Origin of the sequence: Klebsiella sp. JN_Kp122 (assembly GCF_040062085.1) — a bacterium.
Lineage (GTDB): Bacteria > Pseudomonadota > Gammaproteobacteria > Enterobacterales > Enterobacteriaceae > Klebsiella > Klebsiella aerogenes.
The window spans coordinates 57672-173014 of the sequence record NZ_JBEAHW010000017.1 but is presented as its reverse complement, the minus strand read 5'-3'; the positions used below and the strand labels follow the sequence as shown (position 1 = coordinate 173014).

Sequence of the window (115343 nt, the reverse complement as noted above, 5' to 3'; positions counted from 1 at the left end):
GTTTGCACCGTGTCGGCGCTGGTGGCCACCGGGTTCTTCGTCGGCAAAAAAATGGGGATGCATCCGGTCGACGTGGCGATTGTCTCCTGTTGCCAGAGCGGGCAGGGCGGCACCGGCGACGTCGCCATCCTGACTTCCGGCAACCGTATGAACCTGATGCCCTTCGCCCAGATAGCCACCCGTATCGGCGGCGCGATTAATGTGTCGTTAGGGCTGCTGTTCTTAAGTCATTTCTTATCGTGATTTAGTGCTGCGCTAATAGCAAAAACTGCCATTTCCCTCCGCAGGACGAAGAAAATTTCTTTGTCCTGCGCCCTAAATTCTGTGCAATTAGCGATACAATAGGCGGCGTTATCCGCGATAGCGACGGCAGCTCCGCGCTGCCTTTTTGATCATTAAAGGAGAGGAAAGAATGTCAGTGCATACTCCCGCCCGGGCGGGCGTCAGCATGGAAAATCTGCTGGCGGCGAAAGAGCAGCGCGCAGCCCGTCAACAAGACTGGCTCAACCATTATCAACAACCGGTCATTTCTCTCACCCTGGTAACGCCAGGGGCGGTAAAAGACAGTATTCGCTATCGCAATATGATGGGTGTTGCGCTGCAGGCCTGTGACCAACTTCTGTGGCAGCAGCGTTGGAAAACGATCGACCGCCAGGTGTTGTGGCTGCCTACCGGCCCGGAAGCGATGTGGTGCGTTGAGCACTCCGCGGAAGAGATCAAAGCGCTATGCAGCGAACTGGAACAGAATCATCCGCTGGGTCGCCTGTGGGATATCGATGTCATTTGTCCGCAAGCGGGGCTGATTAGCCGCCAGGCGCAGGGCGAAGCGATGCGCCGCTGCCTGCTGTGCGATGAACCGGCCCACGCCTGCGCGCGCAGCCGTCGTCACGACACCGGGCTGGTGGTCGCTCGCGTTGAACAGATGATTGATGCGTGGTTCGCCCGCGATTAATCGCGTTAGCGTTAGCGATTTCCCCGGCGGCGTAGCGCAACCGGGGGCGTCCGGATAATGACTTAAAAGTCGATCGGCGCGCGGAAGGTCATCGCGTTGCCGTAGGCTGGATGGGTGATGGTTAACGTTTCGGCGTGCAGAAGCAGGCGCGGAGCCATCGCCAGCACCTCCGGCGTGGCGTAAAAGCGGTCGCCGAGGATCGGATGCCCTAACGCCAGCATATGCACGCGAAGCTGATGCGAGCGCCCGGTAATCGGCTTCAGGCACACGCGGGCGGTGTTGTCCTCCGCGTACTCCAGCACTTCATACTCGGTTTGCGCCGCTTTGCCGGTTTCGTAACACACCTTCTGCTTTGGCCGGTTCGGCCAGTCGCAAATTAGCGGTAAATCCACCAGACCTTCCGCAGGCTGCGGATGACCCCAGACGCGGGCGACGTACTGCTTTTTCGGCTCGCGCTCGCGGAACTGACGCTTTAGTTCACGCTCGGCGGCCTTATTCAGCGCCACCACAATCACGCCGCTGGTGGCCATATCCAGGCGATGCACCGATTCGGCCTGCGGGAAATCGCGCTGGATACGCGTCATCACGCTATCCTTATGCTCCTCCAGCCTGCCGGGCACGGACAACAAGCCGCTCGGCTTGTTGACCACCATAATGTGCTCATCCTGATACAGAATCACCAGCCAGGGATCCTGCGGCGGATTGTAGTTTTCCATCGCCATTTTCGCGTTCCGTTACTGGTGAGTGACGACGATCAGACGCAGCGCGTCCAGACGCCATCCGGCCTGCGCCAGCGCATCCATCACCTGCTGGCGGTTGCTTTCGATCGCCGCCAGTTCGTCGTCACGGATGTTCGGGTTCACCGCCTTCAGCGCTTCGAGACGCGACAGTTCCGCCGTCAGTTTATCATCGGCTTCGTTACGCGCCGCGTCGATCAGCGCCTGCGCCGCTTTGGCGATCTGCGCTTCGCCCTGTTGCAGAATCGCGTGAACGTCCTGCTGCACCGCATTGACCAGCTTGCTACCAGTGTGGCGGTTGACCGCGCTCAGCTGGCGGTTGAAGCTTTCGAACTCCACCTGCGCGGCGAGGTTGTTGCCGTTTTTATCCAGCAGCATGCGAACCGGGGTCGCCGGCAGGAAGCGGTTAAGCTGTAATTGCTTCGGCGCCTGCGCTTCGACGACGTAGATAAGCTCCAGCAGCAGCGTGCCGACCGGCAGCGCCTTGTTCTTCAGCAGCGAAATCGTGCTGCTGCCGGTATCGCCGGAGAGGATCAGATCCAGACCGTTGCGAATCAGCGGGTGTTCCCAGGTGATGAACTGCGCGTCTTCACGCGACAGCGCCACGTCACGCTCGAAGGTGATGGTGCAGCCATCTTCCGGCAGGCCCGGGAAATCCGGCACCAGCATATGATCGGACGGGGTCAGGACGATCAGGTTTTCGCCGCGGTCATCCTGGTTGATGCCGACGATATCGAACAGGTTCATCGAGAAGGCGATCAGGCTGGTATCGTCATCCTGCTCTTCGATGCTCTCAGCCAGAGCCTGCGCTTTTTCGCCGCCGTTGGAGTGGATCTCCAGCAGACGGTCGCGGCCCTGTTCCAGCTGCGCTTTCAGCGCTTCATGCTGCTGGCGGCAGGATTTGATCAGATCGTCGAAGCCATCGGTGGATTCCGGCGCGGCAAGGTAGTTAATCAGGTCGTCGTGAACGCTATCGTAGACGGTACGGCCGGTCGGGCAGGTATGTTCGAAGGCGTCGAGGCCTTCGTGATACCAGCGCACCAGCACCGACTGCGCGGTTTTCTCCAGATACGGCACGTGGATCTGGATATCGTGCGCCTGGCCGATACGGTCGAGACGGCCAATACGCTGCTCCAGCAGATCCGGGTTAAACGGCAGGTCGAACATCACCAGGTTGCTGGCGAACTGGAAGTTACGCCCTTCGGAGCCGATTTCGGAACACAGCAGCACCTGCGCGCCGGTGTCTTCTTCGGCAAACCACGCTGCGGCGCGGTCGCGTTCGATAATCGACATGCCTTCATGGAATACCGCGGCGCGAATACCTTCGCGCTCGCGCAGTACCTGCTCCAGCTGCAGCGCGGTGGCGGCTTTGGCGCAAATCACTAGCACCTTCTGCGAACGGTGGCTGGTCAGGTAACCCATCAGCCACTCGACGCGCGGATCGAAGTTCCACCAGGTACCGGTATCGCCTTCAAATTCCTGATAGATCTGCTCCGGATAGAGCATGTCGCGCGCGCGCTCTTCCGCGGTTTTGCGCGCGCCCATAATACCGGAGACCTTGATAGCCGTCTGGTACTGGGTCGGCAGCGGCAGACGAATAGTGTGCAGCTCGCGTTTCGGGAAACCTTTCACGCCGTTACGGGTGTTACGGAACAGCACGCGGCTGGTGCCGTGGCGGTCCATCAGCATTGAAACCAGCTCCTGACGCGCGGCCTGAGCATCTTCACGATCGCTGTTGGCAGCCTGCAGCAGCGGCTCGATGTCCTGCTCGCCGATCAGATCGCCAAGGGTATTGAGTTCATTATCGTTCAGCTTGTTGCCCGCCAGCAGCAGGGCGACGGCGTCGGCGACCGGGCGATAGTTTTGTTGTTCTTCAACAAACTGTTCAAAATCGTGGAAGCGGTTTGGATCCAGCAGACGCAGGCGCGCAAAGTGGCTCTCCATGCCCAGCTGTTCCGGCGTCGCGGTCAACAACAGGATGCCCGGCACGCGTTCGGCCAGCTGTTCAATGGCCTGATATTCACGGCTCGGCGCCTCTTCGCTCCACACCAGGTGGTGCGCTTCATCGACCACCATCAGGTCCCACTCGGCGTCGCACAGGTGCTCCAGGCGCTGCTTGCTGCGGCGTACGAAGTCTAAGGAGCAGATCACCAGCTGTTCGGTTTCGAACGGGTTGTAGGCGTCGTGCTGCGCTTCGGCATAGCGTTCGTCGTCGAACAGCGAGAAGCGCAGGTTGAAGCGGCGCAGCATTTCCACCAGCCACTGGTGCTGGAGGGTTTCCGGGACCACGATCAGCACGCGCTCGGCGGCGCCGGAGAGCAGCTGCTGGTGGAGGATCATCCCGGCTTCGATGGTTTTACCTAAGCCCACTTCATCGGCCAGCAGAACGCGCGGCGCGTGACGACGGCCTACGTCGTGGGCAATGTTCAACTGATGCGGGATCAGGCTGGTGCGCTGGCCGCGCAGGCCGCTCCACGGCATGCGGTACTGTTCGCTCTGGAACTTACGCGCGCGGTAGCGCAGGGCAAAGCGGTCCATCCGGTCGATTTGCCCGGCGAACAGGCGGTCCTGCGGCTTGCTGAAGGCGAGCTTACTGTCGAGCAGGACTTCGCGCAGGGTAACATGTTCTTCTTGCGTATCCAGGCGGGTGCCGGTGTAGGACAGCAGCCCATTTTCTTCATTTACTTCGTCAACGTGGAGCTGCCAGCCTTCGTGGCTGGTAATGGTATCACCCGGGTTAAACATCACGCGGGTAATCGGGGAATCGTTGCGAGAGTACAGACGGTTTTCGCCGATGGCGGGGAAAAGGAGAGTGACCATGCGCGCATCCAGCGCTACCACTGTCCCTAGTCCTAGTTCGCTCTCTGTATCGCTAATCCAGCGTTGACCAAGTGTAAAAGGCATATGTGTTCGGCTCTTTGTTCTTTAATTGCAGGCAATAGTGCATCCTCAGCATAGTTACGCTGAGGAATCAAAATTGGGTCCAGGAATGGAAAGGGCGCTATGGTACTGGATGCCGCGGTGTTAGTCACCTGTCAAAATAGCCCCAGTTGTCCTGTCACTATTGTAGCAAAGTCGTCGTTGACGAAGGGAAGGATTCCTTCCGCCACCGGCTGCAATTGCTTTGACAGATAGTGATCGTAATCGAGCGGCGACTGCTGGTAATCCACCGGCTCCGGGCCGCCGGTAGTCCAGACGTATTTAATGGTGCCGCGCTGCTGATACTGCTGCGCCCGCCCAAGCTTCACGTTGTGTTCATCCGCCAGTCTCGCGGCGCGCACGTGCGGCGGCACGTTACGTTGATACTCTGCCAGCGGTCGGCGCAGGCGCTTGCGATAAACCAGCTGCTCATCGAGCTCGCCGTTCATCAGCCTGGCGATAGTCTCCCGCACATAATCCTGATACGGCTGATGGCGGAAGATGCGTAGATACAGCTCCTGTTGAAACTGCTGGGCCAGCGGCGTCCAGTCGGTGCGTACCGTCTCCAGCCCCTTGAACACCATGCGCTGGGTATCGCCTTCCTGAATCATCCCGGCATAACGTTTTTTACTGCCGGTATCGGCGCCGCGGATCGTCGGCATTAAAAAGCGGCAAAAGTGGGTTTCATACTCCAGCTCCAGCGCGCTGGTCAGTTGGCTTTTACCCAGTTCCTGCGCCCACCAGTCGTTGACATAGGCAACCAGCTTGCGGCCGATTTCCGCCGCCTGCGCTTCGCTATGCGGGCGCTTGAGCCAGACGAAGGTGGAGTCGGTATCGCCGTAGATAACGTCATAGCCCTGGGCTTCAATCAGCGCTTTGGTCTGGCGCATGATCGCGTGGCCGCGCATGGTGATCGACGACGCCAGCCGTGGATCGAAAAAGCGGCAGGCGCTGGTCCCCAGCACGCCGTAAAAGGCGTTCATGATGATCTTCAGCGCCTGTGACAGCGGCTTATTATGCTGACGCTTGGCTTCATCGCGACCGTGCCAGATCTGCCCGACGATGCCTGGCAGGCAGTGCTTTTCGCGCGAGAAGCGGGCGCCGAGAAATCCTTCGGTGCTGTGGCGGTCATCGGGCTGCGCCAGCCCTTCAACCAGGCCGACCGGATCGATTAAAAAGGTGCGGATGATCGACGGATACAGGCTTTTGTAGTCCAGCACCAGTACCGAGTCATACAGGCCGGGGCGGGAGTCCATGACGTAGCCGCCGGGACTGGCCTGCGGGGGAACTTCGCCGAGATTCGGCGCCACGTAACCCAGGCGGTGCATGCGCGGGAAATAGAGATGGCTGAAGGCGGCGACCGATCCGCCGTGGCGATCGGCGGGCAGACCGTTAACCGTCGCCCGTTCGAGCAGAAACGGCATGATCTCCGTCTTGTGAAAGATCCGTGTCACCAGCTCGCAATCCTGTAGGTTATAGGTGGCCAGTGCCGGTTTATCTTCATGAAAGCGGCGATCGATTTCGTCCATCCTATCCCACGGGTTGTCGATAGCTTTACCTTCGCCCAGCAGCTCGCGGGCGACGGCCTCGAGTGAAAATGAGGAGAAGTTCCAGAACGCCGATTTTAGCGCTTCGATGCCGTCGATAATCAGCCGGCCGTTGGCCTGGGCGAAAAAGACGCCGTTCTTAAAACCGTGCTCGCGCCACTCCAGCTCGCTATTGCCGCGGCCGAGCAGCAGCGGGATGCGGTAGCGCTCGGCGTGTTTTTGCAGGACCCGCAGATCGAACTGCACCACGTTCCAGCCGATCAGCACGTCGGGATCGTGTTCGGCAAACCAGGCGTTGAGCTTTTCCAGCAGCAGCGGACGGCTGGCAACGTAGACCAGGCTGAAGCCCACATCCGGCGGCGTAGCGGGCTCGGGGCCCAGCATGTAGACCACCCGCTGGCCGCAGCCTTCCAGGCCGATGCAGTAGAGCTCGCCGTGGCGGCTGGTTTCGATATCCAGCGAGACCCATTTCAGCGGCGGGCGATAGTCCGGATGCGGTTTCATGCGCGCGTTAACCAGCTGTGAACCGCGCGTTTCGCCTTCTATCCAAACCGGGGCGGTGATAAAGCGCTCCATCAGGTAACGCTCCGGCGGGCGGATATCGCCTTCGTAAACGGTGACGCCGTTTTCACGTAGCTTTTTTTCCAGCCGCATCAGCTGGCGATGGCCGCGGCAGTACAGGCCGAAAACCGGCTGGCGATGGAAATCTTTTAGCGCGAGCTGGGCCAGACGATAGCCGTTTTCACCCTGCAGCAGACGTTCAGCCTGCGACCGCTGCGCTTCGGGAATAAACGCGACGGATTCCTGCGGCGGCAGCGTGACCTGCAGCGGGCCGTTATCGGTCGCCAGCCAGAAGGCCAGTTCCGTTCCCTGCGGGGTATCCCGCCAGTGACGGGTGAGTAAAAATCCTGCTTGCGGCTGCGTCACGCGTGCTCTCAACGATAAAAAACCAGGCCTGATTATAGCCTGGTTTCACGATGGGTGCTGGGGTTTTATACAGGGGTGATTACTGGCCGTAGTAGGCTTTGGCCCCGTGCTTACGCAGATAGTGCTTATCGAGCAGCGTCTGCTGCATATCCGGCAACTGCGGCGCCAGCTGGCGGCAGAAGATCCCCATATAGGCGATCTCCTCCAGCACGATGGCATTGTGTACCGCGTCTTCGGCGTTTTTACCCCAGGCAAACGGGCCGTGGGAATGCACCAGCACGCCGGGCATTTGCGCCGGATCGATTCCCTGCTGACGGAAGGTTTCGACAATCACGTTGCCGGTTTCCCACTCATATTCGCCGTTGATCTCCGCATCGGTCATCAACCGGGTGCAGGGGACCGGGCCATAAAAATAGTCTGCGTGGGTGGTGCCGGTCGCCGGAATAGATTGTCCGGCCTGCGCCCAGATGGTGGCGTGGCGCGAATGGGTATGCACAATCCCGCCAAGCGTCGGAAACGCCTGATACAGCAGGCGATGGGTCGGCGTATCGGAAGAGGGCTTTTTGTTGCCTTCCACCACTTCACCGGTTTCCAGGCTGACGACGACCATGTCGTCAGCGGTCATCAGGCCGTAATCCACGCCGGAGGGTTTAATAACCAATACCCCTTTGTCACGATCGACGGCGCTGACGTTACCCCAGGTTAAGGTCACCAGATTATGCTGCGGTAGCGCTAAGTTGGCCTCCAGCACCTGGCGTTTGAGATCTTCTAACATCTTGTTCTCCCTGCCCGATGAGCGGATTGTCATCGGGCATTATGCTTGTGCGCTTAGCGTTTGCTACCGTAATAGACTTCATTCCAGCGCAGCGCGTCTTTGAACGACGGCAGGCGGGTGTCGTTGTCGATGACGGTCAGTTCAATATCCTGCAGCTCGGCAAACTGGCGCATATCGTCGAGGGTTAGCGCATGGCTGAAGACGGTATGGTGCGCGCCGCCGGCGATGATCCAGGCTTCCGAGGCGGTACGCAGATCCGGTTGCGCCTGCCACAGCGCGTTGGCCACCGGCAGCTTCGGCAGATCGTGCGGCGTCGCGACGGTTTCGATGGTGTTGACCAGCAGGCGGAAGCGATCGCCTAAATCAATCAGGCTGGCGACGATCGCCGGGCCGGTTTGGGTGTTGAAGATCAGACGGGCCGGATCGGCCTTACCGCCAATTCCCAGCGGCTGGACGTCGAGGATCGGCTTCTCGGCGGTAGCGATAGTCGGGCACACTTCCAGCATGTGCGAGCCCAGCACCAGATCGTTGCCGTTGTCGAAGTGATAGGTGTAATCCTCCATAAAGGAGGTGCCGCCCTGCAGACCGGTCGACATCACTTTCATGATGCGTAGCAGAGCGGCGGTTTTCCAGTCGCCTTCGCCGGCAAAGCCGTAGCCCTGCTGCATCAGGCGCTGTACGGCGAGACCCGGCAGCTGTTTCAGGCCGTGAAGGTCTTCAAAGGTGGTGGTAAAGGCGTGGAAACCGCCTTGCTCAAGGAAGCGTTTCATCCCCAGTTCGATGCGCGCGGCGTCCAGCACGTTCTGGCGTTTATCGCCGTGCACCTGCGCCGCTGGCGTCAGGCGGTAGCTGCTTTCGTACTCATCGACCAGCGCGTTGATATCGCCGTCGCTGATGCTATTCACCACCTGCACCAGATCGCCGACCGCCCAGGTGTTGACCGAGAAGCCGAACTTAATCTGCGCCGCCACTTTATCACCGTCGGTTACCGCCACTTCGCGCATGTTATCGCCAAAGCGGCACACTTTCAGATGACGGGTATCCTGCTTAGAAACCGCCTGGCGCATCCACGCGCCGATTCGCTGGTGCGCTTCTTTATCCTGCCAGTGGCCGGTGACGACGCTGTGCTGCTGACGCATGCGCGCGCCGATAAAGCCGAATTCGCGGCCGCCGTGCGCGGTCTGGTTGAGGTTCATAAAGTCCATATCAATGCTGTCCCATGGCAGGGAGGCGTTGAATTGGGTATGGAATTGCAGCAGCGGCTTGTTGAGGAGCGTCAGGCCGTTAATCCACATTTTCGCCGGCGAGAAGGTGTGCAGCCAGACCACTAATCCGGCGCATTTATCATCGTAGTTGGCGTCGCGGCAAATATGCGTGATTTCATCCGGCGTGGTGCCGAGTGGTTTCAGCACCAGCTTGCACGGCAGTTTTGCTTCCGCATTCAGGCTATTCACCACATGTTCGGCATGTTTCGTCACCTGGCGTAGGGTCTCCTGGCCATACAGGTGCTGGCTACCAATTACGAACCATACTTCATAGTTATCAAAAATCGTCATTTTCGTATCCTTAATGGGTGAGCGCTGCCGGAGATTGCGGGGCGTTTTCCGCCTTTGCAGCCGAAGGGAGATAGTGTTGTTCCGCGCTAGCCGACCACTGCTGGTAGCGCTGATACAGTTGTTCGAAACGTTGCGCCTGTTGCGCGCGCGGCTGCAGGGTGTTTTCCACCTCGCTTGCCATGTTGCGCTGCGCGGCAGGGATATCCGGATAGACGCCCGCGGCGACGGCGGCGAAGATGGCGGCGCCCAACGCGCAGCATTGATCGGAGGCGACAATCTGCAGCGGGCGGTTCAGGACGTCGCAGCAGGCCTGCATGATGACCTGGTTCTTGCGCGCGATGCCGCCGAGCGCCATCACGTTATTCACCGGAATGCCCTGATCGGTGAAGCACTCCATAATGGCGCGAGCGCCGAAGGCGGTGGCGGCAATCAATCCGCCGAACAATGCCGGGGCGTCGGTGGCCAGATTTAAATCGGTAATAACGCCTTTCAGCCGCTGGTTGGCGTTTGGCGTGCGGCGGCCGTTGAACCAGTCCAGCACCACCGGCAGGTGATCGAGGGAGGGATTATTGGCCCAGGCTTCGGTGAGCGCAGGCAGCAGCTGTTTTTGACTGGCTTTGATTGGCTCGCGCAATTCAGGGTGCTGTTGGGCCAGCTGTTCCAGCGGCCAGCCGAGAATGCGGCCAAACCAGGCATAGATATCGCCGAATGCCGACTGACCGGCCTCCATACCGATGAAATCCGGCACCACGCTGCCGTCCACCTGGCCGCAGATACCTTTCACCGTGCGGTTGCCCACGCTCTGTTTATCGGCGATCAGAATGTCGCAGGTGGAGGTGCCGATCACTTTAACCAACGCGTTAGGCTGCGCGCCGGCGCCGACCGCGCCCATATGGCAATCGAAGGCGCCGCCGGAAATGACCACCGTTTCCGGCAGACCGAGGCGCTGCGCCCATTCGGCGGTCAGGTTGCCGACGGGGAGATCCGCAGTCCAGGTGTCGCGGAATAGTGGCCAGGCAAGGTGGCGGTTAATAATCGGGTCGAGTTCGTCGAAGAAGCTGGCGGGCGGCAGTCCACTCCAGCTTTCGTGCCACAACGATTTGTGTCCGGCGCTACAGCGACCGCGACGGATATCCTGCGGACGGGTGGTGCCGGAAAGCAGGGCGGGTACCCAGTCACAAAGCTCAATCCACGACGCCGCGGCCTGCGCGACGGCGCTATCTTCGCGAGTGACGTGAAGGATCTTGGCCCAGAACCATTCGCTGGAGTAGATGCCGCCGATATAGCGCGAGTAGTCTTCTTTACCCGGCGCGTGGCACAGGCGGGTGATGGCCTCCGCCTCTTCCACCGCGGTGTGATCTTTCCACAGCACGAACATGGCGTTCGGGTTGTCAGCGAATTCTTCGCGCAGCGCCAGCACGTTTCCGTCTGCATCAATCGGCGCCGGGGTTGAGCCGGTGCTGTCGACGCCGATACCGACCACCGTCGCCCGTTGTTCAGCGCTTAATGCCGCCAGTACGCTTTTCAGCGCTGATTCCATGGATTCAATGTAATCACGCGGGTGATGGCGGAAGCGGTTATTCGGCCCATCGCAGAACAGCCCTTCCTGCCAGCGTGGATACCACTCTACGCTCGCGGCCAGTTCCGCGCCGGTAGCGCATTCCACCGCCAGCGCGCGTACTGAGTCACTACCAAAATCGAGGCCAATCGCAATTGCCATCTTGTTACTCCATGCTGAAATCATTCATGCAGCAACAGTAGATATCCCCGGCCAAATCCGTCAGGCCGTATTCGCTAATCTTATGGATTATATTGCTGTCACCTTGCAAAGTGTGACGCCGTGCAAATATTCGATGTGGACTTTCCTGCCGTATTTATAGACACTTTTGTTATGCGCTGGATCAACGCGGAATGCGTGCTGGTAGCGCTTTTTTCGCTAGCTGTGCGGGTTTTTGTCTAAATTCCCACCGGTATCGCAGTCGAAACAGCGTGGATGGCGATAAAATGATGAATATGGACAATTGGTGTCAAAAAACTCGTGGAGAACGACGCTTATGGCCGAAACGCAAAACGATCCGCTGCTGCCGGGCTACTCCTTTAACGCCCATCTGGTCACCGGCCTGACGCCGATTGAGGCGCAGGGATATCTCGATTTCTTTATCGACCGCCCGCTGGGCATGAAAGGCTATATTCTCAACCTGACGATCCGCGGCGAGGGGGTGATCAACAACCACGGCGAGCAGTTCGTCTGTCGTCCCGGCGATATGCTGCTGTTTCCGCCGGGGGAGATTCACCACTATGGCCGCCATCCCGACGCCAGCGAGTGGTATCACCAGTGGGTCTATTTCCGCCCACGCGCCTACTGGCATGAATGGCTCAACTGGCCGACGATCTTCGCCCATACCGGTTTTTTCCGCCCGGATGAACAATGGCAGGCGCGGTTTGGCGAACTGTTCGGGCAGATCGTTGACGCCGGGCAGGGGGCGGGGCGCTATTCCGAACTGCTGGCGATTAACCTGCTGGAACAGTTGCTACTGCGGCGCATGGAGGCGATTAACGAATCGCTGCATCCGCCGCTGGATAACCGGGTGCGCGATGCCTGTCAGTACATCAGCGACCATCTGGCGGACAGCCATTTCGATATCGCCAGCGTCGCCCAGCACGTCTGTTTGTCGCCTTCTCGTTTGTCGCATCTGTTTCGCCAGCAGTTGGGGATAAGCGTACTTGGCTGGCGGGAAGACCAGCGAATTAGCCAGGCCAAACTGCTGTTGAGTACCACCCGGATGCCGATTGCCAGCGTCGGCCGCAACGTTGGCTTCGAAGATCAGCTCTATTTTTCGCGAGTCTTTAAAAAATGCACCGGCGCCAGTCCCAGTGAATTCCGCGCAGGATGTGAATAAAAAGTAAAGAAAGTGAAATGATGACCCGCTTAAATGTCACAGCCAGTAAACTATTAAGACAATTGGTGGCTTGACGACGACGTGACGGCTCCGGAGAATCCGGGCTTCGTTTTTTAACCGGGTACATTATGCAGGCATTGCTGGAACACTTTATCACCCAATCCACGGTCTACTCGTTGATAGCCGTGATGCTGGTGGCATTTCTTGAGTCGCTGGCGCTGGTGGGGCTTATCTTACCCGGCACGGTCATGATGGCTGGTCTGGGGGCGCTTATCGGCAGCGGCGAAGTTAACTTCTGGCAGGCGTGGCTGGCGGGGATTGTCGGCTGCCTGTTGGGAGACTGGATCTCATTCTGGCTCGGCTGGCGCTTTAAAAAGCCGTTACACCGCTGGTCGTTTATGAAAAAAAATCGCGCGCTGCTGGAGAAAACCGAACACGCGCTGCACCAGCACAGCATGGTGACGATTCTGATTGGCCGCTTTGTCGGGCCGACGCGGCCATTGGTGCCGATGGTCGCCGGGATGCTCGACCTGCCGGTAGCGAAGTTCGTGCTGCCGAATATTATTGGCTGCCTGCTCTGGCCGCCGCTCTATTTCCTCCCCGGCATTCTGGCGGGGGCGGCGATAGATATTCCTGCCGATGAAAACAGCGCCAGCTTCAAGTGGCTGCTGCTGGGCGCGGCGCTGCTGGCGTGGCTGGCGGGCTGGCTGTGCTGGCGGCTGTGGCGGAGCGCGAAAACTTCCGGCGATCGTCTGACCCGTTGGTTACCGCGTGGACGCCTGCTGTGGCTGACGCCGTTGATGGTGACGCTGGCGGTAGCGGCGCTAACGTTTGTCTTCCGCCACCCCCTGATGCCGGTCTACCTTGAGATACTGCATAAGGTCATTTCGCGCTAATTCCCAACAGCGCCGAGGCGCTGCTGTTGCCGCTTAACAGGTCGTCAGTGGCGCCGTCCCAGGCAATGCGCCCTTCGGCGACCACGATGGAGCGAGGCGCAATGCGCGCCGCATCCTCCACGCTGTGCGATACCATCAACAGCGTCAACTGCTGCCGCTGACAGACATCGGCGACCAGCGTTAGCATCTCCTGGCGCAGTGCCGGATCAAGCGCCGAGAAGGGTTCATCAAGCAGCAGCACCGGCTGTTGGCGCACCAGACAGCGGGCCAGCGCCGCCCGCTGCCGCTGGCCGCCGGATAGCTCGCCAGGCAGGCGATCCAGCAGCGTATCCATTCCCATCTGTCCGGCTATCGCCGTGACCTGCGCGCGCTGCTCGCGGTTCAGCTTCAGGCCGGGGTGAATGCCGAGGCCAATATTCTGCCGGACGGTGAGATGGTTAAACAGGTTGTTCTCCTGAAACAGCATAGAAACCGGACGCTGTGCCGGCGGCGTGGCGTTATGCTTCTCGCCGTCGATCTGTAGGCTACCGCTGGCGGGGGGCAGAAACCCGGCAATCAGATTCAGCAGCGTGCTCTTTCCGGCGCCGCTGGGACCGAGCACGGCGATGCGCTCTCCGCGCTCGACGCTGAGCGTAAAGCGCATCGGCAAGTGCTGATACAGCCAGGTGACATCATTGAGTTTTAGCATCGCGTCCCGGTAGTTTCTCGATCAAAGTAAAAAGGATAAAGCACAGCAACAGGAGCAGGAGGGCGGTGACCGCGCCGTCCTGGCTGCGGTAGGAGCCGATCTGCTGATACAGATAGAACGGCAGCGTGCGGAAAGATTCATTGCCGAATAGCGCCACCACCCCGAAGTCGCCGATTGACAGTACGCAGGCGAAAGCCAGGGCCTGCGCCAGCGGCCGTTTCAGCGCCCGCACCTCCACCACCCGCAGCCGATTAAAACCTTGTAGCCCCAACGACTGACACAAAGCGCCATAGCGGGCGGCAATATCGCGCATTGGATTTTCCAGCACTTTCAGGGCATAGGGGATAGCCATCAGCGCGTTGGTAAAGATGACAATCCCGTCGGCGGATTCCGGCAGGCCGACGCTGTTATTGAGCAGCAGGAAGAAACCGGTCGCCAGCACAATCCCCGGCATGGCGAGGATGAGCATACCGCTGAGCTCCAGCGTCTGCCCGGTCAGCGGCAGGTTGCGGGCGCGCAGTTCGCGACTGCTCCACAGCAGCATCATGGTCAGAATGACGCTGAGCACACCGGCGGCGATAGCGATACGCAGCGAGGTCCACAGCGCCTGCCATAGCGCGGCTTGGCCCAGCACCTTCGGCAGATTGACGTTGAGACCATCGACGATCACCGCCAGTAGCGGCGGAAGCAGCAACAGCAGAGCGAGCGCGATTAGCGCATAATCACACAGGCGACTATGCAGACGGTCGTCGGGGTCGCGCCAGCCTTGCACCTGACTGGCACCGATCGCCACGGCTTTGCTCAGGCGCTGGCTCAGCAGCACCAGCCCAAGGCAGCAGATCATTTGAATAATCGCTAACAGCGCCGCCCGTGCCGGGTCGTAATCAAAGCTCAGCGCCTGATAGATAGCCAGCTCAATGGTGGTGGCCCGCGGCCCGCCGCCTAGTGACAGCACGGTGGCAAAACTTGCGAAGCACAGCATAAAGATCAGCGCGGCCACCGGTGGGATCTGTCGACGCAGCCACGGCCATTCCACAAGACGGAAGAAGACGAAACCGCGCATGCCGAGCTGAGCGGCGATTTGCCGCTGTTCGCCGGGGATGTTTTCCAGCGCCTGCAGCAGCAGGCGGGTCGCCATTGGCATATTAAAGAACACATGGGCTAACAGGATACCCTGTAAGCCATACGGCGAGAAATCCCATTGCCAGCCGAGCGCGTGGAACAGCGCGGCGAGCCAACCCTGGCGGCCATAGACGCTGAGGATGCCGAACACCGCCACCAGAACCGGCAGGATCAACGTCATCGCGCACAGGCGCAGCAGCAGCGTGCGCCCCGGAAAGCGGCGGCGATACAGGGCGCGGGCAAGGAATATCGCCGGCACTACCGAAAACAGCGCCGACAAAAACGCCTGCCAGAAAGAAAAGCGTACGACGTGCCAGAGATAGCTATCGCTGAGGATCGTCTGCCAGGGCGCCTGCGGCGCCTCCAGCCACAGCGCCAGAAACGCCGCCAGCGCTACGATGACCAGTAAGCAGGCCGCCGCGGCGCCGGGGATCAGCCAGCCGAAACTTAGCGGCTGACGGCGCGTTGCCATGAACCGATCCAGTTTTGACGTTCAGCGGCGACCTGCTGCGGGGTGAACTGCAGTGTGGTTTTCGGTTTGGTCAGCGTGTTGAAGCCAGCCGGCAGCGCCACCTGGGTCACCGGGTACATCCAGTTGCCGGTGGGGATGGCGTTCTGGAAGCCTGGCGAGACCATAAATTTCAGGAACTTCTCCGCCAGTTCCGGCTGCTTGCTGGCGGCGGTACGCGCGGCGACTTCAACCTGCAGATAGTGGCCTTCGGTAAAGTCCGCCGCGGCATAATTATCTTTTTTCTCTTCGATGAGGTGATAAGCCGGCGAGGTGGTGTAGCTCAACACCAGGTCGCTTTCGCCTTTCAGGAACAGGCCGTAAGCTTCGCTCCAGCCCTTGGTGACGGTGACGGTTTTGGCCGCCAGCTTCTGCCAGGCTTCCGGCGCCTTATCGCCATACACCTTTTGCATCCACAGCAACAGGCCGAGCCCCGGCGTACTGGTGCGCGGGTCTTCGTAAATCACGCGCCATTTCTGCGGGCTCTCGACCAGATCTTTCAGACTTTTCGGCGGATTTTTCAGCTTGTTTTTGTCATACACGAAGGCGAAGTAGCCGTAGTCGTAAGGCACGAAAGTATCGTTATCCCAGCCGCTGGGTACCGTGACTGCGCTGGCCGGCACGCCGCTTTTGGCAAACAGTTTGCTCTGCGCCGCCGCTGCCAGCAGATTGTTATCAAGGCCGAGCACGACATCGGCTTTGCTGTTTTTGCCTTCCATTCGCAGCCGGTTAAGCAGCGATACGCCATCTTCGAGGGCGACATATTTCAGTTCGCAGCCGCAATCGGCCTCAAAGGCCTTTTTCACCGCCGGGCCAGGCCCCCAGTCGGCGGAGAATGAATCGTAGGTGTAAACGGTCAGGACCGGTTTAGCAAAGACCGGGGCGGCGACCAGCGCCAGCAGGGGAAGCAGTTTTTTCAACACTTTGCACCTCAGTATATGGGGAGGCAAAGGATTTTGAGTAGGCCTCAAATCCCTTCGCCGGCGTTATCCGGATCAGGTTCGACGGGTATTTTCTCAGCCCATACGCTTCATCCTTCAAGCCGCATCTGCGTTAGCTTCGCGTGTTCACCCCAGTCACATAGTTACCTATGCTCCAGGGGATTCACCCGCTTGCTGCCTTGATGCAACTTGAATGATATTGCGTATGTTTATTAGCACCCCGTTGAGAACGGCGATAGTGTAATGATTTTGTTAGATGACGCAAAGCATTCAGGGCTCCGGCGGGGCGAACCACGCCGATTTAAAGTCGAACCAGCCGAGGGTGTTCATGCGCACGCCGCGCATACTGCGCTGGCCCTGAATCATTAGCCAGTGGTGGATCAGCGGAACAATATGCTGTTTCTCCAGCAGTTGCTGGCTCCAGGTCGCCGGGTTGAACTCGCCTGCACGCCAGCGGTTGGCGTCAGCCTCCCAGTCGATGGGAATGCAGTGATGCATCAGCGGCACTTCATATAAATAGGCGAACAGGGAAAAATCGATTGGCAACGTGAAGTTGACGCTGTTGAGCCAGATATCGCTCACCGTTTCGCCGCGATGCCAGTCATCGTACTCCAGCTCCTGAATGTTCAGCCTCACCTGATGTTCCGCCAGCAGCGCCCGCATGATCCCGCCAATGACCCGATGTTCCACATGATCGCGATAGTAGGTGAGGGTAACTGACTCCAGGCCGGCTGGTTTTTCGCAGGCGTGACTGCGGGCGTGGTGCCAGCGCGGCAGCAAGCCGTAGGCCGGGAACCAGTTGCCTTGATAGTGCTCGCCGGCGTGATACAGCAGGTTGGCGGGCTGGAACAGATAACTTAACCAGCGGCGCACGTCATCATTACCGCCAAGCGGGCTGCGACTATCAAAGAGCAGGTAATAGCACCCTTCTTCCAGGCGGCTCTCTACGGCTTTTTCGCTCTCGGTATTGCCCTGCAGGGTTAAGCCGCCGTTGGGTTCTTCGCTAATTTCCGGCAGCACCCAGACGTTAACCTCATCGATCAGCGCCCGATAGCCGAAGTACTCTTCGAAGGCATGGATTTTTAACTGGTTTTGATTATTGCGCGCGACCGCGTAAGGGCCGGTACCGATAGGCATACTGGAAAAGTTCTCCATCGTCCGCCATTCCTGCGGCAGCGCCATCGCCGGGACCTGGCCTAACAGCCAGGGCAGCCAACGATCCGGCTGGCTGAGGTGAATATCCAGCGTCCAGGCGGTCGGCGAGACGATGCGCTCGATATGGGAAAATAGCGGCAGTTCGCTGCTGCGCTGTAGCGAGGAGATAACGTCGGCCATCTCCAGCTCCCGGCCATGATGGAAATGAATGCCGGGACGCAGAAAAAAGCGCCAATGGTTAGGCGAAATTTGCTGCCAGTGGTGGGCGATATCGGCCTCCAGTTCCCCATTTTCCTCATTTACCCGCGTCAGCGCGCTAAAAATTTGCCGTGCGATGTGGGTCTCCGAACGGCGCAACGCGCTGCCGGGCAGCAGATTCTTCATCGGCCGATAGTAGAGCACGCGCAGGATGTGGCGCCCCTGGCGGAAGCTGCGGCCAAGATGGGAGATCAACATCTGTCTGACCGCGGTTTTATCGCCAACCAGTTGCACCAGCTGATCGATGCGATCCTGCTCCAGTAGATCCTCGGCGCGCTGCTGCTGTAGCGCCAGACCGGTATAAAGGAAGGTCAGTCGGGAACGCTTGCCGCGCCCGGCTTCGGATTCCCAGGCAAGCCAGCCGCGCGCTTCCATCAGATTAAGTAAGGTGCGCATATGGCGGCGCGAACAGTTGAGCATTTCCGCCAGTTCGTTGAGGGTGGTCTGCTGCGACCTGCCGTCGCAGCATTGCCACAGGCGGATGAACTGTTGTTGCAGACGACTGGAAGGCATAAAAGGGGAACTCCTGACGAAAACTCAGCAATTTATCAGTTCCTATATTAAGCCAATAATGGACCTCGATGAAGTAAGGAGATGAATATGACGAGGTCAACCACTAAGCAGTTCTATCAACGGTACTTTTCTGCGACGCAGGGAGCGTCCTGGCTGGCCCGCCAGTTAGCAGGTAGGCAGCAGAAAATGCTGGAGGAATTGATGCAGTGGGGAGTTACGTCGCCGACCTCCGATCGTTGACTTGCCGACATCATGTGTGACTGAGTATTGGTGTTATACTCGCCATCTTCAGGCTGCAAGCGCATTGGCTGCAACTCGAAATCCAGAGTATTGAATCACCCGCCAGCAGATTGCTTCTGCTGGCTTTTTTCGTTTACTTCGCGTGTGTTAAGGATATTTCATGCTGTGGTTGATGACGATGGGGCGACGGCTAAACGGCGTCTACGCCGCCTTTATGCTGGTGGCTTTTATGATGGGGGTGGCCGGGGCGCTGCAGGCGCCGACGCTTAGCCTGTTTCTCAGCCGTGAAGTCGGCGCGCAGCCGTTCTGGGTTGGCCTGTTTTATACGGTGAATGCGATTGCCGGTATCCTGGTGAGCCTGGCGCTGGCCAAACGATCCGATAGCCGCGGCGATCGTCGGCGGTTAATTATGTTCTGCTGCCTGATGGCGGTGGGTAACGCGCTGCTGTTCGCTTTCAACCGCCATTATCTGACGCTTATTACCTGCGGCGTCATGCTGGCTTCGGTCGCTAATGCGGCAATGCCGCAGCTGTTTGCCCTCGCCCGCGAATACGCCGATAGCTCTGCCCGCGAAGTGGTGATGTTCAGCTCGGTGATGCGCGCCCAGCTGTCGCTGGCGTGGGTCATTGGCCCACCGCTGGCTTTTATGCTGGCGTTGAATTATGGCTTTACAACCATGTTCTCCATTGCCGCCGGGATTTTTGTCATCAGCCTGGCGCTGATTGCCTTTAAGCTGCCTTCGGTGGCGCGAGTGACGCAACTGCAGGAAGGCAGCAGCCTGCCGGAGCTGGAAGGCGGCTGGCGCGATAAAAACGTGCGCATGCTGTTTATCGCTTCTACGCTGATGTGGACCTGCAACACGATGTATATCATCGATATGCCGTTGTGGATCAGTAGCGATCTTGGCCTGCCGGATAGCCTGGCGGGGATACTGATGGGCACGGCTGCCGGTCTTGAAATTCCGGCGATGATCCTGGCCGGCTACTACGTTAAGCGTTGGGGTAAACGCAAAATGATGGTGGCGGCAGTCGCCGCCGGCGTGCTGTTCTATGTGGGGCTGATTATGTTCCATGGCCGCACGGCGCTGCTGGCGCTGCAGCTATTCAATGCTATTTTCATCGGTATTATCGCCGGGATCGGCATGTTGTGGTTCCAGGATCTGATGCCGGGGCGCGCCGGGGCGGCGACCACGCTGTTTACCAATAGTATCTCCACTGGGGTTATTCTGGCCGGAGTGATTCAGGGAGCGCTGTCGCAAAGCTATGGTCACGGTAGCGTGTACTGGACAATCGCGGCGATTTCTCTGCTGACGCTGTTTTTGACCAGCCGGGTTAAAGATATTTAAGTCAATCTCCCGCGCCGGCCATGCTGGCCCGGCGCGGGATAGCGTTACTTCAGTACGATTCGCTTGATGTCGCCGATAATAAAGATGTAGGCAATCACCCCGATCAGGGCGGTCACGCCAACGTAAATGAGGGCGTAAAAGAAGTTACCGGTGGCTGATATAATCACGCCAATGATGAGTGGCGCAATAATTGATGCCAGGTTGGCGCAGAAGTTAAATATACCGCCGGTCAATCCAGCCATATTATCCGGGGCAATATCAGATATTAACGTCCAGCCCAGACCGACCATTCCCTGACCAAAGAAAGCGATCGACATAATAATAATCACCGTCGAATTCGCGCTGACCCAATTGGCGGCGATAATGCAGCTGGAAAGGAGTAATCCGGAAATTATTGGAAGTTTTCGGCTTATATTTGCCGAGCCGGTACGCTTAAGTAGCCTGTCGGAAAGCCAGCCGCCGAAGATGATGCCAACCGCGGCGGCCAGGAAGGGCCAGGTGGCGAAAAAACCTACATGAAGCCACGGTAGATGGCGTTCGTTGGCCAGATAGGTTGGAAACCAGGTGAGGAAAAAGACCAACGTGGTGTTACCGGCAAACTGCCCCAGGCTGGCGCCGATAATTTGTCGGCAGCACAGTAGCCGCCTGGCATCACGCCAGTTAAATGGAATGTTTTCACTCTTATTGGCAATCTGGTTGGCGCCAATATAATCCAGTTCTGCTTTATTTGCTGTTTTCGATTCATGTGGCTCATGATAAAAACGCCACCATACGAAAGTGAATAAAATTCCCAGCCCGCCGGTCAGAAAAAATAAGGTGCGCCAGCCGTGGTGTTCGAGGATTAAAAATAACAATGGCGAGAAGGCGGCTAACCCAATGTATTCACCAACCGTATAAGTTGCGGTAGCCCTGGCCCGTTCATGCTGGGGAAACCATTTGCTGACGATGCGGCTATTGGCCGGAAAGCAGGGGGCTTCACTGACGCCCAGGCCCAGACGCAAAAGGAGCAAAGATTTCAGCCCCAGAGAGAAGCTTTGCAGCAGGGTAAACAGCGACCAAAAGAAGATGGAGAGGGCGTAGGTCAATTTATTACCGAATCGGTCTAAAAACATGCCGCCAGGAATTTGCGCCAGTGCATAAGTCCAGGCAAAAGCGGAAAAAACAATGCCCATCATCGCCGGATCAATATGGATTTCAGTGGTTAATTTTGGAGCAACGATTCCAAGAATGGTACGATCGAGATAATTAATCATCGTACCCAGCGATAACAGCGATAAAATAAAAATACGCGTTCTGCTTCTTTTTAGCGTGCCGGGCGATGATGCCAGGCTCCCTTGAGCGTCAGGTATGCACATAAAGATTTCCTTTAAAGTTTAAAATATTTTTGCATGTATTTATGCATGCAGAAATACTCTAAGGATTCATAGACTGGGTCTATGAATGGCAACGCTTTGTTACGCACAAAAAGAAATATCAAATAATATTTGATGTGAATCTGATATTGACTCGTTGTAGCGTATTATCAACCTGCCGCATGGTATATTAAACGCAGTGGTCTTATTCTTATATTATACGGACAAAAATAATGAACCTGAAGCAACTTTATTATTTTAAGCGATTGAGCGAGACGGAGCATTACACCGAGGCAGCATCCAGTCTGTTCATTACTCAACCCTCGCTAAGCCACGCCATATCTGAGCTGGAGAAGGAACTTGGCGTGGCGCTGTTCGCCAGAAAAGGACGCAACGTCAAAATTACGCAAAACGGTAAACGTTTTTTGCCCTATGTGGAGGATGCGCTCACTTCTCTGGAGAACGGGCGTCTGACGCTGCAAAACAATGATAGTGAAAAGAAAGAGAATATTCGTATCGCCTTTATTTATACGATGGGTGAATCTGTTGTTCCGCAGTTAATTAATAAATACACTAATTCACCTTCCAGTCACAAGGTGACTTTTTCCTTTACGCAAGGCACTTCGCTTTCGTTATTACAGGCGTTAAAGGCAGGAAAAACCGATCTGGCGATTTGTTCATATATTGCCGATGAACCCGAAATCGACTTTATTCCTATTATTCAGCAGGAGTTGGTGGTGGTGACCGCGAAAGATCATCCGCTTGCCCGGCTGTATGATAATGAGGTCGATTTGGTTGAGACGATTCACTATCCCTATATCTATTTTTCAGAGAACAGCGGTCTGCGGCCATTTATTGATAATGTCTTTATGCAACAAAAACTGGTACCGGATATCGCCTGCTACGTCGATGAAGATACTGCGATGGCGGGGCTGGTTAGCATCGACTATGGCATTGCGATTATGCCGAGGATCTCCGCACTGGCAAATTATAACGTGCGCATTCTGAAGATTAAAAATGCGATCCCACCTCGTTATATTTACCTCGCAACAATGAAAGAAAGGGTACTTTCCTCAGCGATTCAATCGTTTAAAAACGTCATCATTAACGATAGCCAGAGAATCAACTGAGCAAGCGCCCGGAGACTGGCTCCGGGCAGCCTGTTTATCAGGACAAAATGTCCATCAGTTCGCGCAGCTTAGCTATGGCAATCTGGCCCGGGGCGGAGGCCTGGCCGACGGTGCCAAAGGTCATCGCTGAACCGAACAAGCGACCGGTTACCCGGCTAACGCCGCCGGATTTGCCCATCGACATGGTGATCAGCGGGCGCGTCGCATACTTCTCTTTCATGGTCAGCGTGGCGGAAAGCAGAGTGAGAACGTCCTGAGGCGTCTGCGGCATCACCGCGATCTTCGGCAGATCGGCACCCAGATCCTGCATTCGACGCAGTCGATAGATGATATCTTCCTGCGCCGGCGTTTTATGGAAATCATGATTGCTCATAATCACTTTTACGCCGGCCTGATGGGCGTCGTTCACCAGCGCGCGAATTTGCGCTTCATCGTTAAACAACTCGATGTCGATAACATCGACTAATCCGCTTAGCGCCGCCTGGCGGTTAAGTTCAAAATACGCTTCGTCGCTGATTTCCGTTTCGCCGCCTTCTTTCTTACTGCGGAAGGTGAACAGCAGCGGGAGTGCTTTCAGGGTATGACGGATTTCCGCCAGTGCGGCCAGCACCTGGGGGATTTCCCGGACGTGAGTAAAATGGTCAACGCGCCATTCGATAATATCAGCGCCTGCGTCAACCAGGCCCTGAGCATTAGTCAGCAGTTCATCCAGCGTTTTTCCGATCAGCGGTACGCAAATTAAGGTTTCGCCTTCCTTGAAGGTGATGTTCTTTACGGTTACTGCAGTTGTCATGTAGGTATCCATTATTGTTGTCGTTGAACCTCAGGCGGTGACGGTGGTGCGAGACACTCTTTGCGCCGCGCGAGCCTGAAGTTGACGATAGCCGATGTACAGGGCGATCACAAAGCCGATGACGGCGATCAGGAAATCAAACCACATAATGCTGGCAATGCTAATCTGTGAAAGCTTTGCGGTGATAAGCGGGATCGTGAAGCTCGCGATGCTGCCTGCGGTGTAGAAGATCCCCGTTGCCTTGCCTTTGCCATTCGGAAAGCTCATTGCCATGATGGTCGCCCCCAGCTGCAGTACCCCGCCCGCGGCGGCAAAGCCGATAATGAAGGCAAAACCGGTAACCATCACCGGTGTCGGGAATAAGCACACTAACAGCAGTGAGACCATCGACAGACAGGTGTAGATGATCATGGCTACCGCGGAACTGAACACCTCTTTGACGAAGGCGGCGGTCACGAAGACGCAGACCAGTGAACCGACGGTATAGATACTCAGCAGCTTGATCGCCGAGGCATAAGGCATACCGACCACGAACTGGCCATATTGCGCCAGCCACTGGCTTACCAGGTAAAAGGTCGCCATGCCGATATAGCCGTACAGGGTAAAGATTACCATGTCCAGTTTGTTGGCTTGCGGTTTAGCGGAAGCCGCTGCCTGCGCCGCTGGGGTCTCTTCTTTTTTGGCCGCCTGGCTATCGGGGAACGGCATCTTGAGCAGATAGATTGCGCTCAAGATAAACAGAGCCGCCGCAATCACAAACGACCAGCCAAACCACAGATTTGCCCATATCAGCAGGCTGATAATGAACGGTAGCAGGAACTGCCCTGCGGAAACGAAGGCTTTGATGAGCACGTTAGCGCGGCTGGCGGAGTGCGGGAAAGACTCCATCAGCGCCGGATAGGTTCCGGAGTCGAGGAAGCTGTTCGCCAGACCAGCCATGATGCCGAACACGTAGGCCAGATAGATATTTTTGGTCAGCAGAATGCCGACGAAGAAGATCAGATAACTCAGGATCCCTAGATAGATAAAAGGCTTACGACCAAAGCGATCCGACAAAAAGCCGGTCACGATCGTCGCCAGCTTACCGATACCTAATGAGGAGATAACGATCGATACGCCGGCAGCGTCTGTTCCCCACTGTTCCTGAAGATGGGCCATGTTGAGGGTGATTAACAGCACCCCCATGCCGTGGATCAGGTAGTTGAGATACAGCCCTGCCGCAGTAGGGATGTATTTATTTTTCATCTCTGGCCTCTTAGAACAGAATGCTCTTGACGTATTCAACCGGCATCTCTTTGCCCGTCCAGATTTCGAACGCGCGCGCGCCTTGCCACAGCATCATTCCCAGGCCGTTGAGGGTCCGGCAGCCTTTTTTCTCCGCCACTTCCAGCAGATAGGTTTTACGCGGGTTATAGACGACGTCGGAAACAATCAGGTCCGGGCGCAGGAAGCTGTCGTTTGGCAGCAGCATTTGGCCTTCGAAAGGCTTCATACCGACGCCGGTGGCGTTGGTGAGGATCACGCTGCTGTCGATTTCGGCGCGCAGCTTGGCATGATCGTCGAGATCGAAAAGGTGGATCTCGCAGTCGGTGTTATCGCGGATCTTGGCGACGGTCTGCTCGGCATTGGCGAAGAACTTGTCTTTGCGGTTGAAGATCGAGATGGCCTTCACGCCGTCGAGCGCGGCCTGTACGCTGATGGCGGTAGCCGCGCCGCCTGCGCCGAGGATGGTCATCTTTTTGCCGATGATATCGATACCAGCCTCCGACAGCGCGCGCATATAGCCGGTGCCGTCGGTAATGTGGCCGGTTAACACGCCATTATCGTTGACCACGGTATTGACCGCGCCGACCAGCTGCGCCGCCGGCGAGAGCTTATCGAGATACTGGCAAATTTCGGTTTTATTCGGCATTGAGACGTTGTAACCGCGCAGCTTCAGCGCGCGGAAACCCTGCACGACATCTTTTAGCTCCTGGTTATCGACTTCGAACGCCAGGTAGGCGTAATCCAGGCCAAGATGGGCAAAGGCTTCGTTGTGCATGGTCGGCGACATGCTATGACGAATCGGGGTAGCGATTAAGCCAATCAGTTCGGTATGACCGGTAAGACGTTCTGCCATGATAAATATCCTCAATATGTTAAAAATGGAATCTGTTGCGCTTCGCGATTGCCGAGTACGCCCATGTCTTCGAGTATCTCCAGCACGTTGCGGCCTTCGCGCACGCCGTCGATAATTCGCCGGGCCGACAGGCTGTCGCCGATATTCATGATTTTTACGTTGTTGGCGGCGGCCCACTGGGCGATGTCGTCGAGACCAGCACGGTTGGCGCGCATTCCCAGGCAGACAAAGCCGTAGTCGAAGGGAATATCGAACGTGCCGCTGGCGGTACTCACGGTGAAATGGTCTGGCGCTACGGCGGTTAATCGGGTCCGCATGTGTTGTTCCACCTGGTGTTCTTCCAGCATGGTCAACATCGCGTTTTTGGTAATAATGTCGAGGTCCTGTCCCGGCGCGTCTTGCATTTCAATTAGCACCGTCTCGGCGCCGCGCGCGGAGAAGTATTCAATGACGTCCAGGCCGACGGCGCCGCCGCCAACCACCACGATGCGTTTACCTGCGGCATCGGCAAAGGTGTCCAGATGGTTAATCATTCCGGTTATCGAGAACAGGCGACCACCTTCGGCGTCAATGTTCTCGCGCAGGCCGTCGATAGGCGGCAGCAGAGGAACCGATCCGGTGGCATTGACGATGAGCTGTGGATGCAGCGCGGCGACTGAAGCGACATCGGCGCGTTTACCGACCTGCAGCATCAGATTGCTTAGCCCGGAAAGGCGGTTTTTCATAAACTGCGGGAAATCAGCGATCCGTTTTTTCTCCGGCAGCAGCGCAATGGTGCTGGCCAGGCCGCCGACGTGGCTTTTCTCTTCCAGCAGCCAGGTGTTGCAGCCGACTTCCGCGGCGGTACAGGCGGCTTCCATTCCGGCCGTGCCGGCGCCGATCACCACGACGTTGGTTTCTCGTGAGACTCGCTGCTGCTTGTAAGCGTCGCCGTGGATAATGTCCGGATTGATCGAGCAGCGCAGCGGGCGAGAGCGGGCGATACGGTGATCCGCACAGCCGATATTGCAGGAGATGCATTTGCGCATCAGACGCTCATTGCCGCTTTGTACTTTCTGCACCCATTCTGGCTCGGCAATCAACCCACGACCAATGGCGATCAGATCGGCATCGCCGGTAGCGAGGATATCTTCGGCGATTTTTGGCGAACGAATGTTGCCGGCGATCACCGTCGGCTTATGGAATTTGTCGCGTACCGCGCGGGAGAGGTAGCGCTTCCAGCCGTCTTCCAGCGACATCTGGTCGATTTGCAGGTTCAGGTTATCGTTCTGCGCGGCAGAGACGTTAATGATGTCGACTTTGTCCTGGCACAGTTCGAGGATGCGCAGCGAATCTTCCAGCGTGTTGCCGCCCTTTAAGAAATCGTCGGCGCTGATGCGCAGGCTGATTGGGAAACGCGGCCCGACGCAGGCGCGAACCTTATCGATAATCAGGCTTAATATGCGGGTGCGGTTTTCGATACTGCCGCCAAATTCGTCGGTACGTTTATTAAATAACGGTGACAAAAACTGGCTAATTAAATAGGAATGGCCGCCATGAATTTCTACACAGTCAAATCCGGCGCGGCGCACGCGCTCCGCGGCGTCGCCGAATTTGTCCACCGCGTGATAAATTTCCTCATGGGTCATTGGCCGCGGAATATTACCGTGCTTTTTCGACGGCGTGCTGGAAGCGGATAACGGCGTCTGCCCATTCAGGCGATAAGCATAAGCCGAAGCGCCCGCGTGGTTCAGCTGAATCGCTACGCAAGCGCCGTGTTTATGAAGGGTTTCGGTTAATTTAAACAGGCGTGGGATATATTGATCGTTATCGATGCGTAACTGCGTTGTACCATTGGAGGCGAAGGGAAAATCGATGCAGATATTTTCCACGGTAATGAGCCCGGTGCCGCCTTTCGCCCGCAGCTCGTAGTATTCAAGCTGTTCCTGCGAGACCTCACCGTTGAGGGTAGCCATATTGGTGCCCATCGGCGGCATAATAATACGGTTTTTTATGGTCATCCCGTTGATGGTCAGCGGGCTGAATAGGTGAGGATAGTGGCTCATTTAGGCTCTCCACAAGAACGCCCGGCGACCCACGAGGTGATGTAGGCGGCGTGGCGTATCTAAAGTTAATATTTCTCTGTCTGGAAAGATAACGAGCCGGGGAGGGGAAAAATAATGCTTTTTTTTGCGCTGAGCTATAGGGGTTTTCTATGGAGTTAACCGTTAATTCACATATTGCTCGGTTTGTTTTAAATACTTCCGTTGATTATTTACTTGTCATTGTGGATATATACAAAAATAGCCTGCTAATGCCGGTATAAATGCACGATGAGGGATGGGAAGGATAAAATTATCTATTAATTATACGTATTAATATGCGCCTGAGAGGGGCAAAAAGAGAAAGCCCGGCTTGTTCACCGGGCTTGAAGATTAGTTCATAAAGGCGGGCTGTTGGCGTTCGTAGGCGGAAATCGCCTCTTCATGCTGCAGCGTCAGGCCGATGCTATCCAGGCCGTTGAGCATACAGTGGCGGCGGAAGTCGTCGATTTTAAAGCTGTAGGTTTTATCCCCGGCTTTAACCACCTGCGCTTCAAGGTCAACTTCAAAGCTGATGCCCGGGTTCGCCTGTACCAGCTTGAACAGCTCGTCCACCTGCTCATCGCTGAGCGTCACCGGCAGCAGTTGGTTATTAAAGCTGTTGCCGTAAAAGATATCGGCAAAGCTTGGCGCAATCACCACTTTGAAACCGTAATCGGTCAACGCCCACGGCGCGTGCTCGCGCGAGGAGCCGCAGCCGAAGTTTTCACGCGCCAGCAGGATAGACGCCCCTTTATATTGCGGGAAGTTCAGCACGAACTCCGGGTTCGGTTGCTGCCCCTGGTCGTCGAGGAAACGCCAGTCGTTAAACAGGTGCGCGCCAAAGCCGGTACGCGTCACTTTCTGCAGGAACTGCTTTGGAATGATCGCATCGGTATCAACGTTTGCGGCATCCAGCGGAACCACCAGGCCAGTATGTTGGGTAAATTTCTCTGCCATGATGGTCTCCTTATTTCAAGTTACGGATATCGGCGAAATGGCCGGTAACCGCTGCTGCCGCGGCCATCGCCGGGCTGACTAAATGGGTGCGTCCGCCGCGGCCTTGACGGCCTTCAAAGTTACGGTTGCTGGTAGAGGCGCAACGTTCGCCGGGATTCAGGCGGTCGTTGTTCATCGCCAGACACATGGAGCAGCCCGGTAAACGCCACTCAAAACCGGCGTCGATGAAAATCTTATCCAAACCTTCGGCTTCCGCCTGCGCTTTCACCGGGCCGGAGCCGGGAACCACCAGTGCCTGTACGCCCGGCGCCACTTTACGCCCTTTGGCGATTTCCGCCGCCGCGCGTAAATCTTCGATTCGCGAGTTAGTACAGGAACCGATAAAGACTTTGTCGATCGCGACCTCGGTCAACGGTACGCCGGATTTCAGGCCCATATAGGCCAGCGCTTTTTCGGCGCTGGCGCGCTCGACCGGATCGCTGAACGACGCCGGATCCGGGATAATATCGGTAACCGAGATGACCTGGCCTGGATTGGTGCCCCAGGTGACCTGCGGCGCAATCTCTTCCGCCTGCAGCGTCACCACGGTATCGAAGGTGGCGTCATCATCGGTTTTCAGCGTTTTCCAGTATTCCACCGCGTCGGCGAAATCCTGGCCCTTCGGCGCGTGCAGGCGGCCCTGCACGTAATTGAATGTCGTCTCGTCAGGCGCGACCAGACCCGCTTTGGCGCCCATCTCGATTGCCATATTGCACAGAGTCATACGGCCTTCCATGCTCAGATCGCGAATGGCTTCGCCGCAGAATTCGACGACATGGCCGGTACCGCCGGCGCTACCGGTTTTACCAATGATTGCCAGCACAATGTCTTTCGCGGTAATGCCCGGCGCCGCTTTGCCACGGACTTCGATTTTCATGGTCTTCGCGCGCCCCTGTTTCAGGGTCTGAGTCGCCAGTACATGTTCAACTTCAGAGGTGCCGATACCGAATGCCAGCGCGCCGAATGCGCCGTGGGTCGCGGTATGGGAATCGCCGCACACGATGGTCATCCCCGGCAGGGTGACGCCCTGTTCCGGGCCCATCACGTGTACGATGCCCTGGAACGGGTGATTTAAGTCATACAGCTCAACGCCAAATTCTTTGCAGTTCTTAATCAGTTCCTGCATCTGGATGCGGGCCATTTCGCCGGAGGCGTTGATATCTTTGGTCTGCGTCGAGACGTTGTGATCCATGGTGGCGAATGTTTTACCCGGCTGACGCACCTGGCGGCCATGGGCGCGCAGCCCGTCAAACGCCTGCGGAGAGGTGACTTCGTGCACCAGATGGCGGTCGATATACAGCAGCGGTGTTTCGTTCTGCGCTTCGTACACCACGTGCGCATCAAATAATTTCTCGTATAACGTCTTCGCCATGATTACACCCCTTCCGCGACATAGCGGGCAATGATATCGCCCATTTCATCTGTACTGACCGCCGCCGTACCGCGCGCTAAGTCGCCGGTACGAATGCCTTCTTCTAATGCGCGGTTGATAGCGCGTTCAATGGCGCTCGCCGCGTCGCCCGCATCCAGGCTGTAGCGCAGCAGCAGCGCCAGCGACAGGATTTGCGCAATCGGGTTGGCGATATTTTTGCCCGCGATGTCCGGCGCCGAGCCGCCCGCTGGTTCATACAGGCCAAAACCTTGCTCGTTGAGGCTGGCGGACGGCAACATGCCCATAGAGCCGGTGATCATCGCGCACTCGTCGGACAGGATGTCGCCAAACAGGTTGGAGCACAGCAGTACATCGAACTGCGACGGATCTTTAATAAGCTGCATGGTGGCATTATCGATATACATATGCGCCAGTTCGACGTCCGGATACTCTTTGCCAATCTCGTTGACGATTTCGCGCCACAGGATAGAAGACTGCAGGACGTTGGCTTTATCGATTGACGTCACTTTATGGCGACGCTTGCGCGCCGATTCAAAGGCAATACGCGCGATGCGCTCGATTTCAAAGCGGTGGTATACCTCAGTATCGAAAGCTTTTTCATGCTGGCCGCTGCCTTCACGACCTTTCGGCTGACCGAAGTAGATGCCGCCGGTCAGTTCGCGCACGCACAGAATGTCGAAGCCATTGGCGGCGATATCGGCACGCAGCGGGCAGAATGCTTCCAGCCCCTGATACAGTTTAGCCGGGCGCAGGTTGCTGAATAATTTGAAGTGCTTACGCAGCGGCAGCAGCGCGCCGCGCTCCGGCTGTTCGGCCGGCGGCAGATGTTCCCACTTCGGGCCGCCGACGGATCCGAACAGAATCGCGTCAGCCTGCTCGCAGCCATCAACGGTGGCTTGCGGCAGCGGCATGCCCTGACGGTCGATGGCGATGCCGCCCACGTCGTACTGGCTGGTGGTGATACGCATTGAAAAACGGTTACGAACGGCTTCCAGTACTTTCATCGCCTGGTTCATCACTTCCGGGCCAATTCCATCACCCGGCAAAACGGCAATATGATAATTCTTCGACATTACACGGTTTCCTTGTTGTTCTCTTTATTCTGAGCCTGGCGTTGCAATTCTTTTTCGACTTCGGCGGCGCGCCAGATGTTGTTAAGCACATGTACCATCGCTTTTGCTGAAGATTCGACGATATCGGTCGCGAGGCCGACGCCGTGGAAGCGGCGACCGTTGTATTCCACGACAATATCCACCTGACCCAGCGCATCTTTGCCGTGGCCTTTGGCGCTTAAGCCATACTTCACTAAGTCGATGTTGTAGTCTGTCACACGGTTGATTGCCTGGTAGATAGCGTCAACCGGGCCGTTGCCGTTGGCGGCTTCGGTTTTGATGTCATCACCGCAGGCCAGCTTGATAGAGGCGGTAGCGATATCGCTGGAGCCAGACTGGACGCTGAAGTAGTCCAGACGGAAATGCTCTGGCTCTTCCTGCTGTTTATTGATAAATGCCAGCGCTTCCAGGTCGTAGTCGAAGACCTGGCCTTTTTTATCCGCCAGCTTCAGGAACGCGTCATACAGATGATCCAGGTTGTAGTCGCTCTCTTTGTAGCCCATCTCTTCCATACGGTGTTTCACCGCCGCGCGACCGGAGCGTGAAGTCAGGTTCAGCTGTACCTGGTTCAGGCCGATGGATTCCGGGGTCATGATTTCGTAGTTTTCGCGGTTCTTCAGCACGCCATCCTGATGAATACCGGAAGAGTGGGCGAAGGCGCCGGTACCGACGATAGCTTTGTTAGCCGGGATCGGCATATTGCAGATTTGGCTGACGGTCTGGCTGGTACGCCAGATTTCATGGTGATTGATGTTGGTGTGCACGTTCATGATGTCTTTGCGCACCTTGATCGCCATGATGACTTCTTCCAGCGCGCAGTTACCGGCGCGTTCGCCGATACCGTTCATCGCGCCTTCTACCTGACGAGCGCCAGCGTGGACGGCGGCGAGGGCGTTGCCGACGGCGATACCTAAATCATCATGGGTGTGGACTGAAATAATTGCTTTATCAATGTTTGGTACGCGTTCATACAGGCCGCTGATGATGTTGGCGTATTCGAATGGCATGGTGTAGCCGACGGTATCCGGGATATTAATGGTCGTGGCGCCGGCGCGGATAGCCGCTTCAACGACGCGAGCCAGATCGTCGATCGGCGTACGACCTGCGTCTTCACAGGAGAATTCCACGTCGTCGGTATAGTTACGCGCACGTTTCACCATATAAATAGCGCGTTCGATGACCTCATCCAGCGTGCTGCGCAGCTTGGTGGCGATATGCATCGGAGACGTGGCGATGAAGGTGTGGATGCGGAACGCTTCCGCCACTTTTAAGGATTCCGCCGCCACGTCGATATCTTTCTCAACGCAGCGCGCCAGAGCGCAAACGCGGCTATTTTTGATGGTGCGAGCGATGGTCTGTACCGATTCAAAATCGCCCGGGGAAGAAACCGGGAAACCGACTTCCATTACATCGACGCCCATACGTTCGAGGGCCATGGCGATCTGCAGCTTCTCTTTCACGCTCAGGCTGGCCTGTAACGCTTGTTCCCCATCACGTAAGGTCGTATCGAAAATAATGACTTGCTGGCTCATGGTTGAGATCCTTAATCTGTTGCCTGGCGCCTTGCTTCGAGCATAAAAAAACCCGCGCAATGGCGCGGGTTTAGTGTCTTGCTGGAAGATGACTTAACGCTGAACGTCGCCCAACAGCCTACCGCGCACAATGGATGCGTTTAGTAGTAGTAGGCTGGTGAAGCGAGTGGTGCGAATCATGCGTCATACTCCAGTTGAAATCGATATGCTTTTAGAGTTACTGGATAGCGGTTTTGATGTCAACCCCAGGCAAGATAAAAACTGTTTTTTACCTGTCAGGTGAATTAGCTAATTGTGCTGGATTATCCCTCATTTCGCCGACGATCCTATTTGAGACATTCATCGACTGCTGGAAAAATAAAACAATTAGAAAAAATAATTTTCATTCAAGGACTCAATGTCAATGGGGGATGCCTGGTTGATAAGGTAATGAAACATAAAGTGTTATATGCCTTTTACCTTTATGCGCTGCCGCATTGAGTCGTTCGAAAGGATAACGAAGTGTTAATTTTAATCAGGTAAAAAATAGATAGTTAATTAATACTTAAATTGCAATTAACTATTGGTGGTGTTGTTTATTCCTGTGATCTATGGGTACACTTTATATCATCAAGTAAATGATATGTTTTAGGCGGGTTCCGGTGATATCCAGTGAGGTTTTTCGTCGCTACTCATAACCTTGATATATTCCTAAAATTCCATTTTGCCCTTTTGCAGATTTAATATGCATGATAAATGATATTGCCTTAATTAATTACTGCACTTTGGTAAAAGGAATTTAGCGTGACGGTGGAGTTAGATATGTTAATTGAAAATACTGAATATAAATCAGCCCCGGGACAGGAAGTCGTCAAACCACAACTGCGGATGGTGGATCTCAACCTGCTGACCGTCTTTGATGCGGTGATGCAGGAACAAAATATTACCCGTGCGGCCCACACTCTCGGCATGTCTCAACCGGCGGTGAGTAACGCGGTATCTCGTCTCAAGGTGATGTTTAATGATGAACTGTTTGTTCGCTATGGGCGTGGCATTCAGCCAACGGCGCGGGCCTATCAGCTGTTCGGCTCAGTACGCCAGGCATTGCAACTGGTGCAAAATGAGTTGCCGGGTTCCGGTTTTGAACCGCTGAGCAGTGAGCGCGTATTTAACCTCTGCGTTTGTAGCCCATTGGATAATTACTTAACCTCGCTAATATTTAATAAAGTTGGTGAAATCGCGCCAAATATTCATCTGGTCTTTAAATCAGCGCTACATCAAAACACCGAACATCAGCTGCGTTATCAGGAAATTGAATTCGTTATCGGTTATGAAGAGTTCCGTCGCCCGGAGTTTGCCTGCATACCTTTATTCAAAGATGAAATGGTTCTGGTGGCCAACCGTAAACATCCGCGTATTTCCGGGCCGCTAACGGAAGCGGATATTTATCAGGAAGAGCACGCGGTCGTCGCATTGGATCGTTATGCTTCATTTAGCCAGCCGTGGTATGACTCCGTGGATAAACAATCCTGTATTGCTTATCAGGGTAATGCCATGGTTAGCGTATTAAACGTGGTGTCGCAAACCCACATGGTGGCAATAGCGCCACGTTGGTTGGCCAATGAATTTGCTGATAAATTAGATTTGCAGATCTTACCGTTGCCGCTGAAGGTCAACAGCCGCACCTGCTTCCTCTCCTGGCACGAAGCGGCCGGTCGCGATAAAGGCCATCAATGGATGGAAGAGTTATTGGCGAATATCTGTCAGCGCTAATCGACGTTATCGACCAACGGCGGCGAAATCGCCAGCTTATCTGAGTAAACATTAAAAAAGCAGAATATTATTCTGTTTATCACCGCGGGTTCTCGCAACCCGACGGTGAAAAATGGATGATTTTCTGCCATAAGCCGTTTCTCCCGAGTATTGGCTATCTCATTTTGTTATTCCTGAAGCAATCCTCCATATATTTCTCCAGATGCTTTCTTTTCTACTTTTAAGAGGCGCGCTATACGCTCTCAGGCGAATTGCCTGCCTGTTGGCGAGCAGTTATGTTAATGCACAGCAAGTCGTTCACCTCAATGCGCTGCCTTTAGCGGCGCATCATACGACGCGTGCGGAAAATGACTTCCGCCGTCGTGAAAACAATAAGCCTGGAGGCAAACCATGGAGATGTTGTCAGGAGCCGAGATGGTCGTCCAATCGCTTGTCGATCAGGGCGTCAAGCAAGTATTCGGCTATCCCGGAGGCGCGGTCCTCGATATCTATGATGCATTACATACCCTCGGCGGCATTGACCATGTGCTGGTCCGCCATGAGCAGGCGGCGGTGCATATGGCCGACGGACTGGCGCGCGCAACCGGCGAAGTCGGGGTGGTGCTGGTGACCTCCGGCCCGGGAGCGACTAACGCTATTACCGGTATCGCCACGGCTTACATGGATTCTATTCCGCTGGTCATTCTTTCCGGGCAGGTCGCCACCTCGCTGATTGGCTACGATGCCTTCCAGGAGTGCGATATGGTCGGTATCTCGCGCCCGGTGGTTAAACACAGCTTCCTCGTGAAACAGACTGAAGATATTCCCGGTATTTTAAAGAAAGCCTTCTGGCTGGCGGCCAGCGGCCGACCGGGGCCGGTAGTGGTCGATTTGCCGAAGGATATTCTCAATCCGGCGAAAAAGCTGCCTTACGTTTGGCCGGATGCGGTCAGCATGCGTTCCTATAACCCGACAACCAGCGGTCACAAAGGGCAGATCAAACGTGCATTGCAAACGCTGGTGGCGGCGAAAAAACCGGTCGTGTACGTTGGCGGCGGGGCTATCAATTCGCAGTGCGAAGCGCAGTTACGTACGTTGGTCGAAAAGCTGAAGCTACCGGTGGTCTCTTCATTAATGGGTTTAGGCGCTTTTCCGGCGACTCATCAGCAAGCGCTGGGGATGTTGGGGATGCATGGCACCTATGAAGCCAACATGACCATGCATCATTCCGACGTTATTTTTGCAGTCGGCGTCCGCTTTGACGATCGCACCACCAACAATTTGGCTAAGTACTGCCCGAACGCCACGGTGCTGCATATTGATATCGATCCCACGTCGATCTCCAAAACCGTCCCGGCAGATGTGCCGATCGTCGGCGACGCGCGCCAGGTGCTTGACCAGATGTTTGATCTGCTTGAGCAGGAAGAGAGCCAGCAACCGCTGGATGAGATCCGCGACTGGTGGCAGCAGATCGAACAGTGGCGTTCCCGTCACTGTCTGCAATACGACACGCAAAGCGGCAAGATCAAACCGCAGGCGGTGATTGAGGCTATCTGGCGCCTGACCAATGGTGATGCTTACGTGACTTCCGACGTTGGACAGCATCAGATGTTCGCCGCGCTCTATTATCCATTCGATAAACCACGGCGTTGGATTAACTCTGGCGGCCTCGGCACGATGGGCTTTGGCCTGCCAGCGGCGCTGGGCGTGAAGATGGCGCTACCGCAAGAAACCGTGATCTGCGTGACCGGTGATGGCAGCATCCAGATGAACATTCAGGAGCTTTCCACCGCCCTGCAGTATGAACTGCCGGTGCTGGTGCTGAACCTGAATAACCGCTACCTCGGAATGGTAAAGCAGTGGCAGGATATGCTCTATTCTGGCCGCCATTCGCAGTCCTATATGGAATCGCTGCCGGACTTCGTTCGCGTCGCCGAGGCTTATGGCCACGTTGGTATTCGTATCAGCGAGCCGCAAGAGCTGGAAGCGAAGCTGGCGGAAGCCCTGGAGCAGGTGCGTAATAATCGTCTGGTGTTCGTTGATGTTACGGTTGATGGTAGCGAGCATGTTTATCCCATGCAGATCCGCGGCGGCGGCATGGACGAAATGTGGTTGAGCAAAACGGAGAGAACCTGATTATGCGCCGGATATTATCTGTATTACTGGAGAACGAATCGGGAGCATTATCCCGGGTGATCGGCCTCTTTTCGCAGCGCGGCTACAATATTGAAAGCCTGACGGTAGCGCCAACCGACGATCCGACGTTGTCCCGCATGACCATCCAGACGGTGGGCGACGAAAAAGCCATTGAGCAGATCGAAAAGCAATTACATAAGCTGGTGGACGTGCTGCGGGTCAGCGAACTGGGTCAGGGCTCCCACGTCGAACGTGAAATCATGCTGGTGAAAGTGCAAGCCAGCGGTTATGGCCGCGAAGAGGTGAAACGCAATACCGAGATCTTCCGCGGGCAGATTATTGACGTCACGCCATCTATTTATACCGTGCAGTTGGCCGGAACCAGCGATAAGCTGGATGCGTTCCTGGCTTCTTTACGCGATGTCGCGCGCATTGTTGAAGTGGCGCGATCCGGGGTAGTCGGCCTGTCGCGCGGCGATAAAATCATGCGCTAACCCCTGACAAACTGACGTAAAAACAGCCCGACACGAACTGTCGGGTTATTTTTTTGCGAATTCCGTAGGAACTGTGGACGAAAGCGGTTGCCGCGCTATCTATTCTGCGTTTAGATGTTATAAAAATGGAACTCTATACTCTAACGAGTATGTCTATTTAATGGTTGTTTTTTGTACTTCTTACCCAAGGGGCAATTGTGAAACTGGATGAAATCGCCCGGCTGGCCGGTGTTTCAAGAACCACCGCGAGCTATGTGATTAATGGCAAAGCGAAGCAGTATCGCGTCAGCGATAAAACGGTCGAGAAGGTGATGGCGGTGGTGCGCGAGCACAACTACCACCCGAATGCGGTCGCTGCTGGCCTGCGCGCAGGACGCACGCGTTCAATCGGTCTGGTGATCCCGGATCTCGAAAATACCAGTTATACCCGTATTGCGAACTATCTGGAGCGCCAGGCGCGTCAGCGCGGCTACCAGTTGCTGATCGCCTGCTCGGAAGATCAGCCGGATAACGAAATGCGCTGTATTGAGCATCTGCTGCAGCGTCAGGTGGATGCAATTATCGTTTCGACTTCGCTGCCGCCGGAGCACCCGTTCTATCAGCGCTGGGCGAACGATCCTTTCCCGATTGTCGCGCTCGACCGCGCGCTCGATCGTGAACACTTTACCAGCGTCGTCGGCGCCGATCAGGACGACGCCGAGATGCTTGCCGCCGAGCTGCGCAAATTCCCCGGTGACCGAGTGCTCTATCTGGGAGCGCTGCCGGAGCTGTCGGTGAGCTTCCTGCGTGAGCAGGGTTTCCGTTCAGCCTGGAAAGACGACCCGCGCGAGGTGAACTTCCTCTATGCCAACAGCTATGAACGCGAAGCCGCGGCCCAGCTGTTTGAACGGTGGCTGGAAACGCATCCGATGCCGCAACTGCTGTTCACCACCTCTTTCCCGCTGCTGCAGGGGGTGATGGATGTCACGCTGCGCCGTGAGGGCAAACTGCCATCTGAGCTGGCCATCGCCACCTTCGGTGATAACGAACTGCTCGACTTCCTGCAGTGCCCGGTGCTGGCGGTTGCGCAGCGTCATCGCGACGTTGCTGAGCGCGTTTTAGAGATTGTACTGGCAAGCCTGGATGAACCACGTAAGCCGAAACCGGGCTTAAGTCGTATTCGTCGTAACCTCTATCATCGCGGAAGTTTGAATCGTCGCTGATTCATTTGCGAAAAAAGGTTAAGATTCTTCGTAGGTTATTCGCCAGATGGATCAGCATCTGGCGATATTCCATACAATTTACGTAGAGATTCGTAAATCTATTCGCTTTCAGACAAATCCCTAAACTTCTTTACGCCTTATTTTGTTTTATTCTGGAGCAGGCTTTTTTTGTATCCAAATGGTGCAAGAAAAAGCGCAGCGGCATTAATTTGAATTGTTTTGTTACATTCTTCGTAATAATTGCTGAATTAACAATCGCTTTATCCCACCTTCACCGCCGCTGAGAGCGTCAGGCCGCGGCACAAGTGCTTCTCCGTCCACAACAGGCACTGTTAACGGACATCAGAATGGCCTAAAATGCCGCTCGCGTCGCAAACTGACACTTTATATTTTCCCGCTGAAGATATTTTGTCGTTTTTAACTGTTACGGGTTTGTTGGTTATTTTCTTACACGTATTCATAACGTTAATTTGCCTCGTTTGTTGGTGATTTATTCATCAGGGCTAATATCGGCTGTAAATAATGGGTTTTTGCGCTCCGTTGGCATTAGTGCTGGCTTGACAAGCTTTTCCTCCGCTCCGTAAACTCCTTTAGGTGGGAATTTGTGGGGTAAAGTGGCGAAAAGGGGTGAGGCTGGCATGTTCCGTGGAGCAACGTTAGTCAATCTCGACAGTAAAGGCCGTTTGGCCGTACCGACGCGCTACCGCGACGGGCTGATCGAGGATGCTTCTGGTCAAATGGTATGCACCATTGACATTCATCACCCGTGCCTGCTGCTTTATCCTTTGCCTGAATGGGAAATCATCGAGCAAAAATTGTCGCGTTTGTCGAGCATGAATCCCGTTGAGCGGCGCGTACAGCGCCTGCTTTTGGGGCATGCCAGCGAATGTCAGATGGATAGCGCCGGACGATTGCTAATCGCGCCGGTGCTGCGGCAACATGCCGGGCTGACAAAAGAAGTGATGCTGGTCGGACAGTTTAATAAATTTGAACTGTGGGATGAAACGACCTGGTATCAACGGGTCAAGGAAGATATCGACGCTGAGCAGTCCGCTACCGGTGAACTGTCGGAGCGCCTGCAGGATTTGTCTTTATAAAATGATGGAAAATTTTAAACATACTACGGTACTTCTGGATGAAGCCGTTAACGGCCTGAATATTCGTCCAAATGGTATCTACATTGATGGAACCTTTGGCCGCGGTGGTCACTCGCGTCTGATCCTCTCCCAACTGGGGGCGGAAGGGCGCCTGCTGGCAATCGATCGCGACCCGACGGCTATTGCCGTTGCGCAAACCATCGATGACCCACGCTTTTCCATCGTACATGGTCCTTTCTCGCAGCTGGCTGACTACGTCGCCGAGCGCAATCTTACCGGCAAGATCGACGGTATTCTTCTCGATCTTGGCGTTTCTTCACCGCAGCTGGACGACGCGGAACGCGGGTTCTCCTTTATGCGCGATGGTCCGCTGGACATGCGCATGGATCCGACTCGCGGTCAGTCCGCCGCCGAATGGTTACAGACCGCCGAAGAAGCCGACATCGCCTGGGTAATCAAAACCTTTGGCGAGGAGCGTTTCGGTAAACGTATCGCGCGCGCGATCGTTGAGCGTAACCGCATTGAGCCGATGACCCGTACCAAAGAGCTGGCGGAAGTTATCGCGGCGGCAACGCCGGTGAAAGATAAGCACAAACATCCCGCGACCCGTACCTTCCAGGCGGTGCGCATTTGGGTGAACAGTGAACTGGAGGAGATAGAGCAGGCGCTAAAAAGCTCGCTCGGCGTGCTGGCCCCCGGTGGTCGGCTGTCGATTATCAGTTTCCATTCGCTGGAAGACCGCATTGTGAAGCGCTTTATGCGTGAGCAAAGCCGCGGTCCGCAGCTTCCAGCAGGGATCCCGATGACTGAAGAGCAGCTCAGGAAACTGGGCGGCCGTCAGTTGCGAGCACTAGGCAAGTTGATGCCGGGCGAAGAAGAGGTGGCAGAGAATCCACGCGCCCGTAGTTCAGTGCTGCGTATCGCAGAGAGGACGAACGCATGATCGGCAGAGTGACAGTAGCCTTAAGCAAAGTTAAAGGATCGTTAGGAAGCAACGAGCGCCATGCCTTGCCTGGCGTTATCGGGGACGATCTTCTGCGGTTTGGGAAGCTGCCACTCTGCCTGTTCATTTGCATCATCATAACGGCAGTGACCGTGGTGACGACGGCGCACCATACCCGTCTGTTAACCGCGCAGCGTGAACAATTGGTTCTGGAGCGTGACGCTCTGGATATTGAATGGCGCAACCTGATCCTCGAAGAGAATGCCCTTGGCGATCACAGTCGGGTTGAGCGGATCGCGACAGAGAAGTTGCAGATGCAACACGTTGATCCATCACAAGAAAATATAGTGGTACAGAAATAAGGATTATTGCGACGCATGAAAGCAGCGCCGAAAACGCCAAAAGCAAAACGTCAGGAAGAACAGGCCAACTTTATTAGTTGGCGTTTTGCGTTGCTGTGCGGATGTATTTTAATCGCTCTCGCCTTCCTGCTTGGCCGCGTCGCGTGGCTGCAGGTGGTGAGCCCGGACATGCTGGTGCGTCAGGGAGATATGCGTTCCCTGCGTGTGCAGGAAGTGTCAACCGCGCGCGGCATGATTACCGACCGCTCCGGCCGCCCGCTGGCGGTCAGTGTGCCGGTAAAAGCCATCTGGGCCGACCCGAAAGAGTTGCATGATGCCGGAGGCGTGACGCTCGATAACCGCTGGAAAGCGTTAGCCGATGCGCTGAACATGCCGCTGGACCAGCTGGCATCGCGCATCAACAGCAACCCGCGGATGCGTTTTATCTATCTGGCGCGTCAGGTGAACCCTGACATGGCTGACTACATCAAAAAACTGAAGCTGCCGGGGATTCATCTGCGTGAGGAGTCTCGCCGTTACTATCCGTCAGGCGAAGTAACCGCTCACCTCATTGGCTTCACCAACGTCGATAGCCAGGGGATTGAAGGGGTTGAGAAAAGCTTTGATAAGTGGCTGACCGGCCAGCCGGGCGAGCGTATCGTGCGTAAAGACCGCTATGGTCGCGTGATTGAAGACATTTCTTCCACCGACAGCCAGGCGGCGCATAACCTCGCGTTGAGCATCGACGAGCGCCTGCAGGCGCTGGTTTATCGCGAACTGAATAATGCGGTGGCGTTCAACAAAGCGGAATCAGGCACCGCCGTTTTGGTCGACGTCAACACCGGTGAAGTGCTGGCGATGGCGAATAGCCCGTCGTACAACCCGAATAATTTCGCGGGTACGTCCAAAGATACCATGCGTAACCGCGCCATCACCGACGTATTCGAACCGGGTTCAACGGTCAAACCGATGGTGGTGATGACGGCGCTGCAGCGCGGCATCGTCAATGAAAATACCGTGCTGAACACCATTCCATATCGAATTAACGGCCACGAAATCAAAGACGTGGCGCGCTATAGCGAATTAACCCTGACCGGGGTGCTACAGAAGTCGAGTAACGTCGGCGTTTCTAAGCTGGCGTTAGCGATGCCGTCCTCAGCGTTAGTAGATACTTACTCACGTTTTGGGCTTGGAAAGGCGACCAATTTGGGGTTGGTCGGAGAACGCAGTGGCTTATATCCTCAAAAACAACGGTGGTCTGACATAGAGAGGGCCACCTTTTCTTTCGGCTACGGGCTAATGGTAACTCCGTTACAGTTAGCGCGAGTCTACGCAACGATTGGCAGCTACGGCATCTATCGCCCGCTGTCGATTACCAAAGTTGATCCACCGGTTCCGGGTGAGCGCGTGTTCCCGGAATCACTGGTTCGTACCGTCGTTCATATGATGGAAAGCGTGGCGCTGCCCGGCGGCGGCGGCGTGAAAGCGGCGATCAAAGGCTATCGCATCGCGATTAAAACCGGTACGGCGAAAAAAGTGGGGCCGGATGGCCGCTACATCAACAAATATATTGCTTACACCGCAGGCGTTGCGCCCGCCAGCCACCCGCGTTTCGCGCTGGTGGTGGTGATCAACGACCCGCAGGCAGGTAAATACTACGGTGGCGCCGTTTCCGCGCCGGTATTCGGTGCCATCATGGGCGGCGTATTGCGCACCATGAACGTCGAACCGGATGCGCTGGCAACGGGCGAAAAAAGTGAATTTGTGATTAATCAAGGCGAGGGAACAGGTGGCAGATCGTAATTTGCGCGACCTTCTCGCTCCGTGGGTGCCAAATGCGCCGGAGCGAATTCTGCGAGAGATGACGCTGGACAGCCGCGTGGCGGCGTCCGGCGACCTCTTTGTCGCGGTACAGGGTCATCAGGCGGACGGGCGTCGTTATATCCCGCAGGCGATAGCGCAAGGTGTTGCTGCCATTATTGCTGAGGCGCAGGGCGAGGCCGCAGACGGCGAAGTTCGCGAGATGCACGGCGTGCCGGTCATCTACCTGAGCCAACTGAACGAGCGGTTATCCGCGCTGGCCGGGCGTTTTTACCAACAACCTTCGCAGCAGATGCGTCTGGTGGGCGTCACCGGTACTAACGGTAAAACCACGACTACGCAGCTGTTGGCGCAGTGGGCAAAGCTGCTCGGCGAAACCAGCGCGGTGATGGGCACCGTCGGTAATGGCTTGCTGGATAAAGTGGTGCCGACCGAAAACACCACCGGCTCTGCGGTCGATGTTCAGCACGTGCTTTCCGGCCTGGTAGGGCAGGGGGCGACTTTCGGCGCGATGGAAGTCTCTTCTCACGGGCTGGTTCAGCATCGCGTGGCGGCGCTGCAGTTTGCCGCCTCGGTGTTTACCAACCTGAGCCGTGACCACCTCGACTACCATGGCGACATGGAACATTACGAAGCGGCGAAATGGCTGCTCTATTCCACCCACCATTGCGGCCAGGCCATTGTTAACGCTGACGATGAAGTCGGGCGTCGCTGGCTGGCGAAACTGCCGGATGCGGTGGCGGTGTCGATGGAAGATCATATCAATCCGAACTGCCACGGCCGCTGGCTGAAGGCGACCGCGGTCAACTATCACGACAGCGGCGCGACCATTCAGTTTGACTCGAGCTGGGGCAAGGGCGAAATCGAAAGCCGCCTGATGGGCGCCTTTAACGTCAGCAACCTGCTGCTGGCGCTGGCGACGCTGCTGGCGCTGGGCTATCCGCTGGCGGATCTGCTGAAAACCTCTTCGCGTTTACAGCCGGTGTGCGGCCGTATGGAAGTGTTCAGCGCGCCGGGCAAACCGACCGTGGTGGTTGATTACGCCCATACGCCTGACGCGCTGGAAAAAGCGCTGCAGGCCGCGCGTCTGCACTGCAGCGGCAAGCTGTGGTGCGTCTTCGGCTGCGGCGGCGACCGCGACAAAGGTAAACGCCCGCTGATGGGCGCTATCGCGGAAGAGTTTGCCGATATCGTGGTCGTGACTGACGATAACCCACGTACCGAAGAACCGCGGGCGATTATCAATGACATTCTGGCTGGCATGCTTGATGCCGGGCAGGTGAAGGTGATGGAAGGCCGCGCGGAAGCGGTGACCGGCGCGGTGATGCAGGCGAAAGCGAACGACGTTGTGCTGGTAGCGGGCAAAGGCCACGAAGACTATCAGATCGTCGGTAACCGCCGTCTGGATTATTCCGACCGCGTTACCGTTGCGCGTCTGCTGGGAGCGGTAGCATGATTCGCTTTACATTAAGCCAGCTCGCCGAGATCGCCCGCGGCGAACTGCAGGGTAGCGATATCGCTATCGATGACGTGACGTCCGATACCCGCAAAGTCACGGCAGGTTGCCTGTTTGTGGCGCTGAAGGGCGAGCGATTCGACGCGCATGATTTTGCCGAACAAGCGAAAGCGGCGGGCGCAGGCGCGCTGCTGGTTAGCCGCCCGCTGGCCTGCGATTTACCGCAGGTGGTGGTGAAAGATACCCGTCTGGCTTTCGGCGAGTTAGCGGCCTGGGTGCGTCAGCAGGTGCCGACCCGCGTCGTTGCGCTCACCGGTTCGTCCGGTAAGACCTCGGTGAAAGAGATGACCGCGGCGATCCTCAGTCAGTGCGGCAACACGCTGTATACCGCCGGTAATCTGAACAACGATATCGGGGTTCCGATGACGTTGCTGCGTCTGAATAAAGATCACCAGTATGCGGTGATTGAACTCGGCGCCAACCATCAGGGCGAAATCGCCTGGACCGTCAGCCTGACGCGTCCGGAAGCAGCGCTGGTCAACAACCTCGCCGCCGCGCACCTCGAAGGGTTCGGCTCGCTGGCGGGCGTGGCTAAGGCGAAGGGCGAAATCTTTACCGGTCTGCCGCAAAACGGCATCGCGATTTTGAATGCCGACAATAACGACTGGCTGAACTGGCAGAGCGTGATTGGCGATCGCAAAGTGTGGCGCTTCTCGCCGAACGCGGCGAACAGCGACTTCACGGCGACCAACGTGCATATCACCAGTCATGGTACCGAATTTACGCTGCAGACCCCGTTCGGCAACATCGACGTACTGCTGCCGCTGCCGGGGCGCCATAACATCGCTAACGCGCTGGCGGCAACATCGCTGGCGATGGCGGTCGGCGCCGATCTGGCCGCGGTGAAAACCGGGCTGGCGCAGCTGCAAGCGGTGCCGGGACGTCTGTTCCCGATTCAACTGGCGGAAAACCAGCTGTTGCTGGATGACTCCTACAACGCCAACGTCGGTTCGATGACCGCCGCGGTACAGGTGCTGGCGGAAATGCCGGGCTTCCGGGCGATGGTGGTCGGCGATATGGCGGAGCTCGGCGCGGAAAGCGCGGCCTGTCATCGCGAAGTTGGCGAAGCGGCGAAAGCGGCGGGGCTGGATTGCGTCCTCAGCGTCGGTTCCCTGAGCACGGATATCAGCAGCGCCAGCGGCGTGGGCGAACATTTTAACGATAAAGCCGCCGTGGTAGCTCGCCTGCGCGAGCTGCTGGCAGAGCATAAAATCATGACCATTTTAGTGAAGGGTTCACGTAGTGCCGCTATGGAAGAGGTAGTACGCGCATTACAGGAGATTGCGACATGTTAGTATGGCTGGCCGAACATCTGGTCAAATATTATTCCGGCTTTAACGTCTTTTCCTATCTGACGTTTCGCGCCATCGTCAGCCTGCTGACCGCGCTGTTCATCTCTCTGTGGATGGGCCCGCGCATGATCGCCCGTCTGCAAAAACTGTCCTTCGGCCAGGTCGTTCGTAACGACGGCCCGGAGTCCCACTTCAGCAAACGCGGTACCCCAACCATGGGCGGGATCATGATCCTCACCGCGATTACCGTTTCCGTCCTGCTGTGGGCCTATCCGTCCAACCCGTACGTCTGGTGCGTGCTGACGGTATTAATCGGCTACGGCATCATCGGGTTTGTTGATGATTACCGTAAAGTCGTGCGCAAAGACACCAAGGGCCTGATTGCCCGCTGGAAGTATTTCTGGATGTCGGTGATTGCGCTGGGCGTAGCGTTCGCGCTGTATCTGGCGGGGAAAGACACCCCGGCGACCGAGCTGGTAGTGCCGTTCTTTAAAGACGTGATGCCGCAGCTGGGACTGTTTTACATCCTGCTGGCTTACTTCGTCATCGTCGGTACCGGCAATGCGGTCAACCTGACCGACGGCCTCGACGGCCTGGCGATTATGCCGACCGTCTTCGTCGCCGCCGGCTTTGCGCTGGTGGCGTGGGCCACCGGGAACATGAACTTCGCCAACTACCTGCATATTCCTTATCTGCGTCACGCCGGCGAGCTGGTTATCGTCTGTACGGCGATTGTCGGCGCGGGCCTGGGTTTCCTGTGGTTCAACACCTACCCGGCGCAGGTCTTTATGGGCGATGTCGGTTCGCTGGCGCTCGGCGGCGCGCTGGGCATTATCGCCGTACTGCTGCGCCAGGAATTCCTGCTGGTGATTATGGGCGGCGTTTTCGTCGTGGAAACCCTGTCGGTTATCCTGCAGGTCGGCTCGTTCAAGCTGCGCGGCCAGCGCATCTTCCGTATGGCGCCGATTCACCACCACTATGAACTGAAAGGCTGGCCGGAACCGCGCGTTATCGTGCGCTTCTGGATTATTTCGCTGATGCTGGTGCTGATTGGCCTGGCGACGCTGAAGGTACGTTAATCATGGCAGATTATCAGGGTAAAAAAGTCGTCATTATTGGGCTGGGCATGACCGGCCTGTCATGCGTGGACTTTTTCATGGCGCGCGGCGTAACCCCGCGCGTGATGGATACCCGCGTCGCCCCAGCCGGGCTTGATAAGCTGCCGGAAGCCGTTGAGCGCCACGTGGGCGGTCTTAACGACGATTGGCTGCTGGCGACGGATCTGATTGTCGCAAGCCCGGGGATTGCCCTTGCGCACCCTTCACTGAGCGCCGCGGCCGACGCTGGCGTGGAAATCGTCGGTGATATCGAGCTGTTTTGCCGCGAGGCTCAGGCGCCGATTATCGCCATTACCGGCTCTAACGGAAAAAGCACCGTCACTACCCTGGTGGGCGAGATGGCGAAGGCGGCGGGCGTGAACGTCGGCGTTGGCGGCAATATCGGCCTGCCGGCGCTGATGTTGCTGGATCCGGCGCGCGAACTGTACGTGCTTGAACTTTCCAGCTTCCAACTGGAGACGACCTCCAGCCTGAAAGCCGTCGCGGCAACCATCCTCAACGTGACTGAGGACCATATGGACCGCTATCCGCTGGGGCTGCAGCAGTATCGCGCGGCGAAACTGCGGGTCTATGAAAATGCTAAAACCTGCGTGGTGAATGCCGATGACGCGCTGACCATGCCGGTACGCGGCGCTGACGAACGCTGCGTCAGCTTCGGCGTCGATGTTGGCGACTATCACCTTAACCGCCAGCAGGGCGAAACCTGGCTGCGGGTGAAGGGTGAGAAAGTGCTGAACGTGAAGGAAATGACCATCAGCGGTCAGCACAACTACAGCAATGCCCTGGCGGCGCTGGCGCTGGCGGATGCCGCGGGCTTGCCGCGCGCCAGTAGCCTGAAGGCGCTGACCACCTTCACCGGCCTGGCGCACCGTTTCCAGCTGGCGCTGGAGCATAACGGCGTGCGTTGGATCAATGACTCCAAGGCGACCAACGTCGGCAGTACCGAGGCGGCGCTGAACGGCCTGCATCTTGACGGCACGCTGTATCTGCTGTTGGGCGGCGACGGTAAATCCGCCGACTTCACGCCGCTGAAACGCTATCTTGGCGGCGATAACGTTCGTCTGTACTGCTTCGGCCGCGACGGCGCTCAACTGGCGGCGCTGCGTCCGGAAATCGCGGTGCAAACCGAAACCATGGAACAGGCGATGCGGCAGATCGCTTCGCAGGTCAAATCAGGCGATATGGTCTTACTGTCGCCAGCCTGCGCGAGCCTGGACCAGTTTAAAAACTTTGAACAACGGGGCGATGTCTTTACCCGTCTGGCGAAGGAGTTAGGTTGATGCGTTTCTCTCTCCCACGCCTGAAAATGCCACAGCTGGGCCTGCCCCGGTTGAAGCTGCCGCGACTGCCGGGAATGTTTATTTTTGCCTGGCTGTTCGCCGCGCTGAAAGGTTGGGTGATGGGCTCGCGCCCGAAAGATAACGATAGCCTGGTCATGTATGACCGGATGCTGCTGTGGTTGACCTTCGGCCTGGCGGCGATCGGTTTTATCATGGTGACCTCGGCATCAATGCCGGTCGGACAGCGTCTGGCGAACGATCCGTTCCTGTTTGCTAAGCGTGATGGTCTGTACATTGTGCTGGCCTTCGCGCTGGCGATGATTACGCTCCGTCTGCCGATGGAGTTCTGGCAGCGCCACAGTACCGCGATGCTGATCGCCTCGATTGTGATGCTGCTGATCGTACTGGTGGTGGGGAGTTCGGTTAACGGCGCCTCGCGTTGGATCGCGCTCGGGCCGCTGCGTATTCAGCCGGCGGAGTTTACCAAGCTATCGCTGTTTTGCTACATCGCCAACTATCTGGTGCGTAAAGCGGATGAGGTGCGTAACAACCTGCGCGGCTTCTTAAAACCGATGGGCGTGATTTTCGTACTGGCGATTCTGCTGCTGGCGCAGCCTGACCTCGGTACGGTTGTCGTACTGTTCGTGACCACGCTGGCGATGTTGTTCCTGGCCGGCGCCAAGCTCTGGCAGTTTATCGCCATTATCGGCATGGGGATCTCGGCGGTGGTGCTGCTGATCCTCGCCGAACCGTATCGTATTCGCCGCGTCACTTCCTTCTGGAACCCGTGGGAAGACCCGTTTGGCAGCGGCTATCAGCTGACCCAATCGCTGATGGCCTTTGGTCGCGGCGAGATGTGGGGACAGGGCCTCGGCAACTCGGTGCAGAAACTGGAGTATTTACCGGAAGCGCACACCGACTTTATCTTCGCCATTATCGGCGAAGAACTCGGTTATATCGGTGTGGTACTCGCGCTTTTAATGGTATTCTTCGTCGCCTTTCGCGCCATGTCGATTGGTCGCAAAGCGCTGGAGATTGACCACCGCTTCTCCGGCTTCCTGGCCTGTGCAATCGGCGTGTGGTTTAGCTTCCAGGCGTTGGTTAACGTCGGGGCGGCGGCGGGGATGCTGCCGACCAAAGGTCTGACCCTGCCATTGATTAGTTATGGTGGTTCCAGTCTGCTGATTATGTCGACGGCCATTATGTTTTTATTGCGAATTGATTATGAAACGCGCCTCGAGAAAGCGCAGGCGTTTACACGGGGTGTTCGATGAGCGGTCAGGAAAAGCGGTTAATGGTGATGGCGGGCGGCACTGGCGGACACGTGTTCCCGGGGCTGGCGGTCGCGCACCATTTAATGGACCAGGGCTGGCAGGTTCGCTGGCTGGGCACCGCCGATCGTATGGAAGCGGATTTAGTGCCGAAACACGGCATTGATATCGATTTTATCCGCATCTCCGGCCTGCGTGGCAAAGGGCTAAAAGCGCAACTGTTAGCGCCGGTGCGGATCTTCAACGCCTGGCGGCAGGCGCGGGCGATCATGAAACGTTTCCAGCCGGATGTGGTGCTGGGCATGGGCGGTTATGTTTCCGGGCCTGGCGGCCTGGCGGCATGGTCGCTCGGGATCCCTGTGGTGCTGCATGAACAAAACGGCATTGCCGGCCTGACTAATAAATGGCTGGCAAAGATTGCGAAGAAAGTGATGCAGGCGTTTCCCGGCGCCTTCCCGCATGCAGATGTCGTCGGGAATCCGGTGCGTACTGACGTTCTCGCGCTACCGCTGCCGGGACAGCGTCTGGTGGGGCGGCAGGGGCCGATTCGCGTGCTGGTGGTTGGCGGCTCTCAGGGCGCGCGCGTGCTGAACCAGACTATGCCGCAGGTGGCCGCGAAGCTTGGCGATGCGGTGACTATCTGGCATCAGAGCGGGAAAGGCGGCATGGATACCGTGCGCCAGGCGTACGCCGCCGCCGGTCAGCCGCAGCATAAAGTGACTGAGTTTATTGATGATATGGCGGCAGCCTATGCCTGGGCCGATGTGGTTGTTTGTCGTTCCGGCGCGCTGACGGTCAGCGAAATCGCCGCCGCAGGTTTACCGGCATTGTTCGTCCCGTTCCAGCACAAAGATCGTCAGCAGTACTGGAATGCGCTGCCGCTGGAAAAAGCCGGCGCGGCGAAAATTCTCGAACAACCCGAGTTCACGGCGGATGCTGTGGCGGCCACCCTGGCCGGTTGGGATCGGGAAACCCTGATGGATATGGCGGAACGAGCGCGTGGCGCTTCGATTCCGGATGCTACCGAGCGGGTAGCGGAAGAGGTCAGCGCCGTAGCTTTGGCGCGCTAATCGCGGTGATTTTCACCGCCCGAATAAAGAAGTTGATGGCGTAAAGAATGAATACACAAGATTTGGCAAAACTGCGTTCCATAGTGCCCGAGATGCGTCGCGTCCGGCACATTCACTTTGTCGGCATCGGCGGTGCCGGTATGGGCGGTATTGCCGAAGTGTTGGCGAATGAAGGCTACCAGATTAGCGGCTCCGATCTCGCGCCGAATCCGGTGACTCAGCAATTGTCGCAGCTTGGCGCCACCATTTATTTCAACCATCGCCCGGAAAACGTGCGCGATGCCAGCGTTGTCGTGGTGTCCAGCGCGATCTCCGCGGATAACCCGGAAATCGTCGCCGCGCACGAAGCGCGCATTCCGGTGATCCGCCGCGCGGAAATGCTGGCGGAACTCATGCGTTTCCGTCACGGGATTGCGATTGCCGGTACTCACGGCAAAACCACCACCACCGCGATGGTATCCAGCATTTACGCCGAGGCCGGCCTCGATCCGACCTTCGTCAACGGCGGGCTGGTGAAGGCGGCGGGCGTGCATGCCCGTCTTGGCCATAGCCGCTATCTGATTGCGGAAGCGGATGAGAGCGATGCGTCGTTCCTGCATCTGCAGCCGATGGTCGCCATTGTGACCAACATTGAAGCTGACCATATGGATACCTATCATGGCGACTTCGAGAACCTGAAGCAGACCTTTATTAACTTCCTGCACAACCTGCCGTTCTACGGGCGCGCGGTGATGTGCGTGGATGACCCGGTGATTCGTGAACTGCTGCCGCGCGTCGGCCGCCAAATCACCACCTATGGTTTTAGCGATGACGCCGACGTACGCATTGAAGAGTATCGTCAGCTGGGCGCGCAGGGCCATTTCCGCCTGGTACGCCAGGATAAAGAGGTCATGCAGGTGACGCTGAACGCGCCGGGTCGCCACAATGCGCTCAACGCTGCCGCGGCCGTTGCCGTCGCGACGGAAGAGGGCATTGAAGACGAGGCGATTCTGCGCGCGCTGGAGAGTTTCCAGGGCACCGGCCGCCGTTTCGACTTCCTTGGCGAATATCCGCTGGCGGAAGTCAACGGCAAGAGCGGTAGCGCGATGCTAATTGACGATTACGGCCATCATCCGACGGAAGTTGACGCCACTATCAAAGCGGCGCGTGCCGGCTGGCCGGATAAAAATCTGGTGATGGTATTCCAGCCGCACCGTTATACCCGTACTCGCGATCTGTACGATGATTTCGCCAACGTGCTGACCCAGGTTGATGCGCTGCTGATGCTGGATGTGTATCCGGCGGGCGAAGCGCCGATCCCAGGCGCCGATAGCCGCTCACTGTGCCGCACGATCCGCGGTCGCGGCAAAGTTGACCCGATTCTGGTTTCCGATCCGGCGCAGGCCGCGGAGATGCTGGCATCGGTATTGACCGGCGACGATCTGGTGCTGGTGCAGGGCGCCGGCAACATAGGAAAAATCGCACGTCACCTGGCTGAAATCAAACTGGTACCGCAAAAAACGGAGGAGGACCGACATGGCTGATAAAATCGCGGTTCTCTTCGGCGGAACCTCCGCTGAACGTGAAGTCTCGCTGAATTCAGGCGCTGCGGTGTTGGCCGGGCTGCGTGAAGGCGGGGTGGATGCTCACCCGGTCGATCCGCGCGACGTTGATATCACCCAGTTGAAGAACATGGGCTTTAAGAAAGCGTTTATTGCCCTGCACGGGCGCGGCGGCGAAGATGGCACGCTGCAAGGCCTTCTTGAGCTCATTCAACTGCCGTACACCGGCAGCGGCGTAATGGCTTCCGCTATTTCTATGGATAAGCTGCGCAGTAAATTACTGTGGCAGGGGGCGGGATTACCGGTCGCGCCGTGGGTTGCATTGACCCGCGCGCAGTTCAACGCAGGACTTTCTGCTGGCGTTTCTGAGCAGATTGCGGCGCTGGGGCTGCCGGTTATTATCAAGCCGAGTCGCGAGGGGTCCAGCGTCGGCATGTCGAAAGTTAGCGAAAGTTGTGCAATGCAGGATGCATTGGCGCTGGCTTTTCAGCATGATGATGAAGTTCTGATTGAGAAATGGCTCAGTGGCCCGGAATTTACCGTCGCTATCGTCGGTGAAGAAATTTTACCGTCAATTCGTATCCAGGCGGCTGGAACCTTCTATGATTATGAGGCGAAGTATCTCTCTGATGAGACGCAATATTTCTGCCCTGGTTTTGAGGAACCCGCCCGCGAGTCAGAAATCCAGAGCCTGGTGCTTAAAGCCTGGAATGTTCTGGGTTGCAAAGGATGGGGACGTATTGATGTGATGCTGGACAGCGATGGCCAGTTTTATCTGCTGGAAGCGAACACCTCACCGGGGATGACCAGCCATAGTCTGGTGCCGATGGCGGCCCGTCAGGCGGGGATGAGCTTCTCGCAGCTTGTTGTACGAATTCTGGACCTGGCGGGGTGATATGTCGCAGGCGGCGCTGAATACGCGGAACCAGGAAGAAGAATCGATTGCTTCTTCGCGTCGGAATAATGGAACCCGGCTGGCAGGGATCGTTTTCCTGCTGGCGGTGTTGTGTACCGTGTTGGTCAGCGGATGGATGGTTCTTGGTTGGATGGAAGATGCGCAACGTCTGCCGTTGTCGAAAATGGTCGTCACCGGCGAACGTCACTACACGCGTAACGATGATATCCGTCAGGCTATTCTGGCGTTGGGCTCGCCGGGCACCTTTATGACTCAGGATGTCAACATCATCCAGAGCCAAATTGAGCGCCTGCCGTGGATTAAACAGGCGAGCGTAAGAAAACAATGGCCCGATGAATTGAAGATTCATCTGGTTGAATATGTGCCGATTGCGCGCTGGAATGATCAACATATGGTAGACGTCGAAGGAAATTCTTTCAGCGTGCCGGCGGATCGTACCAGCAAACAGAACTTACCGATGTTATACGGCCCGGAAGGCAGCGAAAATGAAGTGCTGCAGGGATACCGCGACATGGGACAGGTGCTGGCAAAGAATAAGTTCACGTTGAAAGTGGCGGCAATGACCGCGCGTCGCTCCTGGCAGTTGACGCTTAATAACGATATTAAGCTCAACCTTGGCCGCGGCGACACCATGAAACGGCTTCAGCGCTTTATGGAACTCTACCCGGTTCTTCAGCAGCAGGCACAGACCGACGGCAAACGGATAAGCTACGTTGATTTGCGCTATGACTCGGGTGCGGCGGTAGGTTGGGTACCTGCTCCCGTAGAGGAAAATAATCAACAACAGAATCAGGCACAGGCAGAACAACGATGATCAAGGCGACGGACAGAAAACTGGTAGTTGGACTGGAGATTGGCACCGCGAAGGTTGCCGCTTTAGTAGGGGAAGTTCTGCCCGACGGTATGATTAATATCATTGGCGTGGGCAGTTGCCCATCGCGCGGCATGGATAAAGGCGGGGTGAATGACCTCGAGTCGGTAGTGAAATGTGTACAGCGCGCTATCGACCAGGCTGAACTAATGGCCGATTGCCAGATCTCATCAGTGTATCTGGCGCTTTCAGGTAAGCATATTAGCTGTCAAAATGAGATTGGCATGGTGCCTATCTCCGAAGAAGAGGTGACGCAGGATGACGTGGAAAACGTCGTTCATACCGCGAAATCGGTACGCGTACGCGACGAACATCGCGTACTGCACGTCATCCCGCAGGAATACGCCATCGACTACCAGGAAGGTATTAAAAACCCGGTAGGGTTATCCGGCGTGCGTATGCAGGCGAAGGTACATCTGATTACCTGCCATAACGATATGGCGAAAAACATTGTTAAAGCGGTTGAACGTTGTGGTTTGAAAGTTGACCAACTTATTTTCGCCGGTTTAGCGGCCAGTTATTCCGTATTAACGGAAGACGAACGTGAGCTGGGTGTCTGCGTCGTGGACATCGGCGGTGGTACAATGGATATCGCCGTGTATACCGGCGGCGCGCTGCGTCACACCAAAGTGATCCCTTACGCGGGGAACGTGGTGACCAGCGATATCGCCTATGCCTTCGGTACGCCGCCGAGCGACGCCGAAGCCATCAAGGTTCGTCACGGTTGCGCATTAGGTTCAATCGTCGGTAAAGACGAGAACGTGGAAGTACCGAGCGTGGGCGGACGTCCGCCGCGCAGCCTGCAGCGTCAGACGCTGGCAGAGGTGATTGAACCGCGTTATACCGAACTGCTCAATCTGGTTAACGAAGAAATCCTGCAGCTGCAGGAACAGCTCCGTCAGCAAGGGGTCAAACACCATCTGGCGGCGGGGATTGTATTAACCGGCGGCGCCGCGCAAATTGAAGGCCTGGCGGCCTGCGCGCAGCGCGTGTTCCATACGCAGGTGCGCATTGGCGCGCCGCTGAACATCACCGGTTTAACGGATTACGCTCAGGAGCCGTACTATTCGACGGCGGTTGGGCTGCTGCACTACGGAAAAGAGTCACATCTCAGTGGTGAAGCAGAAGTAGAAAAACGCGTGACGGCGTCAGTGGGCTCGTGGATTAAGCGACTCAACAGCTGGCTGCGAAAAGAGTTTTAATTTTTTAAGAGAACGCAGACAATTAGCGTTCTCAGGCGACAGGCACAAGACGGAGAGAAACTATGTTTGAACCTATGGAACTGACCAACGACGCGGTGATTAAAGTCATCGGCGTCGGTGGCGGCGGCGGTAATGCCGTTGAACACATGGTGCGCGAGCGCATTGAGGGTGTTGAATTCTTCGCGGTGAACACCGATGCGCAGGCGCTGCGTAAAACGGCTGTTGGCCAGACTATCCAGATCGGTAGCGGTATTACCAAAGGTCTGGGTGCAGGCGCGAACCCGGAAGTGGGCCGTAATGCGGCTGACGAAGACCGTGAAGCGCTGCGCGCTGCGCTTGATGGCGCGGACATGGTCTTTATCGCGGCGGGTATGGGCGGCGGTACCGGTACCGGTGCGGCGCCAGTGGTCGCGGAAGTGGCGAAGGATCTGGGTATCCTGACCGTTGCGGTCGTCACTAAGCCATTTAATTTCGAAGGCAAGAAGCGCATGGCGTTTGCTGAGCAGGGGATCACCGAGCTGTCCAAGCACGTTGACTCACTGATCACCATCCCGAACGACAAGCTGCTGAAAGTACTGGGCCGCGGTATCTCTCTGCTCGACGCTTTCGGCGCGGCAAACGACGTACTGAAAGGTGCGGTGCAGGGTATTGCCGAACTGATTACCCGTCCGGGTCTGATGAACGTCGACTTCGCGGACGTCCGTACCGTGATGTCGGAAATGGGCTACGCGATGATGGGCTCCGGCGTGGCGAGCGGTGAAGACCGTGCGGAAGAAGCGGCTGAAATGGCTATCTCTTCTCCGCTGCTGGAAGATATCGATCTGTCCGGCGCGCGCGGCGTTCTGGTCAACATCACCGCTGGCTTCGACCTGCGTCTGGATGAGTTCGAAACCGTTGGTAACACTATCCGCGCCTTTGCTTCGGATAACGCGACCGTGGTTATCGGTACCTCTCTGGACCCGGATATGAACGACGAGCTGCGCGTAACCGTTGTTGCCACCGGTATCGGTATGGACAAGCGTCCGGAAATTACCCTGGTGACCAACAAACAGGTACAGCAGCCGGTAATGGATCGCTACCAGCAGCACGGTATGGCTCCATTAACGCAAGAGCAGAAACCGGTGGCGAAAGTGGTGAACGACAATACGCCGCAAACCGCGAAAGAGCCGGATTATCTGGATATTCCAGCTTTCCTGCGTAAGCAAGCCGATTAAGAATTGGCTGGAAGTTGGGCATCTGCGCTCTTTGTGCTAAACTGCCCTGCCGAATGTATAGTACACTTCGGTTGGATAGGTAACTTGGCGAGATTATACGATGATCAAACAAAGGACTCTTAAACGTATTGTTCAGGCGACTGGTGTCGGTTTGCATACCGGCAAGAAAGTCACGCTGACTTTACGCCCTGCGCCGGCAAATACCGGGGTCATCTATCGTCGCACCGACTTGAATCCACCGGTTGATTTTCCGGCTGATGCCAAATCTGTGCGTGATACCATGCTCTGTACTTGCCTGGTGAACGAGCATGACGTGCGGATTTCTACAGTCGAGCACTTAAATGCCGCACTGGCTGGCCTGGGCATCGACAACATTATTGTTGAAGTCGATGCGCCGGAAATCCCGATTATGGACGGTAGCGCCGCTCCGTTCGTTTATCTGTTGCTGGATGCCGGCATCGATGAACTGAACAGCGCCAAGAAATTTGTGCGTATCAAAGAGACGGTTCGCGTTGAAGATGGCGACAAATGGGCTGAGTTTAAGCCGTATAATGGTTTTTCGTTGGACTTTACCATCGACTTTAACCATCCGGCGATCGACTCCAGCACCCAACGCTATGCGCTGAACTTCTCGGCCGATGCGTTCATGCGTCAGATTAGCCGTGCTCGTACTTTCGGTTTCATGCGTGATATCGAATATCTGCAGTCCCGTGGCCTGTGCCTGGGCGGCAGCTTCGATTGTGCCATCGTTGTTGACGATTATCGCGTACTGAACGAAGACGGTCTGCGCTTCGAAGATGAATTTGTTCGCCACAAAATGCTGGATGCGATCGGTGACCTGTTTATGTGTGGTCACAACATTATCGGCGCATTCACGGCGTTCAAATCCGGTCACGCGTTAAATAACAAACTGCTACAGGCTGTTCTGGCAAAACAGGAAGCCTGGGAGTATGTGACCTTCGAAGACGACGCAAAACTGCCGCTGGCATTCCGCGCACCGTCAATGGTTCTGGCGTAAGCCTGACCATTCAGTAAATTCGACTGGTAACCTGGTACTCTCTCCGTCCAGGGAACCAGTCGTTTTTCTTTTAGCCTCCCTAAAGCGCTTTTCACTGTGTTTCGCCGGCAATAATATGTGCGCGTTCGCTGCTTTATTAAGCGTTTTCCCGCAGCATTAGCGTTCATTCCTGCTGTCTCGGCGCGGTATTAATGTTAGTATTTGGGCGCAAAATTTTTCTCTGGGTTGCTTTATCCTGTCGATTTCAGGCTGTACTGCGAAGACCGCTAATAAAATGGACCGCCTGAAAGGACCCAGGAATACCAACTAAAGGTAAAGAAAGTGAGTGGATTGCTGACGCGTTGGCGACAGTTTGGCAGACGGTATTTTTGGCCGCATCTCCTGTTGGGGATGGTCGCGGCTAGCCTCGGCCTGCCTGCGCTTAACAACAGCCACGAAACCACTACGCCGGCGAAAGCCACGGCCAGCAACCATAATCCGAATAAAGTTAACTTCTCCCAGCTGGCGCTGCTGGAGGCCAATCGTCGGCCGAACTTTACCGTCGACTACTGGCATCAGCATGCGATTCGCACCGTCATTCGCCATCTGTCGTTTGCGATGGCGCCGCAGGCTTTGCCGGTGGCGGAAGAATCATCGCCGCTGCAGGCCCAGCATCTGGCCCTGCTCGATACGCTCAGCGCGCTGCTGACCCAGGACAGCAAACCGCCGGTGGTTATCCGCCAGGCGGCTTATATCCCTTCTTCTTATTCTGCCTTCCGCGTCAGCGCCTGGATAAGCCAGGTAGCGGGGATCCGCGCAGGGCCTCAACGTCTCAGCTGAAAATAAACACGGACCATCCTATTTTTTTTGACTCCGCACCGCGGGGCGTTTGAGATTTTATTATGCTAATTAAAATGTTAACTAAAGTGTTCGGTAGCCGTAACGACCGTACGCTGCGTCGTATGCGCAAAGTCGTCAACATCATCAATGGTATGGAACCGGCGATGGAAAAGCTCTCTGATGACGAGCTGAAAGCCAAAACCGGGGAATTCCGCGCGCGTCTGGAGAAAGGTGAAAGCCTGGAAAGCCTGATCCCGGAAGCGTTTGCCGTGGTGCGTGAAGCGAGTAAACGCGTCTTCGGCATGCGCCACTTCGACGTGCAGCTGCTGGGCGGTATGGTACTGAACGACCGTTGCATCGCGGAGATGCGTACCGGTGAAGGTAAAACCCTGACCGCGACGTTACCGGCGTATCTTAACGCGCTGACCGGTAAAGGCGTTCACGTCGTTACCGTCAACGACTATCTGGCGCAGCGTGACGCCGAAAACAACCGTCCGCTGTTCGAATTCCTCGGTATGAGCGTGGGCATCAATATGTCCGGCCTGCCTGCGCCGGCGAAGCGTGAAGCCTACGCGGCCGACATCACCTACGGTACCAACAACGAATACGGCTTCGATTATCTGCGCGATAACATGGCGTTCAGTCCGGAAGAGCGCGTACAGCGTAAACTGCACTATGCGCTGGTGGATGAGGTGGACTCCATCCTGATCGACGAAGCGCGTACCCCGCTTATCATTTCCGGCCCGGCTGAAGACAGCTCCGAAATGTATCGCAAGGTGAACAAAATTATTCCGCACCTGATCCGCCAGGAAAAGGAAGACTCCGACACCTTTACCGGTGAAGGCCACTTCTCCGTGGATGAGAAAGCTCGCCAGGTTAACCTGACCGAACGCGGTCTGGTACTGATCGAAGAGCTGCTGGTGCAGGAAGGCATCATGGAGGAAGGCGAATCACTGTATTCTCCGACCAACATCATGCTGATGCACCATGTTACCGCCGCGCTGCGCGCCCACGCGCTGTTTACCCGCGACGTTGACTACATCGTGAAAGATGGCGAAGTCATCATCGTCGATGAACACACCGGCCGTACGATGCAGGGGCGTCGCTGGTCCGATGGCCTGCACCAGGCGGTAGAAGCCAAAGAAGGGGTGGAGATCCAGAACGAGAACCAGACTCTGGCATCCATCACCTTCCAGAACTACTTCCGCCTGTACGAGAAGCTGGCGGGGATGACCGGTACCGCGGATACCGAAGCCTTTGAATTCAGCTCCATCTATAAACTGGATACCGTTGTCGTCCCGACTAACCGTCCGATGATTCGTAAGGATATGGCGGATCTGGTCTACATGACCGAAGCGGAAAAAATTCAGGCGATTATCGAAGATATTAAAGATCGTACCGCCGCCGGTCAGCCGGTGCTGGTCGGTACTATCTCAATCGAAAAATCTGAAGTGGTTTCCCGCGAACTGACGAAAGCCGGCATCAAGCACAACGTTCTGAACGCCAAGTTCCACGCCAGCGAAGCGGATATCGTCGCCCAGGCGGGTTATCCGGCTGCGGTCACCATCGCCACCAACATGGCGGGCCGTGGTACCGATATTATGCTCGGCGGTAGCTGGCAGGCGGAAGTTGCCGCGCTGGAAAATCCAACGCCGGAGCAGATTGAAAAAATCAAAGCTGACTGGCAGGTGCGCCACGATGCGGTCCTGGCCGCAGGCGGTCTGCACATCATCGGTACCGAGCGTCATGAATCCCGTCGTATCGATAACCAGCTGCGTGGCCGTGCTGGCCGTCAGGGTGATGCCGGTTCTTCCCGCTTCTACCTGTCGATGGAAGATGCTCTGATGCGTATCTTCGCCTCCGATCGCGTATCCGGCATGATGCGTAAACTGGGGATGAAGCCGGGCGAAGCTATCGAGCACCCGTGGGTGACCAAAGCGATTGCCAACGCCCAGCGTAAAGTGGAAAGCCGCAACTTCGACATTCGTAAACAGCTGCTGGAATATGATGACGTCGCCAACGATCAGCGTCGCGCTATCTATACCCAGCGTAACGAGCTGTTGGATATCTCCGACGTGAGCGAAACCATCAACAGCATCCGCGAAGACGTCTTCAAAGCCACTATTGATGCGCATATCCCGCCGCAGTCGCTGGAAGAGATGTGGGATATTGAAGGCCTGCAGGAACGTCTGAAAAACGACTTCGACCTTGAGCTGCCAATCAAAGAGTGGCTGGATAAAGAGCCGGAGCTGCACGAAGAGACCCTGCGTGAACGTATTCTGCAGAGCGCGGTAGAAACCTACCAGCGTAAAGAAGAAGTGGTCGGCGCCGAAATGATGCGTCACTTCGAGAAAGGCGTCATGCTGCAAACGCTGGATTCCCTGTGGAAAGAGCACCTGGCGGCGATGGACTACCTGCGCCAGGGTATCCATCTGCGCGGCTATGCGCAGAAAGATCCGAAGCAGGAGTACAAGCGCGAATCCTTCTCGATGTTTGCCGCTATGCTCGAATCGCTGAAGTATGAAGTTATCAGCACGCTGAGCAAGGTACAGGTGCGGATGCCGGAAGAAGTCGAAGAGATGGAACAGCAACGTCGCGAAGAGGCAGAGCGTCTCGCGCAGATGCAGCAGCTGAGCCATCAGGATGACGATACACTGGCTGCCGCCTCGCTGGCTGAACAGACCGGCGACCGTAAAGTCGGGCGTAACGATCCGTGCCCGTGCGGTTCCGGTAAAAAATACAAACAGTGCCACGGCCGTCTGAGCTAAGGGCTGATAAAAAGAAAACCAGGGCGCAGATTTCTGCGCCTTTTTTATGGAGCTGTTTCAATGAAAAAACTGCAAATCGCCGTCGGGATAATTCGCAATCCGCAAGGCGAAATTTTTATTACCCAGCGTGCTGCAGACGCGCATATGGCCAATAAACTGGAATTCCCCGGCGGAAAAATAGAATCAGGTGAGACGCCGGAACAGGCGCTGGTACGTGAACTGCAGGAAGAGGTCGGGATTACGGTGACGACGTCCACGTTGTTCGACAAACTGGAGTATCAATTCCCGGATCGCCATATCACGCTATGGTTCTTCCTGGTGGAAAACTGGCAAGGTGAGCCGTGGGGCAAAGAAGGACAACCGGGGCAGTGGATGGCGCAGCAGGCGTTGGATCCGCAGGCATTTCCGCCGGCGAACGAGCCGATAATTAATAAACTTATTACGCTTGCCTGAGCGCCGGGCAACCCGGCGCAGGCCTGAAACGCTAATCCGGAACGTCCCGGATTAGCGATAGGAAAGGTTACTGCTGCGGCTCGCTCCAGTCATCGCTGTCGGATAAGTCGCCGGAACTGGGGATACGTTTCTCTTCCGCCGCCCACTCGCCAAGATCGATCAGCTGGCAGCGCTTCGAGCAAAACGGGCGAAACGGGCTTTGCTCGCTCCAGACGACGTTTTTACCGCAGGTTGGGCAGTTAACGATAGTCTCTTCTGACATAGTGTCTCCTTAGCAACAAGCCAGTTCAAAATCAAAGCGTTCCGGCACGATACCATGCTCGCTGTCCAGCGGCAGGAAGCGGATGGCGAAGCGGCTTTTATGGCCGGAAATTTGCGGGTATAGCTGGCTTGCGAGATCCAGGCGCAGGCGCAGCAGATCGGCATCGTCGCCATTATCCTGATAAAAGCCATTGAGGCTGGTCTGCTTACGGAAAGGCGCGGAGTTACGAATCAAATCAAGGATCAGCTCCAGCGACTGCATCAGCGGCGTCAGGCTCGCTAACCATTTTGCCACCTGCTCATCGCGATACTCTTGCGGCATATGCAGCCAGATATGCAGAGTTGGCAAATCAAAGCCGCAACAGCCGCCAGGGATGCTCAGACGCTGGCGCACCAGGCCAATCAGCCGATCTTCACGAAGAAACTGGCCAATACGCGGAGCGGAGATCAAGGTGCTGCCGGACAGTTTGAGCTGCTGACGTAGGGCTTCAATACGCTGCTGATCGACGCCGGGCACTTCGGCCCAGGTTTGTAATTTCCGCTGTTGTCGCTCCAGCTCTTTCAGCAAATCGGTACGCACTTCGCCACGTTCCAGCACGTCCAGTAGATCGCCGGTATTGCGGAAAAAATGGAGAGCGTCCGCGTAGCTGGCAATGGCCGGGCGGGAAGAGAGCTGCTGAAATAAAAATTCAATGCGCAGCCAGGTGCGCATTTTCTCATTGAGCGGATGTTCGAAGAGAACAGGGGTATGCATTACGGTTTTTCCTGTGAGGCGGCCTGCGATGCCAGCATTAAATACTTATCGTGCAGGCGGGCGACGTGGGATGCGACGGCATCCGCGGAGCCCATGTTTTCAATAACATCATCCGCTGCGGCAAGACGCTGTTCGCGCGTCGCCTGGGCGGCAAGAATATGTTCAGCGTGTTCACGACTGACCCCATCGCGGCGTATGGTGCGCTCGATTTGCGTCTCTTTTGGCACATCGACAACCAGTATGCGATCGGCTTTATCGGTCAGGCGGTTTTCGACCAGCAAGGGTACGACCCAGAGGAGATAAGGTGAGGTTGAGGCCTGCATCTGACGGCGCGTTTCTTGCTGAATCAGCGGATGCAGCAGCGCGTTAAGCCAGGCCTTGTCCTCGCTATGAGCAAAAATGCGTTCGCGTAAGCGGCGGCGATTCAGGCTGCCATCGTCGTTGATCATCTGTGGACCAAACCTTTCAGCGATAGCAAGTAGGGCGGGAGTACCGGGCTCTACAACCTGACGCGCAATAATATCGGCGTCGATGACGGTTACGCCCAGGTGAGCAAATTCGTCGGCGACGGTACTTTTACCGCTACCGATGCCGCCTGTTAACGCTACCGTATACCCCATACACTTCAATCCCGATGTCACATTATTGTTCAAAACCCTGGCGATTCACCGCGCCATTCAGACCCAGAGGATAGCTTAATCAAGATTTTGTTAAATCGAAAAAGTATCCATAATGTGAATTGTGATTCACTTTATATATAAAAAACAATTGGTTAAAAATGATGCAATGGTAAGGAAAGCACACGAACGTGTTTTTCGCTATTCACCAGGTAAATTTTAACGATTGTAGCGTAAAAAAAGTGAAAATCGCAGTCTTGCGCGGCTATGATTCGTGCGTATGATAGCGTCACTGGAGTTGTGCTCTCACATTAATGCAATTAACCCCAGGAATTCGCACATGCGTATTGAAGAAGATCTGAAGCTAGGTTTTAAAGACGTTCTTATCCGCCCGAAACGCTCTACCCTCAAAAGCCGTTCTGATGTTCAACTGGAACGTGAATTCACCTTTAAGCATTCAGGCCAGACCTGGTCCGGCGTACCGATTATCGCTGCTAACATGGATACCGTCGGTACCTTCAGCATGGCGAAAGCCTTGTCCGCTTTTGGAATTCTGACCGCCGTGCACAAACACTACAGCGTTGAAGAATGGCAGGCGTTTGTGCAGAGCGAGTCCGCAGAAGTGCTGCAGCATGTGATGGTTTCCACCGGTACCTCTGACGCGGACTTTGAAAAAACTCAGCAGATCCTGACCCAGAATCCACAGCTGAACTTCGTCTGCATAGACGTGGCTAACGGCTACTCTGAACACTTCGTTCAGTTTGTGGCGAAAGCGCGCGCCGCCTGGCCGCAAAAAACCATTATTGCCGGCAACGTAGTGACCGGTGAGATGTGTGAAGAACTGATTCTCTCCGGCGCTGATATCGTTAAAGTGGGCATTGGCCCTGGCTCCGTCTGTACTACCCGCGTGAAAACCGGCGTTGGCTACCCGCAGCTGTCTGCGGTGATTGAATGTGCCGATGCCGCGCACGGTCTCGGCGGCCAGATCATCAGCGACGGCGGCTGCACCATGCCGGGCGATGTTGCGAAAGCTTTTGGCGGCGGTGCCGATTTTGTCATGCTCGGCGGGATGCTGGCGGGTCACGAAGAGAGCGGCGGTACCGTGGTTGAAGAGAACGGTGAAAAATTCATGCTGTTTTACGGTATGAGCTCTGAATCGGCGATGACTCGCCACGTCGGCGGCGTCGCGAAATATCGTGCCGCGGAAGGTAAAACCGTTAAGTTGCCGCTGCGCGGCCCGGTTGATAATACCGCGCGTGATATCCTCGGTGGCCTGCGTTCAGCATGCACCTATGTTGGCGCTTCCCGCCTGAAAGAGCTGACCAAACGTACAACCTTTATCCGCGTACAGGAACAAGAGAACCGCGTGTTCAACAGCCTGTAATGACGATGGCTGGCGCTCTGGCGCCAGCCATTAACTCCCCATTGTGCCCAGCGCGTCCCCCAGATGAAAAACAGGTAGGTACATCGCTACCACCAGCACACCGACGATCGTTCCGGTCACCACCAGCAGTATTGGCTCCAGCAGCGTCGCCAGATTATCCGCCTGCTGATGAGTTTGCTCGCTATGATGGCGCGCCAGGTTATCGAGCATCGTATCCAGCGCTCCAGATGCCTCGCCGGTACGAATGAGCTGCAGGCACAGCGAGGTAAATCCGCCACAATTCGTCAGCGCCTGCCAGATTGGTTGGCCATGGATAATCTCTGCGCGCGCCTGTGCAATCCGCTGCCGCCACAGCGGGCAGCCCACGGTTTCCTCGACGCTCTCCAGCCCCTGGACAAAGCTTATGCCCGCGCTTTGTGTCAGTGAAAGAATGGTAAATATCTGGCTCAGTTGCTGACCGTTGATCAGCCGACCCGCTATTGGAATCGCGTGAAATAATCTTTGCCTTAACAGCAGCCAGCGTGGCCGACGCCGGGCTAGCCGGTTGAGAAAAAGTAGAATAGCAAAAAGAGGCGGCAGCAAGGGCCAGTAGCGGGCTAACGCGTCGCCAAGGTGAATGACCATTTGCGTCAGCAAGGGGAGCGGCGTGTTGAAGGTCCGATAGATGGCGGTAAATTCAGGCAGAACGAAAAACAGCATCGCCACGACCAGCGCCAGCGCTAATGTCAGGATAACGATCGGATAGCGCAGCGCCTTCTTTACCTTTTCTGTCAGACGCTGTTGTTCTTGCTGCTGTTGCGCGAGTTGAAAGCAGCAGCGTTCCAGCTTACCGGTGAGCTCGCCGGTGCGGATCATCGCCAGATAGAGCGGAGGGAAGACCTGCGGCCATTGCGCCAGGCCGCTGGAGAGAGAAACGCCATTTGCCAGTTCCTGCGCCAGCACTCGTAGCAACGCCTGCCACTGTTTGTGCGGCTGTTGTTGGGCCAGCAGCTCCAGCCCTTCAGCCAGCGGTAAACCAGCCTGCAGCAGCGTGGCAAGCTGGCGGATAACCTCACCGCTGTAGCGCGGGCGCCACAGCGAATTCTGTACCGTTTTACGCCGTAGCGCCAGCGGCAGGATCCGCTGCTGTTCCAGTGATGCCAGCGCCTGCCCACGCGTTTCTTGCCACAGGGCGCCCTCGCACATCATTCCTTGCTTATCCATCCCCCGCCACTGCCAAAGCTGCTTAGTCGCCATGTGGGATCCCCAGAACGCGCACGACTTCTTCCAGGCTGGTCAACCCGCGCTCCACCGCTTCACAGCCGCTTTCAAACAGTGTCATCATGCCGGCTTCGCGGGCCAGCGTTTCGATTTCCGCCGCGCTGAGATCGCGATTAATGGCCTCGCGTAGCGCGCTATCCACCGGCAGCAGTTCGAATAAGGCCAGGCGGCCGTAGTAACCGTGGTAGCACTGTGGGCAGCCAACCGCCAGCCAGCCGGGTAATGGGCGTGGCCAAAGACTGTGCGGCACCTCGGTAGGGCGGCCGCCATCGCGCCGGCAGTGGGGACACAGTTTTCGCACCAGCCGCTGGGCGACCACCAGCGATAGCGCCGAGGAGATCATCCAGCGCGCTACGCCCATTTGTTGCAGGCGAATTAACGTTTCGCTGGTGGAGTTAGTATGCAATGTAGAGAGCACCAGATGCCCGGTTTGTGCGGCTTTAATGGCGATTTCCGCGGTTTCGGCATCGCGAATTTCTCCGACCATGACGATATCCGGATCCTGACGCAGCAGCGCCCGCAGGACGCTCTGGAAGGTAAGCCCGGATCGCGGGTTGATCTGCGTTTGGTTGAGCCCGGTAAGCGGGATCTCCAGCGGATCTTCCACGCTGCAGATATTGACCTCTTCGCGGTTTCGCGCCTGCAGCGCGCTGTACAGGGTGACGGTTTTGCCACTCCCCGTAGGCCCGGTAACCAGTAGCAACCCCTGCGGCTGGTTCAATGCGGCGCGGAAAAAAGCAAGCTGACGAGAGGAGAGCCCCAGAGCTTCCAGATCCAGCGCCTGCTCCACCTGGTGTAATAAACGCAGGACGATTTTCTCCCCGCCGCGGCAGGGGAGGGTTGCAATGCGAAAGGAGACCGTGCGCCCGGTAAGCGTCAGAGTGAACTGTCCATCCTGCGGTAGACGATGCTCGGCAATATCGAGGTTGCCCAGCACCTTAAGCCGTGCGGCTATTGGCGCAGCCAGCGCGGCCTCAAGTAACGGTAGAGCATGCAACACGCCATCGACACGCAGACGTATCCGCAGCTGATTTTCCGCCGGCTCAATATGGATATCAGAGGCTCGCTGGCGCAGCGCCTGCTCCAGAATTTGATTCAGTAGATCGGTTACGCCCTGGGGGGTACCCGTGGCGGAGTCTGCTGCTGACCGCTGTGCCTCATGCTGATGCTTATCCATCCGCTCCTGGCTCCAGCATTCAATATCGATGCGCTTTTGGGTAGCGAAGCGCAGCGCTTCCATCAGTTCTGGCGACGGCGTATCCACAACGGCGATAACAATGGTCTGCTCGTCGCTCTTCAACAACAGTGCGTGATGGCGCTGACAGAGTGAGAGTAGCTGTTCGGTTTTCATGGCTGTCATCTCAGTTAAAGCGGAAGACATCTTCGCAGGCCTGCTTTAACGCGCTGTCATCGCCGATGGCGCAGACGCGCTGCCAACCGGTGATACCGTTGGCGCTATCCCAGGAAGGGGTCAGGGTGACGGCCAGGCCGTTAAGGCTCTCCTGCCCGGTCAGCGTGACCACCCCCTGGGCGACGCTCATCGCCGATACATAGCGGGTAGTCGACGGTGAAGGGATACCGTTGCTGCCGCCATCGCAGCTGGTTAGTCCGCCGTGGTCCAACGCGCACAGCTCTATTGCCGTGCGGTAGGGCACAAAGGTTTGCAGCATATCGGTGAGGGCGGCTTTGCGTAGGTAGTTTTGGTAGGCAGGGATGCCGATGGCGCTGAGGATGGCGATAATGCCGATAACCACCATTAATTCGATCAGGGTAAAACCACGTTGCTTATCCATAAGTCACTCCTTGTTGGTTGTGGGGTGACTTTGGCGCGATTACGTCGCGGCGGCGAGGAGGAAAAATACGCTTAGGATGCAGGCATCCAGCTTTTCGGTAGCGCTTTCAAAGATGCACGGGAAGCGTGCGAGGCGTCTCGCAAAAATAACCCCGATACCCGGTGGATATCGGGGAGAGAATTAACGAAAACGCATGGACAGGTCGAGGGCCCGTACGTGCTTAGTGAGTGCGCCGACGGAAATATAGTCAACGCCGGTTTCCGCGAATTCGCGAATGGTATCGAAGGTAACGTTGCCGGAGACTTCCAGCGCCGCCTGGCCGTTGGTACGTTTCACCGCCTCACGCATCAGGTCGGTGGTGAAATTGTCGAGCATGATGATATCAGCGCCGGCTTTTAACGCTTCATCCAGCTCATCCAGCGTTTCGACTTCGACTTCCACCGGTACGTCCGGGTGCAGCCAGAAGGCTTTTTCCACCGCCTGACGTACCGAACCAGAGGCGATGATATGGTTTTCTTTGATCAGGAAAGCGTCGAAGAGGCCCAGACGGTGGTTCGCGCCGCCGCCACACAGCACCGCATACTTCAACGCGGTGCGCAGGCCTGGTAACGTTTTACGCGTATCAAGCAGTTGCGTTTTGGTGCCTTTGAGCAGGTCGACGTAGCGGCGTACTTCGCTTGCTACCCCGGAGAGGGTCTGCACGAAATTCAGCGCGGTGCGTTCGCCGGTCAGCAGCACCCGCGACTGCCCGTCCAGTTCGAATAGCGGCTGATCGGCTTTTACCGTATCGCCGTCAGCCACGTGCCAGGTGATGCGGACATCGTCGCCGGCAAGCTGAATGAAAACTTCTTCTACCCAACGCTTACCGCAGAATACCCCATCTTCGCGGGTGATAACGACGGCGTGAGCGCGCGCGTCCGATGGCAATAATTGCGCGCTAATATCGTTGTTAGCGTCAACTTCGCCGCCCAGATCTTCGCGTAGTGATTGCGCGACGGCGTCGGTAATATCGAGATTAATACGTTCCAGCAGCGCGTCACGGCGGCGGTCGGGGCTGTAGCGACGAGGCGTCATGATAAAGCTCCAGATAGATAAGATTCAGAAGTGGGAAACATGCTAACCTGAACCACGTTTCTGTACCACTCATACCCAATGGATTTCGCGTCGCCTGTGGGGCCGCCGGGATCCACGTTTGCGAAAGGAGATTCCCCATGCAGTTGAATGGCGGATGGCTGGTGGGCGCGCGTCGGGTGCCTTCGCCGCATCACGATTGCCGCCCGGACGATGAAAACCCTTCTTTACTGGTGGTACATAATATCAGCCTGCCGCCGGGGGAGTTTGGCGGCCCGTGGATTGACGCGCTATTTACCGGTACATTGGATGCCGACGCGCATCCTTACTTCGCCGGGATTGCTCATCTGCGCGTTTCGGCGCATTGTCTGATTCGCCGCGATGGCGAGATAGTCCAGTATGTACCCTTTGATAAGCGCGCATGGCATGCGGGCGTCTCCAGCTATCACGGCCGCGAGCGCTGCAATGATTTTTCGATCGGCATTGAGCTGGAAGGGACGGATACTCAGGCCTACACCGAGGCGCAGTACCAGCAGTTAGTGGTGATTACCCAGGCGCTCATCCAGCGTTATCCTGGTATTGCTGATAATATTACCGGCCATTGCGATATCGCGCCGATACGTAAAACGGATCCCGGCCCGGCCTTTGATTGGGCAAAATACCGCGGTATGTTGGCCGCATCGTCACATAAGGAGATACCATGACGTTGTTTACTACGCTGCTGGTTCTCATCGCCGAGCGTCTGTTCAAGCTTGGCGAGCACTGGCAGCTCGATCATCGCCTGGAGGTACTGTTCCGCCGCGTGAGGCATTTCTCGCTGTTCGGCACCGTGCTGATGACCGTCGTCGCGGTGGCGGTGGTGTACGTTATTCAACGCCTGCTACAGGGGCAGCTATTTAACGTACCGCTGCTGGTGTTCTGGATTTTGCTTGGCCTGCTGTGCATTGGCGCGGGCAAGGTGCGCCTGCATTATCATGCCTATCTGAAGGCGGCGGCGAACAACGATAGCCACGCCTGCGATTCTATGGCCAGCGAACTAACGCTTATTCACGGCGTGCCGCCGGGCTGCGATCGTCAGGAGTATCTCCGCGAGCTGCAAAACGCACTGCTATGGATCAACTATCGCTACTATCTCGCGCCGCTGTTCTGGCTGGTGGTCGGCGGCCCGTGGGGGCTGTTGACGCTAACCGCTTATAGCGTCCTGCGCGCCTGGCAGACCTGGCTTGCGCGCTATCAGACGCCGCGCCATCGTTTACAGTCCGGCATTGACGGTATTCTGCATATTGTCGATTGGGTGCCGGTGCGCCTGGTTGGCGTGGTATACGCGCTGCTGGGGCACGGCGAAAAAGCGCTGCCTGCGTGGTTTGCCTCGCTAGGCGATCGTCACTCTTCACAGTATCAGGTATTAACTCGTCTGGCCCAGTTCTCATTGGCCCGCGAGCCGCACGTCGATGCGGTTGAGACGCCAAAAGCGGCGGTTTCCATGGCGAAGAAAACCTCGCTGGTGGTGGTGGTGATTATGGCGCTGCTGACCATCTACGGAACGTTGATTTAACGGCCCGAAGCCTGGCGCTGCTAGGCTTGGCGCACTCATGTCGCCGGATGGCGCTGCGCTTATCCGGCCTACGGTCCGCGGCCCGGTAAGCGCAGAAGTGGTAGCCCTGCTAAGCGCAGCGCAAGCAGGGAAAATCCCAGTGGTGGCGTTGGATCCCGGACGGCTCGCTGTTCACTCGCTACAGCGTATCAGCAGGGGGGATGCCGAAGTCGGGCATCCCGTTTTCTTGCCAGCGCACTAACTTCAGCCGGGTGTGACGGTTAGGATCGTACAGCGGGTCGCCTTCGATTTCGGTGTAGTTGCGCGCGTGGTACACCAGCACATCTTCCCCCTCCGGCGTTTGCGTAAAGCTATTGTGGCCGGGACCATACTGGCGGTTTTCGTAGCTGGTGCGAAATACCGGCTGCGGGGATTTGTGCCAGTTAGCCGGCTGTAGCGGATCGGCCTGAATATCTATCCATAATAATCCCATGCAGTAGTTTTCATCGGTCGCGCTGGCGGAATAGCTGATAAACAGCTTATCGCCGTGTACCAGCACCGCAGGCCCCTCATTGACCATAAATCCCCGGCATTCCCAGGCAAACTCCGGCTTACTCAGCATGATCGGCGCGCCTTTTAGCGTCCACGGGTTTTCCAGCTCCGCCAGATAGAGATTGGTATTGCCGGCGATCTGCGGGTCTTTCTGCGCCCATAAATACCAGCGTTTCCCTTGATGGCAGAAAGTGGTGGCATCGAGGGCGAAGGTATCGAACGGGGTGATAATTTGCCCTTTTTCCTGCCAGCGGCCGCTGAGCGGATCGCTGTCGGTACACTCAAGGGCGAACATCCGGTGCTGGAACATCCCCTGGGCGTCGAGGTCATGGGTCGGGGCGGCGGCGAAATAGATATACCACTTGCCGTCGATGTGGTGGAGCTCCGGCGCCCAAATCAGCTGGCTCATCGGACCGCTTTGCGGCTTGCGCCAGACGGTCACCGGCTCGGCTTCACGCAGGCCTTCCAGCGTGGCGGCGCGGCGAATCTCCAGCCGATCGTATTCCGGCACGGAGGCAATAAAATAATAGCTGTCGTGATGGCGCAGGATAAAAGGGTCCGCGCGTTGTTCAATAAAGGGGTTAGGCCAGTTGTTCATCAGGCTTTCCTTACGTGTTCACTGGTTTTCAATTCCTGGAGTTCATTCAGTTCGCTGTAGTTACTGCGGCGTTTTTCCAGATCGCTCTGGATTTGGCGCATCAGATCACGGTCAACTTTCAACAGGCGTACGACGCCTGCGGTAATCAGGTAGCCAACGCCGGGGATCACAGAGAACAGCAGTACGATACCGTTTAGCGCCGAGGCGCTTTGTTGCTTCGCGCCGGCATCGTAGCCGTACCACGACAGCAGGAAACCCACCATAGCCCCGGCGACCGCCAGCCCCACTTTCAGGAAGAACAGGTTACCGGAGAAGCTGATGCCGGTGATCCGTTTACCGGTTTTCCACTCGCCGTAGTCATCAACGTCGGACATCAGCGACCAGTGCAGCGGCGACGGGATTTGATGCAGGATATTGAGCAGGAAGTAGAGCGCCAGAATCAGCGTTGTGGCATGCGGATTAAAGAAGTAGAACGCGCAGGAGAAGACAGCCAGTACAATGTTGGTCCAGAAAAAGACCTGCAGTTTACACCAGCGATCGGTCAGCACTTTCGCCAGCATGCTGCCGATCATCATGCCGACCACGCCAAGGCTGATAAACAGGGTGGCGAAGTGGGTACTTTGCCCCATCACCCAGGTGACGTAGTACATGGTGGCGGCCATGCGGATAAAGCCGGGGCAAACGTTGCACAGGGTTAAGAGCAAAATGCGAACCCACTGGTCGTTTTTCCACACGTCTTTGAGGTCTTTTTTCAGCTCGTCGTTGGTTTGTACCGCCGGACGGATGCGCTCGCGTACGGTGGCGAAGCAGAACAAAAACATACACATGCCGATGAACGCCAATACGGTCATCGCCATTTGATAACCTTTCGCTTTATCGGCGCCGCCGAACCACTCCGCCATTGGCAACAGAGTCAGCGAGAGCAGAAGCGTCGCGATACCGACCAGCACAAAGCGGTATGACTGGCAGGCGACACGTTCTTGCGGGTCGGATGTCATCACCGTCCCCAAAGAGCAGTAGGGGATGTTAATCGCGGTATAGGTTATCGACAGCAGGAAGTAGGTGACGAAGGCATAGATAACCTTGCTGTTGTAGGTCCATTCCGGGGTGGTGAACATCAGCACGCTGAACAGGGCGTAGGGGAAGGCCATCCACAGCAGCCATGGGCGAAAGCGGCCATATTTACTGCGGGTGCGGTCGGCCATCGCCCCCATGATCGGGTCGGTGACGGCATCGATGACGCGCACCGAAAGCAGCAGCACCCCAACCAGCGCCGGCGCAAGACCAAAAATATCCGTATAAAAATAGTTAACGAACAACATGATGGCGCCAAAGATAATGTTACATCCGGCATCGCCCATCCCGTAGCCAATCTTTTCTTTCAGCGAAAGTGTATTGCCTGTCATTCTGGAACTCTCCATTGCAGTCTGGAGAGAATTATTGGTCTTAGCGTCGGGAATTACGTTGCAGTAATCCGTCATCGATATGGATAAAACTGTTACAGGAAGGAAAGTGTGAAGCAGATAACAATGCGCCGTGCCCGTCGCTCGAGGACGGACACGGCGTGACGAGATGTATTATTGTGCTTTTACGACGCCGGCGCTTTTCTGTTTAAACAGATAGCCAACGCCGAGAACGGCAATCCATACCGGTATCAGCCACACCGAAATCGCCATTCCCGGGGTCATCAGCATGATGGCCAGTACCGCGACCATAAATAGCAGGCATACCCAGTTACCCAGCGGGTAGAACAGCGCCGGGAAACGTGTTTTCACGCCTTCCTGCTGCTTAGCGCGACGGAATTTGATGTGCGCGAGGCTAATCATCGCCCAGTTAATTACCAGCGCGGAGACCACCAGCGCCATCAGCAGTCCGAACGCCGATTCCGGCGCCAGGTAGTTGATCAGCACGCACAGCGCGGTGACTACAGCGGACACCAGAATGGTGTTGACCGGTACGCCGCGTTTATCGAGAGTCAGCAGCACTTTCGGCGCATTGCCCTGCTGCGCCAGGCCGAACAGCATACGGCTGTTACAGTACACGCAGCTGTTGTAAACCGAGAGCGCGGCGGTCAGCACCACGATGTTGAGGGCGTTTGCCACCAGTGTGTCGCCGAGTTCGTGGAAGATCAGCACGAACGGGCTGGTATCGGCGGTGACGCGCGTCCACGGCAGCAGGGAGAGCAGCACGGCCAGGGAGCCAACATAGAAAATAAGGATACGGTAGATAACCTGGTTGGTGGCTTTCGGGATGCTCTTTTCCGGGTTGTCCGCTTCTGCCGCGGTGATGCCCACCAGTTCCAGACCGCCGAAGGAGAACATAATGATCGCCATCATCATCACCAGCCCGGTGAAGCCGTGCGGCAGGAAACCGCCCTGATCCCACAGGTTACTGACCGTCGCCTGCGGGCCGCCGTTGCCGCTGAACAACAACCAGGCGCCGAACAGAATCATGGCCACTACCGCGACGACTTTAATAATCGCGAACCAGAACTCCATTTCGCCGAACACTTTTACGTTGGTCAGGTTAATGGCGTTAATGGCGATGAAGAAGACCGCCGCGGAGGCCCAGGTAGGGATTTCCGGCCACCAGAACTGGATATATTTGCCCACGGCGGTCAGTTCCGCCATGGCGACAAGCACATACAGCACCCAATAGTTCCAGCCGGAGGCAAAGCCGGCAAAGCCGCCCCAGTATTTATAAGCAAAATGGCTGAATGAACCGGCCACCGGTTCTTCGACGACCATCTCGCCGAGTTGACGCATGATCAGGAAGGCGATAAACCCGGCGATAGCGTAGCCGAGAATAATACCAGGACCTGCAGATTGAATCACTGACGCACTACCCAGGAATAAGCCCGTACCAATAGCGCCTCCTAGCGCAATGAGCTGTATATGGCGGTTCTTCAAGCCGCGCTTGAGTCGATCGCCATGCTGTTGACCTTCCATCATGAAACCTCGTGTGTGGTTATTATGTTTATACGCTTCATCCTTCAGGTTGCTGCTTTGCTGTCCGTCTCTGCCAAATAGCATAGTTAGCTAATTTCAAGGCGTTTGAGGCCAGTTTTTACCCGAGTGACGCAACGCACACATTGTTGTGTTTGTGTAATTATGAAATTCCATTTTTGTATTGATTTCTTTACGGAAAGCAAAGCGGAAATTCCCTCAAAGACCTTTCGCCTGATGCAGAATAATGGTAAGGGCGTGCGAATGCACCTGCTTTATGAAGGGATGATGACGGAACGAACAAAAAGACACCGTTTGTCATTTTTTCTTACCACCGCCACCGCTACCCTTTATTGGTTATCTATTCACTTTATTGGTTTATAAATGCACTTTTTCGCTTCTTGAATCGGTTCAGAAAGCGTAATTTTTCGTTTATATAAAGTTAATGCTACCCCTTGCTGGGTAAATGTAAGTTTTGTGCAAGGTTACATTTCTGAAACGTTATTTCTGTAAGGTTGTTAAAAAAGGCCAGGTTTACTGATTTCAATCAAAACCTGTATGGACAGGAGGTGAATACTTTGTTACTTTAGCGCTACGAACTTTAAATTGGTAAGACCAATTGACTCCGGGCGAATGGCAGAGACAGGGAATATGGCCTACAGCAAGATCCGCCAACCAAAACTTTCTGATGTGATAGAGCAGCAGCTGGAGTTTCTGATTCTTGAGGGGACGTTGCGCCCCGGTGAAAAACTCCCGCCTGAACGCGAACTGGCAAAACAGTTCGACGTTTCCCGTCCCTCGCTCCGTGAGGCGATTCAACGCCTCGAAGCCAAGGGCCTGTTGCTTCGTCGCCAGGGCGGTGGAACCTTTGTACAAAGCAGCCTGTGGCAGAGCTTTAGCGACCCGTTGGTCGAGCTCCTGTCCGACCACCCTGAATCCCAATTCGATTTGCTGGAAACCCGTCACGCGCTGGAAGGCATCGCGGCTTATTACGCGGCGCTGCGCAGCAATGATGAAGATCGCGACCGTATTCGCGAGCTGCATCAAGCCATTGAGCGGGCCCAACAGTCCGGCGATCTCGACGCCGAATCCGGCGCTGTCGTCCAGTACCAAATCGCCGTCACCGAAGCGGCGCACAATGTGGTGTTGCTCCATCTGCTAAGGTGTATGGAGCCGATGCTGGCACAGAACGTTCGTCAGAACTTTGAATTGCTGTATGCCCGCCGGGAAATGCTCCCGTTGGTCAGCAACCATCGTACTCGCATTTTCGAGGCGATAATGGCCGGGGAGCCGGAGCAGGCGCGTGAGGCGTCGCACCGTCACCTGGCGTTCATTGAGGAAATTTTGCTGGATCGTAGCCGTGAACAGAGTCGTAGAGAACGTTCACTGCGTCGTTTACAGCAACGAAAGGACGAGAACTCCGGTTCTTAAGCGCCATTTTTTAGAGCGCGGCAACTAAACGCAGAACCTGTCTTATTGAATTCTTGGTTGTTTATCAGAGTGAAACGCTAAAGAGTTCAATGGGACAGGTTCCAGTTAAATCAACGATTAGATAGATAAGGAATACCCCCATGTCAGAACGTTTCCAGAATGACGTGGATCCGATCGAAACTCGCGACTGGCAACAGGCGATCGAATCGGTCATCCGTGAAGAAGGTGTTGAGCGTGCTCAGTATCTGATCGACCAGCTTCTTTCTGAGGCCCGCAAAGGCGGCGTGAAAGTAGCGGCCGGTGCGGCAGCGCATAATTACGTCAACACTATTGCCGTTGAAGATGAACCGGAATACCCGGGCAATCTGGAGCTGGAACGCCGTATTCGTTCAGCGATCCGTTGGAACGCCATCATGACCGTTCTGCGCGCATCGAAGAAAGATCTGGAGCTGGGTGGCCACATGGCATCCTACCAGTCTTCCGCTACCTTCTACGAAGTTTGCTTCAACCACTTCTTCCGTGCGCGCACTGAGAAAGACGGCGGCGATCTGGTTTACTTCCAGGGCCACATCTCTCCGGGCGTATATGCACGTGCCTTCCTGGAAGGTCGTCTGACTGAAGAGCAGATGAACAACTTCCGTCAGGAAGTTCACGGTAATGGTCTGTCCTCTTATCCGCACCCGAAACTGATGCCGGAATTCTGGCAGTTCCCGACCGTATCAATGGGTCTGGGGCCGTTGGGCGCTATCTATCAGGCTAAATTCCTGAAATATCTGGAACACCGTGGTCTGAAAGACACCTCTGCGCAAACCGTTTACGCCTTCCTGGGCGATGGCGAGATGGATGAGCCGGAATCTAAAGGCGCTATCACCATCGCGACCCGTGAAAAACTGGATAACCTGGTCTTCGTCATCAACTGCAACCTGCAGCGTCTGGACGGCCCGGTCACCGGTAACGGTAAAATCATTAACGAACTGGAAGGCATCTTCGGTGGTGCTGGCTGGAACGTTATCAAGGTTATCTGGGGCGGTCGTTGGGATGAGCTGCTGCGTAAAGACACCAGCGGTAAGCTGATTCAGCTGATGAACGAAACCGTTGACGGCGACTACCAGACCTTCAAATCCAAAGACGGCGCCTACGTTCGTGAGCACTTCTTCGGTAAATATCCGGAAACCGCCGCGCTGGTTGCCGACTGGACTGACGAGCAGATCTGGGCCCTGAACCGTGGCGGTCACGATCCGAAGAAAGTCTACGCTGCACTGAAAAAAGCGCAGGAAACCAAAGGCCAGCCGACCGTGATTCTGGCGCATACCATTAAAGGTTATGGTATGGGCGACACCGCGGAAGGTAAAAACATCGCGCACCAGGTTAAGAAAATGAACATGGACGGCGTTCGCTACGTCCGCGATCGTTTCAACGTGCCGGTGGCTGATGCCGATATCGAAAAACTGCCGTACGTGACCTTCCCGGAAGGTTCTGAAGAGCACACTTACCTGCACGCTCAACGTGAAAAGCTGAACGGCTACCTGCCGACTCGTCAGCCGAAATTCACTGAGAAACTGGAGCTGCCGACCCTGGCCGACTTCAGCGCGCTGCTGGAAGAGCAAAACAAAGAAATCTCTACCACTATCGCTTTCGTTCGTGCCCTGAACGTGATGCTGAAGAACAAGTCGATCAAAGATCGTCTGGTGCCGATCATCGCCGATGAAGCGCGTACTTTCGGTATGGAAGGTCTGTTCCGTCAGATCGGTATCTACAGCCCGAACGGCCAGCAGTACACCCCGCAGGACCGTGAGCAGGTTGCATACTACAAAGAAGACGAGAAAGGCCAGATTCTGCAGGAAGGTATTAACGAGCTGGGCGCAGGCGCATCCTGGCTGGCTGCTGCGACCTCCTACAGCACCAACGACCTGCCGATGATTCCGTTCTACATCTACTACTCGATGTTCGGCTTCCAGCGTATCGGCGATCTGTGCTGGGCGGCTGGCGATCAGCAGGCTCGCGGCTTCCTGATTGGCGGTACTTCCGGTCGTACTACGCTGAACGGCGAAGGTCTGCAGCACGAAGATGGTCACAGCCACATTCAGTCGCTGACTATCCCGAACTGTATCTCCTACGACCCGTCTTACGCGTACGAAGTCGCTGTCATCATGCATGACGGTCTGGTACGTATGTACGGCGAAGCGCAAGAGAACGTTTACTACTACATCACTACACTGAACGAAAACTACCACATGCCGGCCATGCCGGAAGGCGCCGAGGAAGGTATCCGTAAAGGTATCTACAAACTCGAAACCCTCGAAGGTAGCAAAGGTAAAGTTCAGCTGCTGGGCTCCGGTTCTATCCTGCGTCACGTTCGTGAAGCAGCGCAGATCCTGGCGAAAGATTACGGCGTAGGTTCTGACGTGTATAGCGTCACCTCCTTCACCGAACTGGCGCGTGATGGCCAGGATTGCGAACGCTGGAACATGCTGCACCCGCTGGAAACTCCGCGCGTACCGTACATCGCTCAGGTGATGAACGACGCTCCGGCTGTAGCATCCACTGACTATATGAAACTGTTCGCCGAGCAGGTTCGTACTTACGTACCGGCTGATGATTACCGCGTACTGGGTACCGATGGCTTCGGTCGTTCCGACAGCCGTGAAAACCTGCGTCACCACTTCGAAGTTGATGCTTCCTACGTGGTCGTTGCGGCGCTGGGCGAACTGGCTAAACGTGGTGAAATCGATAAGAAAGTTGTGGCTGACGCCATTGCTAAATTCGACATCGATGCAGAAAAAGTTAACCCGCGTCTGGCGTAAGAGGTAAGAGAATAATGGCTATCGAAATCAAAGTACCGGACATCGGGGCTGATGAAGTTGAAATCACCGAGATCCTGGTCAAAGTTGGCGACAAAGTTGAAGCTGAACAGTCGCTGATCACCGTAGAAGGCGACAAGGCCTCTATGGAAGTTCCGTCTCCGCAGGCTGGCGTCGTGAAAGAGATTAAAGTCTCCGTCGGCGACAAAACCGAGACTGGCAAACTGATCATGATTTTCGATTCCGCCGAGGGTGCAGCAGCCGCTGCACCTGCGCAGGAAGAGAAAGCGGCTGCTCCGGCACCGGCAGCAGCGCCGGCGGCAAGCGCAGCGAAAGAAGTTCACGTACCGGATATCGGCGGCGATGAAGTTGAAGTCACCGAGATCATGGTTAAAGTGGGCGACACTATTGCCGCTGAGCAATCCCTGATCACCGTCGAAGGCGACAAAGCTTCTATGGAAGTTCCGGCGCCGTTCGCGGGTACCGTTAAAGAGATCAAAATCAACACCGGCGACAAAGTGTCCACCGGCTCCCTGATCATGATCTTCGAAGTGGCGGGCGCTGCGCCTGCAGCCGCTCCGGCACAGGCTGCCGCTCCGGCTGCCGCGGCACCGGCTGCAGCGGCTGGCGTGAAAGACGTTAACGTACCGGATATCGGCGGCGACGAAGTTGAAGTTACCGAAGTGATGGTAAAAGTCGGCGATAAAGTGGCTGCTGAGCAGTCACTGATCACCGTCGAAGGCGACAAAGCTTCTATGGAAGTTCCGGCGCCGTTCGCGGGTACCGTTAAAGAGATCAAAATCAGCACCGGCGACAAAGTATCCACCGGCTCTCTGATCATGGTCTTCGAAGTGGAAGGCGCCGCGACTGCTGCTGCTCCGGCTCAGGCCGCGGCACCGGCACCGGCTGCTGCACCTGCACCGGCTCAGAAAGCTGCCGCGCCGGCTGCGAAAGCGGAAGGTAAAACCGAATTCGCTGAAAACGAAGCTTACGTTCACGCGACTCCGCTGATTCGTCGCCTGGCGCGCGAGTTCGGCGTAAACCTGGCGAAAGTGAAAGGGACCGGCCGTAAAGGTCGTATCCTGCGCGAAGACGTTCAGGCTTACGTGAAAGAAGCGGTTAAACGCGCTGAATCCGCACCGGCTGCTGCCGCAGGCGGCGGTCTGCCGGGCATGCTGCCATGGCCGAAAGTTGACTTCAGCAAGTTTGGCGAAATCGAAGAAGTGGAACTGGGTCGTATCCAGAAAATCTCTGGTGCGAACCTGAGCCGTAACTGGGTGATGATCCCGCACGTTACGCACTTCGACAAAACCGATATCACCGATCTGGAAGCGTTCCGTAAGCAGCAGAATGCCGAAGCTGAGAAGCGCAAACTGGACGTGAAATTCACCCCAGTGGTCTTCATCATGAAAGCCGTTGCCGCTGCGCTTGAGCAGATGCCGCGCTTCAACAGCTCGCTGTCCGAAGACGGTCAGCGCCTGACGCTGAAGAAATACATCAACATCGGTGTGGCGGTTGATACTCCGAACGGTCTGGTGGTTCCGGTCTTTAAAGACGTGAACAAGAAGAGCATCACCGAGCTGTCTCGCGAGCTGACCACCATCTCGAAGAAAGCGCGCGATGGCAAGCTGACTGCTGGCGAAATGCAGGGCGGTTGCTTCACCATCTCCAGCATCGGCGGCCTGGGTACTACCCACTTCGCGCCGATTGTTAACGCGCCGGAAGTGGCCATCCTGGGCGTGTCTAAGTCCGCGATGGAGCCGGTATGGAATGGTAAAGAGTTCGTTCCGCGTCTGATGCTGCCGATCTCTCTGTCCTTCGACCACCGCGTCATCGACGGTGCTGATGGTGCCCGCTTCATTACCATCATTAACAACACCTTGAGCGACATTCGCCGCCTGGTGATGTAAGCGAAAAAGCCGGCCTGACGGCCGGCTTTTTTCTGATAACCTCAGGCTGTTGAGGATTATCAGCAACAAAGGACAAAATCGTTTGCCGTTTGTTGTTTAAAAATTGTTAACAATTTTGTAAAATACACGCGGATAGAACGTCCCGGTGGACTTGGGCGTAATAATAAAAGCGTCAGACCCGCCGGATATAAATTACAGAGGTCATGATGAGTACTGAAATCAAAACTCAGGTCGTGGTACTTGGGGCAGGTCCTGCAGGCTACTCTGCAGCCTTCCGTTGCGCTGATTTAGGTCTGGAAACCGTCATCGTAGAACGTTACAGCTCTCTGGGCGGTGTTTGCCTGAACGTGGGTTGTATCCCTTCTAAAGCACTGCTTCACGTTGCTAAAGTTATCGAAGAAGCGAAAGCGCTGGCCGAACACGGCATCGTTTTCGGCGAACCGAAAACCGACATTGACAAGATCCGCACCTGGAAAGAAAAAGTTATCACTCAGCTGACCGGTGGTCTGGCTGGCATGGCCAAAGGTCGTAAAGTGAAGGTGGTTAACGGTCTGGGTAAATTCACCGGCGCTAACACCCTGGAAGTTGAAGGCGAAAACGGCAAAACCGTGATTAACTTCGACAACGCGATCATCGCGGCGGGCTCCCGTCCGATTCAATTGCCGTTTATCCCGCATGAAGATCCGCGCGTTTGGGATTCCACCGACGCTCTGGAACTGAAATCTGTACCGAAACGCATGCTGGTTATGGGCGGCGGTATCATCGGTCTGGAAATGGGTACCGTATACCATGCGCTGGGTTCAGAGATTGACGTGGTTGAAATGTTCGACCAGGTTATCCCGGCTGCCGACAAAGACGTGGTTAAAGTCTTCACCAAGCGTATCAGCAAGAAATTCAACCTGATGCTGGAAACCAAAGTGACTGCCGTTGAAGCAAAAGAAGACGGTATTTACGTTTCCATGGAAGGCAAAAAAGCCCCGGCGGAAGCGCAGCGTTACGACGCGGTGCTGGTAGCTATCGGCCGCGTGCCGAACGGTAAAAACCTCGACGCAGGCAAAGCCGGCGTGGAAGTTGACGATCGCGGCTTCATTCGCGTTGACAAACAAATGCGCACCAACGTGCCGCACATCTTTGCTATCGGCGATATCGTCGGTCAGCCGATGCTGGCGCACAAAGGCGTACACGAAGGTCACGTTGCCGCAGAAGTTATCTCCGGCCTGAAACACTACTTCGATCCGAAAGTGATCCCGTCCATCGCCTACACCGAGCCAGAAGTGGCATGGGTTGGCCTGACTGAGAAAGAAGCGAAAGAGAAAGGCATCAGCTACGAAACCGCCACCTTCCCGTGGGCTGCTTCCGGCCGTGCTATCGCTTCCGACTGCGCAGACGGTATGACCAAACTGATCTTCGACAAAGAGACCCACCGTGTTATCGGCGGCGCGATTGTCGGCACCAACGGCGGCGAGCTGCTGGGTGAAATCGGTCTGGCTATCGAAATGGGCTGCGACGCTGAAGACATCGCGCTGACTATCCACGCTCACCCGACTCTGCACGAGTCCGTTGGCTTGGCGGCAGAAGTCTTCGAAGGTAGCATTACCGACCTGCCAAACGCGAAAGCGAAGAAAAAGTAACTTTTTCTTTCAGCTAAAATGCATAAGCGGCTCTCAGAGCCGCTTTTTTTATCGCTAATGTTTAGAACTGTGTCCCTGTTCACAAACCGCTACACCTCATACATACTTTGAAAATAGTCACTCAGTAAACTAATAGGTAGTTAATTATATATCTGAGGTGTGAGATGAAACGCTTATTGACCACGGCGCTGTTAGCCACGATGTTCGTATCCGGTATGGCCTGCGCGGCTGATGCAACCATTCCATGGGCGGCGAACAGCGGCGGTACCGAAAGTACCCATATTGCGGCGATGGGCCAGGATCTGAATGCGCAGCATCAGTTGGTGACGAAGACGAATGAAGGGGTGTGGGCGGCGAATTCCGGGAGCATCAGCTCGGATGAAGCGGCGCTGACCAGTCAGAAACCTGCTTTTGCCGGTTATCCGGAGCTGATGCCGCACCAGGGCTAAGCATAAGAGAGTGCCCGGTTGCTATCGCGCAACCGGGCATTTTTTTATTGATTGATCGGCTGCCATCCCGCTGCTGAATCGGGGGCAAAATGCGTAATTGCCTGCGCTTTCGTCGCGCTCTCTTCGCCCAGGTTCGCCTGCCAGACTTGATCATTCTGATCGATCATGAAGCTCATCACCCCGGTTTCTCCCCATTCCACCGGCCAGGCCAGTAAGGCGACGCCTTGGTTATTGTTATCGGCGATAATGCGGAAGCGGTAGCCATGATAACCGGCGCCGGGCTCAGTCGGGCTAAAGGCCGGCCCCAGCGGGCTGGGCGTTTCGCCCGGTGAGGTTGGCCAGTACAGGCCATCTTTTTTGCCTTCGCTGCTGATGATTTTTTGCGCCCAGCGATGATTCATTTGATAGTAATCCTGCTGGGCATCAACGTAGGCGTGCATGGCGGCAATTGCCGACAGTTCATTGCGGCCGATGGCGCGTGTGAGAATTTCATCTTCTCCGGCCGCCATATCAAAACGCCAGCCCTGTTCATCTTTGACAATGGGAATCGGCAACCGCCACGCTTCACTACCGACATCAAGCCAGGCGCTATTACCCTGCTGGACAATGACGTGTTTCACCTGCCAGTCGCGCTGAAAGCGGTCGACGGCATTGGGATCAATACCATCGGTGGGTAAAAACTGCTGCCAGTTATCGCCGAGCAGATTATTGAGCGCGGCTTTATCACGATGATTGAGCGCATCGGCCAGCGCGCTTGCGGCTTTCTCCGGCGTGGGGAACGGTTGCTGGGCGAAGGCGGCAAGCGGCGACAGCATTAGCGTTAATAGGGCGATCTGTAATGGTTTTCTCATCTGCTCATCCTCAGCGACGACGCAATTCATGATGTTCGGAAAGACGCTCTCTGGCGGCGCCGCGCTGTTCGCTGCTCAAGCCGGAAATATTACGGCTTTGCAGCCCGCGCGCCTGCTGTGATTGCCAGGAGGGGGAGCGACTTTCGTTGCCGCTTAAGGCATTGGCGCGTACCGTGCTCACCGCTTGCTGACGTTGGGCCGGCGTCGCGGAGTGAATCTGCTGACGGCGCTGTTGTTGCTGAGGCGTTGGATTCTGCACGTGGCTCTTCACGGCCTCGCGATGCTGTTGCTGCTGTGGCGTTGGGTGTTGCAGCTGCGTTTTCGCCGCTTCGCGACGCTGCTGTTTGGCAGGCGTCGGCGTGCTGTCGTAGCCACGGTAGCTGCTGCGCTGGGTGGCCTGCTTCAATTGCTGAGAGGCTGCCTGACGCTGCGCATCGCGCGAGGCGCTAGTGGCCGCCAGTTTGCCTGCGCTGGCGGCAGGGGCGTTGGGATGCTGGAGCTGCGTCATCGCCGCTTGCCGTTGAGCATTGCGATCGACCGGCGCATGCTGGGTTGCGCTGAGTCCGCCGGGCACATTGGTCTGATGATAGCGCTGGGCGACATTATTATTCGGATAAGGCACGTTGCCGCGATAGGCGGGGTTGTGCTGCCAGTTAACATGGTTACCCGGCAGATTCTGCCCGGTAATGCGGTTGAAATTATTCACATTAATATTGATGTTATCGCCATTGTGCTGGTAACCGCCGTGATGGTAATCGTCATCATGATGATGGTAATCATCGTCATCATCCCAGTCGATGCTGCTGAAGAGCGCCCAGGTGGTGGCGACGCCAAGGCTGTAACCAAAACCTTTGACGAAGCTATCGGTGAACTGCTCTCCTGGAGGTGGCGGCAGATAGACCGGGGGATAGGCGCTATTCGGCCAACTGCCGTAGACGGTCGAAGGGTTATAGCTTGGAACGTATACCACCTGCGGATTGGTCGGTTCAATTTTGATGATCTGCGAAGGCGATGGCGTTGAGGTTGTTGAGGTTGATACCGTGCTGCTATTCGATGACCTCGAAGAGGCCGGCGCGACGGCCGTGACGGTCACCTTTTGTTGCGGTGTGGATTTTAATGTTCCGGTTTGTTGGGCAATAGCGCGCAGGCGCTGTACGGAATCCATCACGTCGTGCGGCTGGGCTAAAAATGCATCGCCAAGGTTTTCTACCCACGGCGGGTTTTCGCCCATCATTGCCAGCAGGGCGGGAAAAGCGACGAGGGATTTGACGCTCGGATCCCACGGCTGGTTGGCAACGGCCTGCACGGCCGCGTCGCCTTTCATCGACGGGTTATCCTGCGACCACTGCACCGCTTGCATGACGTTGTCCGGATAGGTGGAGGCCATCAGTACCTGCGAGAGTAAACTGTCCGGGTAGAGCGCGATTGGCGCGACCCATTGGTCGATTTGCGCCTGGGTATAGGTGGCGGCGACAGGTTGCGCTGGCGCAGTCGCTGGTGCTGTCGTTGGCACAGGCTGCGCCGTCACCGGCGCTTCAGCGATAGTCTCTGGGGTACGGCTTTTAACATATAGCGTTCCCGCCGCCGCGAGTAAGCCGGCGCTGCAGAGCAGGGCGATAATATGGGGTTTGAACGGTAGTGACATGGAAGCTCCTGACACAGAAATGTTACCCATCTCGCTCAAGTATCGGCGAAAACGGTACGTTACGGGAGTATATGAAGACGATATTGTTTTTTTTGATTTTTGTTGGGATCCTGACATTAAATCTGTAACAGAAATAAATTTATCTACCAGCATTTGAACAGAAAGCCTGCAATATCCTGCCCTTAACGATTCAGCTAAATTTTAATGTTGCTTTTTTGTAAACAGATTAACACCCTTCAAAAATCCTGCTATGCTGCCCTCGCGGTATCGGGCATTTACCCTACAAACTGCTGTCTCACAGGAGCGTGAAGAAAATCGCCTACCGCATTTTACAATGAGAGCGAGGAGAACCGTCGTGCTAGAAGAATACCGTAAGCACGTAGCTGAGCGTGCCGCCATGGGGATTGTTGCCAAACCCTTAGACGCAACCCAAATGGCCGCGCTGGTAGAACTGCTGAAAAACCCGCCAGCGGGTGAAGATGAATTCCTGTTAGATCTGCTTACCAACCGTGTACCGCCGGGCGTCGATGAAGCCGCCTATGTTAAAGCCGGATTCCTTGCCGCTATCGCTAAAGGCGAAGCGACCTCCCCACTGGTTACCCCTGAAAAAGCCGTTGAACTGCTGGGCACCATGCAGGGCGGTTACAATATTCATCCCCTGATTGAAGCGCTGGAAGATGCCAAACTGGCGCCGATTGCGGCGAAAGCGCTGTCCCATACCCTGCTGATGTTCGATAACTTCTATGACGTAGAAGAGAAAGCCAAAGCGGGTAATGAATACGCTAAACAGGTTATGCAATCCTGGGCTGACGCCGAGTGGTTCCTGAACCGTCCGCAACTGGCGGAAAAAATTACCGTTACCGTCTTCAAAGTTACCGGCGAAACCAATACCGATGACTTGTCTCCGGCGCCTGATGCCTGGTCCCGTCCGGATATCCCACTGCACGCTCTGGCGATGCTGAAAAACGCTCGTGAAGGTATTGAGCCGGATCAGCCGGGCGCAGTCGGTCCGATTAAACAAATTGAAGCGCTGCAGCAGAAAGGCTTCCCGCTGGCCTACGTTGGCGACGTTGTCGGTACCGGTTCTTCGCGTAAATCCGCCACCAACTCGGTGCTGTGGTTCATGGGCGACGATATCCCGAACGTACCGAACAAGCGCGGCGGCGGCCTGTGCCTGGGCGGCAAAATTGCGCCTATCTTCTTCAATACAATGGAAGATGCGGGCGCTCTGCCTATTGAAGTGGACGTGAGCAACCTGAACATGGGCGACGTCATTGACGTTTACCCGTTCAAAGGCGAAGTGCGTAACCACGAAACCAACGAGCTGTTGGCAAGCTTCGAACTGAAAACCGATGTACTGATCGACGAAGTGCGCGCCGGTGGCCGTATTCCGCTGATCATTGGTCGCGGACTGACGACCAAAGCGCGCGAAGCGCTGGGTCTGCCGCACAGCGACGTCTTCCGTCATGCGAAAGATGTGGCGGAAAGCAACCGCGGCTTCTCTCTGGCGCAGAAAATGGTTGGCCGCGCCTGCGGCGTTGCCGGTATTCGTCCGGGCGCTTATTGCGAGCCGAAAATGACCTCCGTCGGTTCTCAGGACACCACCGGTCCAATGACCCGCGATGAGCTGAAAGACCTGGCGTGCCTGGGCTTCTCCGCTGACCTGGTGATGCAGTCCTTCTGTCACACTGCAGCCTATCCGAAGCCGGTTGACGTCACCACGCACCACACTCTGCCGGACTTCATCATGAACCGCGGCGGTGTTTCACTGCGTCCGGGCGATGGCGTTATCCACTCCTGGCTGAACCGTATGCTGCTGCCTGATACCGTAGGTACCGGCGGCGACTCCCATACCCGTTTCCCGATTGGTATCTCCTTCCCGGCGGGCTCAGGTCTGGTGGCCTTCGCCGCCGCGACCGGCGTGATGCCGCTGGATATGCCGGAATCAGTACTGGTGCGCTTCAAAGGTAAAATGCAGCCGGGCATTACCCTGCGCGACCTGGTTCACGCCATCCCGCTGTATGCTATCAAGCAGGGCCTGCTGACCGTTGAGAAGAAAGGGAAGAAAAATATCTTCTCTGGCCGCATCCTTGAAATCGAAGGTCTGCCGGATCTGAAAGTCGAGCAGGCATTTGAACTGACCGATGCTTCTGCCGAGCGTTCTGCTGCTGGTTGTACCATTAAGCTGAACAAAGAGCCGATCGTCGAGTATTTGAACTCCAACATCGTCCTGCTGAAGTGGATGATCGCGGAAGGTTACGGCGATCGTCGTACGCTGGAGCGCCGTATCCAGGGCATGGAAAAATGGCTGGCGGATCCGCAGCTGCTGGAAGCCGACGCTGATGCGGAATACGCGGCAGTGATCGACATCGATCTGGCGGATATCAAAGAGCCAATCCTGTGCGCACCGAACGATCCGGACGATGCGCGTCTGCTGTCAGACGTGCAGGGCGAGAAGATCGACGAAGTGTTTATCGGTTCCTGCATGACCAACATTGGCCACTTCCGTGCTGCCGGTAAACTGCTGGACAGCCACAAAGGCCAACTGCCGACTCGCCTGTGGGTGGCGCCGCCAACCCGTATGGATGCCGCGCAGTTGACAGAAGAAGGCTACTACAGCGTGTTTGGTAAGAGCGGCGCGCGTATCGAAATCCCTGGCTGTTCCCTGTGTATGGGCAACCAGGCGCGCGTGGCTGACGGCGCGACGGTCGTGTCGACCTCTACCCGTAACTTCCCGAACCGTTTAGGTACCGGCGCCAACGTCTATCTGGCCTCTGCCGAACTGGCGGCGGTCGCTTCTCTGCTGGGCAAACTGCCGACGCCGGAAGAGTATCAGACCTTCGTCGCTCAGGTTGATAAGACGGCGGAAGATACCTATCGCTACCTGAACTTTAACCAGCTGGATCAGTACACTGAAAAAGCTGACGGCGTGATCTTCCAGACCGCCGTGTAATCCGTTCGGTCAGCCCGGCTGACCGTTTGGCTACAAACTCTCCAATGCCCGCTGAACATTGCATCAGCGGGCATTTTTATTTTTAAACCTCCCACCCGTTGCGCTTTTTTTCTTCCTGTCTGCTGCGATAATTAGGTTATGGGTACAGTGCAGCGGTGACGCATTGCCCTTGCAGAGGAAAAGATTATGGATTACGAATTTCTGCGCGATATTACCGGTGTGGTAAAGGTGCGAATGTCGATGGACCACGAGGCGATTGGGCACTGGTTCAACGAAGAGGTGAAAGATAACCTGGCCTTTCTGGATGAAGTGGAACAGGCAGCGCGCACCGTGAAAGGCAGTGAACGTTCCTGGCAACGGGCCGGCCATGAATATACGTTGTGGCTGGATGGCGAAGAAGTGATGATCCGCGCCAACCAACTGGAATTTTCCGGCGATGAAATGGAAGAGGGGATGAATTACTACGACGAAGAGAGCCTCTCTCTTTGCGGTGTGGAGGATTTCCTGCAGGTGGTTGCCGCATACCGTGAATTTATGCAGCAGCGTTAATGATTCGTTCGGTGCCGGGCGGTGCGGAACCCCGTAGGCCCGGCAAGCAAAAGCGCCGCCGGGCATTTCAGGCATTACACCGCAGGGATATTGCGGGCGTAATAAATTTCCCGCATCTCTTTCCACAGCAGGTCGGTAATCACCTTGCGCTCTTGTTCGCTTAACTCTTCCGGTTTGGTGTGGAACATGTAGTGTTTCAGATCGAACTCTTTCAGCATCATTTTGGTATGGAACATATTTTCCTGATAGACGTTCACGTCCACCATGTCATAGAGCGACTTCATATCTTCTGACATGAAGTTCTGAATAGAGTTGATTTCATGATCGATAAAATGCTTCATGCCGTTGATATCACGGGTGAAACCACGCACGCGATAATCAATGGTTACGATATCGGATTCCAGCTGGTGAATCAGGTAGTTCAACGCCTTCAGCGGTGAAATCACTCCACAGGTGGAGACTTCAATATCGGCGCGGAAGGTGCACAGACCGCCTTCCGGATGGCTTTCCGGATAGGTATGCACGCAGATGTGGCTTTTATCGAGATGTGCGACCACGGTCTCAGGCAGCGGGCCCGGATGCTCGCTCTGATCGATAAGCTGCGGATCGATAGGCTCTTCGCTAACCAAAATGGTGACGCTTGCGCCCTGCGGTTCATAATCCTGGCGTGCGATGTTGAGTATGTTGGCGCCAATGATTGAACAGGTCTCGGAGAGGATTTCCGTCAGGCGGTTGGCATTATAGAGTTCATCGATATAGGCGATATAGCCATCGCGCTCTTCGGCGGTTTTAGCGTAGCAGATATCGTAAATACAAAAACTCAGGCTTTTAGTCAGGTTGTTGAAGCCGTGCAGCTTAAGCTTTTTCAATTTGGTTCACCTCCTCGTTTCAGGTTAGCTGGCGGTCAGCGCATCCAGCAGGTATTGCGGTAGCGCGAAAGCCGCGGTATGAATTGCCGGATTGTAATAACGGCATTGCAGCCCGGCGCTATGGAAGCGGGCCTGAATAATTTCCGTCGACAAATGACGCAGGGCTTCATTATCGGTCGCCCAGGCAAAGGTCATGATACCGCCATAGTAGGTCGGGATCGCCGCCTGGTAGAAGCTGACATCGGTGAAATAGTGGCTGAGTTTGCGATGGCTGCCTACCGCTTCATCCTGCTGCAGGAAGCTTACGCCGTTCTGGGCAACGAAAATTCCGCCGGGGTTCAGGCAACGTTTACAGCCAGCATAAAACGCCGAGGTAAACAGGCTCTCACCGGGGCCGATCGGGTCAGTACAGTCGGAGATAATGACATCAAAAGTTTGTGACGTTTGGTTGACGAAGTTCACGCCGTCATCAATCACCAGCGTAAAGCGCGGGTCGTCATAGGCGCCGGCGTTATGGTTTGGAAGGTACTGACGGCAGAACGATACCACTCCGGCGTCGATTTCCACCATGGTAATGGTTTCGATATGTTGGTGGCGGGAGACTTCACGCAGCATCGCGCCATCGCCGCCGCCGATGATCAGCACGTGCTTTGCGTGACCATGGGCCAGCAGCGGAACGTGGGTCATCATTTCATGGTAAATAAACTCATCGCGCTCGGTGGTTTGCACCACGCCATCAAGCGCCATCACGCGGCCAAATGCCGCATTTTCGAAGATGATTAAATCCTGATGATCGGTCTTCTCATGGTACAGCACGTTATCAACGGTAAAATATTGACCAAAATGGTCGTGCAGCGTCTCATGCCACTGATTACTCTCGGCCATGGCTTACTCCTCCTTTGTTAACTTCTGTGGTGCCCACAAAGCGGGCACCCCATCATAGCCAACTATAGATAGAGATTGATATGGCGAATAGTGAACCTTCTACTGTTTGGCTGAACTCTCGCTAGCGTGAGGTTTTCGGCGCAGGTGTTTTGGGTTGTTGATCGCTATTGGGCCTGACGTCAACAATTCGGACGGTATACACCATCGTCGCGCCCGGCGGAATTTTTCCAGGGATCCCTTTGCTGCCGTAGGCGCGCTCCGATGGAACCACGATAGTGATGGCGCCATGGTTATTCAGGCGTTTAAGCGGTTCACGGAAGGTCACGGGATACTGACTTAGCGCCTGTGACCAGACCTTATCTTCGGCTTCCATATCGTTTATCACGGTACCGTCGATCAAGCTTTCTTTGATAACGACGGTGACGATATCGTTTTCACCGACCTTACCTTTGCCGGGGTAATCTATGCGGCTATAGATCCCGCCTTTGAGTAGAACGCCTTTCTGCGCGGCAAATTGCTGCTGATACTTTTTACCTTCGCGGAGGGTTTGCTGCTCAATTTTATCAATGTTTTTGTATAACTGCTGCGACACGTCGAAAAGCGCCTTATTGCGCGCTTGTTCATCCAGCGCCAGCTTACCGGCAAAAACATCGTTAATGCCCTTAATAACGGTCTCCTGTTGCAGATTTAACCCTTTCGCTGCCTGGCTGGACAGCGTTTTAAGCGCATCTTGCCCTATTGATACACCGACGGAGTATGCCTGCTGCTGTGGGGCATTACTGAGGTTTAGCGCGGGTGATTTGGTTGGCGCGGTGGTGGTTTTTACTGCGGCGAGTTCGGCGCTCAGTTTCTGTTTCTCCGCCATTGCCGCAGCCAGCTTGTCGCTCAGGGCCTGCTTGTCTGTCTCCAGCGCGTTGAGCTTTACCGTTTGCGTCTGCAGAGAGGCGGCAGAGCGTTTGAGATTATCTGCGCCCTCGGCTTTTTCCTGCTGGAAGGTGCGGGCTTGCTGGACAAGCCGCTTGTTTTCCGTGTCCAGCGCGGTTATCCGGCCCTGAAGCTGTGCGATGGTTTTATTCAACGCTGAATTATCTACCGGCGCTGGCGTGACGGCGGGAGGTTGTGATTTTAGCTGTGCCTGCAGCTGGCGGATGGTCTTATCTTTGTCGGCGATGAGACTTTTTTGCGCGGCCAGTTTTTTTTGCAGTGCTGCCGTATTGTTGTCGCGGGCCCTGGCGGGTTTACTGACCTCCGATGCCGGAGGTATCTCTTTCTTCTCTTTGTTCTCTTTTTTCTCCTGCTGCTGGACATAGTTGAGAAACGCAGGCGCGCCGTCATCCGCTTGCGCATGACCAATAAAAAAGGACGCCAGCAAAATGAAGGCCAGCGTCAATATATTAAGGCGAATTATCATAGCGCCTGTCACTTCACCGCATTATCGCCGCGCATGACCAGACTATCGATCAGCGACTTTTCAATATCGGCGCAAAGCTTAATGGATTTAAATTGATACATGGAATCGATGCCCTGACGGGTGGGATCGGCGACTTTCGTTCGCACTGAATTATATTGCGACGCCGCACCTATCAGGGCGGTGAATTCACTACCCAGTCTTGAGGCTTCTTTCGGATTAACTTCTTTTAACGAATCCAACGCCTGGCGGCAGGCATTAAGCCGCTCCTGCTCAGCGGCCAGTCGCAGCTTTTCATTCTGTTGCGCATCGGTGGCGATGACGATTGGCGGCGTTATGGGAACGTTAGCCTGACGATGTGCCTGGCAACCCGCTAACATGATAATAGCGAAGGGAAATAAGCGAAAAATAGGTGAGATATTCAAAATGTCATTCCATGGCAATAAGAGAGGTTGCCAGCGATTTTAATTGTCCTGTTGGTCTTTGCAATAAATGAGGAGTTGAATTATTTACTCTCGAATGTGATTTTTACGGATAAATTAAACTTTTGGTTAATTAATAAAAATAAAGAAAAATAGGGGCGTGAAATAAAAAATATCGGTTAATGAATTCATATTTCGTCAATGCTGGTGGAGAGGGGGAGGCGTGAATACACAGATGCAGCCGCATCGCCGCGGCTGCAGATAGGCTTACTTCACATAGGCCAGCAGGCTGAGGGAGTCTCGGGCCAGAGCTTTGCATTTTTTGGCTGTTGGGATTTTGATACCGCTGAGATCGCGATAGCTATCCTCACCTAATGCTTTCATATTAAAGCTGTCGTAGTTGCTGAGGTCCCATTGGTTTTGCTGGGCAAAAAAGACCAACGCGCGGCGAATTTGCGTATTTGGCAAATTTTGATAGCCGCAATCGTTTTTCAGGAATACAAATACCGCCGTTAAATCAGCCATATCTTCCGCTTCGGATTCACTTAATGCATAGCTATTGGCGGAGAGGGCGAGCAGGCTGCCAAACAGCATTGTTCTGAAAAACGTCTTCATTTTTTCTACCATTGAAACACGGACAATCAAAGTTAGCATACTTCTTTACACCACGCAGAGCTTTATTCACAAGCTTCTGCTTGACCTTCCCGTTGCGGGAGGGTTTAAGCTTAAATATTCACCAGCAGAATAAAAGGATGTGAAAATGCAACGTCGTGAGTTTATCAAATTAAGCGCCGCGCTTGGCGCGGTCAGCGCCTTACCGCTCTGGAGCCGTTCGGTATTCGCTGCTGGCCGTCCGGCTTTGCCGGTCCCGGATTTATTGACCGCCGACGCGCGCAATCGCATTACGCTGACGATTCAAGCCGGAAAGACGCAGTTTGGCCCGCATCTTGCGACGACCTGGGGTTATAACGGCAGCCTCCTTGGGCCCGCGTTGAAGCTGAAGCAAGGTGAAGCGGTGACGGTAGATATTCATAACCGCCTGGCGGAGGAGACCACGGTCCACTGGCACGGACTAGAAGTGCCTGGCGAAGTCGATGGCGGCCCGCAGGGCGTCATCGCCGCAGGAGCCTCAAGGACGGTGAGTTTTACGCCGACGCAGCGAGCGGCGACCTGCTGGTTCCATCCTCATCAGCATGGTAAAACCGGCCGTCAGGTCGCGATGGGGCTGGCGGGTTTGGTGCTGATTGAAGATGTCGAGAGCGGGCAATTACTGCTGCCGAAGCAGTGGGGAATTGATGATGTTCCGGTGATCGTGCAGGACAAAAGATTCAATGCCAATGGAGAAATAGATTACCAGCTCGATATCATGAGCGCCGCCGTTGGCTGGTTTGGCGATACCCTGTTGACTAACGGCGCGCTGTATCCCGAACACGCTCCGCCGCGCGGTTGGCTGCGCCTGCGTCTGCTTAATGGTTGTAATGCCCGCTCGCTGAATTTCGCTACCAGCGATCGCCGCCCAATGTATGTAGTAGCAAGCGACGGCGGCCTGTTGGCGGAACCGGTCAAAGTGAGCGAACTGCCGGTACTGATGGGCGAGCGCTTTGAGGTATTGATTGATACCCGCGACGGAAAGGCATTTGATCTCCTGACGCTGCCGGTGAGCCAGATGGGGATGGCGATTGCGCCATTTGATAAGCCACAGCCGGTGCTTCGTATACAGCCGCTATTGATCCCGGCATCCGGTAAGCTACCCGATACTTTGGCGGCGATACCCGCGCTGCCGTCACTGGAGGGGCTGACGCAGCGCACGCTACAGCTGTCGATGGATCCGATGCTCGATATGATGGGAATGCAGGCACTGATGAAGAAATATGGCGACCAGGCGATGTCCGGTATGAACCATGGGATGATGATGGATCATGGCGACATGGGCAATATGAATCACGGTCAGATGAAGAATATGAACCATGGCGGCGGAATGGGACATGGCGCTTCATCTGATAAGGGCTTCGATTTCCATAACGCCAACCGTATCAACGGTAAAGCCTTTGATATGAATGTGCCGATGTTCGCCGCGGCCAGGGGGCAGTACGAGCGCTGGCTGATCTCCGGCAAGGGCGACATGATGCTGCATCCTTTCCATATTCATGGCACGCAATTCCGCATTCTGAGTGAAAATGGCCAGGCGCCAGCGGCGCATCGTCGCGGCTGGAAGGATACGGTAAGAGTGGAGGGCGGGGTGAGTGAAGTGCTGGTGAAGTTCGATCATCAGGCGCCCAGGGAGTTTGCCTATATGGCGCACTGTCATCTACTGGAGCATGAAGACACCGGGATGATGTTGGGGTTCACCGTTTAGGACTGTGCGGCCTGCCGCCCTCTCCCATAGGGGAGGGGGCAAACAAAAAAACGGCAACTTTCGTTGCCGTTTTGCGTTTTATTTCGCGTCATCCGGTAACGCATAGGCAACGATGTAGTCGCCCATTTTAGTACCGAACGAGCCATGACCGCCGGCAGAGATGACAACGTACTGCTTGCCATTCACTTCATAGGTCATCGGCGTCGCCTGGCCACCTGCAGGCAGACGCGCCTGCCACAGTTTTTCACCATTACTCATGTTGTAAGCGCGCAGGTAGTTATCGGCGGTGGCGGCGATAAACAGCACGTTACCGGCGGTTGAGATCGGTCCGCCCAGCATCGGCATACCCATATTGAACGGCAGCGGGACAGGCAGCGGGAACGGCAGACTATCCTGCGGCGTACCGATGCGTTTTTTCCACACCACTTCGTTGGTCTTCAGATCCAGCGCCGAGATATAACCCCATGCCGGTTGTTTACACGGCAGGCCAAACGGCGACAGGAACGGGTTCAGCGTAACGCCGAACGGCACGCCATACTGCGGCTGAACGCCAGACTCGGTACCGGAGCCTTTCGCGTCTTTTGGCGGTTCCATCGGGTTGCCCGGGCCGCGTGGGATCAGTTTAGAGACGAACGGCAGCGCCATCGGGTTGGCGATAGCCACCTGACGGTTAGGATCGACGGAGATGCCGCCCCACTCAAACATCCCCAGGTTACCCGGGAATACCAGCGTGCCCTGTTCGGACGGCGGCGTGAAGATACCTTCATAGCGCATCTGATGGAAGATAACGCGGCACACCAGCTGGTCAAACATGGTGGCGCCCCACATCTCTGCGCCGGTCAGGTCTTTCTTCGGACGGAAGCTCAGCTCGGAGAACGGCTGGGTTTTAGCAACGTAATCGCCTTTCGCCGCACCCTGCGGAACCGGTTTTTCCGGCGCCGGGACCACCAGTTCGCCATTACGACGATCCAGCACGAAGATGTTGCCGGTTTTGGCCGGAGCGTAAATCACCGGTACGCTTTTACCGTTCACATCAATGTCGGCCAATGTCGGCTGCGACGGCATATCCATATCCCACAGATCGTGGTGTACGGTTTGGTAGCTCCACGCCAGTTTACCGGTGGTTGCGTTCAGCGCCACGATAGAGCTGGCGTAACGTTCCTGTTCCGGTGTGCGGTTGCCGCCCCAGATATCCGGCGTGGTAACGCCCATCGGCAGATAGACTAAATCCAGCTTCGCGTCATAGGCGGCAGGCGCCCAGGAGTTAGGTGAATTGAGTGTGAAGTGATGCTCATCGCTCGGGATCGCATTAGGGTCTTTCGCACCCGGGTCGAAGGCCCACAGCAGTTTACCGGTATTCACATCAAAGCCGCGGATCACGCCTGATGGCTCGCGGGTGGAGAAGTTATCGGTTACCGCGCCGGCAATGACGATAGTCTTGTCGGTGATAATCGGCGGCGACGTCGGTTCATACATGCCCGGCGTGGTCACCGGCATGTTGGTCTGCAGGTTGAGAATGCCTTTATTAGCAAAGGTTTCGCACAGCTTACCGTTGTCGGCGTTCACCGCGAACAGACGGCCATCGTTGACCGGCAGAATAATACGGCGCGGGCAATCGGCGACGACGTCGGCAGGGGCGTTATCCGCTTTCGCTTCATGATAGGAGACGCCACGGCAGGTCACGTGCTGGAACGACGGATCGGCGTTCAGCTGCGGGTCAAAATGCCACTTCTCTTTACCGGTGGCTGCGTCAAGCGCGAACAGACGCTGGTGCGCGGTACACAGATACAGCGTGTCGCCAACTTTAATCGGCGTCACTTCGTTAGTGATTTCACCCGGATCGTTCGGCTGCTTCAGGTCGCCGGTGCGGAATACCCAGGCTTCCTTCAGGTTCTTCACGTTGTCGGCGTTAATCTGTTTCAGCGGCGAATAACGCTGGCCTTCCTGGTTACGGCCATAGGCCGGCCAGTCGCTATCGGCGACGGTAGAAATCGGCGCGGCAGGCGTCGCGTCAGCGCTCAGCGTACCGTTCACCTCCTGCGGGTCGTTGAAACCGGCCCAGGTCAGGATCCCGCCGCTAATCAACAGGGCGATAACCAGACCGCCCACGGCGCCAGCGGAGGGTACCGGCAGGCGACGCCAGACAAATGGCAGAATCAGCCAAATGCCGAAGAAGACCAGGATGTCGCTGCGCGGCGTCAGCGCCCAGAAGTCGAAGCCGACTTCCCATACCCCCCAAATCATGGTTGCCAGCAACAGGGCGGCATACAGCCACAGCGCTGCGCGCTTGCCGCGGAACAGCATGACGGTGACGGCCAGCATCACCAGGCCTGCGATAGGGTAGTACCAGGAACCGCCGATAGCGGCCAGCCATACCCCACCGATTAACAGATACAGGCCACAGAAGGCGGCAAACAGCGCCGTCAGCGTGACAAGTAACCGTGATTGTTGAGATTTTGTTTCTGCCATAGAAAGACACTCTTCAGTTGTTAATTTTTTAACTGCAATTAATTATAGGATTTAACAACTGTGATCGGAATCACAAATATGGCTTTATTATTCACTGCACCGAAGATTTCGTTTTGCTGGTATACTGTATCGCTTGCCGGTCAACGTCGGTGTGAAAGCAGCGGCTTTGAAGATTTATCCTAAGAATCAAATGGTTAGTTTAATGAAACATACTGTAGAAGTGATGATCCCGGAAGCCGAGATCAAAGCGCGTATCGCCGAACTGGGTCGTCAAATTAATGAACGCTACAAAGACAGCGGCAGCGAAATGGTGCTGGTGGGTCTGTTGCGCGGTTCATTTATGTTTATGGCTGACCTGTGCCGTGAGGTTCAGGTGCCGCATGAAGTCGACTTTATGACCGCCTCCAGCTATGGCAGCGGCATGTCCACCACCCGCGATGTCAAAATCCTTAAAGACCTGGATGAAGATATTCGCGGTAAAGACGTATTGATCGTCGAAGACATCATCGATTCCGGCAACACCCTGTCTAAAGTGCGCGAAATCCTCAGCCTGCGCGAGCCGAAATCACTGGCTATCTGTACGCTGCTGGATAAACCAAGCCGTCGTGAAGTGAACGTCCCGGTGGAGTTTGTCGGTTTTGCCATTCCGGATGAGTTCGTGGTGGGCTACGGTATCGACTACGCTCAGCGCTATCGTCATCTGCCGTATGTCGGCAAAGTGATCCTGCTGGACGAGTAATTATTGTTGCGGTCCCGGATAGGGCGAGCGCCTTATCCGGGGCGGTGAGGGCGGCGGCTATTTATGGTTGGCGTGCTTGCTCTTGAGATTGGAAATCCCGTGGCGATAGCGCTGCTCGAGGGTTTCCCGGCTGACGGCGGTGACATCAAGATCGCGCAGTAGTCCGTCGTGAATACCATAAGCCCAACCGTGGATCGTCACTTTTTGTCCACGTTTCCACGCCGACTGCATGATCGTCGAGTGTCCCAGGTTGTATACCTGCTCCATCACGTTCAGTTCGCAAAGTGTATCCAGACGCCGCTCTTCCGGCATCTCACCGAGCAGCGAACTGTGTTTAAACCAGATATCGCGAATGTGTAGCAGCCAGTTATCAATAAGCCCCAATTCCGGGTTTTCGACCGCCGCCTGTACACCGCCGCAGCCGTAGTGGCCGCAGATAATAATGTGTTCGACTTCCAGCACGTCAACGGCGTATTGCACCACCGACAGACAGTTCAGGTCGGTGTGGATCACCAGATTGGCAACGTTACGGTGCACGAACAACTCACCGGGTTCCAGGCCGGTTAAGCGCTCTGCGGGGACGCGGCTATCGGAACAGCCAATCCACAGAAAACGCGGTTTCTGCGCCTGCGACAATTTCGCAAAGAAGCCGGGGTCCTCTTCCACCAGCATTTTTGACCATAGTGCATTATTGCTGATGAGTGTATCTATATCATTCATGGACGTTTACGGCCTGTAACCAAGTAAGTGCGTTGCGCTAATATAGGGTAAGCTCACCTTTTTGAAAACATTACATCACGTGTGATGACACGAGAAGAGATATTTAATGACCATTGCTCTGGAATTAAAACAGCTCAAGAAAACCTATCCCGGCGGGGTTCAGGCGCTGAAAGGCATTGACCTGCAGGTTGAAGCCGGCGACTTTTATGCGCTGCTGGGCCCGAACGGCGCGGGGAAATCCACGACTATCGGCATCATTAGTTCGCTGGTTAATAAAACCTCCGGCCAGGTTAACGTATTTGGTTACGACCTGGAAAAAGATGTGGTGAACGCCAAACGCCAGCTCGGGCTGGTGCCGCAGGAGTTCAACTTCAACCCGTTCGAAACCGTACAGCAGATCGTGGTTAACCAGGCGGGTTACTATGGCGTTGAGCGTAAAGAAGCGATCTTGCGTAGCGAAAAGTATCTGAAACAGCTCGATCTGTGGGAAAAGCGCAATGAACGCGCGCGTATGCTCTCCGGTGGGATGAAGCGCCGCCTGATGATTGCCCGCGCGCTGATGCATGAGCCGAAGCTGCTCATTCTTGATGAACCCACCGCCGGGGTTGATATCGAACTACGTCGCTCGATGTGGGGGTTCCTCAAAGATCTCAACGATAAAGGCACCACCATTATCCTCACGACCCACTATCTGGAAGAAGCGGAAATGCTGTGCCGCAATATCGGCATTATCCAGAGCGGCGAGCTGGTGGAAAACACCTCAATGAAGGCGCTGCTGGCAAAGCTGAAATCGGAAACCTTTATCCTCGATCTGGCGCCGAAAAGCCCGCTGCCGACCCTCGATGGATATCAATACCGGCTGGTTGATACCTCGACGCTGGAAGTTGAAGTCCTGCGCGAGCAGGGGATTAACAGCGTTTTCGCCCAGCTAAGCGCCCAGGGCGTGCAGGTATTAAGTATGCGTAACAAGGCCAACCGTCTGGAAGAGCTGTTTGTCACGCTGGTGCACGACAAAAAAGGAGAATCAGCATGATGCAGCTTTACTGGGTCGCGCTGAAAAGCATCTGGACCAAAGAGATCCACCGGTTTATGCGTATCTGGGTTCAGACGCTGGTGCCGCCGGTGATCACCATGACCCTCTATTTCGTCATCTTTGGCAATTTGATCGGCTCACGGATCGGCGAGATGCACGGTTTTACCTACATGCAGTTTATCGTGCCGGGGCTGATTATGATGGCGGTGATCACCAACGCCTACGCCAACGTCGCCTCGTCGTTCTTCAGCGCCAAGTTTCAGCGCAACATTGAGGAACTGCTGGTGGCGCCGGTGCCAACCCACGTGGTGATCGCCGGTTACGTCGGCGGCGGGGTGGCGCGCGGGCTGTGCGTCGGGATTCTGGTTACGGCTATCTCGCTGTTCTTCGTCCCGTTCCAGGTTCATTCCTGGCTGTTCGTCGCCCTGACGCTGATTTTGACGGCAATCCTGTTCTCGCTGGCGGGCCTGCTCAATGCGGTATTTGCGAAAACCTTCGACGACATCAGCCTGATCCCGACTTTCGTGCTGACGCCGCTGACCTATCTTGGCGGGGTGTTCTATTCGCTGACGCTGTTGCCGCCGTTCTGGCAGGCGCTGTCGCATTTGAACCCGATCGTCTACATGATTAGCGGCTTCCGTTTTGGCTTCCTCGGCATTCATGACGTCCCGCTGGCGACCACCTTTGGCGTGCTGGTGGTGTTTATCGTGGCCTTCTATATTCTGTGCTGGTATCTGATCCAGCGCGGGCGCGGCCTGCGTAGCTAATCCTCTCTGTTAGCGCCCCCGCTAATTTCACTGTGGCGGGGCGCTAAGCGGTAATTTTTGATACCCATCACCCCATCTCAACGCTTGCCCTGCTAAATTGTTTGCCTGCTAAGGAGGTAGGCGATGTTAGGTTGGGTAATTACCTGCCATGATGAACTGGCGCAGGAGATGCTGGATCGTCTGGAGAAAAAGTTTGGCCCGCTGGCGCAATGCCGGGCGGTGAATTACTGGCGTAATCTGAGCGTCAATATGCTGAGCCGCATGATGTGCGACGCGCTGCATGCCACCGACTGCGGCGATGGGGTGATTTTTCTCACCGATAAAACCGGTGCCGCGCCGTATCGCGCCGCCGCGCTGATGAGTCACAAACACACCCACTGTGAAGTGATTTCCGGCATTCGCTATCCATTGCTGGAAGAAATGTATTTACAGCGCTATACCCTCAGCAGTGATGCCTTCCGTAATGCTATCGTTAGCGCCGGAGGCCCCACGGTGAGCAGCCTGTGGCATCAGCAGCAAAAAAATCCGCCTTTTCGTCTCCTGCATGATACGTTCGGAAATTAGGCATTAGCATTGATGCCGCTTTTGTTACAATGGCGGCATTCAGGTTTACCGGTTCGATGCGCATGTTTGCCCGAGTCATTACATTGTTCCTTTTTCTGGCATCAGCCAGCGTTTCCGCCAGCCTGCTCAGCCAGCAGGGCGTTCCCGCACGCTATATGCAAGTCACGGAAGATGCCGATATCTGGGCGCAGGTCGGCAACCATGTGGTGAGCGTCGGCAACGTTCGCGCCGGGCAGATCCTTGCCGTGGTGCCGACCACGGCAGACTATTATGAATTCAATTTCGGCTTCGGTACCGGCTTTATTGATAAAGGACATCTGGGGGCGGTGCAAGGCGCAAAACGGGTTGAGGATAGCCTGGGCGATTTACGCCAGCCATTGAGCAACCAGAACCTGCTGACCTGGAAAGATACGCCGGTATACGATGCGCCATCAGTGGGTAGCCCGCCGTTTGGTACATTAGCGAATAACCTGCGCTATCCCATTATCAGCAAGCTGAAAGATCGCCTTAATCAGACCTGGTATCAGATTCGTATCGGCAACCGGCTGGCGTGGGTGAGTAGTCTGGATGCGCAGGAGGATAACGGCATTCCGCTACTGACTTATCACCATATTCTGCGTGATGAAGAAAATAGCCGTTTTCGCCATACCTCCACCACCACTTCGGTGCGCGCTTTCAGTAACCAGATGACCTGGCTGCGAGACCAGGGTTATACCACCCTAACGATGTATCAACTGGAAGGGTATCTGCGTAACAAAATCAATCTGCCAGCGCGCTCGGTGGTGATTACCTTTGATGACGGCCTCAAGTCGGTGAATCGCTACGCTTATCCGATCCTCAAGCAGTACGGCTTCCACGCGACGGCGTTTATTATCTCATCGCGGATCAAACGTCATCCGCAAAAGTGGGATCCGAAATCGCTGCAGTTTATGAGTATCTCTGAGCTCAGGCAGATTCAGGACGTGTTTGATGTGCAGTCGCATACCCATTTTCTGCACCGGGTCGATGCCGCCCGTCACCCGATATTGCTCAGCCGGAATTATCACAACATTCTCTTTGATTTCGAGCGTTCCCGGCGGGCGCTGAGTCAGTTTAATCCGCACGTGCTGTATCTTTCGTATCCGTTCGGCGGCTATAACGCCACGGCGGTCAAGGCGGCGAACGATGCCGGTTTTCATCTGGCGGTAACGACGGTGAGAGGGAAGGTGAAACCGGGGGATAATCCGTTCCTGCTGAAGCGGTTGTATATCTTACGTACCGATTCGCTGGAGACGATGTCGCGGCTTATCAGTAATCAGCCGCAAGGATAAACCGGCGCTGCGGCTGAGCGCAGCGCCGTAAGAATCAGGCAACCTGCACCGGAATGGCTTTCGCCTGGCGCTTCATTTCGTTATCGCCTTCGAAATAGGCGACTTTCGGCTGCCAGGTGCGGGCTTCTTCGTCAGACATGGTCACGAAGCTGGCGATAATGAGGATATCGCCCACGCTTGCGCAGTGCGCCGCAGCGCCGTTGACGGAGATAATCTTCGAACCACGCTCGGCGGCGATCGCATAAGTTGAGAAACGGTTACCGTTGGTCACGTTCCACAGATGAATGGCTTCATTTTCCAGAATACCGGCCGCTTCGAGGAAATCCTGGTCAATGGCGCAGGAACCTTCGTAATGCAGGTCAGCCTGCGTGACTTTAACGCGATGGAGCTTGCCCTGCAGCATATTACGCATCATAACTTCTACCTTCCAACCTTTATGTAGCAAAGCGGACACGGCATCCGCTTTGAGAAAATAACCCGATTTTTCGTTCCAGGCTACTGGCCCAGCTCGACGATTTTGTTATCAATCAGGCGCGCCTGGCCCAGCCATGCTGCCATCAGGATCACCGCGCGTTTGCTGGCTTCCGTCAGCTCCAGCAGAGTGTCGGCATCGCGGATCTGGATATCGTCGGCACGAAAACCTGATTCATTGAGCTCCTGCTCGGCGATGGCAATGATTTCCTCAAGGTTACGCTCGCCTGCGGCAAGTTTGCCCGCTACCGTACTCAGCACTTTGTACAGACCGGGGGCGATTTTACGCTGCTCGGCGGTCAGATAACCGTTACGCGAGCTCAGCGCCAGGCCGTCTTTAGCGCGGATGATCGGCACGCCGACGATCTCAATGTCGTAGCCCATATCGGCGACCATTTTGCGGATCAGCGCCAGCTGCTGGAAATCTTTCTCGCCGAAGCAGGCGACATCCGGCTGCACCAGGTTGAACAGTTTGCTGACAATGGTCGAGACGCCGCGGAAGTGGCCAGGGCGGCTGGCGCCTTCCAGCATGGTCGACAGGCCAGGAACGTCAACGAAAGTCTGTCCTTCAGTACCCTGCGGATAAATTTCCGCCGGCGCCGGAGCAAAGACAAAGTCGACCTTGCGCTTGTTCAGCTTTTCGCAATCCTCCTGCAGGGTGCGCGGATAGCGCGCCAGATCGTCCGGGCGGTCAAATTGCATCGGATTCACGAAGATACTGACCACCACGACATCCGCGCAGGCTTTGGCTTCATCGACCAGCTTCATATGGCCATCGTGCAGGTTGCCCATGGTGGGAACCAGCGCAATGCGCTTGCCTTCCTGGCGTAAACGACGGATATGCTGGCGCAGCAGCGGCAGGGTTTCAATTATCAGCACAACAAGACTCCTTAATGGAAACTATGTTCTTCGCCCGGATAGGCCCCGGATTCGACTTCGGCAATATACTGCCGTACCGCGGCGCGGATGTCGCCCGCTTCTGCGAGGAAATTCTTCGCGAATTTAGGAATGTGACCGCCGGTGATCCCGAAAGCGTCATGCATCACCAGAATTTGCCCGTCGGTCACGTTGCCTGCGCCGATGCCGATAACCGGGATCGTCAGCGCTTCGGTGATGCGTTTTGCCAGCTCTACCGGCACGCACTCCAGCACCAGCAGCTGGGCGCCGGCCGCTTCCAGGGCTAACGCGTCATCAAACAGCGCCTGCGCCGCATCGCCGCGGCCCTGAACTTTATAGCCGCCGAACACGTTGACCGACTGCGGCGTCAGGCCGAGGTGACCGCAAACCGGTACCGCGCGCTCTGCCAGCATCCTGACGGTATCAGCCAGCCAGGCGCCGCCTTCAAGTTTGACCATATTGGCGCCGGCGCGCATCACGACGGCGGCATTTTCGAAGGTTTGCTCCGGCGTGGCGTAGGCCATGAACGGCAGGTCGGCGAGCAGCAGGCTGTTCGGCGCGCCGCGGCGCACAGCACGGGTATGGTAAGCGATATCGTCAACGGTCACCGGCAGCGTGGAGTCGTGGCCCTGTACCGTCATCCCCAGCGAATCGCCCACCAGCAGGACGTTAATGCCTTCATCGGCAAAAAGCTTAGCGAAGCTGTAGTCGTAGGCGGTGATAGTGGCGAAGCGCTTTTTCTCCTGTTTGCATTTCTGCAGCAGGGCAATGGTGGTCGGTTTCATAACGTTTCCTGATGATGAAAGTCATATTAACCGGCATTCTAACAGCAGCATTCAGGGGGGCAATGATTTTGGGCAACCGATTACCACTATCGCCGTAAATGCTAAAAAAGGGAGTAGGGGTTACCAGATGGCAGGCTTTTCGGCGCCCAGATTTTCCAGCGCGGTGCGAAGGGCGAGGCCATCGGGGAAGTGGAGCTGCGGGGCGATTTCAAACAGTGGCCAGAGCATAAAACCGCGATTTTTCATATCGTAGTGCGGCACCGTCAGACGCTCGCTGTTAATGATTGCGTCGCCAAACAGCATGATGTCGAGGTCCAGCGTACGCGGCCCCCAGCGTTCGGCTTTGCGCACCCGCCCCTGCTGCAGTTCGATGCGCTGAGTGTGATCGAGCAGCGCTTCTGGCGCGAGCGAGGTTTCAAGCGCGACGGCGGCATTGAGATAGTCAGGCTGATCCTGTGGCCCCAGCGGTGGCGTACGGTACAGTGAAGATACGCTCACCACGCGGCTGTCCGGAATGTCGGCCAGCGCGCGGATAGCCGCATTCACTTGTTCGAGCGGCGAGGCGAGATTACTGCCAATGGCGATATAGACCAGGGTCATGCGTTACCCTGACGCGGCGCGCGTTTACGCGGGCGGCGATGGCGGCGGCGCGGAGCCGGATCGTCGCCGAGGTCGTTGAGCATATCTTTCTGTTCCGGCGGCGCGGCCACCTGGAACTCGCCCCACCATTTGGCCAGGCGCTGCAGTTCGTGGTTGTTCTCGGCGCCAGCGCGCAGTTCAAGCAGGTCATAGGCGGCGCGGAACTTCGGATGCTCCATGAGTTTCCACGCGCGTTTGCCCTGACGGCGGGACATACGAAGCTGCAACTGCCAGATGTCGCGCACCAGGGTGGTGATGCGTTTAGGGATCGCCAGCGTCCGGCAGGCTTCATCCAGCACGTCATTCATTGCCAGCGCGAAGGCGTCGTAATAGGCCAGCCCGCTCTCCTGCGCGATTTTCTGCGCCATTTCCAGCAGCGGATACCAGAACATGACCGCGAACAGGAATGCCGGGTTAACGCGCATATCGTTATGCAGGCGGTTATCGGTGTTCTTCAGCACCTGAATGATGATGCGTTCCATCGGGCTATCGCCGCGCTCGGTGAAGTAGCGGGTGATCGTCGGGAACAGCGGCTGGAACAGGCTGTATTCGCGCAGCAGTTGGTAGGTTTCATAACCATAACCCGCCTGCAGCAGTTTCAGCACTTCTTCAAACAGACGCGCCGGCGGTACGTCGTGCAGCAGGGTAGCCAGACGTGGGATTGGCTCGGCGCTTTCGGGGCTGATGCGCATATGCAGTTTGGCGGCGAAACGAACCGCGCGCAGCATGCGCACCGGATCCTCACGGTAACGGGTTTCCGGGTCGCCAATCAGGCGTATCACCCCTTCCTGCAGATCGCGCATTCCACCAACGTAGTCGCGTACGGTGAAGTCCGCCACGCTGTAATAAAGGCTATTGATGGTGAAGTCGCGGCGCTGGGCATCCTCTTCGATAGAGCCGAAGATGTTATCGCGCAGCAGCATGCCGTTCTGGCCGCGCTGGGAGGTGACGCGGTCGTTGGTGTGGCCTTCGTGATGGCCGCGGAAGGTGGCGACCTCAATGATTTCCGGCCCGAACATCACGTGCGCCAGGCGGAAGCGACGGCCCACCAGGCGGCAGTTGCGGAACAGTTTACGTACCTGGTCCGGGGTCGCGCTGGTGGTGACGTCAAAATCTTTTGGTTTCTTGCCCAGCAGCAGGTCGCGAACGCCGCCGCCGACCAGGTAAGCTTCGTAGCCCGCCTTGTTCAGTCGATAGAGCACCTTGAGCGCGTTTTCACTGATATCTTTGCGGGAAATTGCATGCTGTTCACGCGGGATCACCGTCATATGCGTTTGTTCGACGGCGGCAGCCTCTGCCTCGCGCTCTTCACGGCTTAGCACCTTGCGGCAAAAATTAGCGACTCGGGTAAAAATGGTGCACCTCGTAGTGTCAGACGAACTTCGGATAAAACATTACTCTATGGGCTTCAGGTTGCATTTAAACGGCAAATTCAGGGGCAACCTGAAGGGCGACGAGCAAAAATAGCGGCTAATCATAGCTCAGCGGGAGCCATTTGAGAATGCTGGATTTTTGCTGGCTGCCAGTTGGCTATCGCTTGTTTGAGTAAATCGTCAATACTCAGGGCTTGCCAATCCTCAACGACATCCTGATTCAAAAATGTTAATGCCCGCACAATTTCCGGGCGCGGATCGCCCTCCGGCAGGGCCGGGGCGTGGTTCTGTTTTGAGAGCTTATTACCTTCGGCATTCAGCGCCAGCGGCAGGTGTACGTAATCTGGTACAGGCCAGCCAAAGTGTTGATACAGCGAAATTTGTCGTACCGTTGGCTCGATGAGATCGGCGCCGCGGACGATTTCGCTGACCCCCTGAAAATGGTCGTCAACCACTACCGCCAGGTTATAGGCGAACAGCCCATCGCGACGATGGATGATGAAATCTTCCCGCGCCAGCGGTTCGTCGGCGACGAGGGTCCCGCGCAACTGGTCATAAAATTCCAGTACCGGACGGGTCTGGCGCAGGCGCAGCGCGGCGTTTTCGGCGCCAAGGCGCAAATCGCGACAGTGACCGTCGTAGATCCCGCCGACGCTGTGAATGCGCGCGCGGGTGCAGGTGCAGTAGTAGCAGAGATCCCGATCGCGCAGCCAGGCGAGGCGCTCGCGATAGGCATCGTGCCGCTGGGACTGCCACAGTACCTCGCCGTCCCAGTGCAGACCGTAGCGATCGAGCTGTCGCAAAATGGTGTCGGCGGCGCCGGGAACTTCCCGCGGCGGGTCAATATCTTCAATGCGTACGCGCCAGATACCGCCTTTCGCCCGCGCCTGTAGATAGCTGCCAAGGGCGGCGATTAATGAGCCGAAGTGGAGTTCGCCGGAAGGTGAGGGAGCAAAGCGCCCTATATAGTCTGAATCGGTCATGTTAAACACAAGGGGAATCAGGCGGGAGAAACTCCCGCCAGAGAGTGAGGTAGCTGGGAATTAACCCGCCATCTGTTTTTCGCGAATTTCCGCCAGCGTCTTGCAGTCGATGCACAGGTCAGCTGTTGGACGCGCTTCCAGACGGCGAATGCCAATCTCCACGCCACAGGATTCGCAGAAGCCGAAGTCTTCGTCTTCGACTTTTTTCAGTGTTTTCTCAATCTTCTTGATGAGTTTACGTTCGCGGTCGCGGTTACGCAGCTCCAGGCTGAACTCTTCTTCCTGCGCGGCACGGTCGACCGGGTCCGGGAAGTTAGCAGCTTCATCCTGCATATGCGTTACGGTGCGATCCACTTCATCCCTGAGTTGATTACGCCATGCTTCAAGAATGCGCTTGAAGTGCGCCAGCTGGGCTTCGTTCATATACTCTTCGCCCGGCTTCTCTTGGTACGGCTCCACCCCAGCGATGGCGAGAATACTCAGGGACGATGTTTTACGGTTTTGCCCTTCTTGCATGTTGCTTCTCCTTAACACGCACTATCGATCCCCATGTGGGGGAAAAATCAGGCCGCTATAAATAGCAGATGCTTTTCCGGATAGCAATTATCTAAACGTTACACTTGACAACGCTGTGAAGAAAAGCGTATTTGCGCTCGCGAACCGGACACAATTTAGCCTTTTAATTACCGGGGGTTAACGCCACGGCGATCGGCTTATTCAGAGTCATCATTTTGGTAGAAAGTTCCGCTTTCCAGGCGAGAATTTCTACCCCCTTTTCCTGCGCCTCTATCAACAGCTGTGCGTATTTGGCATCAATATGATGCGCGGGTGAGAAACGGTCTATCGCCGAATGCAGCACGGCGAATAAAATCACGGCCCGATGGCCCGCGGCAGCGACGCTCATGAGTTCCCGCAGGTGCTTCTGACCGCGTGCGGTAACGGCATCGGGAAAATAACCGTACTCTTTTTCCGCCAACGTAACCGATTTCACTTCAATATAGCAGTTACGGCGGTCTTCTGCCTGTAACATAAGGTCGATTCGGCTATTTTCTTCACCATATTTTACTTCGCTTTTCAGAATGTTATACCCGGCAAGCTCAGGGATATTTCCGGCGAGTACCGCTTCCTTCGCCAGGGTATTTGCCCGCAAGGTGTTAACGCATATGACGGCCCCCTGCCGGGTTTCAGTTAATTCCCAGGTATGCGCATATTTACGTTTAGGATTATCGGACGTGGAATACCAGACGGTATCTCCCGGCGCGGCGCAGCCGGTCATGGCGCCGGTATTCGGGCAGTGCAGCGTCAGCGCCTGGCCCTCCGGCGTGATGACATCGGCCAGAAACCGTTTGTAACGTTTAATTAAAGTGGCGGACTGCAAAGGCGGAGTGAACAGCATCAGAGTTCCCTGGTAAATGGATAACGTTCCAGCGCGTTGTAGCGGGCGCGCCCGCGGATAAAGCTGGACTCATAAAGCACGAATTCGTTGACCGGCACCTGCCAGCAAAAAACCGGCGGCGGGATCGGCACCGCGTGGCGGGCGTCGCGCAGGAGGGTGATATGCGGATGAAACGGCTGCGGGCTTTGATAGCAGCCGCTCCGCGCCGCCTGGGCGCGCAACATATTTGCCAGCTGCAGCATGCCGCGCGGCGGCTGGCGGGTACCGAGCCAGACTACGCGCGAACGCAGCCACTGGCCGGCGTCGTCGAGCGTCAGGGTAAAGGGCGGTTGCTGAATGCGTCCGGCCATCGCCGACAGCGCGCGCTGTTTTTCAGCGCTGACGTCGCCGAGAAACGCCAGCGTCAGATGCAGGTTATCGGCGGCGACCGGCCTTCCGGCATCGTCGGCAAAATGGGCGGCGCGCCAGTGAATAATCTGTTTCTGTATCGCTTTCGGCAGTTCAAGAGCGAAAAACAGCCGTTTCGGCTCGGACATGATAGAGACTCGGTAATGAATTACGGGGATGCTACAATGCTTGCCCTCGAATGTTAACCTCCGGAGCCCTTCGTGTCCTCATTGCCGGTTGCCGCAATTCTTCCCGAACTTCTTTCCGCCCTGCAGCAGGCGCCGCAGGTGTTGCTTAATGCGCCTACCGGCGCGGGTAAATCAACCTGGCTGCCGTTACAGATCCTCGCCGACGGCAACATTGATGGCCGGATTATACTGCTGGAGCCGCGGCGGCTGGCGGCACGTAACGTCGCTCAGCGTCTGGCGGAGCTACTGGGAGAAAAACCGGGAGAAACGATAGGCTACCGGATGCGCGCTGAAAGCTGCGTAGGGCCAAATACCCGCCTGGAAGTGGTTACTGAAGGGATCTTAACCCGTACTTTGCAGCACGATCCGGAACTTTCCGGCGTGGGGCTGGTGATCCTCGATGAATTTCATGAACGTAGCCTGCAGGCGGATTTGGCGCTGGCGTTGTTGCTGGACGTCCAGCAGGGGCTGCGTGACGATCTCAAGTTGCTGATCATGTCGGCGACGTTGGATAACGATCGTCTGCAGCGTCTGTTGCCGGAGGCGCCGGTGGTGGTTTCCGAAGGGCGCGCGTTCCCGGTTGAACGTCGCTTTGCGCCGCTGGCGAGCCATCAGCGTTTTGCCGAAGCGGTAGCGATAGCCGCCGCGGATCTGCTGCGTGAGGAACAGGGCTCGATGCTGTTATTCCTGCCCGGCGTTGGCGAAATTCAGCGCGTACAGGAACAATTGAGCGAGCGTGTGGCCAGCGATGTGCTGTTATGCCCGCTGTACGGCGCGCTGCCGCTGAGCGAACAGCGCAAAGCGATTCTCCCGGCGCCCGCCGGGATGCGCAAAGTGGTGCTGGCGACCAATATCGCTGAAACCAGTTTGACGATCGAAGGCATTCGCCTGGTGGTCGACAGCGCTCAGGAACGGGTCGCGCGCTTCGATCCGCGCACCGGCCTGACCCGGCTAATCACCCAGCGGATAAGCCAGGCGTCAATGACCCAGCGCGCCGGTCGAGCCGGGCGTCTGGAGCCGGGGATCTGCCTGCATCTGCTGGCGAAAGAGCAGGCGGAGCGCGCGGCGGCGCAGAGCGATCCGGAAATTCTGCAAAGCGATCTGTCGGGGCTGCTGCTGGAGTTGCTGCAGTGGGGCTGCCGCGATCCGGCCGAGCTTCGCTGGCTGGATCTACCGCCGGCGATCAATCTGGCGGCGGCGCGGCGTCTGTTGACGGCGTTATCGGCGCTGGAGGGCGAACGCCTTTCGGCTCACGGGCGCCAAATGGCGATGCTGGGTAATGACCCGCGTCTGGCGGCCATGCTGACAGCGGCCGATTCCGCGGATGATGCGGCGACGGCGGCGAAACTCGCCGCTATTCTTGAGGAGCCGCCGCGCGGCGGCAATAGTGACTTAGGCGCCGCGTTTGCGCGCCAGCAGGGCAACTGGCAGCAGCGGGCGCAGCAGTTATTGAAGCGACTGGCCAGCCGCGGCGGTCAGCCTGATGCTGAGCGGATGGCGGCGTTGCTGGCCCCAGCGTTTGCCGACCGGATCGCCCGTCGACGCGGCCAGGAAGGGCGCTATCAGTTGGCTAACGGCATGGGGGCGATGCTGGATGCCGATGACGCGCTCGGTCGTCACGAATGGCTAATTGCGCCGCTGCTACTACAGGGCAGTTCGGCGCCCGATGCGCGAATTTTGCTGGCGCTGCCGCTGGATATTGACCAACTGGTGGCGCAGCGTCCTGAGCTGATACAGCGCTCCGATACCGTGGAGTGGGATGAAGCGCAGGGGACGCTAAAAGCCTGGCGGCGTAGCTGCATTGGCCAGCTGGTGATAAAAACTCAGCCGTTGGCGAAACCGTCGGAAGCGGAGCTGCACCAGGCGATGCTCAACGGTATTCGCGATAAGGGGCTCGGGGTATTGAACTGGACGCCGGAGGCTGAACAACTGCGCCTGCGGCTGCACTGCGCCGCGCAGTGGCTGCCGGAAGCGGACTGGCCCGCCGTTGATGACGCATCGCTGTTAGCTTCGCTGGAGGCGTGGCTGTTGCCGCAGATGACCGGGGTGCATTCGCTTCGGGCGCTCAAGGCGGTAGACCTGCGACAGGCGCTGCAAAACTGGCTGCCGTGGACGTTACGCCAGAAGCTGGATAGCGAGCTGCCGACCCATTACACGGTGCCGACCGGCAGCCGTATCGCTATTCGCTATCATGAAGATAACCCGCCGGCGCTGGCGGTACGGATGCAGGAGATGTTTGGCGAGGCGACGACGCCGCGCATTGCCGAAGGGCGGGTTCCCCTGGTGCTGGAATTACTTTCGCCGGCGCAGCGACCGTTACAAATTACCCGCGATTTGAGCGCCTTCTGGCAAGGGGCGTACCGCGAGGTGCAAAAAGAGATGAAGGGGCGCTACCCGAAACATGTCTGGCCGGATGACCCGGCGAACACCGCCCCCACCCGGCGGACGAAAAAATACTCCTGAGGCGCCGCGCCCTTGCTGTGGGCGTGGTTCCGAAAATCGCTGGCCGCAGTCACGCGGCGCAACATTTATGTTATTAAAAAACATCATATTTTACCGTTTATCGCGTTTTACGGTTGTAAAATGCTGGTTAAGAATGGCGCGGATTAGTGCTATTCTCTGTGGCCTGGACAATTCGTGCTATGTCCGGAGATATTCTTCAGCTTAAACAGATAATTATATGATTTGTTTAATGAATTATTCTTCGAAGATGATATGAAAGACGTCGGCCGCGGCAGCGCGGCGGGTGTGAAATTGAGAGATATCTTCTTCCTCCTGCAGGGGGAAGTATTGAGAATCAGGCCTTTACGCCTGAAAGTTGCGGAGAAAAAGCATGGCGGGAGATGACCGCGAGCCTATCGGACGTAAAGGGAGACCTTCACGCCCGGCAAAACAAAAAGTCACCCGTCGCCGGGTCCGGGAAGAGGACTACGACGATGATTACGATGACGATTATGAGGATGAACGACCAATGCCGAAGAAAGGAAAGGGCAAAGGCAACAAGCCTCGTCGTAAGCGCAGCTGGCTGTGGCTGCTGGTTAAGCTGGGGATTGTCTTTGCGGTAATTATTGCCGCCTATGGCGTCTACCTCGACCAGAAAATTCGCAGCCGTATTGACGGTAAAGTCTGGGAACTGCCGGCGGCAGTGTATGGCCGGATGGTCAACCTTGAGCCGGATATGCAGATCAGCAAAAACGAGATGGTGCGCCTGCTTAATGCGACCCAGTACCGTCAGGTCAGCGCAATGACGCGTCCTGGCGAATACACCGTACAGGCTAACAGTATCGAGATGATCCGCCGTCCGTTCGATTTCCCGGATAGCAAAGAGGGGCAGGTGCGCGCGCGTCTGACCTTCGATGGCGATCATCTGGATACCATCGAGAATATGGATAACAACCGTCAGTTCGGTTTCTTCCGTCTCGACCCGCGCCTGATCACCATGCTGCAGTCGGCGAACGGCGAGCAGCGCCTGTTCGTGAAGCGCAGCGGTTTCCCGGATCTGCTGGTGGATACCCTGCTGGCGACCGAAGACCGCCACTTCTATGAGCATGACGGCATCAGCCTGTACTCAATGGGCCGCGCGGTGCTGGCGAACCTGACGGCGGGGCGTACGGTGCAGGGGGCGAGTACCCTGACCCAGCAGTTGGTGAAGAACCTGTTCCTGTCCAGCGAGCGCTCCTACTGGCGTAAGGCCAACGAAGCCTATATGGCGCTCATTGTTGACGCCCGTTACAGCAAGGATCGTATCCTTGAGCTGTATATGAACGAGGTGTACCTCGGTCAGAGCGGCGATAATGAAATCCGCGGCTTCCCGCTGGCGAGCCTGTACTACTTTGGCCGCCCGGTAGAAGAGCTGAGCCTCGATCAGCAGGCGCTGCTGGTCGGGATGGTCAAAGGGGCGTCAATCTATAATCCGTGGCGTAACCCGAAACTGGCGCTGGAGCGGCGTAACCTGGTGCTGCGTCTGCTGCAGCAGCAGAATATTATCGACCAGGAGCTGTACGATATGCTGAGCGCGCGTCCGCTGGGCGTGCAGCCGCGCGGCGGAGTGATTTCACCGCAGCCGGCGTTCATGCAGATGGTGCGCCAGGAACTGCAGGCGAAACTGGGCGATAAAGTGAAAGATCTCTCCGGCGTGAAGATCTTTACCACCTTTGACCCGGTGGCTCAGGATGCGGCGGAAAAAGCGGCCATTGAAGGGATCCCGGTGCTGAAGAAACAGCGTAAGCTGCCGGATCTGGAAACCGCCATGGTGGTGGTCGATCGCTTTACCGGTGAAGTCCGGGCGATGGTCGGCGGCGCGGAGCCGCAATTTGCCGGCTACAACCGCGCGATGCAGGCGCGTCGTTCGATTGGTTCATTGGCAAAACCGGCCACTTATCTGACCGCGCTGAGCCAGCCGAACCAGTATCGCCTGAATACGTGGATTGCCGATGCGCCGGTGACGATTCGCTTGTCGAACGGCCAGACCTGGTCGCCGCAGAACGACGATCGCCGCTTTAGCGGTCAGGTGATGCTGGTGGATGCCCTGACCCGTTCGATGAACGTGCCGACGGTTAACCTCGGGATGTCGCTGGGGCTGCCAGCGATCACCGATACCTGGCAGAAGCTGGGCGTGCCGAAAGACCAGTTGAATGCGGTTCCCGCGATGATCCTCGGCGCCCTTAACCTGACGCCAATCGAAGTGGCGCAGGCATTCCAGACCATCGCCAGCGGCGGTAACCGCGCGACGCTGTCGGCGCTGCGTTCCGTGATTGCTGAAGATGGTACGGTGCTGTACCAGAGCTACCCGCAGGCGGAACGCGCCGTTCCGGCGCAGGCGGCCTATATGACCCTGTGGACCATGCAGCAGGTGGTGCAGCGCGGTACCGGCCGTCAGCTTGGCGCCAAATATCCTGGCCTGCATCTGGCGGGTAAAACCGGGACCACCAACAACAACGTGGATACCTGGTTTGCCGGTATCGATGGCAGCCAGGTGACGATTACCTGGGTTGGCCGCGATAACAACCAGCCGACCAAGCTGTACGGGGCCAGCGGCGCGATGTCGATTTATCAGCGCTACCTGGCTAACCAGACCCCGACGCCGCTGGCGCTGACGCCGCCGGAAGATGTGGTGGACATGGGCGTGGACAGCAATGGTTACTTCCAGTGCAGCGGCGGTATGCGTACGCTGCCGGTGTGGACCACCTCGCCGGATGCGCTGTGCCGTCAGGGCGAAGCCCTGCAGCAACAGCAGCAGCAACAACAGGAAGCCAATAACCCGTTCAACCAGTCCGGGCAGCAGCAGCCTGCTAACCAACCGCAGCAGCAACAACAGCAACCTGCGAAGCAGGAGAAGAGCGATGGCGTTGCCGGTTGGATTAAAGATATGTTTGGCGGCAACTAAAACCGTTTAAGCCGAACGTCTGAACAGCCCCTTAATACGAAGGTATTAGGGGGCTTTTTTATTGCAGGCATCTGCGTAACACCGTGATAACTCCTTAATAACCGTCTGGTTATTTATTAATCCCTTGGCGCTTCCTGCCCGGCATAGCGCTTGCCTTAGATTCCGCGTTTCGCCTATTATGTCACCCGTCATAATAATAATTCTCGTTTACGTTATCATTCACTTTCATCAGAGATATACCAATGGCGCGTCTTAAAACTGCTCAGCCAAATCACTCGCTGCGTAAAATCGCAGTCGTAGTAGCCACGGCGGTTAGCGGCATGTCTGTTTATGCACAGGCTGCGGAACAACCGAAAGAAGAAACCCTCGTCGTTACCGCGGCGCCCGCCAGCCAGGAAAGCGCCTGGGGGCCGGCCCCGACTATCGCGGCGAAGCGTTCCGCCACGGCGACCAAAACCGATACTCCCATTGAAAAAACGCCGCAGTCTATCTCCGTGGTGACCCGCGAAGAGATGGACATGAAGCAGCCGGCAACGGTTAAAGAGGCGCTCTCTTACACGCCGAGCGTTTTCTCCACTCGCGGTAGCTCGACCACCTATGATGTGGTCACCATTCGTGGATTCACCACCTCGAGCACGGTGAACACCAACCAGTATCTGGATGGCATGAAGCTGCAGGGTAACAACTACTCTGAAGTCTCGATGGACCCGTATTTCCTGGAACGCGTGGAAGTGATGCGCGGGCCAACCTCGGTGCTGTACGGCAACAGCAACCCGGGCGGTATCGTTAGCATGGTCAGCAAGCGTCCGACCACCGAGCCGCTGAAAGAAGTCCAGTTTAAGATGGGCACCGATAACCTGTGGCAAACCGGTTTCGACTTCAGCGACGCCATTGATGATGACGGCGTGTGGTCATACCGCCTGACCGGATTAGGCCGCAGCCAGGATGCGCAGCAGCAGATGGCGAAATCGACCCGTTACGCCATCGCTCCGTCCTTCAGCTGGCGTCCGGATGATAAAACCGATTTCACCTTCCTGAGCAACTTCCAGAATGACCCGGATGCGGGTTACTACGGCTGGCTGCCGCGCGAAGGCACCGTGGTGCCGTATTACGATGCCAACGGTAAGGCCCACAAGCTGCCGACCGACTTCAACGAAGGCGAGTCCGATAACAAGATGGCGCGCCGTCAGCAAATGGTTGGCTATAGCTTCTCCCACCAGTTCGATGACACCTTTACCGTGCGTCAGAACCTACGCTATGCCGACGTGCATACGCTGTATCGTTCGGTCTACGGCAATGGTTACCAGGAGCCGGGGAAAATCAATCGTGCCTACGTGCGTTCCGATGAGCACCTGAATACCTTTACCGTTGATACGCAACTGCAGTCTGATTTCGCCACCGGCGCGGTGAACCACACGCTGCTGACCGGCGTCGACTACTCGCGGATGCGTAACGACGTTGATGCAGACTACGGTACGGCCGATGCCATTAGCATGACCAATCCGCAGTACGGCAATCCGAACGTGAACGTCAACTTCCCGTATGCGGTCCTTAACCGTATGGAGCAGACGGGCCTGTACGCGCAGGATCAGATGGAGTGGGACAAATGGGTGATGACCTTAGGCGGCCGCTACGATTACGCCACCACATCTACCTTCACCCGTTCCACCAGCAGCATGGCGGAAAATCACGACCAGCAGTTCAGCTGGCGCGGCGGGATCAAC

Annotated in this window: 98 protein-coding genes and 1 riboswitch (2 of these 99 cut by a window edge); of the genes, 50 read left to right on the top strand and 48 right to left on the bottom strand. The window is 56.2% G+C overall.

The window, feature by feature from the left end; all coding sequences use genetic code 11:
* A protein-coding gene (locus ABLU78_RS06235; protein ID WP_015368284.1) for a 2-hydroxycarboxylate transporter family protein crosses the window boundary here: on the top strand, positions 1-243 show its 3' portion. Its footprint begins 1122 nt before the window's first position; 243 of the gene's 1365 nt are visible here — the last part of the coding sequence; the start codon falls outside the window, past its left edge; the stop codon is at positions 241-243.
* Between the two features lie 169 nt (positions 244-412).
* Entirely contained in the window at positions 413-952 is a 540-nt protein-coding gene (gene citX / locus ABLU78_RS06230) for a citrate lyase holo-[acyl-carrier protein] synthase (RefSeq protein WP_032716004.1), read from the top strand.
* A 62-nt stretch (positions 953-1014) separates the two neighbouring features.
* On the opposite strand, the gene rluA is transcribed toward citX, so the two are convergent.
* From rluA to araB, 6 genes are all read right to left on the bottom strand, one after another.
* Positions 1015-1674, bottom strand: a complete 660-nt coding sequence (gene rluA, locus ABLU78_RS06225) for a bifunctional tRNA pseudouridine(32) synthase/23S rRNA pseudouridine(746) synthase RluA (protein ID WP_048230112.1) — start codon at positions 1672-1674, stop codon at positions 1015-1017.
* Positions 1675-1686: 12 nt separating this feature from the next.
* Entirely contained in the window at positions 1687-4593 is a 2907-nt protein-coding gene (gene rapA / locus ABLU78_RS06220) for an RNA polymerase-associated protein RapA (protein WP_045376408.1), read from the bottom strand.
* A gap of 131 nt (positions 4594-4724) precedes the next feature.
* Positions 4725-7082, bottom strand: coding sequence for a DNA polymerase II (polB, locus tag ABLU78_RS06215; protein WP_048230114.1), 2358 nt, complete (start codon positions 7080-7082; stop codon positions 4725-4727).
* Between the two features lie 79 nt (positions 7083-7161).
* Positions 7162-7857, bottom strand: coding sequence for an L-ribulose-5-phosphate 4-epimerase (gene araD / locus ABLU78_RS06210; RefSeq protein ID WP_015368280.1), 696 nt, complete (start codon positions 7855-7857; stop codon positions 7162-7164).
* Positions 7858-7910: 53 nt separating this feature from the next.
* Positions 7911-9413, bottom strand: coding sequence for an L-arabinose isomerase (gene araA, locus ABLU78_RS06205; RefSeq protein WP_015368279.1), 1503 nt, complete (start codon positions 9411-9413; stop codon positions 7911-7913).
* A gap of 10 nt (positions 9414-9423) precedes the next feature.
* On the bottom strand, positions 9424-11133 hold the full coding sequence (gene araB, locus ABLU78_RS06200) for a ribulokinase (protein ID WP_048230115.1): 1710 nt from the start codon (positions 11131-11133) through the stop codon (positions 9424-9426).
* 334 nt (positions 11134-11467) lie between these two features.
* Between araB and araC the strand changes: the two genes are divergently transcribed.
* Both araC and ABLU78_RS06190 read left to right on the top strand, forming a co-directional pair.
* Positions 11468-12313: an arabinose operon transcriptional regulator AraC gene (araC, locus tag ABLU78_RS06195; protein ID WP_015368277.1), complete on the top strand. Its 846-nt coding sequence runs from the start codon at positions 11468-11470 to the stop codon at positions 12311-12313.
* Between the two features lie 128 nt (positions 12314-12441).
* On the top strand, positions 12442-13209 hold the full coding sequence (locus ABLU78_RS06190; RefSeq protein WP_015368276.1) for a DedA family protein: 768 nt from the start codon (positions 12442-12444) through the stop codon (positions 13207-13209).
* Here the strand turns inward: ABLU78_RS06190 and thiQ are convergent.
* From thiQ to sgrR, 4 genes are all read right to left on the bottom strand, one after another.
* The gene (thiQ, locus tag ABLU78_RS06185; RefSeq protein ID WP_045386022.1) at positions 13196-13897 is read right to left on the bottom strand and encodes a thiamine ABC transporter ATP-binding protein ThiQ; all 702 of its coding nucleotides are present in this window, start codon (positions 13895-13897) and stop codon (positions 13196-13198) included. The two genes, ABLU78_RS06190 and thiQ, sit on opposite strands and share 14 nt — an antisense overlap.
* Positions 13881-15491 carry a thiamine/thiamine pyrophosphate ABC transporter permease ThiP gene (thiP, locus tag ABLU78_RS06180; protein WP_048230117.1) on the bottom strand — a complete coding sequence of 537 codons (1611 nt, stop codon included), beginning with the start codon at positions 15489-15491 and terminating at the stop codon, positions 13881-13883. The genes thiQ and thiP overlap by 17 nt, the downstream gene beginning before the upstream one ends.
* The gene (thiB, locus tag ABLU78_RS06175) at positions 15467-16450 is read right to left on the bottom strand and encodes a thiamine ABC transporter substrate binding subunit (protein WP_048230119.1); all 984 of its coding nucleotides are present in this window, start codon (positions 16448-16450) and stop codon (positions 15467-15469) included. Before thiB ends, thiP begins: the two co-directional genes overlap by 25 nt.
* Before the next feature lie 31 nt (positions 16451-16481).
* Positions 16482-16701, bottom strand: a riboswitch (TPP riboswitch).
* A 37-nt stretch (positions 16702-16738) separates the two neighbouring features.
* Complete coding sequence (gene sgrR, locus ABLU78_RS06170) at positions 16739-18394, bottom strand: HTH-type transcriptional regulator SgrR (protein WP_047057245.1); 1656 nt, start codon at positions 18392-18394, stop codon at positions 16739-16741.
* An 87-nt stretch (positions 18395-18481) separates the two neighbouring features.
* Here sgrR and sgrT point away from each other — a divergent pair, with 87 nt between their 5' ends.
* Both sgrT and ABLU78_RS06160 read left to right on the top strand, forming a co-directional pair.
* On the top strand, positions 18482-18634 hold the full coding sequence (sgrT, locus tag ABLU78_RS06165; RefSeq protein WP_015704385.1) for a glucose uptake inhibitor SgrT: 153 nt from the start codon (positions 18482-18484) through the stop codon (positions 18632-18634).
* Positions 18635-18794: 160 nt separating this feature from the next.
* Complete coding sequence (locus ABLU78_RS06160) at positions 18795-19979, top strand: sugar efflux transporter (RefSeq protein ID WP_015704386.1); 1185 nt, start codon at positions 18795-18797, stop codon at positions 19977-19979.
* Positions 19980-20023: 44 nt separating this feature from the next.
* On the opposite strand, the gene ABLU78_RS06155 is transcribed toward ABLU78_RS06160, so the two are convergent.
* Positions 20024-21334 (bottom strand): MFS transporter, encoded by a 1311-nt coding sequence (locus tag ABLU78_RS06155; protein WP_015368270.1) that lies wholly within the window; start codon positions 21332-21334, stop codon positions 20024-20026.
* 230 nt (positions 21335-21564) lie between these two features.
* Between ABLU78_RS06155 and ABLU78_RS06150 the strand changes: the two genes are divergently transcribed.
* A complete protein-coding gene (locus ABLU78_RS06150; protein WP_047052913.1) occupies positions 21565-22461 on the top strand; it encodes a LysR family transcriptional regulator in 897 nt (298 codons plus the stop codon).
* A 37-nt stretch (positions 22462-22498) separates the two neighbouring features.
* On the opposite strand, the gene aroD is transcribed toward ABLU78_RS06150, so the two are convergent.
* The 9 genes from aroD to leuL all read right to left on the bottom strand — a co-directional run bounded on the left by aroD (position 22499) and on the right by leuL (position 32649).
* Positions 22499-23254 carry a type I 3-dehydroquinate dehydratase gene (gene aroD, locus ABLU78_RS06145; RefSeq protein ID WP_015704389.1) on the bottom strand — a complete coding sequence of 252 codons (756 nt, stop codon included), beginning with the start codon at positions 23252-23254 and terminating at the stop codon, positions 22499-22501.
* 30 nt (positions 23255-23284) lie between these two features.
* On the bottom strand, positions 23285-24499 hold the full coding sequence (locus tag ABLU78_RS06140; protein WP_047052914.1) for an MFS transporter: 1215 nt from the start codon (positions 24497-24499) through the stop codon (positions 23285-23287).
* A gap of 10 nt (positions 24500-24509) precedes the next feature.
* A complete protein-coding gene (locus tag ABLU78_RS06135) occupies positions 24510-25373 on the bottom strand; it encodes a shikimate dehydrogenase (protein WP_015368266.1) in 864 nt (287 codons plus the stop codon).
* Positions 25374-25384: 11 nt separating this feature from the next.
* Entirely contained in the window at positions 25385-27418 is a 2034-nt protein-coding gene (locus ABLU78_RS06130) for an FAD-dependent oxidoreductase (protein ID WP_020079615.1), read from the bottom strand.
* A gap of 369 nt (positions 27419-27787) precedes the next feature.
* Entirely contained in the window at positions 27788-28393 is a 606-nt protein-coding gene (gene leuD / locus ABLU78_RS06125; RefSeq protein WP_015704393.1) for a 3-isopropylmalate dehydratase small subunit, read from the bottom strand.
* A 10-nt stretch (positions 28394-28403) separates the two neighbouring features.
* Positions 28404-29804, bottom strand: coding sequence for a 3-isopropylmalate dehydratase large subunit (gene leuC / locus ABLU78_RS06120; protein ID WP_015368263.1), 1401 nt, complete (start codon positions 29802-29804; stop codon positions 28404-28406).
* Positions 29805-29806: 2 nt separating this feature from the next.
* Positions 29807-30898, bottom strand: a complete 1092-nt coding sequence (leuB, locus tag ABLU78_RS06115; protein WP_015368262.1) for a 3-isopropylmalate dehydrogenase — start codon at positions 30896-30898, stop codon at positions 29807-29809.
* Positions 30898-32469 carry a 2-isopropylmalate synthase gene (leuA, locus tag ABLU78_RS06110; RefSeq protein ID WP_015368261.1) on the bottom strand — a complete coding sequence of 524 codons (1572 nt, stop codon included), beginning with the start codon at positions 32467-32469 and terminating at the stop codon, positions 30898-30900. Before leuA ends, leuB begins: the two co-directional genes overlap by 1 nt.
* A 93-nt stretch (positions 32470-32562) precedes the next feature.
* The gene (gene leuL, locus ABLU78_RS06105; RefSeq protein ID WP_020079614.1) at positions 32563-32649 is read right to left on the bottom strand and encodes a leu operon leader peptide; all 87 of its coding nucleotides are present in this window, start codon (positions 32647-32649) and stop codon (positions 32563-32565) included.
* A gap of 603 nt (positions 32650-33252) precedes the next feature.
* Here leuL and leuO point away from each other — a divergent pair.
* The 23 genes from leuO (at position 33253) to mutT (ending at position 60583) form a co-directional block, all read left to right on the top strand.
* Positions 33253-34221 carry a transcriptional regulator LeuO gene (leuO, locus tag ABLU78_RS06100; RefSeq protein ID WP_015704394.1) on the top strand — a complete coding sequence of 323 codons (969 nt, stop codon included), beginning with the start codon at positions 33253-33255 and terminating at the stop codon, positions 34219-34221.
* 390 nt (positions 34222-34611) lie between these two features.
* Entirely contained in the window at positions 34612-36336 is a 1725-nt protein-coding gene (gene ilvI, locus ABLU78_RS06095) for an acetolactate synthase 3 large subunit (RefSeq protein ID WP_032706640.1), read from the top strand.
* Between the two features lie 2 nt (positions 36337-36338).
* A complete protein-coding gene (ilvN, locus tag ABLU78_RS06090; RefSeq protein ID WP_015368257.1) occupies positions 36339-36830 on the top strand; it encodes an acetolactate synthase small subunit in 492 nt (163 codons plus the stop codon).
* A gap of 197 nt (positions 36831-37027) precedes the next feature.
* Entirely contained in the window at positions 37028-38032 is a 1005-nt protein-coding gene (cra, locus tag ABLU78_RS06085) for a catabolite repressor/activator (protein WP_015704397.1), read from the top strand.
* 638 nt (positions 38033-38670) lie between these two features.
* Positions 38671-39129, top strand: a complete 459-nt coding sequence (gene mraZ / locus ABLU78_RS06080; RefSeq protein ID WP_015368255.1) for a division/cell wall cluster transcriptional repressor MraZ — start codon at positions 38671-38673, stop codon at positions 39127-39129.
* 1 nt (position 39130) lies between these two features.
* Positions 39131-40072 carry a 16S rRNA (cytosine(1402)-N(4))-methyltransferase RsmH gene (rsmH, locus tag ABLU78_RS06075; protein ID WP_048230123.1) on the top strand — a complete coding sequence of 314 codons (942 nt, stop codon included), beginning with the start codon at positions 39131-39133 and terminating at the stop codon, positions 40070-40072.
* Positions 40069-40434 carry a cell division protein FtsL gene (gene ftsL / locus ABLU78_RS06070; protein ID WP_015704398.1) on the top strand — a complete coding sequence of 122 codons (366 nt, stop codon included), beginning with the start codon at positions 40069-40071 and terminating at the stop codon, positions 40432-40434. The genes rsmH and ftsL overlap by 4 nt, the downstream gene beginning before the upstream one ends.
* Positions 40435-40449: 15 nt before the next feature.
* Entirely contained in the window at positions 40450-42216 is a 1767-nt protein-coding gene (locus ABLU78_RS06065; RefSeq protein WP_015368251.1) for a peptidoglycan glycosyltransferase FtsI, read from the top strand.
* Positions 42203-43690, top strand: coding sequence for a UDP-N-acetylmuramoyl-L-alanyl-D-glutamate--2,6-diaminopimelate ligase (gene murE / locus ABLU78_RS06060; RefSeq protein ID WP_015368250.1), 1488 nt, complete (start codon positions 42203-42205; stop codon positions 43688-43690). Before ABLU78_RS06065 ends, murE begins: the two co-directional genes overlap by 14 nt.
* Positions 43687-45045, top strand: a complete 1359-nt coding sequence (murF, locus tag ABLU78_RS06055; protein WP_047077407.1) for a UDP-N-acetylmuramoyl-tripeptide--D-alanyl-D-alanine ligase — start codon at positions 43687-43689, stop codon at positions 45043-45045. The genes murE and murF overlap by 4 nt, the downstream gene beginning before the upstream one ends.
* Positions 45039-46121, top strand: a complete 1083-nt coding sequence (gene mraY / locus ABLU78_RS06050; protein ID WP_004204335.1) for a phospho-N-acetylmuramoyl-pentapeptide-transferase — start codon at positions 45039-45041, stop codon at positions 46119-46121. Before murF ends, mraY begins: the two co-directional genes overlap by 7 nt.
* Positions 46122-46123: 2 nt before the next feature.
* A complete protein-coding gene (gene murD / locus ABLU78_RS06045) occupies positions 46124-47440 on the top strand; it encodes a UDP-N-acetylmuramoyl-L-alanine--D-glutamate ligase (RefSeq protein ID WP_048230124.1) in 1317 nt (438 codons plus the stop codon).
* Entirely contained in the window at positions 47440-48714 is a 1275-nt protein-coding gene (gene ftsW, locus ABLU78_RS06040) for a cell division protein FtsW (RefSeq protein ID WP_015368247.1), read from the top strand. Before murD ends, ftsW begins: the two co-directional genes overlap by 1 nt.
* Positions 48711-49781 (top strand): undecaprenyldiphospho-muramoylpentapeptide beta-N-acetylglucosaminyltransferase, encoded by a 1071-nt coding sequence (gene murG / locus ABLU78_RS06035; RefSeq protein WP_015368246.1) that lies wholly within the window; start codon positions 48711-48713, stop codon positions 49779-49781. Before ftsW ends, murG begins: the two co-directional genes overlap by 4 nt.
* A 47-nt stretch (positions 49782-49828) precedes the next feature.
* The gene (murC, locus tag ABLU78_RS06030; protein WP_048230126.1) at positions 49829-51304 is read left to right on the top strand and encodes a UDP-N-acetylmuramate--L-alanine ligase; all 1476 of its coding nucleotides are present in this window, start codon (positions 49829-49831) and stop codon (positions 51302-51304) included.
* Positions 51297-52217 carry a D-alanine--D-alanine ligase gene (locus tag ABLU78_RS06025; RefSeq protein ID WP_015704403.1) on the top strand — a complete coding sequence of 307 codons (921 nt, stop codon included), beginning with the start codon at positions 51297-51299 and terminating at the stop codon, positions 52215-52217. The genes murC and ABLU78_RS06025 overlap by 8 nt, the downstream gene beginning before the upstream one ends.
* A 1-nt stretch (position 52218) precedes the next feature.
* Complete coding sequence (ftsQ, locus tag ABLU78_RS06020; RefSeq protein ID WP_015368242.1) at positions 52219-53052, top strand: cell division protein FtsQ; 834 nt, start codon at positions 52219-52221, stop codon at positions 53050-53052.
* Positions 53049-54311: a cell division protein FtsA gene (ftsA, locus tag ABLU78_RS06015; protein WP_002888625.1), complete on the top strand. Its 1263-nt coding sequence runs from the start codon at positions 53049-53051 to the stop codon at positions 54309-54311. The genes ftsQ and ftsA overlap by 4 nt, the downstream gene beginning before the upstream one ends.
* 62 nt (positions 54312-54373) lie before the next feature.
* Entirely contained in the window at positions 54374-55525 is a 1152-nt protein-coding gene (gene ftsZ / locus ABLU78_RS06010; protein WP_004857884.1) for a cell division protein FtsZ, read from the top strand.
* Between the two features lie 100 nt (positions 55526-55625).
* A complete protein-coding gene (lpxC, locus tag ABLU78_RS06005; RefSeq protein ID WP_015368241.1) occupies positions 55626-56543 on the top strand; it encodes a UDP-3-O-acyl-N-acetylglucosamine deacetylase in 918 nt (305 codons plus the stop codon).
* A 321-nt stretch (positions 56544-56864) separates the two neighbouring features.
* Entirely contained in the window at positions 56865-57362 is a 498-nt protein-coding gene (secM, locus tag ABLU78_RS06000; protein ID WP_015368240.1) for a secA translation cis-regulator SecM, read from the top strand.
* 62 nt (positions 57363-57424) lie between these two features.
* Entirely contained in the window at positions 57425-60130 is a 2706-nt protein-coding gene (gene secA, locus ABLU78_RS05995) for a preprotein translocase subunit SecA (protein ID WP_015368239.1), read from the top strand.
* Between the two features lie 60 nt (positions 60131-60190).
* A complete protein-coding gene (gene mutT, locus ABLU78_RS05990; RefSeq protein WP_015368238.1) occupies positions 60191-60583 on the top strand; it encodes an 8-oxo-dGTP diphosphatase MutT in 393 nt (130 codons plus the stop codon).
* Positions 60584-60650: 67 nt separating this feature from the next.
* Here mutT and yacG read toward each other — a convergent pair whose 3' ends face one another.
* The 3 genes from yacG to coaE are packed head-to-tail and all read right to left on the bottom strand — an operon-like array spanning position 60651 to position 62218.
* A complete protein-coding gene (gene yacG, locus ABLU78_RS05985; protein ID WP_015368237.1) occupies positions 60651-60845 on the bottom strand; it encodes a DNA gyrase inhibitor YacG in 195 nt (64 codons plus the stop codon).
* Between the two features lie 9 nt (positions 60846-60854).
* On the bottom strand, positions 60855-61598 hold the full coding sequence (gene zapD, locus ABLU78_RS05980; protein WP_015368236.1) for a cell division protein ZapD: 744 nt from the start codon (positions 61596-61598) through the stop codon (positions 60855-60857).
* Complete coding sequence (gene coaE / locus ABLU78_RS05975; RefSeq protein ID WP_042894009.1) at positions 61598-62218, bottom strand: dephospho-CoA kinase; 621 nt, start codon at positions 62216-62218, stop codon at positions 61598-61600. Before coaE ends, zapD begins: the two co-directional genes overlap by 1 nt.
* Positions 62219-62555: 337 nt before the next feature.
* Here coaE and ABLU78_RS05970 point away from each other — a divergent pair, with 337 nt between their 5' ends.
* Entirely contained in the window at positions 62556-63599 is a 1044-nt protein-coding gene (locus tag ABLU78_RS05970) for a GMP reductase (protein ID WP_015368234.1), read from the top strand.
* 30 nt (positions 63600-63629) lie between these two features.
* Here the strand turns inward: ABLU78_RS05970 and hofC are convergent, their stop codons facing one another.
* From hofC to nadC, 4 genes are all read right to left on the bottom strand, one after another.
* Positions 63630-64835, bottom strand: a complete 1206-nt coding sequence (hofC, locus tag ABLU78_RS05965) for a protein transport protein HofC (protein WP_142966363.1) — start codon at positions 64833-64835, stop codon at positions 63630-63632.
* Entirely contained in the window at positions 64825-66210 is a 1386-nt protein-coding gene (gspE, locus tag ABLU78_RS05960; RefSeq protein WP_048230129.1) for a type II secretion system protein GspE, read from the bottom strand. The genes hofC and gspE overlap by 11 nt, the downstream gene beginning before the upstream one ends.
* Before the next feature lie 10 nt (positions 66211-66220).
* Positions 66221-66652 carry a prepilin peptidase-dependent pilin gene (gene ppdD / locus ABLU78_RS05955; protein WP_048230131.1) on the bottom strand — a complete coding sequence of 144 codons (432 nt, stop codon included), beginning with the start codon at positions 66650-66652 and terminating at the stop codon, positions 66221-66223.
* A gap of 180 nt (positions 66653-66832) precedes the next feature.
* Positions 66833-67726 (bottom strand): carboxylating nicotinate-nucleotide diphosphorylase, encoded by an 894-nt coding sequence (gene nadC, locus ABLU78_RS05950; protein ID WP_048230132.1) that lies wholly within the window; start codon positions 67724-67726, stop codon positions 66833-66835.
* A 137-nt stretch (positions 67727-67863) separates the two neighbouring features.
* On the opposite strand from nadC, the gene ampD reads away from it, so the two are divergent.
* Positions 67864-68427 (top strand): 1,6-anhydro-N-acetylmuramyl-L-alanine amidase AmpD, encoded by a 564-nt coding sequence (ampD, locus tag ABLU78_RS05945; protein ID WP_015704411.1) that lies wholly within the window; start codon positions 67864-67866, stop codon positions 68425-68427.
* The gene (gene ampE, locus ABLU78_RS05940; RefSeq protein ID WP_032709890.1) at positions 68424-69278 is read left to right on the top strand and encodes a beta-lactamase regulator AmpE; all 855 of its coding nucleotides are present in this window, start codon (positions 68424-68426) and stop codon (positions 69276-69278) included. Before ampD ends, ampE begins: the two co-directional genes overlap by 4 nt.
* A gap of 178 nt (positions 69279-69456) precedes the next feature.
* Here the strand turns inward: ampE and ABLU78_RS05935 are convergent, their stop codons facing one another.
* The 3 genes from ABLU78_RS05935 to aroP form a co-directional block, all read right to left on the bottom strand.
* Entirely contained in the window at positions 69457-70407 is a 951-nt protein-coding gene (locus tag ABLU78_RS05935; RefSeq protein ID WP_020079602.1) for a family 43 glycosylhydrolase, read from the bottom strand.
* Positions 70407-71813: an MFS transporter gene (locus ABLU78_RS05930; protein WP_045386041.1), complete on the bottom strand. Its 1407-nt coding sequence runs from the start codon at positions 71811-71813 to the stop codon at positions 70407-70409. The genes ABLU78_RS05935 and ABLU78_RS05930 overlap by 1 nt, the downstream gene beginning before the upstream one ends.
* Positions 71814-71984: 171 nt before the next feature.
* Entirely contained in the window at positions 71985-73358 is a 1374-nt protein-coding gene (gene aroP, locus ABLU78_RS05925) for an aromatic amino acid transporter AroP (protein ID WP_171824484.1), read from the bottom strand.
* 645 nt (positions 73359-74003) lie between these two features.
* Between aroP and pdhR the strand changes: the two genes are divergently transcribed.
* From pdhR to ABLU78_RS05900, 5 genes are all read left to right on the top strand, one after another.
* Entirely contained in the window at positions 74004-74783 is a 780-nt protein-coding gene (pdhR, locus tag ABLU78_RS05920; RefSeq protein ID WP_015368223.1) for a pyruvate dehydrogenase complex transcriptional repressor PdhR, read from the top strand.
* Between the two features lie 140 nt (positions 74784-74923).
* Positions 74924-77587: a pyruvate dehydrogenase (acetyl-transferring), homodimeric type gene (aceE, locus tag ABLU78_RS05915; RefSeq protein WP_015368222.1), complete on the top strand. Its 2664-nt coding sequence runs from the start codon at positions 74924-74926 to the stop codon at positions 77585-77587.
* Positions 77588-77601: 14 nt separating this feature from the next.
* Positions 77602-79494 carry a pyruvate dehydrogenase complex dihydrolipoyllysine-residue acetyltransferase gene (gene aceF / locus ABLU78_RS05910; protein WP_032716032.1) on the top strand — a complete coding sequence of 631 codons (1893 nt, stop codon included), beginning with the start codon at positions 77602-77604 and terminating at the stop codon, positions 79492-79494.
* 206 nt (positions 79495-79700) lie between these two features.
* Complete coding sequence (gene lpdA / locus ABLU78_RS05905; protein ID WP_015368220.1) at positions 79701-81125, top strand: dihydrolipoyl dehydrogenase; 1425 nt, start codon at positions 79701-79703, stop codon at positions 81123-81125.
* Between the two features lie 164 nt (positions 81126-81289).
* Positions 81290-81574 carry a hypothetical protein gene (locus ABLU78_RS05900; RefSeq protein ID WP_015704416.1) on the top strand — a complete coding sequence of 95 codons (285 nt, stop codon included), beginning with the start codon at positions 81290-81292 and terminating at the stop codon, positions 81572-81574.
* A gap of 44 nt (positions 81575-81618) precedes the next feature.
* On the opposite strand, the gene ABLU78_RS05895 is transcribed toward ABLU78_RS05900, so the two are convergent.
* Entirely contained in the window at positions 81619-82425 is an 807-nt protein-coding gene (locus ABLU78_RS05895; protein WP_047076109.1) for a DUF2950 family protein, read from the bottom strand.
* Positions 82426-82435: 10 nt separating this feature from the next.
* Entirely contained in the window at positions 82436-84070 is a 1635-nt protein-coding gene (locus ABLU78_RS05890; RefSeq protein WP_048230136.1) for a DUF3300 domain-containing protein, read from the bottom strand.
* Between the two features lie 355 nt (positions 84071-84425).
* Between ABLU78_RS05890 and acnB the strand changes: the two genes are divergently transcribed.
* Entirely contained in the window at positions 84426-87023 is a 2598-nt protein-coding gene (gene acnB, locus ABLU78_RS05885; protein WP_015704419.1) for a bifunctional aconitate hydratase 2/2-methylisocitrate dehydratase, read from the top strand.
* Between the two features lie 186 nt (positions 87024-87209).
* Positions 87210-87572, top strand: a complete 363-nt coding sequence (gene yacL / locus ABLU78_RS05880; protein ID WP_048230137.1) for a protein YacL — start codon at positions 87210-87212, stop codon at positions 87570-87572.
* Between the two features lie 74 nt (positions 87573-87646).
* Here yacL and speD read toward each other — a convergent pair whose 3' ends face one another.
* The 5 genes from speD to ABLU78_RS05855 form a co-directional block, all read right to left on the bottom strand.
* Positions 87647-88441 (bottom strand): adenosylmethionine decarboxylase, encoded by a 795-nt coding sequence (gene speD, locus ABLU78_RS05875; RefSeq protein WP_015368213.1) that lies wholly within the window; start codon positions 88439-88441, stop codon positions 87647-87649.
* A 24-nt stretch (positions 88442-88465) separates the two neighbouring features.
* Positions 88466-89326, bottom strand: coding sequence for a polyamine aminopropyltransferase (gene speE / locus ABLU78_RS05870; RefSeq protein ID WP_015704420.1), 861 nt, complete (start codon positions 89324-89326; stop codon positions 88466-88468).
* A gap of 121 nt (positions 89327-89447) precedes the next feature.
* Positions 89448-90737, bottom strand: coding sequence for an FKBP-type peptidyl-prolyl cis-trans isomerase N-terminal domain-containing protein (locus ABLU78_RS05865; RefSeq protein ID WP_048230138.1), 1290 nt, complete (start codon positions 90735-90737; stop codon positions 89448-89450).
* Between the two features lie 8 nt (positions 90738-90745).
* Positions 90746-91159 carry a hypothetical protein gene (locus ABLU78_RS05860; RefSeq protein ID WP_048230139.1) on the bottom strand — a complete coding sequence of 138 codons (414 nt, stop codon included), beginning with the start codon at positions 91157-91159 and terminating at the stop codon, positions 90746-90748.
* Between the two features lie 264 nt (positions 91160-91423).
* Positions 91424-91771, bottom strand: a complete 348-nt coding sequence (locus ABLU78_RS05855; RefSeq protein ID WP_015704423.1) for a YacC family pilotin-like protein — start codon at positions 91769-91771, stop codon at positions 91424-91426.
* 145 nt (positions 91772-91916) lie between these two features.
* Here ABLU78_RS05855 and cueO point away from each other — a divergent pair, with 145 nt between their 5' ends.
* On the top strand, positions 91917-93512 hold the full coding sequence (cueO, locus tag ABLU78_RS05850) for a multicopper oxidase CueO (RefSeq protein ID WP_048230140.1): 1596 nt from the start codon (positions 91917-91919) through the stop codon (positions 93510-93512).
* 78 nt (positions 93513-93590) lie between these two features.
* On the opposite strand, the gene ABLU78_RS05845 is transcribed toward cueO, so the two are convergent.
* A complete protein-coding gene (locus ABLU78_RS05845) occupies positions 93591-95981 on the bottom strand; it encodes a glucose/quinate/shikimate family membrane-bound PQQ-dependent dehydrogenase (protein ID WP_348820246.1) in 2391 nt (796 codons plus the stop codon).
* Between the two features lie 78 nt (positions 95982-96059).
* Here ABLU78_RS05845 and ABLU78_RS05840 point away from each other — a divergent pair, with 78 nt between their 5' ends.
* Both ABLU78_RS05840 and hpt read left to right on the top strand, forming a co-directional pair.
* Entirely contained in the window at positions 96060-96164 is a 105-nt protein-coding gene (locus tag ABLU78_RS05840; protein ID WP_161801955.1) for a hypothetical protein, read from the top strand.
* 19 nt (positions 96165-96183) lie between these two features.
* Positions 96184-96720, top strand: a complete 537-nt coding sequence (gene hpt, locus ABLU78_RS05835; RefSeq protein ID WP_015368206.1) for a hypoxanthine phosphoribosyltransferase — start codon at positions 96184-96186, stop codon at positions 96718-96720.
* 57 nt (positions 96721-96777) lie between these two features.
* On the opposite strand, the gene can is transcribed toward hpt, so the two are convergent.
* Complete coding sequence (can, locus tag ABLU78_RS05830; protein ID WP_015368205.1) at positions 96778-97440, bottom strand: carbonate dehydratase; 663 nt, start codon at positions 97438-97440, stop codon at positions 96778-96780.
* Between the two features lie 106 nt (positions 97441-97546).
* Here can and ABLU78_RS05825 point away from each other — a divergent pair, with 106 nt between their 5' ends.
* From ABLU78_RS05825 to ABLU78_RS05810, 4 genes are all read left to right on the top strand, one after another.
* Positions 97547-98473 (top strand): ABC transporter ATP-binding protein, encoded by a 927-nt coding sequence (locus tag ABLU78_RS05825; protein ID WP_015368204.1) that lies wholly within the window; start codon positions 97547-97549, stop codon positions 98471-98473.
* A complete protein-coding gene (locus ABLU78_RS05820; RefSeq protein WP_015368203.1) occupies positions 98470-99240 on the top strand; it encodes an ABC transporter permease in 771 nt (256 codons plus the stop codon). Before ABLU78_RS05825 ends, ABLU78_RS05820 begins: the two co-directional genes overlap by 4 nt.
* Before the next feature lie 123 nt (positions 99241-99363).
* Positions 99364-99804, top strand: coding sequence for a PTS sugar transporter subunit IIA (locus tag ABLU78_RS05815; RefSeq protein ID WP_015368202.1), 441 nt, complete (start codon positions 99364-99366; stop codon positions 99802-99804).
* A gap of 56 nt (positions 99805-99860) precedes the next feature.
* Positions 99861-101114 (top strand): polysaccharide deacetylase family protein, encoded by a 1254-nt coding sequence (locus ABLU78_RS05810; RefSeq protein WP_046883565.1) that lies wholly within the window; start codon positions 99861-99863, stop codon positions 101112-101114.
* 34 nt (positions 101115-101148) lie between these two features.
* Here ABLU78_RS05810 and panD read toward each other — a convergent pair whose 3' ends face one another.
* The 9 genes from panD to thpR form a co-directional block, all read right to left on the bottom strand.
* A complete protein-coding gene (gene panD / locus ABLU78_RS05805) occupies positions 101149-101529 on the bottom strand; it encodes an aspartate 1-decarboxylase (protein WP_015368200.1) in 381 nt (126 codons plus the stop codon).
* Positions 101530-101609: 80 nt separating this feature from the next.
* Positions 101610-102464 carry a pantoate--beta-alanine ligase gene (panC, locus tag ABLU78_RS05800; RefSeq protein WP_015368199.1) on the bottom strand — a complete coding sequence of 285 codons (855 nt, stop codon included), beginning with the start codon at positions 102462-102464 and terminating at the stop codon, positions 101610-101612.
* Between the two features lie 11 nt (positions 102465-102475).
* The gene (gene panB, locus ABLU78_RS05795) at positions 102476-103267 is read right to left on the bottom strand and encodes a 3-methyl-2-oxobutanoate hydroxymethyltransferase (RefSeq protein WP_015368198.1); all 792 of its coding nucleotides are present in this window, start codon (positions 103265-103267) and stop codon (positions 102476-102478) included.
* A gap of 120 nt (positions 103268-103387) precedes the next feature.
* Positions 103388-103867, bottom strand: coding sequence for a 2-amino-4-hydroxy-6-hydroxymethyldihydropteridine diphosphokinase (gene folK, locus ABLU78_RS05790; protein WP_048230141.1), 480 nt, complete (start codon positions 103865-103867; stop codon positions 103388-103390).
* The gene (gene pcnB, locus ABLU78_RS05785) at positions 103864-105261 is read right to left on the bottom strand and encodes a polynucleotide adenylyltransferase PcnB (RefSeq protein WP_072060217.1); all 1398 of its coding nucleotides are present in this window, start codon (positions 105259-105261) and stop codon (positions 103864-103866) included. The genes folK and pcnB overlap by 4 nt, the downstream gene beginning before the upstream one ends.
* A gap of 119 nt (positions 105262-105380) precedes the next feature.
* Entirely contained in the window at positions 105381-106262 is an 882-nt protein-coding gene (gluQRS, locus tag ABLU78_RS05780) for a tRNA glutamyl-Q(34) synthetase GluQRS (RefSeq protein ID WP_015368195.1), read from the bottom strand.
* Positions 106263-106322: 60 nt separating this feature from the next.
* Positions 106323-106778 (bottom strand): RNA polymerase-binding protein DksA, encoded by a 456-nt coding sequence (gene dksA, locus ABLU78_RS05775; RefSeq protein ID WP_007373199.1) that lies wholly within the window; start codon positions 106776-106778, stop codon positions 106323-106325.
* A gap of 163 nt (positions 106779-106941) precedes the next feature.
* Positions 106942-107658: a DNA/RNA nuclease SfsA gene (gene sfsA / locus ABLU78_RS05770; RefSeq protein ID WP_015368194.1), complete on the bottom strand. Its 717-nt coding sequence runs from the start codon at positions 107656-107658 to the stop codon at positions 106942-106944.
* Positions 107658-108194, bottom strand: coding sequence for an RNA 2',3'-cyclic phosphodiesterase (gene thpR, locus ABLU78_RS05765; protein ID WP_048230143.1), 537 nt, complete (start codon positions 108192-108194; stop codon positions 107658-107660). Before thpR ends, sfsA begins: the two co-directional genes overlap by 1 nt.
* A 72-nt stretch (positions 108195-108266) precedes the next feature.
* Here thpR and hrpB point away from each other — a divergent pair, with 72 nt between their 5' ends.
* From hrpB to fhuA, 3 genes are all read left to right on the top strand, one after another.
* Positions 108267-110696 (top strand): ATP-dependent helicase HrpB, encoded by a 2430-nt coding sequence (gene hrpB, locus ABLU78_RS05760; RefSeq protein WP_048230145.1) that lies wholly within the window; start codon positions 108267-108269, stop codon positions 110694-110696.
* A gap of 370 nt (positions 110697-111066) precedes the next feature.
* Positions 111067-113619: a bifunctional glycosyl transferase/transpeptidase gene (gene mrcB / locus ABLU78_RS05755; protein ID WP_015368189.1), complete on the top strand. Its 2553-nt coding sequence runs from the start codon at positions 111067-111069 to the stop codon at positions 113617-113619.
* A 242-nt stretch (positions 113620-113861) separates the two neighbouring features.
* Positions 113862-115343, top strand: the 5' portion of a protein-coding gene (gene fhuA, locus ABLU78_RS05750; protein WP_032713384.1) for a ferrichrome porin FhuA. It continues 729 nt past the right edge of the window; the window shows 1482 of its 2211 coding nt (coding positions 1-1482); its start codon is at positions 113862-113864; its stop codon lies beyond the right edge, outside the window.

Bases quoted from the DNA above. Each gene is read 5' to 3' on its own strand.
- ABLU78_RS05865 (WP_048230138.1), bottom strand. From the start codon at position 90,737: ATGATAATTCGCCTTAATATATTGACGCTGGCCTTCATTTTGCTGGCG.
- thiQ (WP_045386022.1), bottom strand. From the start codon at position 13,897: ATGCTAAAACTCAATGATGTCACCTGGCTGTATCAGCACTTGCCGATG.
- sfsA (WP_015368194.1), bottom strand. From the start codon at position 107,658: ATGCTGTTCACTCCGCCTTTGCAGTCCGCCACTTTAATTAAACGTTAC.
- murF (WP_047077407.1), top strand. From the start codon at position 43,687: ATGATTCGCTTTACATTAAGCCAGCTCGCCGAGATCGCCCGCGGCGAA.
- leuL (WP_020079614.1), bottom strand. From the start codon at position 32,649: ATGATTCGCACCACTCGCTTCACCAGCCTACTACTACTAAACGCATCC.
- panB (WP_015368198.1), bottom strand. From the start codon at position 103,267: ATGAAACCGACCACCATTGCCCTGCTGCAGAAATGCAAACAGGAGAAA.
- aceE (WP_015368222.1), top strand. From the start codon at position 74,924: ATGTCAGAACGTTTCCAGAATGACGTGGATCCGATCGAAACTCGCGAC.
- leuB (WP_015368262.1), bottom strand. From the start codon at position 30,898: ATGTCGAAGAATTATCATATTGCCGTTTTGCCGGGTGATGGAATTGGC.
- ABLU78_RS06160 (WP_015704386.1), top strand. From the start codon at position 18,795: ATGCTGTGGTTGATGACGATGGGGCGACGGCTAAACGGCGTCTACGCC.
- lpxC (WP_015368241.1), top strand. From the start codon at position 55,626: ATGATCAAACAAAGGACTCTTAAACGTATTGTTCAGGCGACTGGTGTC.
- ABLU78_RS06150 (WP_047052913.1), top strand. From the start codon at position 21,565: ATGAACCTGAAGCAACTTTATTATTTTAAGCGATTGAGCGAGACGGAG.
- ABLU78_RS05845 (WP_348820246.1), bottom strand. From the start codon at position 95,981: ATGGCAGAAACAAAATCTCAACAATCACGGTTACTTGTCACGCTGACG.
- ppdD (WP_048230131.1), bottom strand. From the start codon at position 66,652: ATGGATAAGCAACGTGGTTTTACCCTGATCGAATTAATGGTGGTTATC.
- rluA (WP_048230112.1), bottom strand. From the start codon at position 1,674: ATGGCGATGGAAAACTACAATCCGCCGCAGGATCCCTGGCTGGTGATT.
- sgrT (WP_015704385.1), top strand. From the start codon at position 18,482: ATGACGAGGTCAACCACTAAGCAGTTCTATCAACGGTACTTTTCTGCG.
- ftsA (WP_002888625.1), top strand. From the start codon at position 53,049: ATGATCAAGGCGACGGACAGAAAACTGGTAGTTGGACTGGAGATTGGC.
- sgrR (WP_047057245.1), bottom strand. From the start codon at position 18,394: ATGCCTTCCAGTCGTCTGCAACAACAGTTCATCCGCCTGTGGCAATGC.
- mraY (WP_004204335.1), top strand. From the start codon at position 45,039: ATGTTAGTATGGCTGGCCGAACATCTGGTCAAATATTATTCCGGCTTT.
- ABLU78_RS05810 (WP_046883565.1), top strand. From the start codon at position 99,861: ATGCGCATGTTTGCCCGAGTCATTACATTGTTCCTTTTTCTGGCATCA.
- panD (WP_015368200.1), bottom strand. From the start codon at position 101,529: ATGATGCGTAATATGCTGCAGGGCAAGCTCCATCGCGTTAAAGTCACG.
- aceF (WP_032716032.1), top strand. From the start codon at position 77,602: ATGGCTATCGAAATCAAAGTACCGGACATCGGGGCTGATGAAGTTGAA.
- ftsQ (WP_015368242.1), top strand. From the start codon at position 52,219: ATGTCGCAGGCGGCGCTGAATACGCGGAACCAGGAAGAAGAATCGATT.
- ftsW (WP_015368247.1), top strand. From the start codon at position 47,440: ATGCGTTTCTCTCTCCCACGCCTGAAAATGCCACAGCTGGGCCTGCCC.
- mraZ (WP_015368255.1), top strand. From the start codon at position 38,671: ATGTTCCGTGGAGCAACGTTAGTCAATCTCGACAGTAAAGGCCGTTTG.
- ftsL (WP_015704398.1), top strand. From the start codon at position 40,069: ATGATCGGCAGAGTGACAGTAGCCTTAAGCAAAGTTAAAGGATCGTTA.
- ftsZ (WP_004857884.1), top strand. From the start codon at position 54,374: ATGTTTGAACCTATGGAACTGACCAACGACGCGGTGATTAAAGTCATC.
- araD (WP_015368280.1), bottom strand. From the start codon at position 7,857: ATGTTAGAAGATCTCAAACGCCAGGTGCTGGAGGCCAACTTAGCGCTA.
- ABLU78_RS06135 (WP_015368266.1), bottom strand. From the start codon at position 25,373: ATGGCAGAACGTCTTACCGGTCATACCGAACTGATTGGCTTAATCGCT.
- murD (WP_048230124.1), top strand. From the start codon at position 46,124: ATGGCAGATTATCAGGGTAAAAAAGTCGTCATTATTGGGCTGGGCATG.
- hofC (WP_142966363.1), bottom strand. From the start codon at position 64,835: ATGGCGACTAAGCAGCTTTGGCAGTGGCGGGGGATGGATAAGCAAGGA.
- ABLU78_RS05895 (WP_047076109.1), bottom strand. From the start codon at position 82,425: ATGAGAAAACCATTACAGATCGCCCTATTAACGCTAATGCTGTCGCCG.
- leuC (WP_015368263.1), bottom strand. From the start codon at position 29,804: ATGGCGAAGACGTTATACGAGAAATTATTTGATGCGCACGTGGTGTAC.
- ABLU78_RS05970 (WP_015368234.1), top strand. From the start codon at position 62,556: ATGCGTATTGAAGAAGATCTGAAGCTAGGTTTTAAAGACGTTCTTATC.
- pdhR (WP_015368223.1), top strand. From the start codon at position 74,004: ATGGCCTACAGCAAGATCCGCCAACCAAAACTTTCTGATGTGATAGAG.
- araB (WP_048230115.1), bottom strand. From the start codon at position 11,133: ATGGCAATTGCGATTGGCCTCGATTTTGGTAGTGACTCAGTACGCGCG.
- ABLU78_RS05890 (WP_048230136.1), bottom strand. From the start codon at position 84,070: ATGTCACTACCGTTCAAACCCCATATTATCGCCCTGCTCTGCAGCGCC.
- can (WP_015368205.1), bottom strand. From the start codon at position 97,440: ATGAATGATATAGATACACTCATCAGCAATAATGCACTATGGTCAAAA.
- ABLU78_RS05930 (WP_045386041.1), bottom strand. From the start codon at position 71,813: ATGACAGGCAATACACTTTCGCTGAAAGAAAAGATTGGCTACGGGATG.
- ABLU78_RS05935 (WP_020079602.1), bottom strand. From the start codon at position 70,407: ATGAACAACTGGCCTAACCCCTTTATTGAACAACGCGCGGACCCTTTT.
- ABLU78_RS06190 (WP_015368276.1), top strand. From the start codon at position 12,442: ATGCAGGCATTGCTGGAACACTTTATCACCCAATCCACGGTCTACTCG.
- leuA (WP_015368261.1), bottom strand. From the start codon at position 32,469: ATGAGCCAGCAAGTCATTATTTTCGATACGACCTTACGTGATGGGGAA.
- secA (WP_015368239.1), top strand. From the start codon at position 57,425: ATGCTAATTAAAATGTTAACTAAAGTGTTCGGTAGCCGTAACGACCGT.
- aroP (WP_171824484.1), bottom strand. From the start codon at position 73,358: ATGATGGAAGGTCAACAGCATGGCGATCGACTCAAGCGCGGCTTGAAG.
- ABLU78_RS05815 (WP_015368202.1), top strand. From the start codon at position 99,364: ATGTTAGGTTGGGTAATTACCTGCCATGATGAACTGGCGCAGGAGATG.
- leuD (WP_015704393.1), bottom strand. From the start codon at position 28,393: ATGGCAGAGAAATTTACCCAACATACTGGCCTGGTGGTTCCGCTGGAT.
- thiP (WP_048230117.1), bottom strand. From the start codon at position 15,491: ATGGCAACGCGCCGTCAGCCGCTAAGTTTCGGCTGGCTGATCCCCGGC.
- ABLU78_RS06130 (WP_020079615.1), bottom strand. From the start codon at position 27,418: ATGAGCCACTATCCTCACCTATTCAGCCCGCTGACCATCAACGGGATG.
- coaE (WP_042894009.1), bottom strand. From the start codon at position 62,218: ATGGGGTATACGGTAGCGTTAACAGGCGGCATCGGTAGCGGTAAAAGT.
- yacL (WP_048230137.1), top strand. From the start codon at position 87,210: ATGGATTACGAATTTCTGCGCGATATTACCGGTGTGGTAAAGGTGCGA.
- ABLU78_RS06155 (WP_015368270.1), bottom strand. From the start codon at position 21,334: ATGTGCATACCTGACGCTCAAGGGAGCCTGGCATCATCGCCCGGCACG.
- rapA (WP_045376408.1), bottom strand. From the start codon at position 4,593: ATGCCTTTTACACTTGGTCAACGCTGGATTAGCGATACAGAGAGCGAA.
- ampE (WP_032709890.1), top strand. From the start codon at position 68,424: ATGACGTTGTTTACTACGCTGCTGGTTCTCATCGCCGAGCGTCTGTTC.
- ampD (WP_015704411.1), top strand. From the start codon at position 67,864: ATGCAGTTGAATGGCGGATGGCTGGTGGGCGCGCGTCGGGTGCCTTCG.
- murG (WP_015368246.1), top strand. From the start codon at position 48,711: ATGAGCGGTCAGGAAAAGCGGTTAATGGTGATGGCGGGCGGCACTGGC.
- aroD (WP_015704389.1), bottom strand. From the start codon at position 23,254: ATGACAACTGCAGTAACCGTAAAGAACATCACCTTCAAGGAAGGCGAA.
- ABLU78_RS05840 (WP_161801955.1), top strand. From the start codon at position 96,060: ATGGCTTTATTATTCACTGCACCGAAGATTTCGTTTTGCTGGTATACT.
- gluQRS (WP_015368195.1), bottom strand. From the start codon at position 106,262: ATGACCGATTCAGACTATATAGGGCGCTTTGCTCCCTCACCTTCCGGC.
- ilvN (WP_015368257.1), top strand. From the start codon at position 36,339: ATGCGCCGGATATTATCTGTATTACTGGAGAACGAATCGGGAGCATTA.
- yacG (WP_015368237.1), bottom strand. From the start codon at position 60,845: ATGTCAGAAGAGACTATCGTTAACTGCCCAACCTGCGGTAAAAACGTC.
- araA (WP_015368279.1), bottom strand. From the start codon at position 9,413: ATGACGATTTTTGATAACTATGAAGTATGGTTCGTAATTGGTAGCCAG.
- lpdA (WP_015368220.1), top strand. From the start codon at position 79,701: ATGAGTACTGAAATCAAAACTCAGGTCGTGGTACTTGGGGCAGGTCCT.
- hpt (WP_015368206.1), top strand. From the start codon at position 96,184: ATGAAACATACTGTAGAAGTGATGATCCCGGAAGCCGAGATCAAAGCG.
- mrcB (WP_015368189.1), top strand. From the start codon at position 111,067: ATGGCGGGAGATGACCGCGAGCCTATCGGACGTAAAGGGAGACCTTCA.
- rsmH (WP_048230123.1), top strand. From the start codon at position 39,131: ATGATGGAAAATTTTAAACATACTACGGTACTTCTGGATGAAGCCGTT.
- ABLU78_RS05900 (WP_015704416.1), top strand. From the start codon at position 81,290: ATGAAACGCTTATTGACCACGGCGCTGTTAGCCACGATGTTCGTATCC.
- gspE (WP_048230129.1), bottom strand. From the start codon at position 66,210: ATGAAAACCGAACAGCTACTCTCACTCTGTCAGCGCCATCACGCACTG.
- murC (WP_048230126.1), top strand. From the start codon at position 49,829: ATGAATACACAAGATTTGGCAAAACTGCGTTCCATAGTGCCCGAGATG.
- nadC (WP_048230132.1), bottom strand. From the start codon at position 67,726: ATGACGCCTCGTCGCTACAGCCCCGACCGCCGCCGTGACGCGCTGCTG.
- folK (WP_048230141.1), bottom strand. From the start codon at position 103,867: ATGACCCTGGTCTATATCGCCATTGGCAGTAATCTCGCCTCGCCGCTC.
- dksA (WP_007373199.1), bottom strand. From the start codon at position 106,778: ATGCAAGAAGGGCAAAACCGTAAAACATCGTCCCTGAGTATTCTCGCC.
- mutT (WP_015368238.1), top strand. From the start codon at position 60,191: ATGAAAAAACTGCAAATCGCCGTCGGGATAATTCGCAATCCGCAAGGC.
- ABLU78_RS06140 (WP_047052914.1), bottom strand. From the start codon at position 24,499: ATGAAAAATAAATACATCCCTACTGCGGCAGGGCTGTATCTCAACTAC.
- speE (WP_015704420.1), bottom strand. From the start codon at position 89,326: ATGGCCGAGAGTAATCAGTGGCATGAGACGCTGCACGACCATTTTGGT.
- ABLU78_RS05820 (WP_015368203.1), top strand. From the start codon at position 98,470: ATGATGCAGCTTTACTGGGTCGCGCTGAAAAGCATCTGGACCAAAGAG.
- ABLU78_RS06065 (WP_015368251.1), top strand. From the start codon at position 40,450: ATGAAAGCAGCGCCGAAAACGCCAAAAGCAAAACGTCAGGAAGAACAG.
- ABLU78_RS05855 (WP_015704423.1), bottom strand. From the start codon at position 91,771: ATGAAGACGTTTTTCAGAACAATGCTGTTTGGCAGCCTGCTCGCCCTC.
- thpR (WP_048230143.1), bottom strand. From the start codon at position 108,194: ATGTCCGAGCCGAAACGGCTGTTTTTCGCTCTTGAACTGCCGAAAGCG.
- cueO (WP_048230140.1), top strand. From the start codon at position 91,917: ATGCAACGTCGTGAGTTTATCAAATTAAGCGCCGCGCTTGGCGCGGTC.
- araC (WP_015368277.1), top strand. From the start codon at position 11,468: ATGGCCGAAACGCAAAACGATCCGCTGCTGCCGGGCTACTCCTTTAAC.
- ABLU78_RS06025 (WP_015704403.1), top strand. From the start codon at position 51,297: ATGGCTGATAAAATCGCGGTTCTCTTCGGCGGAACCTCCGCTGAACGT.
- ABLU78_RS05825 (WP_015368204.1), top strand. From the start codon at position 97,547: ATGACCATTGCTCTGGAATTAAAACAGCTCAAGAAAACCTATCCCGGC.
- citX (WP_032716004.1), top strand. From the start codon at position 413: ATGTCAGTGCATACTCCCGCCCGGGCGGGCGTCAGCATGGAAAATCTG.
- zapD (WP_015368236.1), bottom strand. From the start codon at position 61,598: ATGCATACCCCTGTTCTCTTCGAACATCCGCTCAATGAGAAAATGCGC.
- ilvI (WP_032706640.1), top strand. From the start codon at position 34,612: ATGGAGATGTTGTCAGGAGCCGAGATGGTCGTCCAATCGCTTGTCGAT.